The 111,631-nt window shown below is 67.2% G+C and carries 110 protein-coding genes, 1 tRNA gene and 1 pseudogene (1 of these 112 cut by a window edge); 45 read left to right on the top strand and 67 right to left on the bottom strand.

Annotation, left to right across the window (positions count from 1 at the left end):
- The 18 genes from infB to tsaB all read right to left on the bottom strand — a co-directional run.
- Positions 1-2,560, bottom strand: the 5' portion of a protein-coding gene (gene infB / locus ACO06P_RS14690; RefSeq protein WP_420345982.1) for a translation initiation factor IF-2. 29 nt of this gene lie to the left of the window's left edge; only the first 2,560 of its 2,589 coding nucleotides appear in the window; its start codon is at positions 2,558-2,560; its stop codon lies beyond the left edge, outside the window.
- Between the two features lie 5 nt (positions 2,561-2,565).
- Positions 2,566-3,261 carry an RNA-binding protein gene (locus tag ACO06P_RS14685; protein WP_420345981.1) on the bottom strand — a complete coding sequence of 232 codons (696 nt, stop codon included), beginning with the start codon at positions 3,259-3,261 and terminating at the stop codon, positions 2,566-2,568.
- 28 nt (positions 3,262-3,289) lie between these two features.
- Positions 3,290-4,960, bottom strand: a complete 1,671-nt coding sequence (nusA, locus tag ACO06P_RS14680) for a transcription termination factor NusA (RefSeq protein ID WP_420345980.1) — start codon at positions 4,958-4,960, stop codon at positions 3,290-3,292.
- 68 nt (positions 4,961-5,028) lie between these two features.
- Positions 5,029-5,520 carry a ribosome maturation factor RimP gene (gene rimP / locus ACO06P_RS14675; RefSeq protein ID WP_421938203.1) on the bottom strand — a complete coding sequence of 164 codons (492 nt, stop codon included), beginning with the start codon at positions 5,518-5,520 and terminating at the stop codon, positions 5,029-5,031.
- A 281-nt stretch (positions 5,521-5,801) separates the two neighbouring features.
- The gene (gene trmB, locus ACO06P_RS14670; RefSeq protein ID WP_420345978.1) at positions 5,802-6,521 is read right to left on the bottom strand and encodes a tRNA (guanine(46)-N(7))-methyltransferase TrmB; all 720 of its coding nucleotides are present in this window, start codon (positions 6,519-6,521) and stop codon (positions 5,802-5,804) included.
- Between the two features lie 54 nt (positions 6,522-6,575).
- Positions 6,576-7,748 carry a methionine adenosyltransferase gene (gene metK / locus ACO06P_RS14665; protein WP_420345977.1) on the bottom strand — a complete coding sequence of 391 codons (1,173 nt, stop codon included), beginning with the start codon at positions 7,746-7,748 and terminating at the stop codon, positions 6,576-6,578.
- 193 nt (positions 7,749-7,941) lie between these two features.
- Complete coding sequence (locus ACO06P_RS14660; protein ID WP_420345976.1) at positions 7,942-8,409, bottom strand: helix-turn-helix domain-containing protein; 468 nt, start codon at positions 8,407-8,409, stop codon at positions 7,942-7,944.
- Positions 8,410-8,515: 106 nt separating this feature from the next.
- Positions 8,516-10,129 carry an apolipoprotein N-acyltransferase gene (lnt, locus tag ACO06P_RS14655; protein ID WP_420345975.1) on the bottom strand — a complete coding sequence of 538 codons (1,614 nt, stop codon included), beginning with the start codon at positions 10,127-10,129 and terminating at the stop codon, positions 8,516-8,518.
- Positions 10,119-11,051: a hemolysin family protein gene (locus ACO06P_RS14650; protein WP_420345974.1), complete on the bottom strand. Its 933-nt coding sequence runs from the start codon at positions 11,049-11,051 to the stop codon at positions 10,119-10,121. Before ACO06P_RS14650 ends, lnt begins: the two co-directional genes overlap by 11 nt.
- A gap of 3 nt (positions 11,052-11,054) precedes the next feature.
- Positions 11,055-11,726 (bottom strand): rRNA maturation RNase YbeY, encoded by a 672-nt coding sequence (ybeY, locus tag ACO06P_RS14645; RefSeq protein WP_420345973.1) that lies wholly within the window; start codon positions 11,724-11,726, stop codon positions 11,055-11,057.
- 74 nt (positions 11,727-11,800) lie between these two features.
- A complete protein-coding gene (locus tag ACO06P_RS14640) occupies positions 11,801-12,847 on the bottom strand; it encodes a PhoH family protein (RefSeq protein WP_420345972.1) in 1,047 nt (348 codons plus the stop codon).
- Positions 12,844-14,256, bottom strand: a complete 1,413-nt coding sequence (miaB, locus tag ACO06P_RS14635; RefSeq protein WP_420349644.1) for a tRNA (N6-isopentenyl adenosine(37)-C2)-methylthiotransferase MiaB — start codon at positions 14,254-14,256, stop codon at positions 12,844-12,846. Before miaB ends, ACO06P_RS14640 begins: the two co-directional genes overlap by 4 nt.
- 195 nt (positions 14,257-14,451) lie before the next feature.
- Entirely contained in the window at positions 14,452-15,276 is an 825-nt protein-coding gene (locus ACO06P_RS14630) for a lysophospholipid acyltransferase family protein (protein WP_420345971.1), read from the bottom strand.
- 4 nt (positions 15,277-15,280) lie between these two features.
- Positions 15,281-16,156, bottom strand: coding sequence for a GNAT family N-acetyltransferase (locus tag ACO06P_RS14625; protein ID WP_420345970.1), 876 nt, complete (start codon positions 16,154-16,156; stop codon positions 15,281-15,283).
- A gap of 80 nt (positions 16,157-16,236) precedes the next feature.
- Entirely contained in the window at positions 16,237-16,689 is a 453-nt protein-coding gene (locus ACO06P_RS14620) for a Fur family transcriptional regulator (protein ID WP_420345969.1), read from the bottom strand.
- A gap of 258 nt (positions 16,690-16,947) precedes the next feature.
- A complete protein-coding gene (locus ACO06P_RS14615; protein ID WP_299397664.1) occupies positions 16,948-17,358 on the bottom strand; it encodes a MucR family transcriptional regulator in 411 nt (136 codons plus the stop codon).
- Between the two features lie 310 nt (positions 17,359-17,668).
- Complete coding sequence (locus ACO06P_RS14610; RefSeq protein WP_420345968.1) at positions 17,669-18,298, bottom strand: GNAT family N-acetyltransferase; 630 nt, start codon at positions 18,296-18,298, stop codon at positions 17,669-17,671.
- The gene (gene tsaB / locus ACO06P_RS14605) at positions 18,295-19,044 is read right to left on the bottom strand and encodes a tRNA (adenosine(37)-N6)-threonylcarbamoyltransferase complex dimerization subunit type 1 TsaB (RefSeq protein WP_421935200.1); all 750 of its coding nucleotides are present in this window, start codon (positions 19,042-19,044) and stop codon (positions 18,295-18,297) included. Before tsaB ends, ACO06P_RS14610 begins: the two co-directional genes overlap by 4 nt.
- Before the next feature lie 251 nt (positions 19,045-19,295).
- Between tsaB and ddpX the strand changes: the two genes are divergently transcribed.
- Positions 19,296-19,880 carry a D-alanyl-D-alanine dipeptidase gene (gene ddpX / locus ACO06P_RS14600; RefSeq protein ID WP_420345965.1) on the top strand — a complete coding sequence of 195 codons (585 nt, stop codon included), beginning with the start codon at positions 19,296-19,298 and terminating at the stop codon, positions 19,878-19,880.
- A 46-nt stretch (positions 19,881-19,926) separates the two neighbouring features.
- Here the strand turns inward: ddpX and ACO06P_RS14595 are convergent, their stop codons facing one another.
- Positions 19,927-20,517: a malonic semialdehyde reductase gene (locus ACO06P_RS14595; protein WP_420345964.1), complete on the bottom strand. Its 591-nt coding sequence runs from the start codon at positions 20,515-20,517 to the stop codon at positions 19,927-19,929.
- 280 nt (positions 20,518-20,797) lie between these two features.
- On the opposite strand from ACO06P_RS14595, the gene ACO06P_RS14590 reads away from it, so the two are divergent.
- Entirely contained in the window at positions 20,798-22,024 is a 1,227-nt protein-coding gene (locus tag ACO06P_RS14590) for a polysaccharide deacetylase family protein (RefSeq protein ID WP_420345963.1), read from the top strand.
- Here ACO06P_RS14590 and ACO06P_RS14585 read toward each other — a convergent pair.
- The 6 genes from ACO06P_RS14585 to ACO06P_RS14560 all read right to left on the bottom strand — a co-directional run bounded on the left by ACO06P_RS14585 (position 22,011) and on the right by ACO06P_RS14560 (position 30,650).
- Positions 22,011-23,015 carry a glucosaminidase domain-containing protein gene (locus ACO06P_RS14585; RefSeq protein ID WP_420345962.1) on the bottom strand — a complete coding sequence of 335 codons (1,005 nt, stop codon included), beginning with the start codon at positions 23,013-23,015 and terminating at the stop codon, positions 22,011-22,013. The two genes, ACO06P_RS14590 and ACO06P_RS14585, sit on opposite strands and share 14 nt — an antisense overlap.
- 242 nt (positions 23,016-23,257) lie before the next feature.
- A complete protein-coding gene (locus ACO06P_RS14580) occupies positions 23,258-23,818 on the bottom strand; it encodes a NifU family protein (protein ID WP_420345961.1) in 561 nt (186 codons plus the stop codon).
- Positions 23,819-24,170: 352 nt separating this feature from the next.
- Positions 24,171-24,695: a universal stress protein gene (locus ACO06P_RS14575; protein WP_420345960.1), complete on the bottom strand. Its 525-nt coding sequence runs from the start codon at positions 24,693-24,695 to the stop codon at positions 24,171-24,173.
- 201 nt (positions 24,696-24,896) lie between these two features.
- Positions 24,897-25,925 (bottom strand): tryptophan--tRNA ligase, encoded by a 1,029-nt coding sequence (gene trpS / locus ACO06P_RS14570; protein ID WP_420345959.1) that lies wholly within the window; start codon positions 25,923-25,925, stop codon positions 24,897-24,899.
- Positions 25,926-26,029: 104 nt separating this feature from the next.
- Positions 26,030-27,595 carry a murein biosynthesis integral membrane protein MurJ gene (murJ, locus tag ACO06P_RS14565; protein WP_420345958.1) on the bottom strand — a complete coding sequence of 522 codons (1,566 nt, stop codon included), beginning with the start codon at positions 27,593-27,595 and terminating at the stop codon, positions 26,030-26,032.
- An 82-nt stretch (positions 27,596-27,677) separates the two neighbouring features.
- Entirely contained in the window at positions 27,678-30,650 is a 2,973-nt protein-coding gene (locus ACO06P_RS14560; RefSeq protein ID WP_420345957.1) for a [protein-PII] uridylyltransferase, read from the bottom strand.
- 125 nt (positions 30,651-30,775) lie between these two features.
- Between ACO06P_RS14560 and ACO06P_RS14555 the strand changes: the two genes are divergently transcribed.
- The gene (locus tag ACO06P_RS14555) at positions 30,776-31,273 is read left to right on the top strand and encodes a hypothetical protein (protein ID WP_420345956.1); all 498 of its coding nucleotides are present in this window, start codon (positions 30,776-30,778) and stop codon (positions 31,271-31,273) included.
- Here ACO06P_RS14555 and mutS read toward each other — a convergent pair.
- Positions 31,270-34,041 carry a DNA mismatch repair protein MutS gene (gene mutS / locus ACO06P_RS14550; RefSeq protein ID WP_420345955.1) on the bottom strand — a complete coding sequence of 924 codons (2,772 nt, stop codon included), beginning with the start codon at positions 34,039-34,041 and terminating at the stop codon, positions 31,270-31,272. The two genes, ACO06P_RS14555 and mutS, sit on opposite strands and share 4 nt — an antisense overlap.
- 145 nt (positions 34,042-34,186) lie before the next feature.
- On the opposite strand from mutS, the gene ACO06P_RS14545 reads away from it, so the two are divergent.
- The 10 genes from ACO06P_RS14545 (at position 34,187) to phoB (ending at position 46,079) form a co-directional block, all read left to right on the top strand.
- Positions 34,187-34,702 (top strand): hypothetical protein, encoded by a 516-nt coding sequence (locus tag ACO06P_RS14545; RefSeq protein ID WP_420345954.1) that lies wholly within the window; start codon positions 34,187-34,189, stop codon positions 34,700-34,702.
- 264 nt (positions 34,703-34,966) lie between these two features.
- Positions 34,967-37,240, top strand: coding sequence for an NADP-dependent malic enzyme (locus ACO06P_RS14540; RefSeq protein ID WP_420345953.1), 2,274 nt, complete (start codon positions 34,967-34,969; stop codon positions 37,238-37,240).
- A 175-nt stretch (positions 37,241-37,415) separates the two neighbouring features.
- Entirely contained in the window at positions 37,416-37,805 is a 390-nt protein-coding gene (locus ACO06P_RS14535) for a hypothetical protein (protein WP_420345952.1), read from the top strand.
- Between the two features lie 231 nt (positions 37,806-38,036).
- Positions 38,037-39,524: an ATP-binding protein gene (locus ACO06P_RS14530; protein ID WP_420345951.1), complete on the top strand. Its 1,488-nt coding sequence runs from the start codon at positions 38,037-38,039 to the stop codon at positions 39,522-39,524.
- A gap of 262 nt (positions 39,525-39,786) precedes the next feature.
- Entirely contained in the window at positions 39,787-40,809 is a 1,023-nt protein-coding gene (locus ACO06P_RS14525; RefSeq protein WP_420345950.1) for a PstS family phosphate ABC transporter substrate-binding protein, read from the top strand.
- A 211-nt stretch (positions 40,810-41,020) separates the two neighbouring features.
- Positions 41,021-42,403: a phosphate ABC transporter permease subunit PstC gene (gene pstC, locus ACO06P_RS14520; RefSeq protein WP_420345949.1), complete on the top strand. Its 1,383-nt coding sequence runs from the start codon at positions 41,021-41,023 to the stop codon at positions 42,401-42,403.
- A complete protein-coding gene (gene pstA, locus ACO06P_RS14515; RefSeq protein WP_420345948.1) occupies positions 42,396-43,700 on the top strand; it encodes a phosphate ABC transporter permease PstA in 1,305 nt (434 codons plus the stop codon). The genes pstC and pstA overlap by 8 nt, the downstream gene beginning before the upstream one ends.
- A gap of 37 nt (positions 43,701-43,737) precedes the next feature.
- Positions 43,738-44,541, top strand: a complete 804-nt coding sequence (gene pstB / locus ACO06P_RS14510; protein WP_420345947.1) for a phosphate ABC transporter ATP-binding protein PstB — start codon at positions 43,738-43,740, stop codon at positions 44,539-44,541.
- Between the two features lie 96 nt (positions 44,542-44,637).
- Positions 44,638-45,390, top strand: coding sequence for a phosphate signaling complex protein PhoU (gene phoU / locus ACO06P_RS14505; protein WP_420345946.1), 753 nt, complete (start codon positions 44,638-44,640; stop codon positions 45,388-45,390).
- Positions 45,387-46,079 (top strand): phosphate regulon transcriptional regulator PhoB, encoded by a 693-nt coding sequence (gene phoB, locus ACO06P_RS14500; protein WP_420345945.1) that lies wholly within the window; start codon positions 45,387-45,389, stop codon positions 46,077-46,079. Before phoU ends, phoB begins: the two co-directional genes overlap by 4 nt.
- An 81-nt stretch (positions 46,080-46,160) precedes the next feature.
- Here the strand turns inward: phoB and ACO06P_RS14495 are convergent, their stop codons facing one another.
- The 5 genes from ACO06P_RS14495 to ACO06P_RS14475 all read right to left on the bottom strand — a co-directional run bounded on the left by ACO06P_RS14495 (position 46,161) and on the right by ACO06P_RS14475 (position 54,056).
- Positions 46,161-48,911 carry a GNAT family N-acetyltransferase gene (locus tag ACO06P_RS14495; RefSeq protein WP_420345944.1) on the bottom strand — a complete coding sequence of 917 codons (2,751 nt, stop codon included), beginning with the start codon at positions 48,909-48,911 and terminating at the stop codon, positions 46,161-46,163.
- Positions 48,912-49,221: 310 nt separating this feature from the next.
- Entirely contained in the window at positions 49,222-49,770 is a 549-nt protein-coding gene (locus tag ACO06P_RS14490) for an O-acetyl-ADP-ribose deacetylase (RefSeq protein WP_420345943.1), read from the bottom strand.
- Positions 49,742-51,166, bottom strand: coding sequence for an AmpG family muropeptide MFS transporter (locus ACO06P_RS14485; RefSeq protein ID WP_420345942.1), 1,425 nt, complete (start codon positions 51,164-51,166; stop codon positions 49,742-49,744). Before ACO06P_RS14485 ends, ACO06P_RS14490 begins: the two co-directional genes overlap by 29 nt.
- The gene (typA, locus tag ACO06P_RS14480; RefSeq protein WP_420345941.1) at positions 51,156-52,994 is read right to left on the bottom strand and encodes a translational GTPase TypA; all 1,839 of its coding nucleotides are present in this window, start codon (positions 52,992-52,994) and stop codon (positions 51,156-51,158) included. Before typA ends, ACO06P_RS14485 begins: the two co-directional genes overlap by 11 nt.
- Before the next feature lie 48 nt (positions 52,995-53,042).
- Positions 53,043-54,056: an adenosine kinase gene (locus tag ACO06P_RS14475; RefSeq protein WP_420345940.1), complete on the bottom strand. Its 1,014-nt coding sequence runs from the start codon at positions 54,054-54,056 to the stop codon at positions 53,043-53,045.
- A gap of 311 nt (positions 54,057-54,367) precedes the next feature.
- Here ACO06P_RS14475 and ACO06P_RS14470 point away from each other — a divergent pair, with 311 nt between their 5' ends.
- The 3 genes from ACO06P_RS14470 to ACO06P_RS14460 all read left to right on the top strand — a co-directional run bounded on the left by ACO06P_RS14470 (position 54,368) and on the right by ACO06P_RS14460 (position 56,336).
- On the top strand, positions 54,368-55,084 hold the full coding sequence (locus ACO06P_RS14470; protein ID WP_420345939.1) for an EI24 domain-containing protein: 717 nt from the start codon (positions 54,368-54,370) through the stop codon (positions 55,082-55,084).
- 215 nt (positions 55,085-55,299) lie between these two features.
- Positions 55,300-55,812: a bactofilin family protein gene (locus ACO06P_RS14465; RefSeq protein WP_420345938.1), complete on the top strand. Its 513-nt coding sequence runs from the start codon at positions 55,300-55,302 to the stop codon at positions 55,810-55,812.
- A 20-nt stretch (positions 55,813-55,832) separates the two neighbouring features.
- Positions 55,833-56,336 (top strand): hypothetical protein, encoded by a 504-nt coding sequence (locus tag ACO06P_RS14460; protein ID WP_420345937.1) that lies wholly within the window; start codon positions 55,833-55,835, stop codon positions 56,334-56,336.
- A 265-nt stretch (positions 56,337-56,601) separates the two neighbouring features.
- On the opposite strand, the pseudogene nth reads toward ACO06P_RS14460, so the two are convergent.
- Positions 56,602-57,228, bottom strand: a pseudogene (gene nth / locus ACO06P_RS14455) (endonuclease III); the annotation flags it as partial.
- Positions 57,229-57,416: 188 nt separating this feature from the next.
- On the opposite strand from nth, the gene ACO06P_RS14450 reads away from it, so the two are divergent.
- Positions 57,417-57,926 (top strand): DUF2244 domain-containing protein, encoded by a 510-nt coding sequence (locus ACO06P_RS14450; protein WP_420345936.1) that lies wholly within the window; start codon positions 57,417-57,419, stop codon positions 57,924-57,926.
- A gap of 33 nt (positions 57,927-57,959) precedes the next feature.
- On the opposite strand, the gene dapB is transcribed toward ACO06P_RS14450, so the two are convergent.
- Positions 57,960-58,766: a 4-hydroxy-tetrahydrodipicolinate reductase gene (dapB, locus tag ACO06P_RS14445; RefSeq protein WP_420345935.1), complete on the bottom strand. Its 807-nt coding sequence runs from the start codon at positions 58,764-58,766 to the stop codon at positions 57,960-57,962.
- A gap of 170 nt (positions 58,767-58,936) precedes the next feature.
- Between dapB and ACO06P_RS14440 the strand changes: the two genes are divergently transcribed.
- Positions 58,937-59,581, top strand: a complete 645-nt coding sequence (locus ACO06P_RS14440; RefSeq protein ID WP_420345934.1) for a 2OG-Fe(II) oxygenase family protein — start codon at positions 58,937-58,939, stop codon at positions 59,579-59,581.
- Here the strand turns inward: ACO06P_RS14440 and ACO06P_RS14435 are convergent.
- A complete protein-coding gene (locus tag ACO06P_RS14435; RefSeq protein ID WP_420345933.1) occupies positions 59,544-60,749 on the bottom strand; it encodes an acyltransferase family protein in 1,206 nt (401 codons plus the stop codon). The genes ACO06P_RS14440 and ACO06P_RS14435 overlap by 38 nt on opposite strands.
- 19 nt (positions 60,750-60,768) lie before the next feature.
- On the opposite strand from ACO06P_RS14435, the gene ACO06P_RS14430 reads away from it, so the two are divergent.
- Together ACO06P_RS14430 and ACO06P_RS14425 are read left to right on the top strand one after the other, a co-directional pair.
- Positions 60,769-61,521: a TetR family transcriptional regulator gene (locus ACO06P_RS14430; protein ID WP_421938125.1), complete on the top strand. Its 753-nt coding sequence runs from the start codon at positions 60,769-60,771 to the stop codon at positions 61,519-61,521.
- Positions 61,522-61,634: 113 nt separating this feature from the next.
- Entirely contained in the window at positions 61,635-62,465 is an 831-nt protein-coding gene (locus ACO06P_RS14425) for a 2-keto-4-pentenoate hydratase (RefSeq protein WP_420345931.1), read from the top strand.
- A 66-nt stretch (positions 62,466-62,531) separates the two neighbouring features.
- Here the strand turns inward: ACO06P_RS14425 and ACO06P_RS14420 are convergent, their stop codons facing one another.
- The 3 genes from ACO06P_RS14420 to dnaK form a co-directional block, all read right to left on the bottom strand.
- On the bottom strand, positions 62,532-62,843 hold the full coding sequence (locus ACO06P_RS14420; RefSeq protein WP_420345930.1) for a hypothetical protein: 312 nt from the start codon (positions 62,841-62,843) through the stop codon (positions 62,532-62,534).
- 190 nt (positions 62,844-63,033) lie between these two features.
- Positions 63,034-64,164: a molecular chaperone DnaJ gene (gene dnaJ / locus ACO06P_RS14415; RefSeq protein WP_420345929.1), complete on the bottom strand. Its 1,131-nt coding sequence runs from the start codon at positions 64,162-64,164 to the stop codon at positions 63,034-63,036.
- A gap of 168 nt (positions 64,165-64,332) precedes the next feature.
- Positions 64,333-66,288, bottom strand: a complete 1,956-nt coding sequence (dnaK, locus tag ACO06P_RS14410) for a molecular chaperone DnaK (protein WP_420345928.1) — start codon at positions 66,286-66,288, stop codon at positions 64,333-64,335.
- A 253-nt stretch (positions 66,289-66,541) separates the two neighbouring features.
- Here dnaK and ACO06P_RS14405 point away from each other — a divergent pair, with 253 nt between their 5' ends.
- Complete coding sequence (locus ACO06P_RS14405) at positions 66,542-66,808, top strand: hypothetical protein (protein WP_420345927.1); 267 nt, start codon at positions 66,542-66,544, stop codon at positions 66,806-66,808.
- Positions 66,809-66,821: 13 nt separating this feature from the next.
- Positions 66,822-67,469: an alpha-ketoglutarate-dependent dioxygenase AlkB family protein gene (locus ACO06P_RS14400; RefSeq protein ID WP_420345926.1), complete on the top strand. Its 648-nt coding sequence runs from the start codon at positions 66,822-66,824 to the stop codon at positions 67,467-67,469.
- 155 nt (positions 67,470-67,624) lie between these two features.
- On the opposite strand, the gene grpE is transcribed toward ACO06P_RS14400, so the two are convergent.
- Positions 67,625-68,392, bottom strand: coding sequence for a nucleotide exchange factor GrpE (gene grpE, locus ACO06P_RS14395; protein WP_420345925.1), 768 nt, complete (start codon positions 68,390-68,392; stop codon positions 67,625-67,627).
- A gap of 61 nt (positions 68,393-68,453) precedes the next feature.
- Entirely contained in the window at positions 68,454-69,533 is a 1,080-nt protein-coding gene (hrcA, locus tag ACO06P_RS14390; RefSeq protein ID WP_420345924.1) for a heat-inducible transcriptional repressor HrcA, read from the bottom strand.
- 253 nt (positions 69,534-69,786) lie between these two features.
- Between hrcA and rph the strand changes: the two genes are divergently transcribed.
- From rph to hemW, 3 genes are read left to right on the top strand one after another with little or no spacing between them, the layout of a single operon-like run.
- Positions 69,787-70,512, top strand: coding sequence for a ribonuclease PH (gene rph / locus ACO06P_RS14385; RefSeq protein WP_420345923.1), 726 nt, complete (start codon positions 69,787-69,789; stop codon positions 70,510-70,512).
- A gap of 36 nt (positions 70,513-70,548) precedes the next feature.
- On the top strand, positions 70,549-71,151 hold the full coding sequence (gene rdgB / locus ACO06P_RS14380) for an RdgB/HAM1 family non-canonical purine NTP pyrophosphatase (protein ID WP_420345922.1): 603 nt from the start codon (positions 70,549-70,551) through the stop codon (positions 71,149-71,151).
- The gene (gene hemW, locus ACO06P_RS14375; RefSeq protein WP_420345921.1) at positions 71,148-72,368 is read left to right on the top strand and encodes a radical SAM family heme chaperone HemW; all 1,221 of its coding nucleotides are present in this window, start codon (positions 71,148-71,150) and stop codon (positions 72,366-72,368) included. Before rdgB ends, hemW begins: the two co-directional genes overlap by 4 nt.
- Positions 72,369-72,393: 25 nt before the next feature.
- On the opposite strand, the gene ACO06P_RS14370 is transcribed toward hemW, so the two are convergent.
- Positions 72,394-73,737 (bottom strand): penicillin-binding protein activator, encoded by a 1,344-nt coding sequence (locus ACO06P_RS14370; protein ID WP_420345920.1) that lies wholly within the window; start codon positions 73,735-73,737, stop codon positions 72,394-72,396.
- A 167-nt stretch (positions 73,738-73,904) separates the two neighbouring features.
- On the opposite strand from ACO06P_RS14370, the gene rsmI reads away from it, so the two are divergent.
- The 5 genes from rsmI to gshB all read left to right on the top strand — a co-directional run bounded on the left by rsmI (position 73,905) and on the right by gshB (position 78,067).
- Positions 73,905-74,852, top strand: coding sequence for a 16S rRNA (cytidine(1402)-2'-O)-methyltransferase (gene rsmI, locus ACO06P_RS14365; RefSeq protein WP_420345919.1), 948 nt, complete (start codon positions 73,905-73,907; stop codon positions 74,850-74,852).
- Positions 74,849-75,277, top strand: a complete 429-nt coding sequence (locus ACO06P_RS14360) for a YraN family protein (RefSeq protein WP_420345918.1) — start codon at positions 74,849-74,851, stop codon at positions 75,275-75,277. Before rsmI ends, ACO06P_RS14360 begins: the two co-directional genes overlap by 4 nt.
- Before the next feature lie 47 nt (positions 75,278-75,324).
- Positions 75,325-75,966 (top strand): BON domain-containing protein, encoded by a 642-nt coding sequence (locus ACO06P_RS14355; protein WP_420345917.1) that lies wholly within the window; start codon positions 75,325-75,327, stop codon positions 75,964-75,966.
- Between the two features lie 218 nt (positions 75,967-76,184).
- A complete protein-coding gene (locus ACO06P_RS14350; RefSeq protein WP_420345916.1) occupies positions 76,185-77,039 on the top strand; it encodes a SirB1 family protein in 855 nt (284 codons plus the stop codon).
- A 62-nt stretch (positions 77,040-77,101) separates the two neighbouring features.
- Entirely contained in the window at positions 77,102-78,067 is a 966-nt protein-coding gene (gene gshB, locus ACO06P_RS14345) for a glutathione synthase (protein ID WP_420345915.1), read from the top strand.
- 117 nt (positions 78,068-78,184) lie between these two features.
- Here the strand turns inward: gshB and ACO06P_RS14340 are convergent, their stop codons facing one another.
- Entirely contained in the window at positions 78,185-78,634 is a 450-nt protein-coding gene (locus tag ACO06P_RS14340; protein WP_420345914.1) for a phasin family protein, read from the bottom strand.
- Positions 78,635-79,054: 420 nt separating this feature from the next.
- Here ACO06P_RS14340 and ACO06P_RS14335 point away from each other — a divergent pair, with 420 nt between their 5' ends.
- The 4 genes from ACO06P_RS14335 (at position 79,055) to ACO06P_RS14320 (ending at position 82,193) form a co-directional block, all read left to right on the top strand.
- Positions 79,055-80,575 (top strand): YifB family Mg chelatase-like AAA ATPase, encoded by a 1,521-nt coding sequence (locus ACO06P_RS14335; RefSeq protein WP_420345913.1) that lies wholly within the window; start codon positions 79,055-79,057, stop codon positions 80,573-80,575.
- A gap of 184 nt (positions 80,576-80,759) precedes the next feature.
- Entirely contained in the window at positions 80,760-80,999 is a 240-nt protein-coding gene (locus tag ACO06P_RS14330) for a hypothetical protein (RefSeq protein ID WP_420345912.1), read from the top strand.
- 152 nt (positions 81,000-81,151) lie between these two features.
- Positions 81,152-81,571, top strand: coding sequence for a hypothetical protein (locus ACO06P_RS14325; RefSeq protein ID WP_420345911.1), 420 nt, complete (start codon positions 81,152-81,154; stop codon positions 81,569-81,571).
- Positions 81,572-81,638: 67 nt separating this feature from the next.
- Positions 81,639-82,193, top strand: a complete 555-nt coding sequence (locus ACO06P_RS14320) for a GNAT family N-acetyltransferase (protein WP_420345910.1) — start codon at positions 81,639-81,641, stop codon at positions 82,191-82,193.
- Positions 82,194-82,225: 32 nt separating this feature from the next.
- Here the strand turns inward: ACO06P_RS14320 and ACO06P_RS14315 are convergent, their stop codons facing one another.
- The 9 genes from ACO06P_RS14315 to hisB form a co-directional block, all read right to left on the bottom strand.
- Positions 82,226-83,098, bottom strand: a complete 873-nt coding sequence (locus ACO06P_RS14315; RefSeq protein WP_420345909.1) for an alpha/beta fold hydrolase — start codon at positions 83,096-83,098, stop codon at positions 82,226-82,228.
- Positions 83,091-83,804 carry an ArsR/SmtB family transcription factor gene (locus ACO06P_RS14310; protein ID WP_420345908.1) on the bottom strand — a complete coding sequence of 238 codons (714 nt, stop codon included), beginning with the start codon at positions 83,802-83,804 and terminating at the stop codon, positions 83,091-83,093. Before ACO06P_RS14310 ends, ACO06P_RS14315 begins: the two co-directional genes overlap by 8 nt.
- 439 nt (positions 83,805-84,243) lie before the next feature.
- Positions 84,244-84,612, bottom strand: coding sequence for a histidine triad nucleotide-binding protein (locus tag ACO06P_RS14305; protein ID WP_420345907.1), 369 nt, complete (start codon positions 84,610-84,612; stop codon positions 84,244-84,246).
- A 47-nt stretch (positions 84,613-84,659) separates the two neighbouring features.
- Positions 84,660-84,998 carry a phosphoribosyl-ATP diphosphatase gene (locus ACO06P_RS14300; protein ID WP_420345906.1) on the bottom strand — a complete coding sequence of 113 codons (339 nt, stop codon included), beginning with the start codon at positions 84,996-84,998 and terminating at the stop codon, positions 84,660-84,662.
- A gap of 205 nt (positions 84,999-85,203) precedes the next feature.
- Positions 85,204-85,989 carry an imidazole glycerol phosphate synthase subunit HisF gene (gene hisF, locus ACO06P_RS14295; RefSeq protein ID WP_420345905.1) on the bottom strand — a complete coding sequence of 262 codons (786 nt, stop codon included), beginning with the start codon at positions 85,987-85,989 and terminating at the stop codon, positions 85,204-85,206.
- A complete protein-coding gene (gene hisA, locus ACO06P_RS14290; protein ID WP_420345904.1) occupies positions 85,983-86,756 on the bottom strand; it encodes a 1-(5-phosphoribosyl)-5-[(5-phosphoribosylamino)methylideneamino]imidazole-4-carboxamide isomerase in 774 nt (257 codons plus the stop codon). The genes hisF and hisA overlap by 7 nt, the downstream gene beginning before the upstream one ends.
- A gap of 13 nt (positions 86,757-86,769) precedes the next feature.
- Positions 86,770-87,300 (bottom strand): GNAT family N-acetyltransferase, encoded by a 531-nt coding sequence (locus ACO06P_RS14285; RefSeq protein ID WP_420345903.1) that lies wholly within the window; start codon positions 87,298-87,300, stop codon positions 86,770-86,772.
- Between the two features lie 29 nt (positions 87,301-87,329).
- Positions 87,330-87,992: an imidazole glycerol phosphate synthase subunit HisH gene (hisH, locus tag ACO06P_RS14280; RefSeq protein ID WP_420345902.1), complete on the bottom strand. Its 663-nt coding sequence runs from the start codon at positions 87,990-87,992 to the stop codon at positions 87,330-87,332.
- 51 nt (positions 87,993-88,043) lie between these two features.
- Positions 88,044-88,631 carry an imidazoleglycerol-phosphate dehydratase HisB gene (gene hisB / locus ACO06P_RS14275; protein ID WP_420345901.1) on the bottom strand — a complete coding sequence of 196 codons (588 nt, stop codon included), beginning with the start codon at positions 88,629-88,631 and terminating at the stop codon, positions 88,044-88,046.
- A 283-nt stretch (positions 88,632-88,914) separates the two neighbouring features.
- Here hisB and hslV point away from each other — a divergent pair, with 283 nt between their 5' ends.
- Both hslV and hslU read left to right on the top strand, forming a co-directional pair.
- Positions 88,915-89,493 carry an ATP-dependent protease subunit HslV gene (hslV, locus tag ACO06P_RS14270; RefSeq protein WP_420345900.1) on the top strand — a complete coding sequence of 193 codons (579 nt, stop codon included), beginning with the start codon at positions 88,915-88,917 and terminating at the stop codon, positions 89,491-89,493.
- A 47-nt stretch (positions 89,494-89,540) separates the two neighbouring features.
- Positions 89,541-90,869 (top strand): ATP-dependent protease ATPase subunit HslU, encoded by a 1,329-nt coding sequence (gene hslU, locus ACO06P_RS14265; RefSeq protein ID WP_420345899.1) that lies wholly within the window; start codon positions 89,541-89,543, stop codon positions 90,867-90,869.
- A 287-nt stretch (positions 90,870-91,156) separates the two neighbouring features.
- Here the strand turns inward: hslU and ACO06P_RS14260 are convergent, their stop codons facing one another.
- The 11 genes from ACO06P_RS14260 to ACO06P_RS14210 form a co-directional block, all read right to left on the bottom strand.
- Complete coding sequence (locus tag ACO06P_RS14260) at positions 91,157-91,408, bottom strand: hypothetical protein (RefSeq protein ID WP_421938124.1); 252 nt, start codon at positions 91,406-91,408, stop codon at positions 91,157-91,159.
- A 116-nt stretch (positions 91,409-91,524) separates the two neighbouring features.
- Positions 91,525-91,597: transfer RNA gene (locus ACO06P_RS14255), tRNA-Ala, on the bottom strand.
- 205 nt (positions 91,598-91,802) lie between these two features.
- Positions 91,803-92,291, bottom strand: a complete 489-nt coding sequence (locus ACO06P_RS14250) for a hypothetical protein (RefSeq protein WP_420345898.1) — start codon at positions 92,289-92,291, stop codon at positions 91,803-91,805.
- A gap of 195 nt (positions 92,292-92,486) precedes the next feature.
- A complete protein-coding gene (locus tag ACO06P_RS14245) occupies positions 92,487-93,059 on the bottom strand; it encodes a PAS domain-containing protein (protein ID WP_420345897.1) in 573 nt (190 codons plus the stop codon).
- Complete coding sequence (locus ACO06P_RS14240) at positions 93,056-93,475, bottom strand: helix-turn-helix domain-containing protein (RefSeq protein ID WP_420345896.1); 420 nt, start codon at positions 93,473-93,475, stop codon at positions 93,056-93,058. Before ACO06P_RS14240 ends, ACO06P_RS14245 begins: the two co-directional genes overlap by 4 nt.
- A gap of 165 nt (positions 93,476-93,640) precedes the next feature.
- Positions 93,641-94,273 carry a Smr/MutS family protein gene (locus ACO06P_RS14235; protein WP_420345895.1) on the bottom strand — a complete coding sequence of 211 codons (633 nt, stop codon included), beginning with the start codon at positions 94,271-94,273 and terminating at the stop codon, positions 93,641-93,643.
- The gene (locus ACO06P_RS14230) at positions 94,257-94,982 is read right to left on the bottom strand and encodes a LutC/YkgG family protein (RefSeq protein WP_420345894.1); all 726 of its coding nucleotides are present in this window, start codon (positions 94,980-94,982) and stop codon (positions 94,257-94,259) included. The genes ACO06P_RS14235 and ACO06P_RS14230 overlap by 17 nt, the downstream gene beginning before the upstream one ends.
- Positions 94,983-95,006: 24 nt before the next feature.
- Complete coding sequence (locus ACO06P_RS14225; RefSeq protein ID WP_420345893.1) at positions 95,007-96,437, bottom strand: LutB/LldF family L-lactate oxidation iron-sulfur protein; 1,431 nt, start codon at positions 96,435-96,437, stop codon at positions 95,007-95,009.
- The gene (locus ACO06P_RS14220) at positions 96,437-97,237 is read right to left on the bottom strand and encodes a (Fe-S)-binding protein (RefSeq protein WP_420345892.1); all 801 of its coding nucleotides are present in this window, start codon (positions 97,235-97,237) and stop codon (positions 96,437-96,439) included. The genes ACO06P_RS14225 and ACO06P_RS14220 overlap by 1 nt, the downstream gene beginning before the upstream one ends.
- Before the next feature lie 147 nt (positions 97,238-97,384).
- Positions 97,385-98,626, bottom strand: a complete 1,242-nt coding sequence (locus ACO06P_RS14215) for a murein transglycosylase A (protein ID WP_420345891.1) — start codon at positions 98,624-98,626, stop codon at positions 97,385-97,387.
- Between the two features lie 58 nt (positions 98,627-98,684).
- Complete coding sequence (locus ACO06P_RS14210) at positions 98,685-99,413, bottom strand: Tim44/TimA family putative adaptor protein (protein WP_421935199.1); 729 nt, start codon at positions 99,411-99,413, stop codon at positions 98,685-98,687.
- 138 nt (positions 99,414-99,551) lie between these two features.
- Here ACO06P_RS14210 and ACO06P_RS14205 point away from each other — a divergent pair, with 138 nt between their 5' ends.
- The 3 genes from ACO06P_RS14205 to secB all read left to right on the top strand — a co-directional run bounded on the left by ACO06P_RS14205 (position 99,552) and on the right by secB (position 101,408).
- A complete protein-coding gene (locus tag ACO06P_RS14205) occupies positions 99,552-100,154 on the top strand; it encodes an FxsA family protein (protein ID WP_420345890.1) in 603 nt (200 codons plus the stop codon).
- Positions 100,151-100,696 (top strand): histidine phosphatase family protein, encoded by a 546-nt coding sequence (locus ACO06P_RS14200; protein WP_420345889.1) that lies wholly within the window; start codon positions 100,151-100,153, stop codon positions 100,694-100,696. Before ACO06P_RS14205 ends, ACO06P_RS14200 begins: the two co-directional genes overlap by 4 nt.
- A gap of 148 nt (positions 100,697-100,844) precedes the next feature.
- Positions 100,845-101,408, top strand: a complete 564-nt coding sequence (gene secB / locus ACO06P_RS14195) for a protein-export chaperone SecB (protein WP_420345888.1) — start codon at positions 100,845-100,847, stop codon at positions 101,406-101,408.
- An 88-nt stretch (positions 101,409-101,496) separates the two neighbouring features.
- Here the strand turns inward: secB and dnaQ are convergent, their stop codons facing one another.
- The 5 genes from dnaQ to ACO06P_RS14170 are packed head-to-tail and all read right to left on the bottom strand — an operon-like array spanning position 101,497 to position 105,153.
- Positions 101,497-102,168 carry a DNA polymerase III subunit epsilon gene (gene dnaQ / locus ACO06P_RS14190; RefSeq protein ID WP_420345887.1) on the bottom strand — a complete coding sequence of 224 codons (672 nt, stop codon included), beginning with the start codon at positions 102,166-102,168 and terminating at the stop codon, positions 101,497-101,499.
- Entirely contained in the window at positions 102,168-102,803 is a 636-nt protein-coding gene (coaE, locus tag ACO06P_RS14185) for a dephospho-CoA kinase (protein ID WP_420345886.1), read from the bottom strand. Before coaE ends, dnaQ begins: the two co-directional genes overlap by 1 nt.
- A gap of 5 nt (positions 102,804-102,808) precedes the next feature.
- Positions 102,809-103,648: a shikimate dehydrogenase gene (locus ACO06P_RS14180; protein ID WP_420345885.1), complete on the bottom strand. Its 840-nt coding sequence runs from the start codon at positions 103,646-103,648 to the stop codon at positions 102,809-102,811.
- The gene (locus tag ACO06P_RS14175) at positions 103,645-104,292 is read right to left on the bottom strand and encodes a Maf family protein (RefSeq protein ID WP_420345884.1); all 648 of its coding nucleotides are present in this window, start codon (positions 104,290-104,292) and stop codon (positions 103,645-103,647) included. Before ACO06P_RS14175 ends, ACO06P_RS14180 begins: the two co-directional genes overlap by 4 nt.
- A 36-nt stretch (positions 104,293-104,328) precedes the next feature.
- Positions 104,329-105,153, bottom strand: coding sequence for a pyruvate, water dikinase regulatory protein (locus tag ACO06P_RS14170; RefSeq protein ID WP_420345883.1), 825 nt, complete (start codon positions 105,151-105,153; stop codon positions 104,329-104,331).
- A 595-nt stretch (positions 105,154-105,748) separates the two neighbouring features.
- Between ACO06P_RS14170 and hemE the strand changes: the two genes are divergently transcribed.
- From hemE to ACO06P_RS14140, 6 genes are all read left to right on the top strand, one after another.
- Complete coding sequence (gene hemE, locus ACO06P_RS14165; RefSeq protein WP_420345882.1) at positions 105,749-106,804, top strand: uroporphyrinogen decarboxylase; 1,056 nt, start codon at positions 105,749-105,751, stop codon at positions 106,802-106,804.
- A gap of 17 nt (positions 106,805-106,821) precedes the next feature.
- Positions 106,822-107,868, top strand: coding sequence for a ferrochelatase (gene hemH, locus ACO06P_RS14160; RefSeq protein WP_420345881.1), 1,047 nt, complete (start codon positions 106,822-106,824; stop codon positions 107,866-107,868).
- A gap of 58 nt (positions 107,869-107,926) precedes the next feature.
- Entirely contained in the window at positions 107,927-108,370 is a 444-nt protein-coding gene (hemJ, locus tag ACO06P_RS14155) for a protoporphyrinogen oxidase HemJ (protein ID WP_420345880.1), read from the top strand.
- A 272-nt stretch (positions 108,371-108,642) separates the two neighbouring features.
- The gene (gene rho / locus ACO06P_RS14150; protein WP_420345879.1) at positions 108,643-109,899 is read left to right on the top strand and encodes a transcription termination factor Rho; all 1,257 of its coding nucleotides are present in this window, start codon (positions 108,643-108,645) and stop codon (positions 109,897-109,899) included.
- A gap of 175 nt (positions 109,900-110,074) precedes the next feature.
- Entirely contained in the window at positions 110,075-110,683 is a 609-nt protein-coding gene (locus tag ACO06P_RS14145; RefSeq protein WP_420345878.1) for a TetR/AcrR family transcriptional regulator, read from the top strand.
- A gap of 8 nt (positions 110,684-110,691) precedes the next feature.
- Positions 110,692-111,021, top strand: a complete 330-nt coding sequence (locus ACO06P_RS14140; protein ID WP_420345877.1) for a DMT family transporter — start codon at positions 110,692-110,694, stop codon at positions 111,019-111,021.
- Between the two features lie 57 nt (positions 111,022-111,078).
- Here ACO06P_RS14140 and ACO06P_RS14135 read toward each other — a convergent pair whose 3' ends face one another.
- Positions 111,079-111,495 (bottom strand): globin family protein, encoded by a 417-nt coding sequence (locus ACO06P_RS14135; RefSeq protein WP_420345876.1) that lies wholly within the window; start codon positions 111,493-111,495, stop codon positions 111,079-111,081.
- Positions 111,496-111,631 lie beyond the last annotated feature (136 nt).

Genomic DNA, 111,631 nt, shown 5'->3' with positions numbered 1-111,631 from the left:
CGTAGCACTCGATCTGATCGTTCACCTGGATGTCGGTGTAGTTCTCGAAGGCCATACCGCACTCATAGCCTTCCTTCACTTCCCGCACCTCATCCTTGAAGCGCCGCAGCGTCTTCAGCGTGCCGTCGTGGATCACCACGTTGTCGCGCAGCAGCCGCACCTTGGCGCCACGCTTGACCTGGCCTTCGGTGATCATGCAGCCCGCCACCTTGCCGACCTTGGAGTTGGAAAACACCTGGCGGATCTCGGCGTAGCCCAGGAACTGTTCCTGCTGCTTGGGCGCCAGCAGGCCGCTGAGCGCCGCCCTCACGTCGTCCACCACGTCGTAGATGATGGAATAGTAGCGGATATCGACGGAGTCCCGGCGGGCCAGTTCGCGGGCCTGCGGGTTGGCGCGCACGTTGAAGGCGACGATGATGGCGCCGGTCGCGCCGGCCAGGGTGACGTCGGACTCGTTGATGCCGCCGACGCCGCTGTGCAGCACGCGCACCTTGACCTCTTCGTTGCCCAGCTTCTCGAAGCTGCTGACGATGGCTTCCATCGAGCCGTGCACGTCGGACTTGACGACGACCGGCAGCTCGCTGGCCTCGCCCTCCTTGATGCGGCTCATCATCTGTTCCAGGGTGCCGCGGCCCGATGCGGTGATCTCGCTCTCGCGCCGGGTCCGCTGGCGGTACTCGGCGATTTCGCGGGCCCGCCCCTCGTTCTCCATGACCGTGAAGTCATCGCCGGCAAAGGGCGTGCCGTTCAGGCCCAGCACCTCCACGGGAACCGCCGGCCCGGCATCCTTGACCTGTTCGCCGCGATCGTTCACCAGGGCGCGCACCCGGCCCCATTCGCTGCCGGCGACGAAGATATCGCCGACCTGCAGGGTGCCGCGCTGCACCAGAACGGTGGCGACCGAGCCGCGGCCACGCTCCAGCTTGGCTTCGACCACCACGCCTTCGGCGACGCGGTCGGGGTTGGCCTTCAGTTCCAGAAGCTCGGCCTGCAGCAGGATGGCTTCCTCCAGCTTGTCGAGGTTGGTTCTCTCCGTCGCGGAGACCTCGATGGCCAGGATGTCGCCGCCCATGTCTTCGACGATGAGCTCGTGCTGCAGCAGTTCCTGCTTCACCCGCGAGGAGTCGGCACCGGGTTTGTCGATCTTGTTGATCGCCACGATGATCGGAACCTCGGCAGCCTTGGCGTGGTTGATCGCCTCGACCGTCTGCTCCTTGATGCCGTCGTCGGCGGCGACCACCAGGATCACGATGTCGGTGACATTGGCCCCGCGCGAGCGCATCTCGGTGAAGGCCGCGTGGCCCGGCGTGTCGATGAAGGTGATCCGATCGCCGGAGGCAAGCCGCACCTGATAGGCGCCGATATGCTGGGTGATGCCGCCGGCCTCGCCGGAAACGACGTCGGTCGCGCGCAGCGCATCCAGCAGGGACGTCTTGCCGTGGTCGACGTGGCCCATGACGGTGACCACCGGCGGCCGCGCCTGGAGCGCCGTGGGGTCGTCGTCGGCGCCGCGCATGCCGATTTCAACGTCGGAGGCGGAGACGCGCTTGATCTTGTGGCCGAACTCCTCGACCACCAGCTCCGCCGTGTCGGCATCGATGGACTGGGTGATGGTCGCCATGACCCCCAGCTTCATCAAGGCTTTCACCACGTCGGCGCCCCGCGCGGCCATGCGGTTGGCCAGTTCCTGCACCGTGATGATTTCCGGCACCACGACCTCGCGGATGACCTTCTGCGGCGGCTGGTGCGGCTGATGGCCGGCACTGGCGCGCAGCTGCTTTTCGCGCTGACGCTTGACCGAGGCGAGGGAGCGCTGGCGCGTCTCCTGTCCGTCCAGGGCCTGGCTGATGGTCAGCTTGCCGGAGCGGCGGCGCTGTTCGCCGCGACGTCCCGGCGTCGCCTTGGGCGGGGCTGCGGGTTTGCGCTTGACGCGGCCGGCGGCGTCGTCGCTCTCGCCCGTTTTGGCCTTGGCCGCCGGCTTGGCAGCCGGGGTTGCGGCCGGCGCCGCTGCCGGTTCCGCCGGCGCGGCGGCCGAAGCCTGCTGGGCCGCGCGTTCGGCTTCTTCCTCAGCCTGGCGTTTCGCCTCTTCGGCCGCCTTGGCGCGCTCGGCTTCTTCCTCGGCCTCGCGGCGCTCCCGTTCGGCAGCGGCCAGCTTGGCCTGCTCGGCCCGGCGCTCCGCCTCCTCGGCCTCGCGCTCGCGCCGGCTCGCCTCTTCCTCCTTGGCAATCTCCAAGGCCCGCGCGCGGCTCGCCCGCTCCTCGGCGGAGAGGTGATGCTTGCTGCTCGGCTTTTCCTCGACCGTCTCGACCGGAGCGGCAGCCGCGGCCTCGGTCAGGGCTTTTTCCGCTTCCTTGCCGGTTTCGGTCACCTCTTTCATGCGGCCTGACGAACCGCGCTCGAAGGTGCGGCTGCGTTTCACCTCAACGGTGACCGCCTTGCTCCGGCCATGGCTGAAGCTCTGGCGTACCTGGCCCGTCTCAACCGTCTTCTTCAGCTGCAGCTTGCCCGGCCGGTTCAGCTTCAACGGCCTCTTGGCTTCGCTTTCCTTGCTTGTCGTCATGTCCTCTAGCGCTCACCTTCGGTCGGGCGCCCAACCCCGTTTCCTTGATCCTGACCGCCCCGCAGACCCGCAAGGCGCCCCACATCCCTCTCCAGTGCCGCCGCGAAGCGGCCCCGCATCACGCCCACATGGACCGCTGCGGACCTGCCCAGGGCAGCCCCCAAAGCCGAGGCGTCGCAGAACGACTGGACAACCGTTCCTCGACCCACCGCCTGCGCCAGCGCACGCAGCTTGTCGGTTCCGTCCGCCGCGCCGTCTTCGGCTTGCAGCAGCAGCCCGACCCGGTCCGCCTTCAGCGCCGCCTTGACCTTCTCATAGCCGACCACGACAGAACCTGCCCGCCGCGCCAGCCCAAGCTGATCGAGACACCGCCGCAGGGCCAAGAGCTCGACTTGCTCGACAAGATCGGAAGGCACACGAAGCTGCCTTTTCGCCGCCCTGGCAAAAAGGTTCTTTTTGCACGCCTTTTCCATCATATCGCGGCGCGGCTGCAACCACAAACCCCTGCCGGGCAGACGCTCGGCGAGATCCGGAACGACCTGACCGTCGGGATCGACCGCAAAGCGCAGCAGCTCCGCCTTGGGCAGGACGGCACCACTGGCCAGACAACGCCGCAGCGGCTGCCGCGGCGCCTTGGCGGTGGCGCCCGCGCCGCCCGCAGGGCGGCGGCTGTGCTTGCTTTCGGCGGTCGTTGCCAACATGCCTCCTTCGCTTAAACCCTTCAGCCGCTTAGCTTTCCGGCTGATTCTCTGCCTGGCTCTCTGCCTGGCTCTCTGGCTGACTCTCCGCCTCGGCGGCCCCTGGTGCGTCTTCCGGGGCGCCCTCCTCGTCCTCGAACCAGTGGGCACGGGCAGCCATGATGATGCCGTTGGCCTGGTCCTGGGTCATGGGGCTGCCGGCCAGCACCTCCTCGACCTCCTTTTCGGACAGGCTGTTCATCCCTTCGAGGGTGGTCTCGCCCCTCAGGCTCGAAGAGGCGAAGCGCAGCTCGTCGGCCGAGAGGTCGGCGAGGTCGTCCAGGGTCAGCACGCCCAACTCGCCCAGGGTCACCAGCAGCGAGGGCGACAGGCCCTCCAGCTCGGTCAGCTCGTCGGTGACGCCCAGCTCGCGCCGGCGCTCCTCGTTGACGCGGTCCATTTCCTCGAGATAGGAGCGGGCCCGGGCGCGCAGCTCTTCGGCCACTTCCTCGTCGAAACCCTCGATCTGCGCCAGTTCCTCGACCGGCACGAAGGCCACCTGCTCCAGGGCGGTGAAGCCCTCGGCCACCAAGAGGTGGGCAATCACGTCGTCGACATCAAGGGCGTCGATGAACATCTGGGAGCGGGCGCGGAACTCGTCCTGGCGGCGGCGCGATTCCGTCTCTTCGGTCATGATGTCGATGTCCCAGCCGGTGAGGATCGAGGCCAGGCGAACGTTCTGGCCGCGCCGGCCGATCGCCAGAGACAGCTGATCGTCGGGGACCACCACTTCGATGCGGCCCTGGTCCTCGTCCAGCACCACCTTGCTCACCTCCGCCGGAGCCAGGGCGTTGACCACGAAGGTCGCCGTGTCCTCCGACCAGGGGATGATGTCGATCTTCTCGCCCTGGAGCTCGCTGACCACCGCCTGCACCCGGCTGCCGCGCATGCCCACGCAGGCGCCCACCGGATCGATGGAGGAATCGTAGGAAATCACGGCGATCTTGGCGCGGCTGCCGGGATCGCGGGCCACGGCCTTCAGTTCGATGATCCCGTCATAGATTTCAGGCACTTCCTGGGCGAAGAGCTTGGCCATGAATTGCGGATGGCTGCGCGATACGAAGATCTGCGGGCCGCGCTGCTCTTCGCGCACGTCGTAGATGTAGCCGCGCACCCGGTCGCCGGTACGGAAGGATTCCCGCGGCAGCGTCTCGTCGCGGCGCATCAGCGCCTCGGCGCGGCCGAGGTCGATGGTCACGTTTCCGAACTCGTTGCGCTTGACGATGCCGTTCACCACCTCGCCGACACGGTCCTGGTACTCGTCGTACTGGCGCTTGCGCTCGGCTTCGCGGACCTTCTGGACGATGACCTGCTTGGCGGTCTGCGCGGCGATGCGCCCGAGATCGATCGGCGGCAGCTCCTCGATGATGAAGTCGCCGGGGCCGACACCGTCCTGGCGCGCCTGGGCGTCCTTGGTCAGGATCTGCGTGAACTCGTTCTCGACCTCGTCGGTCACTTCGCGGTAGCGGCGCAGGCGGACCTCGCCGGATTTGCGGTCGATTTCGGCGCGGATGTCATGCTCGTGACCGTACTTGGCCCGGCCCGCTTTGGAGATGGCTTGCTCCATCGCCTCAAGAACTTCGTCCCGCTCGATAGACTTCTCGCGGGCCACGGCATCGGCGACCTGAAGAAGCTCGGTTCGTGCAAGAGCGCTGGTATCCATCGCGTTTCTCAATCCCAAGATGTCTTGTCGTCAGACAGCGGCGCGCCCGCAAGCGGGCCGCGCTGTCGCTAGTTCTCTTTCGCCACGGCCTCACCGGCCGCCGGGCTGTCTATCGGCATATCCGGATGCGCGGGCTGCCGGCTGGCCGCGATCAGCTCGTCGGTCAGCACCAGCTTCGCCTTGTGCAGGGCGGCAAAGGGCAAGGCCACCTCGCCCTCCTCGCAGTCCAGCACCACGGATTCGCCGCGGGTTCCCAGCAGACGGCCGGAGAAGCGCCGGCGCCCGTCGATCGGATTGACCATCTCCACCCGGCCCTCAAAGCCGGCAAAACGGTCGAAATCCGCCAGCCGCGTGAGCGGCCGGTCGATCCCCGGAGAACTCACCTCGAGGGTGTAGGCCGACTCGATCGGGTCCTCGACGTCCAGGATCGCCGCCACAGCGCGGCTCACCTCGGCACAGTCGTCGACGTTCATGCCGCCGTCGGTCTGGCGTTCAGCCATGATCTGCAGACGCAGACGCTCGCCGCCGGACAGCAGAACCCGCACGATGTCGTAGCCCATCGCCTGCAACGCAGGGGCGATCAGGGCTTCGACCTCTGCAGCCTTGCCTTCGCTGGTCTTGGCCAGCCCAGAGGAGGCCGGTTCCAAGGCCTGGGGCACTGCCCACTCTCCCATCGACGTGATGCTCGAACAAAAAAGGGCGGGCCAGAGGCCCACCGCTCGGTAGCCCGACGATCCCTGTTACTCCGGTACCGCCACTTTGACAGAGCCGGACTTTACGCCCGGAACCCGCAGCCCGCAAGGCATTTCTCCGCCCTGCGGCCGCCTGACGGCCGACCGCTTTAGGGGTCGGTCGGCACCGACTGGCGGGGCTTTCGGCGGAAGCGCAGAAAGGCCGGACGGCGCCCCGCCGCGACGGCCTTCTGCTCGTAACGGGTGGCCGGCCAGTCGTCCGGGCGGTAACGCCAGTCCGCCGGGCCCCTGACCTGCCACCGCAGCGCCGGGTGGGCGGTCAGCCGCTGCAGCGCCCAGGCCAGATATCCCGGATCGTCGCTGGCGAAGCGCAGCTCGCCACCGTCTTTCAGGAGACGGACCAGCAGGTCGACCGTCGGCGTCTGGATGAGACGGCGCTTGTGATGGCGGCGCTTGGGCCAGGGATCGGGAAACAGGATGAAAATCTTGTCGAACAGCGCATCCGGCAGGCACTCCATAAGGTCCCGCGCATCGCCGATGTACAGCTTCAGACGCGGCGGCGGCTCCGCCGGCAGTTGATCGAGCAGGCTGGCGACGCCGGTGATGAAGTATTCGGCTGCGACAAAGCCGGCATCCGGGTGCCGCGCCATCTGCCAGGCCAGGTGCTCGCCGCCGCCGAAGCCGACCTCCAGAAACAAGCGGTCCGGCAAGGGGTCGAAAAGGGCCTCGGCAGGCAACCGGCCCGGCGGATCGGGAAGCGCGATCTGCAGCGCCGGCAGGCGCGCTTCGAGAAGCGCCCGGCGCCCGGCGCGCAGAGGACGCCCCTGACGGCGGCCATAGAGATTGCGCCGCTGTCCGTCCCGCGACATCGCCCGCCCCCTCGACGGCGTCAGATCCGCAGCGGCGGACGCCCGCGAAGAGCCCTAAAGGCCGAGGGCACCGCGCAGCGGTTCGACGAGGTCGGTGCGCTCCCAGGAAAAGCCGCCGTCGGCATCGGGCGCGCGCCCGAAGTGGCCGTAAGCGGCGGTCCGGGCATAGATCGGGCGCGACAGCGAGAGATGCTCGCGGATGCCGCGCGGCGAAAGATCCATCAGGTCCTGCAGCGCCTTGGAAAGCTTCGCCTCGTCAACCTTGGCCGTACCCTGGCCGTCGACATAGACTGACAGCGGTTTGGAAACGCCGATGGCGTAGGAGAGCTGGATCACGCAGCGCTCGGCGAGGTCGGCGGCCACCACGTTCTTGGCCAGATAGCGCGCGGCGTAAGCCGCCGAGCGGTCGACCTTGGTGGGATCCTTGCCCGAAAAGGCGCCGCCGCCGTGCGGGGCCGCGCCGCCGTAGGTGTCGACGATGATCTTGCGGCCGGTCAGGCCCGCATCGCCGTCCGGTCCGCCGATCACGAAGCGGCCGGTGGGATTGACGTAGAAATCCTCCTCCGCGCACATCCAGCCTTCCGGAAGCACGTTGACGACGTGGGGGCGGACGATCTCGCGCACCTGGTCCTGATCCAGGTCTTCGCTGTGCTGGGTGGACACCACCACGGAGGTGGCGCGCACCGGTTTGCCTTCCACGTACTCCAAGGTGACCTGGCTCTTGGCGTCCGGAAGCAGGCCGGGCTCCGCGCCCGAATGGCGCGCCTCGGCCAGGGATCGCAGAATGTTGTGGGAGAGGTAGATCGGAGCGGGCATGAGTTCTTCGGTTTCACGACAGGCGTAGCCGAACATGATGCCCTGGTCGCCGGCGCCCTCGTCCTTGTTGCCGGCGGCATCGACGCCCTGGGCGATATCGGCCGACTGTTCGTGGATGAAGTTCTCCACCGTCATGCGCTCCCAATGGAAGCCGTCCTGTTCGTAACCGATTTCCTTGACCGCGTGGCGGGCGACCTGCTCGATCAGATCGCCGGTCACCGCCGCCGGTCCGCGCACCTCCCCGGCAAGAACAACGCGGTTTGTCGTGGACAGCGTTTCAACGGCAACGCGAGAATGCGGATCGTGAGTCAGAAAGGTGTCGACGATGGCGTCGGAGATCCGGTCGCAGACCTTGTCCGGGTGACCTTCCGAAACCGACTCGCTGGTGAAGAGATAGCTGCCGTTGCGCACCGTATATTGCTCCCGCTCGTTGCGGCCTTAAGACCATTTCAGCCCGCTGGGAATAACGATGCCGTAAGGCAATTGCAAGAGGCCAAGCTGAAGCATGGCGGCAGCGCCGCGCCCGCTGCACGGCATGGTGAAAGCAAAGAGCGTGGTGATTGCGCCGCCTGACAGGCTGCATGACAGGCCGCCCGACAGAACGTCAGTCGTCTTCGCGCGCAGGGTCCTTGCTGGCTGCTGCGGCCAGGGCTTTGGTCATCTCAAAGAGACGCTTGCGCACACTGGGATCTTCGATCTTGTAGTAGGCCCGTACCAGTTCCAGGGTCTCGCGCTTCACAAGAGGATCGAGTTCCTGTTCGGGCGGCTGGGTCACACCGGGCCTTTGCGCCGGCGAGCTCGCGGCGACGTCGCTGGGCATCTCGTCAAAGAAGAAGCCCACCGGCACGTCGAGAACGCGCGACAAGTCGAACAGACGGCTTGCGCCCACACGGTTCGCCCCGCGCTCGTATTTTTGGACCTGCTGGAACGTCAGCCCGATCGCTTCACCGAGCTTTTCCTGACTCATGCCGAGGAGCGTTCGCCGAAGACGAACCCGACCCCCCACATGCACATCGACCGGATTTGGCCCGCCTGTCCGGCGGTCACCCAGCGCCGCACCCTGTCGCGCCATTCGCACCTTACCTTAGTTTCAGGAATCAACAGAACCGTAGGACTTTAGGCATACGCCTGTATGCCAACAGCCGGTTGATTCGTCAAGTGCTCTATGTCTTAGTCGGTTAGACGAAACGCCGCAACACAAATATAACACAAGTAGATAGAAACAATTCTACCAAGTAGAGCCAATTACCCGCATGGGAATAAATGGTTCGAGCTTTAGCAGCCTCGGGTAGTTCTGTGTCAATAATACCTCGATCATTGAGATTAATTTGATCGAGAATTCGACCGTAAGAGTCCACGACTGCCGAAATACCGTTATTGGCCACACGAATGAGAGGTATTCCTTCTTCGACTGCGCGCATTCGTGCAGAGGCGAAGTGTTGATGAGGACCGCTGGAGTCGCCGAACCAGGCATCATTGGTCACATTCAAGAGCCAGCGCGGCGAGACCTTGCCGGCAGCTTCGCCGGCTTTCGCCTCCGGGGCGGTGACCTTGCCCGGAAAAATGATCTCGTAGCAGATCAGCGGGCTGAAGGCGGGCAGTCCGGGCAGGTCGATGGTCTTCAGACCGGTGCCGGGCGAAAAGTCCCGGCTGCCTGCGGTCAGCTTCGCGAGGCCGAGCAGGTCGCGCAGCGGCGTGTACTCGCCAAAAGGCACCAGATGCACCTTGTCGAAGGTCGCGGCGATCCGACCGCCGTCGTCGAGTGCGTAGAGGGAATTCCAGATCTGCCCTTCGGGCTTGTCCGCTTCGACCCGGAGCGCGCCGGCGATCAGGAAGCCGCCGGGCGGCACCACGGCGGCGAGTTCGCGCTGCAGAACCGGCTCGGCAGACAGCAGATAGGGAATCGCGGTCTCGGCCCAGATGATGTGGGTGCGGTCCTCGAAGCCCGGAGCCAGGGACATGCGCATCTGGTTGCGCACATGTTCGGGGCGCAGATCGCGGCGCCATTTCAGGTGCTGGGGAATGCTGGGCTGCACCAGGCGCAGCCGCACCTCCTCGACCTTGTCCGTCCCCGCCGCCGGCGCGCCGGCCAGGCGCCAGGCACCGTACCCCCAGGAGAGGGCGGGCAGCAGCAGCGCGACGGCGACAAAGCCCCAGATCCGCCGGCGGCGCCCCTGCCGTTCGGCGAGCAGCGCCGGCGCTGTCGCTGCGGTTACCGTCATCAGGCTGAGCAGCCAGACGCCGCCCACTGCGGAGAGCTGGATCGCCTCTGCCGAGAAGGCCCAGACCGAGCCCATCAGGTTCCAGGGAAACCCCGTCAGCACCCAGCTGCGCAGACCTTCGCCCAGCAGCCAGGCGGTGGCAAAGCAGAGGACACGGGCGGCCCCCTTCAGCCCGCTGCGGGCTGTGATCCAGAACGCCAGGGCGGGAAACAGGGCCAGGCCCGCGGCGAGACCACCCACGGCAAAGGGCATGGCAAAGCCGAAGCGCTCCGCGTCCACCAGAAAGGCATGGCCCACCCAGTAGAGGCCGACCGCGAAGTGACCGGTCCCGAAGGCCCAGCCCAGCAGCGCCGCCTGGCGCCCCTTGGATACGCCGTCCAAAAGCCAGAAGGCGCCGACGAAGGCAGGTACCAGCAGCGGCAGAAGGTAGAGCGGCGGCATCGCCAGAGACGCGAGCCCGCCGAACAGGGCGGCAAGCCCCAGCCGGCGCCATCCGCTCAGCGCGGCCAGACGGCGCGGCCAGGGCCGGGCTTCGCCGCGCCGGCCGCGCGCGCCGGTCTCAGTCGTCATCGCCGTGACGGGCCAGACGGTCGGCGACGTTGTGAACGCGCAGGCGCTTCACCCGGCGCGGGTCGGCCTCCAGAACCTCGAAGCTGACGCCGCTGCTTTCGTGCTCCACCAGTTCGCCGCGCCCCGGCACGCGCCCGGAGAGGGAGAACAGCAGTCCGCCCAGGGTGTCGATGTCTTCCTCGCGCTCCGCGTCGGAGAGCACCGGGCCGACCTTGGCCTCAAATTCCTCGATGGTGGCCCGGGCGTCGGCAAGCAGGCTGCCGTCCGCGCGTTCGATCAGCTTCGGGCCCTCGGCGACGTCGTGCTCGTCTTCGATTTCGCCGACGATCTCTTCGACCAGATCTTCGATGGTCACCAGCCCGTCGATGCCGCCGAACTCGTCGACCACCAGCGCCATGTGTACGCGCGACAGGCGCATCTCCAGCAGCAGGTCGAGCACCCGCATGGAGGGTGCGACGACGAGAATGCGGCGCACGAGGTCGACCAGATCGAAGGTACGCTCGCCCTTCATGTAGGTCAGCACGTCCTTGATGTGGACGATGCCGACCACCTCGTCCAGGGTCTCGCGGTAGACCGGCAGGCGCGAGTGGCCGGCCTCGCTCATCACATCGATGAGCGCCTCGATGGGCGTGTCGAGATCGACCGCGACGATGTCGGCCCGCGGCACCATGACGTCATAGGCGGTGAGGTGGCGCAGCCGCAGGATGTTGGAGAGCATGACCCGCTCGTCGCTGCTGATCGGCGCGGCAACCTCCTCTTCCCCCTCGACCTCCTTGATCTCGTCGATGATCTCTTCCAGGGTCTCGCGCAGCTGGGCTTCGCTCTGCCGCGACTTCACCAGACCGCGCAGACGTTGCCACAGCCCTATGCCGTTCTGGCCGTTGCCCCGGGGACTTCGTCCGTTGCTGGAAGGTTCGGCCATGGCTCAGCTCCCGCCGCCAGAGACAGAGTGACCGGGGACGTCCTGACCCGCCGGGCCCCCGCCCGGCCCGTCCGGCGACGGCGCCCGGGGGTCCGCGGGGGTGTAGGGGTCCGCCACCCCCAGGCCGGCCAGCACGGCCACCTCCAGGGACTCCATGGCGTCGGCTTCCGCGTCGGTGGTGTGGTCGTAGCCGAGCAGGTGCAGGAAGCCGTGCACGAGCAGGTGCGTGCTGTGATCGGCGACGCTCTTGCGCTGCTCCGCGGCTTCGCGCAGCACCGTTTCACGGGCCAGCACGATATCGCCCAGCAGGCGCGGCGGCGCGCCTGCTGAGTCCCGCGCCGGCAGGGCCTCCCCCTCCATCTTCGGATCCCCGTCCATGTTCGGAAAAGACAGAACGTTGGTCGGGCCTTCGCGCCCGCGGTAGCCCTTGTTCAGCGCGGCGACAGCGTCGTCGTCGGCGAAGACCAGACTCACTTCAAGCCGACCGCCAGCCGTATTCCCGGGATCGCGCCGCGCCGCGCCCTGCAGTCCCGCCTCGATCGACCGCCGGGCTATCGCCTCCAGTCCGGCGATATGCTCTTTCCACGCCTCGTCCTGGACGATGATGGCAATCTCCAGCCGGCCCGTTCCGGTTGAAGCGTTCCCAGATGCGTCCTTGCCAGATGTTTCGTTCATTGTCTCGGCCATCGGTCCGGCGGCGTCAGCCCCTGATCCCGGGGCCCCAGACAGGGTCCCGGGGAGGGCCATTCCTATCGCTGCGGACCGAAAAGATCTCCTTCCCCGGATCTGCCGGCATCGTAAGCGGCATAGGCGCGCACAATACGGGTCACCAGAGAGTGACGCACGACATCGGCGGCGGTGAACTGGACGAAAGCGACGCCGTCCATATCGGCCAGAATACCGGCGGCTTCCCGCAGCCCGGAAGGGGCCCCCTTGGGGAGATCGATCTGCGAGAGATCGCCGGTCACCACCATGCGGCTGTTCTCCCCCAGCCGCGTCAGCGCCATCTTCATCTGCACCGGCGTGGTGTTCTGCGCTTCGTCGAGAATGATGAAGGCGTTCGACAGGGTCCGGCCCCGCATGAAGGCCAGCGGCGCCACTTCGATTTCGCCGTTCGACAGGCGGCTGGCGACCTGGGTCGCCGGCAGCATGTCGTACAGCGCGTCATAGAGCGGCCGCAGGTAGGGGTCGACCTTCTCGGTCAGATCGCCCGGCAGAAAGCCGAGCCGTTCGCCGGCTTCGACGGCCGGACGCGAGAGAATAATCCGTTCGACCGCGCCTTCGATCAGCATCGACACGGCCATCGCCGCCGCCAGGTAGGTCTTGCCGGTGCCGGCGGGGCCGATGCCGAAAACCATCTCGTGACTGCGCAGCGCCTGAACGTAGGCCTTCTGTCCCGGCGACCGCGGCGTCAGGCGCCGCTTGCGGGTCGCGATGGCGAGTTCGTCGGAGTGCACCGCCGCCGCGGCATGGTGCCCGCTCTCGTGATCGGGCGCCTGGACGGCCATGCGAATCACCGCATCGACCTCGCCATCGCCGACGTCGAGGCCCTTGCGCAGACGTTCGTAAAGCGCCGTGAGCGCCGCATTGGCCGCTTCCACCGAGTCCGCGGGGCCGGTGATCGCCAGGCGGTTGCCGCGCGAGGCGAGGCTGACGCCAAGCTGTTGTTCGATGCGCAGCAGGTTCTGATCGTGCTCGCCATAGAGCAGCGGCAGAAGACTGTTGTCATCGAACTGCAGGAAGATCGGCTCACCCTTGCGGCCCTCGGCCGCGCCGCTGAGACTGTCTGAGCTCAAGCTGAGATCCTTGCGCTTGTCGGGGCTTGTGCGGGGGCTTGTGCGGGGCCTTCTGCCAAAGAGTCGACCGCGGCGGCGACGGCTTCGGAAGGCCGGCGGTCCTCGGCCATTGCCAGGCGGCCGGACAGCGAATTGGCGGTGGCCCCATCGATCACGACATCGAGCAGGGCACCGGTCAAGCGCTGCAGCCCAACGGGAGAAACGGGCACGTGGACCGCCTGCATGTACGGACTGCGGCCGACCAGCTGGCCGGCCTTGCGTCCCGGACGTTCCAGCAGCACCGGAAGCGTCCTGCCGACGCAGGCCCGGTTGAAGGCCGTGGCCTGGGCGCCGAGAAGCTGCTGCAGCGCCGCCAGGCGTTCGGTCTTGACCTCCTCGGGAACCTGGTCGGCCTCGACCGCCGCCGGTGTGCCCGGGCGCGGGCTGTACTTGAAGGAATAGGCCTGGGCGTAGCCGACCTCGGTGACCAGGCGCAGGGTTGCGGCAAAGTCGGCATCGGTTTCGCCGGGAAAGCCGACGATGAAATCCGACGACAGCGCGATGTCGGGCCGCGCGCGCCGCAGCCGCTCGACGATGCGCAGGTAGTCATCGGCGCTGTGCTGACGGTTCATGGCGGCGAGAACCCGGTCGGAGCCCGACTGCACCGGCAGATGCAGGTAGGGCATGACCTTGGGCTCTTCGGCATGGGCGGCGATCAGGGCCTCGTCCATGTCGCGCGGGTGCGAGGTGGTGTAGCGCAGGCGGGTGATGCCCTCGATCTCCGCCACCGCCCGCAGCAGCCGGCCAAGGCCCCAGGTCGCACCGTCCCCGGCCTCGCCGTGGTAGGCGTTGACGTTCTGGCCCAGGAGGGTGATCTCCTGCGCGCCGGCCGCGGCGAGGCGCCGCGCCTCCGCCAGCACCGCCGCAACCGGACGCGAGAACTCGGCGCCGCGGGTGTAGGGGACGACGCAGAAGCTGCAGAACTTGTCGCAGCCCTCCTGGATCGACAGAAAGGCCGCCGCCCCCGGCTCGGCGCTCTCCTCCGGCAGGTGATCGAACTTCGACTCGACGGGAAAGTCTGTATCCAGATAACCGCCGGCACGCGCCGCGCGCGCCACCATCTCCGGCAGGCGATGGTAGGTCTGCGGGCCGAAGACGAGATCCACCTGAGGTGCGCGGCGCAGAATCTCTTCGCCTTCCGCCTGGGCCACGCAGCCGGCGACCGCCAGCACCATCTCGCCCCCCTCGGCGCGGCGCTCTTCCTTGAAAACGCGCAAACGGCCCAGTTCGGAGAACACCTTTTCCGAGGCTTTCTCGCGGATGTGGCAGGTATTGAGGATCACCATGTCGGCGCCGCGCGGGCTGTCGACCGGGGCATAGCCGAGCGGCGCCAGGACGTCTGCCATCCTTGTGGAATCGTAGACGTTCATCTGACAGCCGTAGGTCTTGATGAAGAGGCGTTTTTTGCGGTTCTGCGTCACACTCGTCCTGTATCTGGCCCGGCCCTGCGGCCCGGCCTTGCGGACCGTCCGCACCGGTCACAAGGCGCGGCCCAAGCCGATAGTCCCCTCAATTGTATCATATTTCGCCGCCGCGAACCCCGCCAAAGCGGCCCGGATCCACCCTCATCCCGCCTCCAGAAGGGCCGCGGGCTGCTGCGGACGCCCGGAAAGCGCCGAGGCGACACCGCCCGAGACCACGGCATGGCAATGGTCGCAGAGCGCCTTTCGCGAGCCGAAGCGCTCGATCGTCACCGCCTCGTGGAACTCCACGACCACCGTGACGTAGCCAAGACTGAGCGCGTGCCAGAGATGGGGCCCCAGGTCCATGTCGCCATACCAGGCGAAAAACGGCCTTAGATAGCGCCCCAGGGGCACGCCGTCGAGTCTCGTGTAGCTGATGGAAACCGGCTGCACGGTCAGGGCCTCCCCCCGCGGACGCCGCTCGGCCACCGACAGGAGGGCGCTCTTGAAAGGCAGAACGCCGTTGCCGTCGCCGGAGGTGCCTTCGGCGAAGAGGACCAGATCGTCACCGTCCTCCAACCGCTGGGCGATTTCGTCGCGGTGCTCGGCGGTGCGTTGGGCGCGGCGCTCGACAAAGACGGTCTCCTGCAGCCTGGCGAGCCAGGAGAAAAACGGCCAGGTGGCAACCTCTGCCTTGGCGACGAAGGAAACCTTGGCGAGGGCGCCCAGGACCTCGACATCGAGGTAGGAGACGTGATTGGCGACGAAGAGTGTCGGATGAGCCTGGGAAATCGCGCCGCGCGCCTCGATCCGAATACCCAGCACCCGGCAGGCGTGGCGATGGTACCAGTGCGGCAGCGTCTTGCGCAGCCGCCAGCGCAGGCCCACAGCAAGCCACTGCACGGGCATAACAGCGGCGGTAAAGGTGAAGTAGGCCAGCATGCGACCGACGGCGGTCATCGGCGAGCCGAAGTTCGGGGCGGTCATGGAACTAGGGAGCGCGCCTGGGCCCCCGCGCCGTGCCGGGCGACGCGCCCTGTGCCAGGGCGCCGGCGGCAGAGCCGGCCTCGTCGCGCTTGTAGTGGCGCAGGTACTTCTCTGTCACCCAGTCGGTCTTCACGACGATGCAGACATCGGTGGTTCCGAAGTCATGGTCCACCACCGCGCCGTCGCCGACGAAGCCGCCGAGCCGCAGATACCCCTTGATCAGCGGCGGCAGCGCCTGCCGCGCCGCGGAAATCTCGACCTCGTCGATGGGCAGCAGATCCATGGCCACCCGCCGGCCGTCGACCGCCCTGGCCCGCAGCGCCGGCGGTGCCAGATGGTGATGGTAGAGATAGGAGAGCGGCAGTTTCAGCTGCTGCGGGTCGGTTCCCGGCAGGCTGGCGCAGCCGAACATGATGCTGATGTTGTAGTAGAAGACATACTCCGCAATGCCGCGCCAGAGCAGTTGCATGGCTGCACCAGTGCGGCAGGTGGGATCCACGCAGGACCGCCCGAGTTCCAGGATCTCGCCGGGATAGGCCTCGATCGCCGCGATGTCGTACTCGTCGACCGAGTAGAACTGTCCGCGCCGGGTCGCGCCCTCGCGGCGCATCACCCGATAGGTCCCGACCACCGACTCCGGGCCGGAGCCGCGCTCCTCGTCGAACACCAGCAGATGGTCGCAGAACTCGTCGAAGGAATCGAAATCGCGCCGGGCAGCGCGCATCTCCGGCGTCGGCTGCGCCGTCATCTGCTCATAGAAGATGCGGTAGCGCAAAGCCTGGGCCGCGCGGACTTCCGCCGGGTCTTCGGCCAAGCGGATGCGCAGATTGCCGGCGACCACGTCAACCGGGCGATCCGATTTTGATTCCGCGAGGCTCATGCGACACCCATACAACTATGCGTTAACCCTGGCAAAGACTCATCCGCCCGCGTCGTCCGATCAGGCCGTCGCCGGCGCCGTCAGTCTTTGGATTCGGAAGATTTCGAGGCGCCGTTGTCGTCTTCGTTGTTCAGGCGCACGCCATAGAGTTCAAGCCGGTGATCGACCAGCCGGTAACCAAGGGCCTTGGCGACCTCATTCTGCAGGCGTTCGATCTCTTCGTTGGTGAATTCGACCACCTCGCCCGTCTTTACATCGATCAGATGGTCATGGTGTTCGTCCGGACGTTCTTCGTAGCGCGCCCTACCGTCGCCAAAATCATGGCGCTCCAGAATACTCGCCTCTTCGAACAGTTTGACCGTGCGGTAGACCGTAGCGATGGAAATCCGCGGATCGCGTTCCACCGCGCGCTGATAAACCATCTCCACGTCCGGATGATCGGTGGATTCCGACAGCACACGTGCGATCACGCGCCGCTGATCGGTCATCTTGAGGCCCTTCTCGATGCAAAGCTTCTCTAAGCGATCCGGCATACTTTCCCCAACCATCGCCGGCCACATCCCCTCGTTCGATGGGGCGGCCGTTCCCTTTGCCAATCTCTGCAAGGGCCGCAAACTACCAAGACCTGCGCACCCGATGCCTGTCCCTAACCAATCAGTATAACGGAAGAGACGCCACCCACCTAATAGGCGGAGGCGTCTCTTTTCATAGAGATCTCCAATTGGGGCGGCCGCCTCGGCAGCCGACAGCGCCACATCCGCAGCGAAGCCGAACCGCCACGGCCATGGCAGCTACTTCCGGCGCGCGCGGGTGCCCAGACCGATCTGCTTGGCCAGCTTGCTGCGCTGCTTGGCGTAATTGGGCGCCACCATGGGATAGTCAGCCGGCAAGCCCCAGCGCTCGCGGTAGTCCTCCGGCGACATGTCGTAGGCGGTCTTCAGATGCCGCTTCAGCATCTTCAGTTTCTTGCCGTCTTCGAGGCAGACGATGTGGTCCGGCGTCACCGACTTTTTGATCGGCACGGCCGGGGATGGCCGCTCCGGTTCACGCTCCCGCGCGGTCCCGACGTTCGACAGCGTCTCGTAGACGTCACGGATGATCATCGGCAGGTCGGTAACCGCAACCGAGTTATTGGAGACGTGCGCGGCGACGATGTTCGTCGTCAAGGAAAGCAATTCGCTTTGCTTCGCTTGCTCAGACATTGACCTCTTGAACTCCTCCACATTGCTGTGGCCTATATAAAAATTCCTGGAAAGAGAATCAACAATTATTCAATACGAAAATAATAAATAACCATACTGGCAAAGCGTTGACTTCGCCTTTGCAAATGGCCCAGAAGATATACATCAAAGGCGCGCAAATTGCGCCAAGACCGGCATATTCCGTGCCGGGCGCCACCGTAGACGGTCGCGGCAGCGGGGCGGAGGGTAGCGCGGCCGGGCGGGCAGAGGCGCAATGCCAGGCGGAATCTCAGGACTCTTGCGGCTTGAGACGATGATTCGGGTGTACGGATTACATGAGTAGTCTCTGCAGGATCAGCGCATCCACAGCATCGCCGGCCGCAAGGCGGTAATAGCCGGGCCGGCGTCCAATCAAAGAAAAACCGGCGGTTTTATAGAAGCTCTGCGCGCGCCGGTTGTTCTCTGCGACTTCTAGCTGAATCCGCTCCGCACCCTGGCGTTGTGCAACCTCCAAGCCCTGCGCCAGCAGACGCCGGCCGTAGCCGCGGCGGCGATGCGCCGGGACCACGCCGAAACTCAACAGTTCGCCTTCCGCAAAGAGGACCTGCGCGAGAAAGAACCCGACCGGCTCGTCGTCTGCGCCGTGGCCTTCGGCGTCTTGGCCGGGCACCCCGCGGACGCCCGGCTCCCTGACCGTCGCCAGCAGGGCAAAGCTTCCCGGCATCGCCAGCACTTCCGCCCAGGAGCGCGGGCGCCAGGCCTCACCGACGTGGACTGCCACGCCGGTGCCAGGCGATGCACTGGGCGACGCGCTGGGCGATGCGCCAGTATTCGACGAATCGGGGCACCCCTCGGACGCCGCAGCAGGCTGATAGCAAGCCGCCTGAAGGGCCGACAGCAGGACGACATCGCAGGCCGTGGCAGGGCGAATGAAAAGGGGGCGAACGGAAAGATCGTTCATCGGCGCCGCAGTCGAGCAGGATCGCCGGCAGCAGAGTCCGGAGAGGGGCCGGAGCGCGGGGGTACGACCGTGACATCGGGCGCGCGCAGATAGAGCGGCTGGGCGGCATCGGCCTCCAGGGTGCCGGCCATCAGCCTCTGTGCCGCCCGCGCGGCCAGGACGCCCGCGTCGCTTGGCCCGGCAGCGGCCGCCACGGCCAGATCGCCGCGCCCGGCGGCCGCCAGCGCCGCCGCGGCTTTGTCGGCCGCGTCGCCGGCCAGAAGCAGCGGTTCGGCAGGCAGGACGGCGGGCAACAGGTCCAGGCTTAGCTCACGCGGCCCCCCGCGCGGTTCAAGCGACGACTCGAAGCACTGCAGAAAAACGTCCCCCCGCTTGGAGTCGATGAAACTGGCGACAAGACGCCCGGCGCGCTCCTCGGCCGGCGCGGCGGCGGCGGCCACCTCGAAGGACGACAGCCCCAGCACCGGCAGGCGCCGTGCCAGCGCCAGCCCGCGGGCGGCCGCAAGGCCGATTCGCACCCCGGTGAAGCCGCCGGGGCCGGTCGTCACGGCGACCGCGTCCAGCGCCGCGAATCCGCCGCCCCAGTCGGCCATCGCCTCGGCGATCATGGGCACGAGGTGCTCCGACTGGCCGCGCAGCATGGGGGCAAAGCGCCGAGCCGCGACCCGGCCGCCGGCCCAGACCGCCGCCGAACAGGCGGCGCCGGCGGCTTCCAGGGCCAGCAGGGTTGGATCGGCGATCTTCACCGCCGCACCCCGGCCTCGAAACCGAAGAAGGGCACTATCGGGAAGGGGGGCTCTACCCGGGCGCGGGACAGCGTGCTACCAAGGAGCCGGAAAACCGCATCTTCGCCCATCCGTTCAACGCCCGAGGTCCGCCCCCCGGCATCCCCCCCGGCATCCCCCCTGGCATCATAGTCGCCAGCGCGGAAGCTGCCTGCACCAGCACTGCCTGCACCAGCACTGCCCGCGCCAGACCTGTCGAGACCCGTCCCGCCATGAGCCTTGTTGAAATCGCCCCGCCCGCTTTCGATGTCGACCTCGACATAGCCTATGCCAGCACGGCGAACTTCACCGGCCGGCCGATCTACGGCCGCGCCGTTGCGCAGCTGCATCCTGAAGCCGCCGCCGCCCTCACGCGGGCAATCGATCTCGCCGCCGCCCTTGGCCTGCGCTTCACGGTCTTCGACGCCTTCCGGCCCGTCGAAGCGCAGTGGCAGCTGTGGGAGGCTTATCCCGACCCGCAATTCATCGCCGACCCGCGGCGCGGCTCCAACCACTCCCGCGGGATTGCCGTCGATCTGACACTGATCGACGCCGCCAGCGGCGCGGCGCTGGACATGGGCACGCCCTTTGACGACTTCAGCCCCCTGGCCCACCACGGCCACCGCGACCTCTCCCGCGAGGTCCAGCGCAACCGGGCGATCCTGCTGGGGCTGATGACCGCCGCCGGCTGGGACTGGTACCGCTATGAATGGTGGCACTATCAACTCTTCGATTCGCAGCGCTATCCGCTGTTGCGCGACGCCGCCGCGCCAATGCCGATGATGACGCCCGCCGGCGGTCGCGCCGCCGCCCAATAGCCCGGCGGCGCGGAGGCCCGCGGCGGGCCGCGGTGTGAGCGCCCGATCACAGAAGCTGGCAGGCCTCATCGAATTCGAGCCGGGGCGAGCGCGGGAACAGCGCTTCGGGATCGCCGTGACCGAGGTTGCAGAGGAAGTTCGAGCGCCAGGGTTTGCCGTCAAAGAACTCGGCGTCGACCTTGGCGCGGTCGAATCCGGACATCGGCCCGCAGTCGAGCCCCAGGGCGCGGGCGGCGATGATGAAATAGGCGCCCTGCAGGCTGCCGTTGCGCCAGGCGGTTTCCTCGATCTTGGCCGAACTGCCGGCAAACCAGGACCGCGCATCGGCATGGGGGAAGAGCTTTGGCAGCTGCTCGTAAAACTCCAGATCGTAGGCGATGATCGCCGTGGCCGGCGCGGCCATGGTCTTGTCCATGTTGCCCTTGTCGAGCGCCGGCCGCAGGCGTTCCTTGGCCTCCCGGCTGCGCAGGAATAAAACCCGCATGGGGCTGCAGTTGGCGCTCGTAGGGCCCATCTTGGCGAGATCGTAGATGGCCTCCAGCAAAACATCGCTGATTTCCGCGTCCTTCCAGGCCGAATGGGTTCTGGCGTGACGGAAAATCTGATCCAGGCCCGCATCGCTCAAGATTTCATTCACGGCTTATCCCTTTCTTAAGCTCCGATAGCCACCCTCTACCCTCGCGGGAACCGCCCCCGGCGGACGCGTCGGGCCATACCTTGGCCTCTGGGCGTCATGGGGGCAAGTCCATGGGGCCGGCGCGAGACCCCCGAAGCGGCGAAGGCCGCAGATCCGGGAAGCTGAAAGGCCGAGGCCGCAGGCCTGGCGCCTCCTGGCGCCCCAGATACCCTGGAAACCCCCGCAAGCGTTCCCCCTGCCGGCACGGCGCCTGCCGGGGAGAGCAAAGGAGGATGCTGTCATGGTGGATGACATGGTGATCTCAAGGGGAGCTCTCTCGGACCGCGGCCTGCGGCCGCTGAGAAAGCCGCGCCCGGTCGGCGGCTATATGGCGCTGACCTCCGCCCTGCTTGGCATCGGCTTGCTTGCCATCGGCCTGGTGGGAGCCGCCAGCGCCCAGGAAGCCAAGCCGGCCCGGGACACGAACCTGAGCGGCATCACCCACAGCGCGGACAGCGGTGCGGTCGTGCTCATGTATCACCGCTTCGGCGAAGATCACCTGCCCTCCACCAGCGTCCGGCTCAGCCAGTTCGAGGCGCATCTCGATGAGCTGGCGACCGGCGGCTACCATGTCCTGCCGCTGCCGGAGATCGTCAGCGCCCTGCGCGAGGGCCGCCCCCTGCCGGACCGCAGCGTCGCCATCACCATCGATGACGGCGTCCGCTCGGTCTACGAGGAGGCCTGGCCGCGCCTGCGGGCCCGCAACCTGCCCTTCACGATCTTCGTTTCCACCGCCCCGCTGGACCGCGGGCTGCCGGGCTACGTGTCCTGGGATGAGCTGCGCGAGATGGTCGAGGGCGGCGGCGTGACCGTCGGCAACCACGGCCACCGCCATTCCCACATGGTGCGCCTGAGCGCCGAGGAGCAGCGCGCCAACATCGACAAGGCCGCCGTCCGGCTGTTTGCCGAGCTTGGGTCCGCTCCGCAGATCTTCGCCTATCCCTACGGCGAAATCTCGGCCGAACTGCGGGCCGCGGTGCGCGATGCGGGCTTCGAGGCCGCCTTCGGGCAGCACTCCGGCGCTGCCGGGCCCCTGGCCGACCGCCTTACGCTGCCGCGCTTTCCCATCAACGAGGCCTACGGCGACATGGAGCGCTTCCGCCTGGTTGCCAACACCCTGCCGCTGCCGGTGCGCGAGGTGACGCCGAACGACCTCTTCCTGCGCACGGCAGCCCAGAATCCGCCGAGCTTTGGCTTCACCGTCGCCGGGCCGGTCGAGGATCTGCGCAACCTGAACTGCTTCGCCCGCGGTGACGAACCGGCCCTGACCCTGCTGGACAACCGCATCGAGCTGCGCCTGTCGCAGCCGCTGCCGAGCGGCCGGGCGCGCATCAACTGCACGCTGAGGGCCGATAACGGCCGCTGGCGTTGGTTCGGAACGCAGTTCGTGGTGAGCAGCGACGCCGCGGTCGCGCCGACGACGGCGCCCAGCGCGGCGACACAACCTGCCGGGGCTACGAGCGAGTAAGCAGCTCCAGCCGCAGCCCGTCGAGGGCGCGCAGGTCGTTGCGGGAAATCAGGCGCCGAAGCGCGGCCACGTAGTCTGCCCCTTCTTCCGAGTACTGCGAGAGCGAGCCGGCCAGATCGATGGCATCGGCGCGCTGCCCGCCGGCGCGGGACTTCGCCCGCAGTTCGCGGAAGCGCTGGTAGGCGCGGTGGCTGTTGAGGTTGTGCAGATAGGACCGCACGCCGGTCATCAGGTCGGGAAATGCCCGTACGCGGAAGCTCGCATCGGCCACGTCCTTTGGCGCGAGACCCGGCTGGTGGTCGCTCCACACCCGCTGCCCGAAAAGCGCGTTGGCGTCGCGGGCGAAACGCGAGCGGCCCCAGCCGCTTTCCTGGGCCGCCTGGGCAAGGGCGAGGCTGGGCGGCACCTGATCGATGCGGCTCAACAGATCGGCGGCATCGCCGGGCGCGGCTCCGTACCATTCGGCCACCTGTTCCAGCCACAGCGCGTCGGTGGCGCCTAACCGCCCCGCCGCCTTGGCGTCCAGGGCGGCGACAACCTGAGTGCGGATGCGGGCAATCTCCGCGTTGGCCTGCAGGACAAGGGGCAGCAGGCTGCGCAGAAACAGCGCCTTGCGGCGATCGCTGTCCGACAGCTCGTCCATATCGCGCGGCAGGCGCGCCACCGCCAGCCGCGGCACCGGCGCACCGCTGTGCAGGCGCGAGAGCGTGTAGCCGGTCGAGTCGAAATAGGCGGCGAGGTCGTTGGCGTCGCGCGGCGGCAGGCGGCGCAGGACCGGCCCCTGCGACAGCAGCCCCAACTCCTGCCAGGCGGAAGGGGGCAGCGGCTGCGCGCCCTGCCAAAGGCCGAGCACCAGGCAGACCCCGAAGACCCCGCTCAGAACCGTCGTGCGGCCCAGCAGGCTGCGGTTCGCGCGGATGCAGGCGCGCTGCACCGTCGGCTGCCAACGGCGCCAGTGTTGCAAAAGCGGATACAGACTGCGCGCCACCATTGCCTCAAGGCCTCCCGATAGAGTGCAACGTAGCCCCGACGGCGGTGAAGATAGCGGCCCCTTCCCCAACAATTCGTTATCGCCGACGTGCTGCGCGAAGCCGCCAGGAATTGACACAGAAAACCGGAAAGCAGGCGCGCTTTCCGGTTTTCGGTCTGTGCGAAAGGAAAAGCCGCGAAGCTGCAGCCGCGGGCCTGCGGAGCGTTCCGGCCGGAAGGCCGCCCGCCACCGTCAAACGAAGGTCAAACGACCGGGCGAACCTCAACGACTTCGGGGATGTAGTGCCGCAGCATGTTCTCGATGCCCATTTTCAGGGTCGCCGTGGAGCTGGGGCAGCCGGAGCAGGCGCCCTGCATGTGCAGGTAGACCACGCCCTTGTCGAAACCGCGGAAAACGATATCCCCGCCGTCCTGGGCCACGGCCGGACGCACACGGGTGTCCAGCAGTTCTTTGATCTGGCTGACAACCTCGTTGTCCTCGGCATCGCCGCTGTGGCCCTCGTCGCCGGCGTCGGCATCGGCATTCAGGACCGGGCGGCCGGCGGTGAAGTGCTCCATGATGACGCCGAGGATGGCCGGCTTCATCAGATACCACTCGCGCTGGTCTTCCTTGGTGACGGAAACGAAATCGGTGCCGAAGAAGACGCCGACCACGCCGTCGACCTCGAAAAGGCGCTCAGCCAGCGGCGAGCGCCCGGCCGAAGCGGCGTCGGGGAAGTTCGCGGTCCCGCTTTCCAGCACCGCACGCCCGGGCAGAAACTTCAGGGTCGCCGGGTTCGGCGTCTGTTCGGTTTGGATGAACATCGCAGATCACTCCTTGGTCTTCGACCCCAGGCCGCGGGCGTCGGCACGCCCCTGCTAAACCTATGGGTATTCGGGAGGTTTTCCCGATTTCTGGTTCCCGATCTTGGCTTCAATGTGGCGCGCTCAACCCCGGCCTTCAAGCGCTATCCTTAAACCTGACTGAATTACTCAGATTTGCATACCGCGCTTTTGCGGCGCTGGCAAGAGCCGCGGTTTCGGCCCTTCACCAGGCCCTGCATCAGGCCCCGCATCAGGCCTCAAAGAAAACAGGCGCAAGAGCGGGCCCAGAATCGGGCCCAGAATCGGGCCCAGAATCGGGCCCAGAATCGGACCCAGAATCGGACCCGGCGCTTCAGGTGACCGCGTCGATCTCCTCGACCGTCATGGAGTCCGGCACCACGGTTACAGGGATATGCAGGCGGCCCAGGAACTTGCCGGTCATGGCGGAAACCAGGGGGCCAGGACCGCGTTTGTGGGTGGCCGCACCCAGAACCAGGATGGAGATATTGGGCTCCTCGTCCAGCAGGGCCAGGAGTTCGTCCCGGCGGTCGCCTTCGCGCACGTAGAGGATCGGCAGCGAACCCGAAAGCTCGCTGACCTCGGCGGCCATCCGCTGCAGCACCTGCTCGGCTTCGGTGCGCGCCTCTTCGCGCATGATGTCGCCGACCGACATCCAGTGCTGGAATTCCGAGGGTTCCACCACGTAGAGCATGGCCACCTTGCCGCCCGTGCGCCGCGCCCGGAGCGCCGCAAAGCGCAGCGCCACGCGCATCTCTTCGGTTTCGTCGACGACGACCAGAAAGACCCGGTGGTTCGCTTCCCGCGGTGGTTCCTGGCCCGGTGTTTCCAGACCCTGCGTTTCCTGCGCCTCAGACATGGCAGATCCCTTTTGCGCGGTGCCGGCACCGGGGTGCGGCAAGGCGGTCGCCGACCGTCTTGCAGCCCTCCCGCGGACCCGATCCGCTGAACCCTGCCACTACCCGGCTGGACCGCGCAATCGCCGCGATTTTCCCACGATTTGGGGGAGAATTCTCCAATCCGCTCTCAGGGTCGCCTTGGGGCCGCCATAGGGCCGCCCTTAGGGCCGCAGAAACCCGACGATGTCGTAGACCTCGGCCAGGATCGGATCGGCCAGGGCGCGGGCGCGTTCGGCCCCGTCGCGCAGCACCGAATCCACATAGCCGGGGTCATCGACCATGCGCGTCATCTCCGCACCCATGTGGCCGAGTCCGGCCACGGCAACATCGGTCATCGCCTTTTTGAAGTCGGCGAATCCCTTGCCCTCGAACTCGGTCACCACGTCCGCGAGGTTTTGATTCGTAAGGGCGGCGAAGATGGTCAGCAGATTGGCGGCTTCCGGGCGCGCCTCGCGGAAAGCCGCAGCGAACTGCCCCTCCGCATCGACCACCGAGGCATCGGGCAGCAATTCGGAATCGCTGGTCGCGCGGCGGATCTTCTTGGCCACCGCGTCGGCATCGTCGGTCATGTTGATGCGCGCCGCGTCCGAGGGGTCGGAGCTGCTCATCTTCTTGGTGCCGTCGCGCAGCGACATCACCCTTGTGGCCGTCCCCTGGATCAGCGGCTGGACGATGGGAAAGAAATCGACGCTGAAGTCGTTGTTGAACTTCTGCGCGACGTCGCGGGTGAGTTCCAGGTGCTGCTTCTGGTCCTCGCCGACCGGCACGTGGGTGCCTTTGTAGACCAGGATATCGGCGGCCATGAGGTTGGGATAGACGTAGAGCCCGGAGGACGCCTTTTCCCGGTTCTTGCCGGCCTTGTCCTTGAACTGGGTCATGCGGTTCAGCCAGCCCAGGCGGGTCACGCAGTTGAAGACCCAGGCCAGTTCGGCATGGGCGGCGACCTGCGACTGGTTGAAGATGATCGACTTTTCCGGGTCGATGCCGGCGGCGAGATAGCCGGCGGTGACCTCGCGGGTGCGCCGGCGCAGCTCGGCCGGCTCCTGCCACACCGTGATGGCGTGCAGGTCGACGACGCAGTAGATGCAGTCGTTGTCGGCCTGCAGATCCACGAACCTGCGGATCGCTCCCAGATAGTTGCCGAGGTGAAGATTGCCGGAGGGCTGGACGCCGGAAAAGATGCGTTTCATCGCGAGGGTTCTGTTCAGAAATGGAGCTCTGGAGATGAGGCGCGGTTATCGCTGGACCGCCGCCGGGGGTCAAGCCCGCCGAGAGTGCGGCGGGAACACCCCGGCTAGTCTGCGGTCTTGCCGCCCTTGGGTTGGCGCCGCAGCGCCGCCCGCAGCTCGCTGCGGGAGACGGCGCCAAGCGCGAAGGCGGCGGCGGCGTAGACGACAAGACCCGCGGCCACCAGCGCCACCAGCCCCAGCACCCGCTCGAAGAAGCCGCCCGCCATCCAGCCGGCCAGGAGCGTCTGCACCCCCCAGAGCGCCAGCGCCATGACGACGGCGGCGGCGAGGATGCGCGGCAGGCGCTGGCGGAAGCGCCCGTCCAGCGCCCAGAAGCCGCGCCGCCTGAGCGAGACCACCAGCAGCAGGGTGTTGAGCCAGGCCGCCAGCGCGGTCGCCAGCGCGATTCCGACGTGGGCCATGTAGAGAAAAAGCAGCAGGCTGAGCACGATGTTGGCGACCACCGAGACGACGGAGAAGCGGAAAGGCGTCACCGTGTCCTCGCGCGCGTAGAAGGCGGGCTGCAGGATCTTCACCAGCACGTAGGCCGGCAGGCCGCCGGCGAAAGCCGCCAGGGCGGCGGCGGTGGCCGCCGCGTCGTCGGGCCCGAAGGCGCCGTGCTGGAAGAGGCCGCCGACGATGGCGCCGGGGATGACCAGAAGCGCCAGGGTCGCCGGCAGGGTCAGCAGCAGCGCGAACTCCAGCCCGCGGTTGAGGCTCTGCATGGCCGCGGCCTCGGCACCGCCGCGCAGCTTGCGCGCCATGTCCGGCAGCAGAACGACACCGATGGCGATGCCGATCAGGCCCAGGGGCAGCTGATAGACCCGGTCGGCGTAGTAGAGATAGGAGAAGGCGCCCTCCTGCCAGCTGGCGATGGAGGAGCCGACGAAGATGTTGATCTGCAGCGCCCCGGCCGACAGAACGCCGGGCACCAGCAGCACCAGGAGGCGGCGCACCCCTGGGGTGAGGCGCGGGCGCGGCAGGCGCAGCGCCATGCCGGCGCGCGCCGCAGCCACCACCAGAAAGATCATCTGCGCGGCGCCGGCCAGGCAGACGGTCCAGGCCATCAGGTAGCCGGGCGCCCCGGTGAAGGGCAGCACCACGACCAGCGCCAGGATGAAGAGGACGTTCAGCAGGATCGGCGCCGCCGCCGCGGCGGCGAAGCGGTAGAGCGAATTGAGCACGCCGGAGAGCAGCGCCACGACACCCATGAAGAGGAGGTAGGGGAAGGTGATGCGCGACAGTTCGACGGCCAGCGCCAGCTTCTCCGGGTCCTGGGAGAAGCCGGAGCCGATGACGTAGATGAACCACGGCATGCCGGCCATGGCGGCGGCGGAAAAGACCAGGAGGCCGGTGATCAGCACCGACAGCGCCTGCTCGGCGAAGCGCCGCGCGGCGGCCTCGCCCTCCTGCTCCAGGCGGCGGGCGAAGAGCGGCACGAAGGCGGCGTTGAAGGCGCCCTCGGCGAAGAGCCGGCGGAACAGGTTGGGCAGGCGAAAGGCGGCGAAAAAGGCATCGGCCACCGGACTGGCGCCGACCACGTTGGCGATCAGGATATCGCGGAGAAAGCCGAGGACACGGCTGATGCCGGTATAGCCCCCGACGGTCGCAACGGAACGAACAAGGCTCATGTCCGCTCCTTCTAGAGAATTGCGGCGGGCATAGAAAGCCTTCGGGTTCCGGCGGCAGGAGCCTCCGGGGCGGACCCGGGACCTACTTTCGCGCTTCCTTGCCGGCTTTGACCGGCTTGGCGGCGATCTTGGCGGTTCTGGACGCCGGCTTGGCGGCGGGTTTGGCCTTTGCCTTGGCGTCTCCGACCTTGGCCGGCTTCTTGACGAGGCTGCAGTCGCCGTCCTGCAGGGCGGCGATCAGCTTTTTCTCGATGTTGCGCAGCTTCACCTTGTTCTCGATCTTGCCGCCGAGCGCATCCTGCACATAGAAGACGTCGACCGCCCGCTCGCCGAAGGTGGCGATGCGCGCCGACTTGATGATCAGGTTGAGGCGGGTGAGCGCGAGGGTCACCTGGTAAAGCAGCCCTGGCCGGTCGCGTCCGTTCACCTCGACGACGGTGTGGTTGCGGCTCGCCTTGTTGTCGATCAGCACCCGGGGCGAAACCTTGAAGACCCGCAGGCGGCTGGGGATGGGCGACTTCTGCGCTTCGAGTTCCTGCAGCGGCTTCAGCCGCCCGGCCAGGCTCTGTTCGATCGCCGCGGAGAGCCGCGCCAGCTTGCCCGGCTGGTCGAAGGGGCCGCCGGTGGCGTCTTCCACGTAGAAGGAGTCCAGCGCCATGCCGTTGCGCAGGGTGAAGATCTGCGCCGCGGTGATGGAGGCTCCGGCGACCGCCATGGCCCCGGCGATGCGGCTGAACAGACCGGGATGATCGGCCGTGTAGACCGTCACCTCGGTCGCCTCGCGGTAGCGGTCGATACGGGTGTCGATGGTCAGCGGCCGGCCGCTCTGGTCGGCCTCGCGCAGCAGGTTGGCATGGCGCAGATGGGTGTCGGCATCCAGCCCGGTCCAGTAGGCCGGATAGCCGCGGCGCAGATGGGCGGTGATGTCCTTGGCGTTCCAGCCGGCCTGCTGCAGCCGCTCGCGCAGGCCGAACTTGGCCGCCTTGACCCTTGCGTCGCGGCTGTCGGCCGCCAGCCCGCCGGACAGCAGGGCCTCCGTCCCCCAGTAGAGGTCGCGCAGCAGCGCCGCCTTCCAGGCCGTCCAGACCCCCGGGCCGACGGCCCGGATGTCCGCCACGGTAAGGACCAGCAGCAGGCGCAGGCGTTCCGGCGACTGCACCAGATCGGCGAAGTCCTGCAGCGTCTTCGGGTCGTTGATGTCGCGCTTGAAGGCGGTGTCGCTCATCGCAAGGTGGTGCAGCACCAGCCAGGCCACGGTCTCGGTCTCCGCCTCGCTGAAGCCGAAGCGCGGGCAGACCTTCTCGGCCACCTTCGCGCCGAGAACCGAGTGATCGCCCTGGCGGCCCTTGGCGATGTCGTGCAGCAGCACCGCCATGAACAGCACGCGCCGCGACAGCACCTTGTGCACCACGTCGCTGGCGATGGGCGCCTCGGTGGCGAGCCGGCCCTCTTCGATGGCGTGCAGCACGCCGATGGCGAAGATGGTGTGCTCGTCCACCGTGTAGTGGTGATACATGTTGTACTGCATCTGCGCGACGACGCGCCCGAAGTCCGGCAGAAAGCGCCCGAAGACACCCGCCTCGTTGAGACGCCGGAGCGTGATCTCCGGATCGTGCTTCGAGGTCAGCATCTCCATGAACAGCTCGTTGGCGCGGGCGTCGCCGTGCAGGGTCTTGTTCACGCGCTTCAGGTTGCGCGTGATCAAGCGCAGCGCGTCGGGGTGGATGTCGAGGTCGTGCTTCTGGGCGACCCGGAAGATGCGCAGCATCTCCACCGGGTCCTCGGCGAAGACCTCGGCGGAAGCGACAGTCAGGCGGTCGCCCTCCAGCGCGAAGCCTTCGACCTTGCGGCGGCGGCGCAGGCTCGGCAGGCGGAAGCGCGAACGCCGGTCGTGCTCGGCCTCGATCGCCGAGCAGAAGATGCGCGTCAGGTCGCCCACCTCCTTGGCGACCAGAAAGTAGCGCTTCATGAAGCGCTCGACATCCATCAGCCCGGCATGGGCGGTGAAGCCCATCAGCGGCGCCAGCTGCTTTTGCATGTCGAAGGTCAGGCGCTCCTCGGCACGGCCGGAGCTGTAGTGCATGTAGCAGCGCAGCGTCCAGAGATAGTTCTGCGCCTTTTCGAAGCGCCGCACCTCGGCCGCTGTAAAGACCTTGCGCTCGACCAGCTTGGCGATGTCGTCGACGTTGTAGAGATACTTGGCGATCCAGAACAGCGTGTGCAGATCGCGCAGGCCGCCTTTGCCTTCCTTGATGTTGGGCTCCAGCGTATAGCGTGAGCCGCCGAAGCGCCGATGGCGGCTGGAGCGTTCCTTCAGCTTGGCTTCGATGAACTTGGCCCCGCCGCCGGCCTGCACCTCCTTCGCGAAGCGCTTGCGCAGTTCGCGGAACAGGTCCTGATCGCCCCACAGCCAGCGCGCCTCCAACAGCGCGGTGCAGATGGTGATGTCGGTCTTGGCGAGACGCAAACACTCGCGCACGGAGCGGGTCGCATGGCCGACCTTGAAGCCGAGATCCCAGAGGAAGTAGAGCATCTCCTCCACCACCTGCTCGCTGCGCGGAGTCAGCTTGTAGGGCAGCAGGAAGAGCAGATCGATGTCGGAATGCGGTGCAAGTTCGCCACGGCCGTAGCCGCCGAGGGCAACCAGGCAGAGCCGCTCGCCGGTCGAGGGGTTGGCCAGGGGGTAGAGCCGCTGGCCGACGTGGTCGTAGATCACGCGCAGGACCTGGTCGACCAGATAGGACTCGGCGCGCACCGTCGCCGTGCCGGAGGCGCCGGCCTCCAGCCGCCGGCGCACCTCCGCCCGGCCGTCCTTCAGCGCCTGTTTCAGAAGGTCGAGCACCGCGGCACGCAGCGCCGGCCCCGGGGCCTGCCGCTCCGCCAGCTCGTCTATCGCCGCGAGCAGGCTGCGCCGGGAGACGATGGCGCGGCGGTTCTCGACCCGCAGGTCGTCCTCGAAGCCACCCTCTTCAGGGCCGGAATCCGGAGCCTTCTGCGGTGTCTTGCCCGGTTTTGCGGCCCTTCCGGGCACGGTTATGTCAAGGCTTGCAGGCATGCTATCCTTCACATCGCCCTTTGCGGCGGCCCTGTCCAGTCCCCCGGCCCAATCTCCCGGGGGCCATGAAACCCGGGGGCCATGAAACCGGGGGTCCGTGAAAACCGGGGGCCAAGAGCGAGAGTATGGCACGAATCCTTGGTACGGTCCTAAAGACCGTCTGTGTACTCGCAATCCTCGGCGCCTGCGCAAGCCAGGCCGATCCGCCGCTGATGCGCGCCAGCGCGACAGCCGAGGCGGAGAGCCTGAAGCTCAGGGTCGATGACATTCCGCCGGGGCGCGAAATCCTGGCCCTGGTGCTGGTCGATCCCCAGGGCCGGGAGACACCGGCCCGCGACCGCGAGGTCGTCACCCGCCAGACCGGCAGCGGCGGCGCCTCCGGCCCCGGCATCGGGGTGGGCGCCACCGGCGGCTCCTCCAGCGGCGTGAAACCCTTCATCTCCCTCGGCTACATCTTCCGCGGCAGCCGCGAGGAGCGGCGCAGCCAGTACCTGACCGCCGAGATCCCGGTTGCCGAACCGGAGCGCTACCGCAGCGACTGGCGCGACTGGCGCATCGAGGTGCGCTACCGCGATGTGGCAGGCAGCGACGGCCTGCTGACCCTGGCGGCGCCGCCGCTCTAGGACTCGCTTTTCTCCGACAGCTCCTTCAGTCGGTAGATCAGCTCCAGCGCCTCGCGCGGGCTGAGACCATCCGGCTCGACCTCCGAAAGCGTCGCGTCGACGGGGGAGGGCCCGGACGAAGCTGCGGGCTGGCTCAGCGTGGCCGCGAAGAGCGGCAGATCGTCAGCCAGGCGCGAGAGGGCGCCGGCCTGCTCGCCCTGTTCCAGGGTCGCCAACACCGCCTCGGCGCGGTCGATCGCCGCCTTGGGCAGGCCGGCCAGCTTGGCGACGTGGATGCCGTAGGAACGGTCGGCGGCACCGGCCACAACCTCGTGCAGGAAGACCACGTCGTCCTGCCACTCCTTCACCCGCATGGCATGGCAGGACAGAGAGTCCAGCTTGGCGGCTAGGGCCGTCAGCTCGTGGTAGTGGGTGGCGAAGAGGGCACGGCAGCGGTTCACCTGATCCAGGTGTTCGATGCAGGCCCAGGCGATGGAGAGCCCGTCGAAGGTGGCCGTGCCGCGGCCGATCTCGTCCAGGATCACCAGCGCACGCGGCCCCGCCTGGTTGAGGATGGCGGCGGTCTCCACCATCTCGACCATGAAGGTCGAACGGCCCCGGGCCAGATCGTCGGCGGCGCCGACGCGGCTGAACAGCCGGTCGACCAGCCCGATATGAGCAGAGGCCGCGGGCACGTAGCTGCCCATCTGGGCGAGCACGGCAATCAGCGCGTTCTGGCGCAGGAAGGTGCTCTTGCCCGCCATGTTGGGGCCGGTGATCAGCCAGATGCGGCCGACACCTGAGTCGGGATCGGGGTCGTCCTCCAGGCGGCAGTCGTTGGCGACGAAGCCGCCTTCCTGCGCGCGCGCCAGCGCGGCTTCCACCACCGGGTGGCGCCCTTCGCGGATATCGAAGGCGGCGCTGTCATCGATGCGCGGGCGGCACCAGCGCTGTTCGACCGCCAGCTCGGCCAGGCCGGCGGCAACGTCCAGGGCCGCCAGCACCCGGGCGCTGTGCGCGACGGCCTCGGCCTGGCCCAGCACCTCTGCCACCAGGCGCTGAAAGATCTCCAGTTCCAGTGCCAGGGCGCGCTCCGCCGCCGAGGCGATCTTCTGCTCCAGCTCCGACAGCTCCACCGTGGTGAAGCGCATCGCCGAGGCCAGGGTCTGGCGGTGGATGAAGGGCCCTTCGGCGCCGGTTTTGATCTTGCCGGCATGGGTCGGCGTCACCTCGATGAAGTAGCCGAGCACGTTGTTGTGCTTGACCTTGAGGCTGGGCACGCCGGCCTCCTCGGCATAGCGGCTCTGCAGCCCGGCCATCAGCTTGCGGCTGTCGTCGCGCAGGCTGCGCAGCTCATCCAAGGCTGCCTCGTAGCCGGCGGCGATGCAGCCGCCATCGCGGGCCAGAAACGGCGGTTCCGCCGCCAGAGCCGCGTCCAGGATTGCGACGAGGTCCGCATGACCGCCGAGGCTTTCCAGATCGCCTGCGTCCAGGCTCGGCGGCGCAAGACCGGCGCGCGCGACGATGAGCCGCGCCAGATCCCCCGCCACCGCGAGCGCGCCGCGCACCGCCGCCAGGTCGCGCGGCCCGCCGCGCCCGAGACTGAGGCGGGAAAGGGCCCGCTCGATATCCGGACAGCGCCGCAGCGCCGCGCGCAGGTCGGCGCGCAGTCCGCCGTCCTCGATGAGCCAGGCCAGCTGGTCGTGGCGCGCGGCGATGGCCGGGGGGTCGGTCAGCGGCGCGGCGAGCCGGGTCGCCAGCAGCCGGGCCCCGGCGCCGGTGACGCTGCGGTCGATGGTGGCGAGCAGGGTGCCGTCGCGGCCGCCGGAGAGGGCTTCGGTCAGTTCCAGGTTGCGCCGCGTGGCGGCGTCGATCTCCATCACCGCGCCCCCGGCCAGCTGCCGCGGTGGCTGCAGGCGGGGCATCTTCCCTTTCTGGGTGAGCGCCAGATAATCGATCAGCGCGCCTGCGGCGGCCAGTTCAGCACGGCCGAAGGCGCCGAAAGCCTCCAGGGCCCTGACCTGAAACACCTCCTCCAGGCGGCGGCGGGCGTTGCCGCTGTCGAAGCGGGGCGCCGGCAGCGGGCTCAGCCGCTCGCGCAGGTCGGCCAGGGCCTCGGCGACCGCGGGCTGGGCCAGCAGGCTTTCCGGCAGGATGATCTCGCCGGGATCGAGGCGCGCCAGCGCTGCGCCCAGATTCCCGGCGGCCAGATCCCCGGCGGCGAGCGCCTGGGTCTGGAAGTCGCCGGTCGAGATGTCGAGCCAGGCGAGGGCCAGAGCGCCGCCGGCGCTCGCCAGCGCGGCCAGGTAGTTGTGGGCCCGCGCGTCCAGCAGGGCGTCCTCGGTCAGGGTGCCGGGCGTGACGATGCGCACCACCGCCCGGCGCACCACCGACTTGCTGCCGCGCTTCTTGGCCTCCGCCGGGTCCTCGGTCTGCTCGCAGACCGCGACCTTGAAGCCCTTGCGGATCAGGCGCGCAAGATAGCCGTCCGCGGAATGCACGGGCACGCCGCACATGGGGATGTCCGCGCCCTGGTGCTGGCCGCGCTTGGTCAGCGCGATGTCCAGGGCGGCGGAGGCCTGTTGCGCGTCCTCGAAAAACAGTTCGTAGAAGTCCCCCATGCGATAGAACAGCAGGACGCCCGGATGCTCGGCCTTGATCTCCAGGTACTGGGTCATCATGGGCGTTACGCCGGCCGGCTTGACGGGCCGCGCCGCCTTTGCTGTCTGGGCGGCGCCGGTTCCCGGAGTCTGGTCCGGCTGGGCTGCGGGGGCGGGTTTTGCGGTCATCGATCCAAGGGGCGCGTGTGGGGGCGCAGGTTATCACAGGCGACGGCACCGGGGGCAAGCCGGGCGATGGAGCGCGGCAGCGCATGAACCACGGGTCTGGGCAAGCCGCGCCACAGCGGTCAGAATAGGAAAAAGGGAGAACGGAATGCAGGACCAGAGTGCAGACAGCGACGTCTTTGCCGCCGGCCAGCCCGTCGAAGTGGTCGGTCGCTTTTCCCAGCGCGTCGAATTCACAGAGGCGGTCGAGGCGCTGCTCGCGGCGGGCTTTGCCCGTGACGATCTTTCCGTCCTCGACACCCACGAATCGCTCAGCGCCAGCGGCTCGCCCGGGGAGGCCTGGCAGGAATCCCTCGCCGGCCTCGTGGGCGAGATCAACTACGTCGGCCCGCTGACCGCCGCCGGCCTGATCGCCATAGCAACCGGCCCGGTGGGCGCGGCGGTGGCCGGTGCGCTGGCTGCCGGCATCAGTGTCGCCGCCGTGGTGGAGCTGCTGGAAAAGCTCCGCGCCACACCCCATACCGAGGCTTTCGCACGCGCCCTGGAGGCCGGTGCGATCCTGCTGTGGGTGCGGGTCACAGATCCGGCGGCGGCGGACAAGGCCGAGGAAATCCTCAGCAAGGCCGGGGGCGCCGATGTCCACCGCCATGTCCGGGCCCACTAAAGGACAGGCCGCAGCGCAAGCGGTCCTTTGTCCCCGGCGCTTTGCCCCCGACCTTTTGTCATGATCTTTGACGCTTGCATGCCGTCTCTCTAAGATTTCCGGAAAAACAAGGCCCTAAGCCAATTGTGCCGAGGGAAAGCGGGCGGTCCACCGCTCCGCCCCAGGGTACCCCGGCGTTGTGGGCGAGACCGTAACGCAGGCGCCGGCAGCCACAACAACGGCCCGGGTGAAGCGCCAGGGATATGTGCCCAAGGGGAGGACAAGATGGACAGAACCCGCATCACCGAGGAAGAGGCGCTCGATCTGCACGCCTCCGGCCGGCCCGGGAAGTTCGAGATCCAGGCCACCAAGCCGCTGACCACCCAGCGCGACCTTTCGCTGGCCTACTCCCCCGGCGTCGCCGTCCCCTGCCTGAAGATCGCCGCCGACGAGGCCAAGGCCTACGACTACACCGCCAAGGGCAACATCGTCGCGATCATCTCCAACGGGACCGCGGTGCTGGGCCTCGGCGACCTCGGCGCCCAGGCCGCCAAACCGGTCATGGAAGGCAAGGCCGTCCTCTTCAAGCGCTTCGCCGATGTCGACGGCATCGACCTGGAGGTCGACACCCGCGAGGTCGACGACTTCGTCAACTGCGTGCGCTTTCTCGGCAAATCCTGGGGCGGCATCAACCTGGAAGACATCAAGGCGCCGGAATGCTTCATCATCGAAGAGCGGCTGAAGGAACTGATGGACATCCCCGTGTTCCACGACGACCAGCACGGCACCGCCATCATCACCGCCGCCGGCTTCCTCAATGCCCTGGCGCTGACCGGCCGCTCCATCGAAAAGACCAAGGTCGTGATCAACGGCGCCGGCGCCGCCGGCATCGCCTGCGCCGAGCTGATCAAGGCCATGGGGGTGCCGCATGACCTGGTGATGCTCTGCGACACCCGGGGCGTCATCTATCAGGGCCGCGAAGAAGGCATGAACCAGTGGAAGTCGGCCCATGCGGTCGACACCAAGGCGCGCAGCCTGGAAGAGGCCTTCGAGGGTGTGGACGTCTGCATGGGGCTTTCGGTGAAGGGCGCCTTCACGCCGGAGATGATCCGCTCCATGGCCGACCAGCCGATCATCTTCGCCATGGCCAATCCGGACCCGGAGATCACGCCGGAAGACGTGGCCGAGCTGCGCGATGACGCCATCGTCGCCACGGGGCGGTCCGACTATCCGAACCAGATCAACAATGTCCTCGGCTTCCCTTACATCTTCCGCGGCGCTTTGGACGTGCGGGCCTCGACCATCAACATGGAGATGAAGATCGCCGCCGCCCAGGCGCTGGCCGAACTCGCCCGCGAGGACGTGCCGGACGAGGTCGCCCAGGCCTATCACAGCAAGGCCCTGCGCTACGGCCGCGCCTACATCATTCCGGCACCTTTCGATCCGCGCCTGATCGTCGCGGTGCCCAAGGCGGTGGCGAAGGCGGCCATGGACAGCGGCGTCGCGCGGCAGCCCATCGACGACATGGCGGCCTACGAGCAGCAGCTCTCCGCGCGGCTCGATCCCACCGCCTCCAGCCTGCAGCGGATCTTCGACAAGGTGCGCCAGAACCCCAAGCGCGTGGTCTTCGCGGAAGGCGAGGAGGAGCGCAGCATCCGCGCCGCGCTTGCCTTCCAGCAGGCCGGCTACGGCACGCCGGTGCTTGTCGGGCGCGAGGAGATCGTGCGCGCAACCATGACCTCCATCGGCCTGGAAAAAAGCCAGCTGGAAATCCACAACGCGCGGCTGTCCAGCAACAACGCGCGCTACGTCGACTATCTTTACAAGCGCCTGGGACGGCGCGGCTCCCTGCGCCGTGACTGCCAGCGGATGGCCAACCAGAACCGCAACGTCTTCGCCGCCTGCATGGTCGCCTGCGGCGAAGCCGATGCCATGGTGACGGGCCTGACACGCAGTTTCGGCGTCGCCTACGAGGACATCCGCCGCGCCATCGATCCGCTGCCCAAGCAGCGCGTCTTCGGCCTTTCCATCATGGTCATGCGCGGGCGCTCCATCTTCATCGCCGACACCTCTGTGCACGAGTTGCCGAACGCCGAGCAGCTGGCCGACATCGCCATGCAGGCCGCCGCCCAGGCGCGCGCCATGGGCCACGAGCCGCGGGTCGCGCTGCTGTCCTATTCCAACTTCGGCAACCCCTGGCACCCGGCGGCCCAGCGCATCCGCGATGCGGTGCAGCTGCTCGATCTGCGCGAGCCCGACTTCGAGTACGACGGGGAGATGCAGGCCAACGTGGCGCTGAACTATGACCTGATGCGGGACCACTATCCCGTCTCGCGGCTCTCCGGGCCGGCCAACGTGCTGGTGATGCCGGGGCTGCACTCGGCCAACATCACCGCCAAGCTGGTGCAGCAGGGCGGCGGCGGCACGGTCATCGGACCGATCCTCATCGGCCTGTCCAAGCCGGCCCAGGTGGTCCAGCTGGGCGCGACGGTGAACGACATGGTGACCGCCGCGGCCCTGGCCGCCTACGAGGCGCAGGCGACCGGAGAGCTGCTGTAGACAGGGCATCCGGGTGAACCTCTGCTGCCGCGGCGCCGACTGATCAGCATCGGGTGCCGCGCTTGAGGCGGGCACGAATGCGCCGCAACGGCGGAGCGGCTGAGAAGGCCTCCGCAAGGAAAGCTTCTGAAGTCTGGCCGCCGGACTGAGCTGGCACAGCGACCGGGAAAAGAGGATGGCTCCGCGCTTCGGCAACATCGTCATCAGCCTCGGACTGATCGCGATCGCCCTTTATCTGGGCCTCACCGCCGTGCTGGGCCTGACGGCTGTGCCGACCCTGCCGGCGGGCGACCCTCCGCCGCCGGCAGACGGCTTCGCACTCACCGCAATCTCCGGGATCACGGGGATCGCGGCCCTTTTCAGCGCCATCGGCGTTCTCGCCCGCCGGCGTTGGGGACTGACCGCCTTCCGCGTCATGGTTGCAGGGATCTTGGTCTTCGTTGCGTTGGGGCTCTGGCACAACACCGGGAACGCCTGGCTGATCTGGCCGGAGCTGCTGTCCTACGGCCTGCTCGGCGGTCTGACCGCGCTGCTCGTCGACCGCTATCTCGCGCGGCAGGTCTGAAGCCCGCGGCGGGCGTGGACACAGGGACGCGGTCCTCGGGATGGTCGGGCCCCGCGATGGTCGGGCCCCGGGATGGTCGGGCCCCGGGATGGTCGGGCCCCGGGATGGTCGGGCCCCGGGATGGTCGGGCCCCGGGAAGGTCTGGCCACTGCAAAAGCTTCACGACCGCGCGCACGCGCACATGCTAATATCCACGTTGACCTCAGCGCGATTGAACCCCACAAACCCTCCATGATCGACGAGCCCTCAGACCGTCCGGCGAAGGCCACCCCGCCAGAGGCCGGCGCGCCGCCGCCGTTCTATGGGCGGCTGCTGCTGGCCGCGGCGGTGCTCTGCGTGCCGGTGGCGCTGATCCTGGGGGCTTTCGTCCTGGGCGGGCAGCTGACCATGACCGCCGCCGTGGTCGGGGGCGCCGCCATCCTCGCGCTGATGGCGGTGATGCTGAACCAGCACCTTCGCCGCGTGCGCACCCTGACGCGCTACCTCGGCCGGCTGCGGGATGCAGGCGACGACAGCCCGCTGCCGCCGGCGCCCTCGGGCGGCGACCTGCTGTCGCCGGGGCTGGTGGATGCCATCGCCGAGACGGCGCGTGAGCAGCGGGCAAGGCGCAACGACCTGCAGGACACCATGGCGATGAACGCCGCGGTGCTGGCGGGCCTGCCCGACCCCCTGATCCTGGTGGCGGAGAACCGCCGGGTGCTGCGCCTGAACCCGGCCGCCGAGGCCCTGCTGGGACAGGATCTCGCCGGCCGCGACCTGGCCCTCGGGCTGCGCAACCCGGACCTGCTGGCCGCGGTCGACGCGGTGCTGCAGGGCGGCGAACAGGAAGCGGTGGAGTTTTCCATCCCCGGCAAGGTCGAGCGCAGCATTGCGGCGCGGGTGCTGCGCCTGCCGGCGGCGGCACCGCAGCAGGCGCGGCTGATGATCGCCCTCTACGATCTGACCGGCGTCAAGCAGACCGAGCGCATGCGCGCCGACTTCGTCGCCAACGTCAGCCACGAACTGCGCACGCCGCTCAGCAGCCTGATCGGCTTCATCGAGACTCTGCGCGGACCGGCGTTGGAGGACCAGGAGGCACAGATCCGCTTCCTGAAGATCATGGAAGAGCAGGCGCACCGCATGTCGCGTCTGGTGGACGACCTGCTCTCCCTTTCACGTATCGAGCTGCAGGAGCACACGCCGCCGGACAGCGAGTGCGACGTCGCGGAGATCCTGCGTTCCGTCAGCTCGACGCTGGAGCTGGAAGCGGCGCGCTATGGCATGCGCATCGATCTGGCCTGCGAGCCCCTGCCGCCGGTGGTGGGCGTCCACGACGAACTCACCCAGGTGATCCAGAACCTGCTCGATAACGCGCTGAAGTACGGCTACGAGAACACCGTGGTCCGGGTGACCGCCAGGCGGCTGTCGAAGGGCGGGGCGGGGGAGCGCCGCCTGGGCCGCGCGGGCGTGAAAATCTCGGTTTTCAACGAAGGCGAAGGCATCGAGCGCGAGCACATCCCGCGCCTCACGGAGCGCTTCTACCGGATCGACACGGGCCGTTCGCGGCGCCTCGGCGGGACCGGCCTGGGGCTGGCGATCGTCAAGCACATCGTCAACCGGCACCGCGGTGTCCTGGAGATCGAAAGCCGCAGCAACGAAGGCGCCACTTTTTCGGTCTATCTGCCCTCCGCCCTGCCGGCCGAGGAAAGCCTCGCGCCCTCCCAGTCGCAGGCGTCCTAGCGCGAAGCGGGGCTTCGCACTGCCTGTCTTTCGTGAGAAAAGGTTAATTTACAGTGGAAATGTTGAGAATTTCCGCGTCTGTCATCTAACTGTCACAAAAGTGCAGTAATACCATCGCCGAGCGACCGTAGTTTGGGCCCGCCGGCGAGAGGTCGGCGCCAACGTTGTTCCCGGCTCAGGCCTTGGGTAGGCCGGAAGGGAAATGGCCGGAAGGCAACATCGAGACAATTTCACCAATGGGCATTCAGCGGAGGTACTCCCCGTGAGCAAGAGAACGCTAGCCGTGGCGGCCGTTGCCGGTTTCGTCATGGTCGCGCCGGCTTTGGCCGAGGCGCGTGACCAGATCCGTATCGTCGGTTCTTCGACGGTCTTCCCCTTCTCCACGGCCGTGGCCGAGAACTTCGGCCGCACCAGCGGCTTCAAGACGCCGGTCGTCGAGAGCACCGGTTCGGGCGGCGGCATGAAGCTGTTCTGCGCCGGCGTGGGCACCGAGCATCCGGACATCACCAATGCTTCGCGGCGCATCAAACAGTCCGAATTCGAGATGTGCGGCGAAAACGGCATCACCATCACCGAGGTGAAGATCGGCTTCGACGGCATCGTCCTGGCCAACTCCAAGGCGCATTCGCCCTTCGCCCTGACCAAGAAGCAGATCTTCCTGGCCCTGGCCAAGGAGATCCCGGTCGACGGCCAGCTGGTTCCCAACCCGAACAAGCTCTGGAGCGACATCGACCTTTCGCTGCCCGCCGAGCGCATCGAGGTTCTGGGCCCGCCGCCGACCAGCGGCACCCGCGATGCCTTCGTCGAACTGGTGATGGAAGCCGCCGCCGAGGAGTTCCCGGAGATCAAGGCTCTGGACAAGAACGCCTTCAAGGCTGCGGCGCACTCCGTGCGTGAAGACGGGGCTTTCGTCGAAGCCGGCGAGAACGACAACCTGATCGTCCAGAAGCTGGAAGCCAATCCGAACGCGCTCGGTATCTTCGGCTTCAGCTTCCTCGACCAGAACGCCGACAAGCTGCAGGGTGCGACCGTCGGCGGCGTGGCGCCGGAGTTCGAGAACATCGCCTCCGGTGAGTACGGCATCTCCCGCTCGCTCTACTTCTATGTGAAGCAGGAGCATGTCGGCACCATCCCCGGCATCAAGGAGTTCGTGGCCGAGTTCACCTCCGACAAGGCCTGGGGCGACGAGGGCTATCTGATGGAAAAGGGCCTGATCCCTCTGCCGACCGACGATCGCAATGCGATGATGGAGTCGGCCAACGGCATGGCGCCCTTGAGCATGTAATCGGGCATGTAATCGGGTGAGAGTCCGGCGGAGTGAACTCTCCGCCGGACTCGCTCCCCAAGAACACTATCAATGAAACCTGCAATCACAGAATCGGTCGGAGCACACACCGTCAAGGTATGACGAAGCCGGCGCCCCGGCCCTTCGGACGGCGAAGGGTGTGTTGGGAAGGGCGCAGGCAGGCTCCCTCCTTGAGATCCGATGGGCCGCCATGAACAGCTTTCTTCTAATCGCGATCCTGCTGGTACTGGCCTCCGTCGGCTACCAATTCGGACAACGGCGCGCCCGGTCAGTGAGCGGCGGCCACCCGTCGACGCTCCATTCGCGGCCCCAGTATTACGGCTTCTATGTCGCACTCTGGTGCGGCATCCCGAGCCTGTTGCTGATGTCGCTCTGGCTGATCCTGGAGCCGCACGTCGCCGAGTGGATGCTGATCTCCAACCTGCCGGCGGACATGCAGGGCCTGCCGGAAGATCGCCTTTCGCTGCTCCTGAACGACGTCAAGAACCTGGCCTCCGGCAATATCGTCAGCCGCGAGGTCGATGCCTCGCTGCAAGCCGCTGCAGACGGATACGCCTCGGTGCGCCAGATCGGCAATGCCGCCATGACGGTGGTTGCCATCGCCATTGCCGTGCTCGGCCTGGCCTTCGCGCGCAAGCGCGTCTCGCCGCAGCTGCGCGCCCGCAATCTGGTGGAGCGCACGGTCAGCGTGCTGATGATCATCGCTTCGACCATCGCGATCCTCACCACCATCGGCATCGTGATGTCGTTGCTGTTCGAGGCCATGCGCTTCTTCGCGCGGGTCCCCTGGCATGAGTTCCTTTTCGGCCTGGATTGGAGCCCACAGACCGCACTGCGCGCCGACCAGGTCGGCGCATCCGGGGCCTTCGGCGCGATCCCGCTCTTCGCCGGGACGCTGCTGATCACCTTTATCGCCATGTGCGTGGCGGTGCCGATCGGCCTGTTCTCGGCCATCTACATGTCGGAGTACGCGCCACAGCGCATGCGCGCCATCGTCAAGCCGATGCTGGAAATCCTGGCCGGTGTGCCGACAGTGGTTTACGGCTTTTTCGCCGCCCTGACCGTCGCCCCCTTCATCCGCCGCACCGGCGAGTCCCTTGGCATGACGGTCTCCTCTGAATCGGCATTGGCCGCAGGCGTGGTCATGGGGATCATGATCATCCCCTTCGTCTCCTCGCTGAGCGACGACGTGATGAATGCGGTGCCGCGTGCCCTGCGCGACGGCGCCTTTGCCCTGGGCGCGACCAAGTCGGAGACCATCAAGCAGGTGATCTTCCCCGCCGCCCTGCCGGGCATCGTGGGCAGCCTTTTGCTTGCCATGAGCCGCGCCATCGGCGAGACCATGATCGTGGTCATGGCGGCCGGACTGGCGGCCAATCTCACCGCCGACCCCCTGGAGGCGGTCACCACCGTGACGGTGCAGATCGTCACCCTGCTGGTCGGCGACCAGGAATTCGACAGCGCCAAGACACTGGCGGCCTTCGCCCTGGGGCTGGTGCTCTTCGCCGTTACGCTCACGCTCAACGTGATCGCCTTGAACGTGGTCCGGAGGTACCGAGAGAAATATGACTGACAGCACGGCACCTGCCGCGGCCCTGCGCCGCGCCGACCTCTCGGAACAGCGGCTGGGCCGCCGCTACGCTGCCGAGAAGCGCTTTCGCTTCTATGGCCTGCTGGCAATTTTCGCCGCACTGGGAATCCTGGGGCTGCTGATCGGCACCATCGTGCTGAACGGCTACACCGCCTTCGTACAGACCCACATCGCCGTTCCGGTCTACCTGGATCCGCAGGTCATCGACCCGCAGGACACGAACGACCCGCAGATCATGGGGCGCGCCGACTATCAGGGCCTGTTGCGGACGAGCCTGCGCGAGCGCTTTCCCGATGTGAGCGGCCGCCGCGACCGCCTCAAGCTCTACGGCATCCTCTCCAACGGCGCCGGGCTGGATGTCCGCGACGCAGTGCTCTCCGACCCGTCGATCATCGGCACGACACAAACCCTCTGGGTCAAGTCCTCCGACGATATCGACAGCCTGGTGAAAGGCTACATCGACCGCACCTTGCCGGAGTCCGACCGGCGGGTGAAGGACAACGAGATCGTCTGGATCGAGGCGCTTGAGGCCGACGGCGTGATCGAGACCCAGTTCAACACCACCTTCTTCACCGCCGGCGACTCGCGCGAGCCCGAGCAGGCCGGCATCTGGGGCGCCGTGGTCGGGTCCTTCTACACGCTGCTGATCACGCTCATCCTGACCTTCCCCATCGGCGTGCTCTCGGCGGTCTACCTGGAAGAGTTCGCGCCGAAGAACAAGTGGACGGACCTGATCGAGGTGAACATCAACAACCTCGCGGCGGTGCCTTCGATCATCTTCGGTCTGCTGGGCCTGGCGGTGTTCCTCAGCATCTTCGGACTGCCCCGCTCGGCGCCTCTGGTCGGCGGCATGGTTCTGGCGCTGATGACCCTGCCGACCATCATCATCGCCGCCCGCGCAGCCCTGAAGGCCGTGCCGCCGTCGATCCGCGAGGCCGCGCTGGGCGTCGGCGCCTCGCGGCTGCAGGTGGTGACCCATCACGTGCTGCCGCTGGCGCTGCCGGGCATCATGACCGGAACCATCATCGGCATGGCCCAGGCCCTGGGCGAGACGGCGCCGCTGCTGATGATCGGCATGGTCGCCTTCATCGTCGACATTCCCGGCGGCGTCACAGACCCGGCCACCGTGCTGCCGGTGCAGATTTTCCTTTGGGCCGATGCGCCCGAACGTGCCTTTGTCGAGAAGACCAACGGTGCCATCATGGTGCTGCTGGGCTTCCTTATCCTGATGAATGCTCTTGCCGTCCTGCTGCGCAAGCGTTTCGAGCGCCAGTGGTAGCAAAGGACAGCTGGAAAGAACGATAGTGGAGACCGCAATGGAAGCAGTCGCAGAAGCCACCGCGCCAAGCCCGGCCCTCAGGAATTCGCCCAAGATGACGGCGCGCAACAATGCCGTGTACTACGGCGACAGCCAGGCCCTGCGCGACGTCGATCTGGATATCGGCGAGAACCAGGTGACATCGCTGATCGGCCCTTCCGGCTGCGGCAAGTCGACCTTTCTGCGCTGCCTGAACCGGATGAACGACGTCATCGACGGCTGCCGGGTGGAAGGCGAGATCACCCTGGACGGCATCGACATCTACCGCAGCGGGCTGGATGTGGTGCAGCTGCGCGCGCGGGTGGGAATGGTGTTCCAGAAGCCCAACCCCTTCCCCAAGTCGATCTACGACAACATCGCCTACGGCCCGCGGCTGCACGGCATCGCCGAGAGCAAGAGCGAGCTCGACGACATCGTCGAACTGAGCCTTTCCCGTGCCGGCCTCTGGGAAGAGGTGAAGGACCGCCTCTCGTCCCCCGGCACCGGGCTTTCCGGCGGCCAGCAGCAGCGCCTCTGCATCGCCCGCGCAATCGCGGTCAATCCGGAAGTGATCCTGATGGACGAGCCCTGCTCGGCCCTCGATCCCATCGCCACAGCGAAGATCGAGGAGCTGATCGACGAGCTGCGGCAGAACTTCACCATCGTGATCGTCACCCACTCCATGCAGCAGGCGGCCCGCGTTTCCCAAAGGACCGCCTTCTTCCATCTCGGCAATCTGGTCGAGGTGGGTGATACCGAACAGCTATTCACCAATCCGCGCGACGAGCGGACCCAGGGCTACATCACCGGCCGCTTCGGGTGATCCCGTTCGGGTGATCCCGTTCGGGTGATCCTGGGGACCGGAACAGCGCAAGCATGCTAGCCTGACCACTCTCGCCAAGCCGAAGGACCGGCAGACATGAACAGCGAACACATCGTCAAATCCTTTGACGAAGAACTGCAGCAGCTGAACACCGTGGTGCTGCGCATGGGCGGTGTGGCCGAGGCGCAGTTTGCCGGCGCGGTCGACGCCATGGTACGGCGCGATTCGGCATTAGCGGAGAAGGTCGTCAAAGGCGACGAAGCCATCGACCAGATGGACCTGGAGCTGGATGAGGACGCGATCCGCACCCTTGCGCTGCGCCAGCCCATGGCCAATGACCTGCGCGAGGTGATCTCGGCGCTGAAGATCTCCAGCGACCTGGAGCGCATCGGCGACTACGCCAAGAACATCGCCAAGCGCACCATCGCGCTGAACCAGTTGGCCCACCACGAGGCCGTGCGCTCGATCCCGCGTATGGCCAAGCTGGTGCAGGCGATCATCAAGGACGTGCTCGACGCCTATGCCAACCACGACTCCAACCGCGCTCTGGATGTCTGGCACCGCGACGAGGAAGTCGACGAGATGTATACGGCGCTGTTCCGCGAACTCCTCACCTACATGATGGAAGATCCGCGCAACATCACGCCCTGCACCCATCTGCTGTTCATCGCCAAGAACGTGGAGCGCATCGGCGACCACGCCACGAACATCGCCGAGACGACGCACTACCTGACGACAGGCAAGCGCATCGAAGGCGGGCGCCCGAAGAGCGATACCACAAGCTTCCAGGTTGTCGAGCCTGAGGACAACCAGGACGCCCAAGACGGAAAGAAGAAGGAGGGCGTGTGAGACCCCTTGTTCTAATCATCGAAGACCAGGAAGCCCTGGTCACCATGCTGCGTTACAACCTGGAAGGTGCCGGCTTCCGGGTGAACACTGCGAGTGACGGCGAAGAAGCGCTTGTGGTCGCAGCGGAAGAGGTACCGGATCTGATCCTGCTGGACTGGATGCTGCCGCTGATGTCGGGCATCGAAGTCTGCCGCCAGCTGCGCAGCAAGCCGGACACCAAGCGCGTGCCGATCATCATGCTGACGGCGCGCGGCGAGGAAAGCGACAAGCTGCGCGGCCTCGACAGCGGCTGCGACGACTACATGACCAAGCCGTTCTCGCCGGCAGAACTCATCGCCCGCATCAACGCCGTCCTGCGCCGCAGCAAACCGGAACTCAGCAGCGAGATGCTGGCCTTCGAGGATCTGGCCATGGACCTGGCAGCGCACCGCGTCCGCCGCAGCGGCCACGACGTCCATCTCGGCCCCACCGAATTCCGCCTGCTGCGCCATCTGATGCAGAATCCCGGCCGGGTCTTCACCCGCGAGCAGCTTCTGGACTCGGTCTGGGGGCGCGACGTCTATGTGGAGCCACGCACCGTCGATGTGCATATCCGCAGGCTGCGCAAGGCCCTGAACCAGAACGGCAGCGAAGACCTGATCCGCACGGTGCGCTCCGCCGGCTACTCCCTGGACCGGCCCGGGCCCTGACCCCCGGACGCCGACCCCCGGCACCGGCGGTGCGCGCTCCGGCTGTCAGCGGCGCAGCCTTATCCCGTCAGGATTTCTCCGTTAGGCTGTCTCGAGGGCGTTCTCAGGCCGGCCCGCGATGTCCAGCCGGACCGCGACCGTGCCGTCACCGGCGGGGGCAGCGCTGAAACCGAGCTTGCGGCAGAGGGCAAGCATCGCCGTGTTCTCCCCCAGGACGGAACCGCAGACCTCGCCGATCCCGCGGTCGCGGGCATAGGCCAGAATAGCCTCCATCAAGACCGACCCCACCCCCTGGCGCTTGATGTCGGAGCGCACCAGAATCGCGAACTCGGCCCGCCGGTTGTCCGGGTCTGCCGCCAGGCGGACGACGCCCAGGCCGTGGTGTCCCGGCCCCTGATGTCCGGGCTCCGGGGCGGTGAAGGCCGCCAGGGCCATCTCGCGGTCGTAGTCCAGCTGGGTCAGGCGGGCCAGCATCTCGTCCGAAAGCTCCTTGATGGTGGCGAAGAAGCGCATGCGCACGTCCTCCGGGTCCAACTGGCGGAAGGCATGGCGCAGGCCCACCGCGTCTGTCGGCCGAAGCGGCCTGATGAAGATGTCTGCACCGTCGGGCAGGGCGACCGTCCGTTCGAGTTCACGCGGGTAGGGGCGGATCGCGAGACGCGCCGTCGGGGCCGCCAGGGGATCCTTGCGGGCGGCGATGCGCACCCTGGCGTCCAGGGCAATCACGCCCTCGGCATCGGCCAGAAGCGGGTTCACGTCGACTTCCGTGATTTCCGGTATGTCGCTGACGATCTGCGAGAGGCGCACGAGGCAGTCGGCCACCTCCTTGATCGCCGCCGGCGGTCGGTCGCGGTAACCCTGCAGCAGGCGGTAGACCTTGGTCTCCGCCATCATCGCCTCGGCCAGCATGGGATCGAGCGGCGGCAGCGCGAGGGCCTTGTCGGCGATGACCTCGACAGCGGTGCCACCGTGGCCGAAGAGCATCACCGGCCCGAACTGAGGATCGTCGACCACGCCCAGGATCAGCTCCTCGGCCTTCGGGCGCCGGCACATGGTCTGGACGGTGAAGCCCTCCAGTTTCGCGTGCGGCGCGGCCGCGGCGATGCGCTGAAGCATCGCTTCCGCCGCCGCGGTGACCGCCGCCTCGCCCTCGAGATCCAGGGCAACGCCACCCAGGTCGCTCTTGTGGGTCAGGTCGCGCGAAAGGATCTTCAGGGCCACCGGCCCGCCGAGCGCCGCCGCCGCGGCACCGGCCTCCGCCGGGTCGGCGACGACCTGCGTGGCCACCACCGGAATGCCGTAGGCCTGCATCAGGGTCTTGGCCTCGGCCTCGCTCAGCCACTCGCGGCCTTCCGCCAGCGCCGGCTCCAGGGTCGCCCGCGCGGCGGCCCGGTCCGGCTCCGCGACATCGCGCTCGGGATGCGGAACCCGCATGAGCAGCGCCTGGTTGCGGCGATAGTTTTCCAGATGCATGAAGCCCTGGACCGCCTGTTCGGGCGTCTCGTAGCTGGCGATTCCATGACGGGCAAAAAGACGCCGGGCATCGTCGACGGCCTGGTCGCCGACCCAGGCGGCAAGCACGGGGCGGCCGGTGTCGGGCGTCGTGGCCAGGGTTTCAATGACGGCTTCGGCGGCTTCCGTCGCGGACGCCACGGCGGTGGGGCAGTGCATCACCAGGGTGGCATCGGCTTCCTGTTCCTGCAGCAGCACCTCCAGCGCCGCCCGGTAGCGTCGGCCCGGCGCATCGCCGATGATGTCGACCGGGTTGCCCGCACTCCAGGTGACCGGAAGGCAGGCGTCCAGGGCCGCCTTTGTCTGTTCCGACAGCTCGGCCAGCACTCCGCCGTGGTCGATCAGGGCATCGGTCGCCAGGATGCCAAGGCCGCCCCCGTTGGTGAGGATCGAAAGGCGCGCACGACCGTCCGGGCGTCGCCGCGCGACCGAGAGCCGCGAAAGCGTCTCCGCCGCATCGAAGAGTTCTTCGAGGCTGTAGACCCGCAGCATGCCGGCGCGCGCGAAGACGGCGTTGTAGACCGCATCCGCACCGGCCAGGGCCCCGGTGTGGGAAGCCACGGCCTTCGCGCCCTCGGCATGGCGGCCGCCCTTGACCACGATGACCGGCTTGTTGCGGGCGGCGATGCGCGCGGCGGAGACGAACTTGCGCGCGTGCGCCACCGATTCGATGTAAAGCAGGATCGCGCGGGTCTGGACGTCCATGGCCAGATAGTCCAGCAGGTCGCCGAAGTCGACGTCCGCCTTGTCGCCCAGAGACACGATTTTCGAGAAGCCGATGCCCCGCGGCGTCGCCCAGTCGAGCATCGCCGTCACCATGGCGCCGGACTGGGTCACGAAGGCCAGATTGCCGGGCAGCGGCGCAACGTGGGAGAAGCTGGCATCGAGGCCGATACCCGGCACCATCATGCCCAGGCAGTTGGGCCCGACGACGCGCAGCAGGTTCGGCTTGGCGGCGTCGAGGATGGCTTGCCGGCGCACCGCACCCTGGCCGTCACCGCCCTCGCCGAAGCCGGCGGTGATGACCACGGCGGCGCGCGTGCCCCGGTTGCCGAAGGCGGCGACCAGCTCCGCAACGCTGTCCGGCGGCGTGGCGATCACCGCCAGGTCAGGCGTCCGCGGCAGGGCCTCTACGGAAGGATAGGCAAGCACCCCCTCGATCGCCTCGTGGCGCGGATGCACCGGCATGATCGGACCCTGAAAGCCGCCATTGAAGAGGTTGCGGGCAAGCACGGCACCCAGGGAACCGGGCCGCTGGCTGGCCCCGACGACAGCGATCGACTTGGGTTCGAAGAGCGCATCCAGGTTACGAATGGTCACGTCGCGTCAACCTGCCTTTTTTGTTTGAAAACAAAGCTTTCTATCAGGAGCCAGACTAGCACGCGCGGATGACGGAACGATGATCCGGATCACCGCCACCGGGACGGCCGAAGGGCCGCTGCCGCGCCTCTGTAGGTCGCAAACCCAAGGCCTCCAGAGAGCCGGCGGATCTCCCCTGACCATAGTTCCCCTGAGCACCATGCCCCTGAGCACCATGTAAGAAGCACTCCGCCGATTTTCATCACCGGGCCCGGCGGCGCGCCCCTACCGCTTGCGCACAAACGACAGAGACCGGATCCGCTACAGGCTGTTACCGCCCCAGCGCCCGGCGGTAGGCGGCCTCGGCTTCCGCGCCGAAGACCGAGAACACAACCTGCTCGATGCCGTCATCCCCAGCGTTGTTGTCTTCGATCAGGAAGGCACGCACGGTCTCGACGGCAATCTCCGTCGCGCGCTCCAGCGGGAAGCCGTAGACGCCGGTGGAGATGGCCGGAAAGGCAACCGAACGCGCGCCGATCTGCCTGGCGATCTTCAGCGCGGTGCGATAGCAGGAGGCGAGCAGGGCCTCCTCGTTCTCTGCGCCGCCGCGCCAGACCGGGCCGACCGCGTGGATGACGAATTTCGCTTTCAGATCGAAGCCGTCGGTATGAACCGCATCGCCGGTCTTGCAGCCGCCGATGGCGGCGCAGGCCTCCCGCAGGTTCCGGCCCGCCGCGCGGTGGATCGCCCCGCAGACACCGCCACCCAGGCTCAACTGCGCATTGGCCGCATTAACGATGGCATCGACATCCAGCTGCGTGATGTCGCCGGGCTGGATTTCGATGCGGTCGTCAGGTGTTGCGCTGGACGCTTGGATCATCGGGCTGCCCCTTCGGCTCGGGTCGGGCAAGAACCTGCTGGCGCTGATGGTACATGAGATAGAGCACAAGCAGGATCGCAGGAATGCCCAGGGCAGAAGCATAGAAGAAGAAGTTCACGTAGCCCACGGCCTCGACCACGAAGCCGGACCCGCCGGCAACGATCTTTCCGGGAAGCGTAAAGAGCGAGGAAAAAAGAGCGTACTGCGTGGCCGTATAGGCCGTATTGGTCAGGCTGGAAAGATAGGCGATGAAAACGGATCCGGCGAGACCGGCAGAGATGTTGTCGGCACTGATCGCCAGCGTCAGCATGACAATGTCGTGGCCGACCACCGCCAGCAGTGCGAAGACAAGATTGGTTGCCGCCACGAGAACCGCGCCCAGCAGGAGCGAGTACAAAAGCCCGAAGCGCACCACCAGAACGCCGCCGATCAAAGCGCCGGCAAGGGTGGCGATGACGCCGTAGAGCTTGGCGATGTTGGCGATCTCCTCCTTCGAAAATCCGACGTCGATGTAGAAAGGATTGGCCATGACGCCGAGGGTGATGTCGGAGAGTCGGTAGAGCCCGACAAAGGCGAGGATCACGAGCGCGAAGGAGCCATTGCGCGCGAAGAAGTCCACCAGAGGCGAGACCACCGCTCCGGAGAACCAAGCGGTAAGGCGGTGCAGCGGTCCGTCGCGCAAGCTGCCACCTTCAATGCGTCGCAGCAGCTCTGCCTCGCGCAACAAGGTGGCCTGATCACGGGTTACCTCCGGCTCGCGGATGACAAGCACTGTTGCAACGCCGACGCCGACCAGCGCCGCCATGGTCATGTAGGCCGTCGGCCAGGAGGTGAACTGCGCGATGTACAAGGCGCCCGCGCCGGCGGCGATCAGCCCGAAGCGATAGCCGACCTGGTAGGTGCCCGCCATGGCGCCTTGCAGCGACTTGTCGACGGCCTCGATGCGATAGGCATCGATGGCGATGTCCTGCGTCGCCGAGGCGAAAGCCACCAGAAGGGCGAAGTAGACGATGGTTTCCAGGTCCTGCGCCGGATCGGTAGCAGCGATTCCCAGCAGGCCCGCAGCGATGCCGATCTGTGCAATCAGCATCCAGCCGCGCCGCTTGCCCAGCAGCGTGGTGAACGGCGGGACCGCCAGGCGATCGACCACAGGCGCCCAGAAAACCTTGATGGAAAAGGTAATGCCGACCCAGGAGAACAAGCCGATTGTGGAAAGACTGACGCCGACCTCACGCAGCCAGAACGACAGGGTAGAAAACAGCAGCAGGAAGGGCAGGCCGGCAGAGAACCCGAGGAAAAGCATGGCGATGACACGGGGGTGCAGATAGACCTCGAAGGCCTCGCCCCAGGATCGACGCCTCGGCAGCGTGTCTTGCTCTACTCGCTCAGACGGCATCCTTGATCCGGCTTTGTTTCTTGCGCGCATGCGGGTCGAGCAGGCGCTTGCGCAGGCGGATCGACTTGGGCGTCACCTCCACCAGTTCGTCGTCGGCGATGTAGGCCAGCGCCTCCTCCAGCGCCATGACGCGCGGCGGGGTCAGGCGCACCGCCTCGTCCTTGCCGGCGGCGCGGATGTTGGTGAGCTGCTTGGCCTTCATCGGGTTGACTTCCAGGTCGTTGCCGCGGCTGTGCTCGCCGATCACCATACCTTCATAGACCGGTTTGTTGGGCTCGACAAAGATCTCGCCGCGCTCCTCCAGGTTCCACAGCGCATAGGCCACCGCCTTGCCGTTGCCGTTGGAGATCAGCACCCCGTTGCGGCGGCCCTGGATCGGTCCCTTGTAGGGCGCGTAGCTGTGGAACACCCGGTGCATGATGCCGGTGCCGCGGGTGTCGGTCAGGAATTCGCCGTGATAGCCGATCAGCCCGCGCGCCGGGGCCAGAAAGGTCACCCGCGTCTTGCCGCCGCCCGAGGGGCGCATGTCGGTCATCTCCGCCTTGCGCTGGCCCATCTTCTCGACGACGACGCCCGCATAGTCGTCGTCGACGTCGACCTGCACCTCCTCGATGGGCTCCATGCGCTGGCCGCTCTCGGGATCGCTGCGGAACAGCACCCGGGGCCGCGAGATCGAAAGCTCGAAGCCCTCGCGGCGCATGGTCTCGATCAGCACGCCGAGCTGCAGTTCGCCGCGCCCGGCCACCTCGAAGGCGTCCTTGTCCTCGGTCTCGGTGATGCGGATGGCGACGTTGCCCTCGGCCTCGCGGTCCAGACGGTCGCGGATCATGCGCGAGGTGACCTTGTCCCCTTCCTGCCCGGCCAGCGGGGAATCGTTCACCGAGAAGGTCATGGCGAGTGTCGGCGGGTCGATGGGCTGGGCGGCCAGGGCGGCCTCCGCCTCCGGCGCGCAGATGGTGTCGGCCACGGTCGCGTCGCTGAGGCCCGCCACGGCGACGATGTCGCCGGCCGCGGCCTCCTCGATGGGTTCGCGCTTCAGCCCGCGGAAGGACAGCAGCTTGGTCAGCCGCCCGCCGGTCAACGTCGTGCCGTCACGGCGCAGCACCTTCACCGGCATGTTGAGCTTGGCCGTGCCGCTGTGGATGCGGCCGGTCAGGATGCGCCCCAGGAAGTTGTCGGCCTCCAGCGTCGTCGCCAGCATGGCAAAGGGACCCTCGGCATCGGCCTCCGGAGCCGGCACGTGCTCGACAATGAGGTCGAAGAGGCTGTGCAGGTCCTTGCGCTCGTCGTCCAGGTCGGCGACCGACCAGCCCTGCTTGGCCGAGGCGAAGAGGGTCGGGAAGTCGAGCTGCTCGTCGCTGGCCTCCAGCGCCACGAAGAGGTCGAAGACCTGGTCGTGCACCCAGTGGGCGCGCGCGTCCGGCTTGTCGGCCTTGTTGATCACCACGATGGGTTTCAGGCCGCGCGCCAGCGCCTTGGCGGTGACGAACTTGGTCTGCGGCATCGGTCCTTCGGCGGCATCCACCAGCAGCAGGACACCGTCGACCATGGAGAGGATGCGCTCCACCTCGCCGCCGAAGTCGGCGTGGCCCGGCGTGTCGACGATGTTGATCTTGGTGTCGTTCCAGGTCACCGCCGTGCACTTGGCGAGGATGGTGATGCCGCGCTCACGCTCCAGGTCGTTGGAGTCCATCGCGCGCTCGGCCACCTGCTGGTTGCTGCGGTAGGTGCCCGACTGCTTCAGGAGCTCGTCGACCAGCGTCGTCTTACCGTGATCGACGTGCGCGATGATCGCGATGTTGCGGATGTCCTTGGCTTTCACTGTCATGGGGCCTGAACCGTCATGGTCTTTGTCGTCGTCCTGCTGGAAAGGCCGTCAGGCCCGCTGTGCCTGCTTGAGATCGAGCTGGGCCGCGACCAGCTCTGTGAGCTTCTGTTCGGGGCGCGCGCCGACGTGGGAGATCACCTCCGCCGCCGCCAGCGCGCCGATGCGCCCGCTGTCATAGAGGGAGTGGCCGTTGGTCAGGCCGTAGAGGAAGCCGGCGGCAAAGAGATCGCCGGCGCCTGTGGTGTCCACCACCTTGGCGACCGGGGCCGCATCCACCACGTGCACTTCCTCGCCGCTGACGATCACCGCGCCTTTTTCGCTGCGGGTCAGCGCCGCCACGTCGCAGTGCTGGCGCACCTGCTGCAGGGCGGCATCGAAGTTGTCGGCATCGAAGAGGCCGCAGACCTCCTCCTCGTTGGCGAAGACGATGTCGACGTGCCTGGCGACGAAGTCCTTCAGTTCGTCCTTGTAGCGGTCGACGAGGAAGGGGTCGGAGAGGGTGAGCGAGATCTTGCCTCCGGCAGCGTGGCAGAGGCGGGCCGCCCGCAGGAAGGCCGCCTTGGCCGAGGGCGAGTCCCAGAGGTAGCCCTCCATATAGGTCACCGCCGCGGCCTGCAGCTGGGCCTCGTTCAGATCCTCCGGCCCGAAATCGACCGCGGCCCCCAGGAAGGTGTTCATGGAGCGCGCCGCATCCGGCGTCACCAGGATCATCGAGCGGCCGGTGGCCGGCCCGCTGCTGGCATGGGGCGTGTCGAAACCGACCCCGGCGGCGCGGATGTCATGGGTGAAGATCGTGCCCAGCTGATCGTCGCGCACCTTGCCGAAGAAGACCGCCTGACCGCCGAGCGAGGCGATGCCCGTGGCGGTGTTGCCGGCCGAACCGCCGGAGACCTCCACCGCCGGCCCCATGGCGTCGTAGAGCTGCACGGCGCGGTCCTGGTCGATCAGGATCATCCCGCCCTTGGGGATCTCCATGGCCTCCAGAAAGGCGTCATCGGTCTTGGCGAGAATGTCGACGAGGGCATTGCCGATGCAGACAACGTCGAGGCGCGGTGCGGTCATGAGGTTTCCGTTATCATGGTTCGGTAAACGCCCGCTTACGGCGCGGGCCCGCCGGGGTGCTGTCCCCAGGGTACTGTCCTCTGCAGCCAAACCAGGGCCAAAGCCCGGTCCGCCGGTCCCTTCTGCGCTCTGTCCGGCCCTCAAAGGCGCAGCCTGAAAGAGTTACAGTCCGCAAAACCAAAGCTGCCGGGGGCGGAACCGGCCGGGACAGGCTTTCGCGGCCCCTTGTAGTGCGCCTTGCCAACGGCGGCAAGCCCGCTTTCGGTGCTGCTCCCTTGTGGCAGGAAGGCCGGCAGGCTACATATCCGGCCATGTTTCAAGCCCTTTCCCGTGCCGTCGGCCAGTCTCTCGATCCGGCGTTCCGCCGCGTCTTCAACCGCTCGCTGCTCTATTCCTTCGTCACCTTCGTCCTGCTCTGGCTGGGCGCCTGGTTCGCCCTGGAATGGGCCGGCGAGTGGCTGGTGGCCTGGCTCAGGGACTGGAGCGGCGAGGGCTTCTGGGTCGACGTGGTGGACTGGCTGGTCGGCGCGGCCAGCATCGGCGCCATCGCCGTGGTGTCTTTCTTCCTCTTTCCGGCGGTCATGGTCTCCATCATGGCGCTGCTGCTGGACGACATCGCCGCGGCGGTGGAGCGGCGCCACTATCCGGACCTGCCGCCGGCCCGCGAACAGCCGCTGGGCGAGGCGATCTTCGGCAACCTGATCTTCGTCGCCGTGACCCTGGTGCTGAACCTGCTGGTTCTGCCTTTGTATCTGATTCTTATATGGATTCCGCCGCTTAATCTGGTTTTGTTCTACCTGCTGAACGGCTACCTCCTGGGCCGCGAGTACTTCGAGCTGGTCTCGGTGCGGCGGATGATGCTGCCCGACAGCCGCCGCATGCGCCGGCGCAACCGGGGGCGGGTGATCCTGGCCGGGGCGGTCGTTACCTTCCTGCTAACCATTCCCTTGGTAAATTTGGCGACGCCGATTATCGCAACCGCCTTTATGCTGCACATTTTCGAGCAGCTGCGCCGGCAGGAGGCCTGAAGGCCCAGACCTTGTAACCAGGGAGCGGCGGGAGCCGGAAAGGAACGAGAATGTTTGGTAAGCGCAAGACCCCCTCGACGGCCTCCCCCAACGCCAGCCCCTCTGCGCCCCAACCCTCTGCACCCCAACCCTCTGCGCCCCTGCCCCCGGAGACCCGCCACGAGCCCCTCGGAGCGGCAGGAGACAGGCAGCCCGGCGCCGAAGGTCCAGGCGCAGTGACCGCGGAGAGCGTTTCCCAGGCGAACAACACCACCGGTCTCAAGGCGGCACAACGGCGCCCCGAGCCGCGCGTGCCCGCGGCCCCCAGCGCCGTGGAAGGCCGCAAACTGGTGGTCGGACGGGAAATCTGCCTGTCCGGTGAGATCAAGACCTGCGAGACCCTGGTGGTCGAGGGGCGGGTCGAAGCCGACCTCAACGACAGCCAGAGCCTGGAGATCAGCGAGCCCGGCCTGTTCAAAGGCCAGGCCATCGTGGAAGAGTGCATCGTGCACGGGACCTTCGAGGGTGAGTTGACCGTCACCGGGCGCTTGGTCATCCACCCCGGCGGCCAGGTCATCGGCAAGATCCGCTATGCCGCCATCGAGATCCTGAAAGGCGGCCGTCTGAGCGGCGATGTCGACTCGCTGGAGGCATCCTTTGCCGGCCGCCCGCAGGGCGAAGGGCCGAAGCTGGCCCACAGCAGCGATGCCGCCCCGAACGGGGACGCCTCGCAGTCGCAGGCCGGTTGAACGCCGTGGCTTTCCACAGGGTGCTCAAACAGTCCCGAACCACCCTGGCCCTGCTGTTCGCGGGCCTTGCGCTGGCCGCCTGCCAGACCACCGGCACCTCACCCCAAAGCGGCGCGTCCGCCAGCCAGACCGGGCCCACTGAACCCGCGGCGCAGGGCTCCGAGGTCATGACGCCGAGCGTGGTATCGTCCGGGGCAGCGCCCGCGCCGCAACCGGCACCGCAAGTCACCGCACGGCCGCCCGCTCCGCCGCCGATCAATGACGACCCGAACCAGTTGATGGGCCTCGACCGGGGCGGTGTCTCCGCGCTGCTCGGTGAGCCCGATCTGGTGCGCCGGGAAAACCCGGCGGAGATCTGGCAGTACGTCACTGCTGGCTGCGTGTTTGATGTTGTGCTCTACGACAGCGGCACCCGCTACCGCGTGACCTATCTGGAAGCACGCGACGATGCCGCCGACCGCCTGGCCCCCCGGCCCTGCCTGAACCGCCTGCTGCGCGAACGCCAGACGGCACCGATCAGCTAGGCTTTTTCGTTCCTTTTTCGGCACCGGCCCGCTCCCCCTCCCGGCCACCCAGCGCCAGTATCCTAGGGGTGGCCGGGAGGGGGAGCGGGCTGGAACCGCCTCGACGCACGTCGAGAACGCGCTAACCGGCCTTTCGCCGTGTCTTCGCCCGGGCCGCGGACTTCCCGGGGGCCGTTTTCTTCTTCGCGGTTTTCTTGGCCGCCTTCTTCTTGGCTGCTGACTTCTTTGCCGCCGGTTTCTTTCCGGCCGGCGGCCCTTCCAGCGTGGTCTTGCCCTTGAAGGCACAGAGATCGCGCACCACACAGGCCGGGCAGTCGGGATTGCGCGCCTTGCAGACATAGCGCCCGTGCAGGATCAGCCAGTGGTGGGCGTGCAGCCTGCGGTCCGCCGGCACCACCTTTTCCAGCTTCAGTTCCACCGCCAGCGGCGTCTTTCCCGGCGCCAGGCCGGTGCGGTTGCCGACCCGGAAGATGTGGGTGTCGACGGCGATGGTGGGCTCGCCGAAGGCGATGTTGAGGACCACGTTGGCGGTCTTGCGCCCGACACCCGGCAGCTTTTCCAGGGCGTCGCGGTCCCGCGGCACCTGGCTGCCGTACTCCTCCACCAGGATACGCGAGAGGGCGATGACGTTCTTGGCCTTGGAGTTGTAAAGGCCGATGGTCTTGATGTGGTCCTTCAGCCGGCTTTCGCCGAGTTCCAGCATGCCCTCGGGCGTGGTCACCGTTTTGAACAGCGGGCCGGTGGCCTTGTTCACGCTGACGTCGGTAGCCTGGGCGGAGAGCGCCACGGCCACCAGCAGCGTATAGGGATTGACGTAATTCAACTCTCCTTTGGGTTCGGGCATAGCGGCGGCAAGGCGGTCGAAGAAGGTAACGATATCGGCTTTTTTCATGACACTTTCGCAGCGGCTCGGTTCGGGATCACAATGGCCCCGCAGAATGGCGCGACGCGGGAAGGGACCGGGAGTTTAGTGGCTTTCCCGAGTGCTAGGCCATAGGCTTCACTCTGCATGAGCCCGGGCCCGTGCTTGCCGAAGCGCCGCCGTGGCCTATACTGATCGAAACGATTAGTGGGGACAGATTGAGCGCCACCAGAGAGATCGGCGAAGCAGAGATGGTCGAAGAGGGCGGCTTCCTCTTCGATGCGGAACTGACGCCGCACCGCAGCCTGCCGCCGCGTGGCTTCCTGCTGCTGATGGCGGTGATCTGTGCGATCAGTTTCTGCGCCGGGCTCGCCTTTTTCCTGGCCGGGGCCTGGCCCGTCGTCGGCTTCCTCGGCGCCGACGTCCTGGTCATCTACCTGGCCTTCAAGGCGAGCTACCGCCAGGGCCGACTCACCGAGCGCCTGCAGCTCACCCCGGCGGACCTGACCGTGACGCGGACCTGGCCGGGCGGGCAAAGCCGCTCCTGGCAGTTTCAGACCACCTGGCTGCAGGTGCTGCTGGACGATCCGCCGCGGCATGACAGCCCCCTGGTGCTGCGCTCCCACGGGCGCAGCCTCGCGGTGGGCTCCTTTCTCACCAAGCACGAACGCGCCGAACTGGCCGATGCCCTGCGCCGCGCCCTCAACGAGGCCCGGCTGCCGGGCTAGGCAATCTGCAAGGCTTCGGCACGGGCCGAACCTCTAGATTCCCAGGACGTCCCGCATCGAGTACAGCCCGGAGGGTTTGCCGCGGCCCCAGAGCGCCGCCTTGACCGCCCCCTGGGCGAAGACCTCCCGGCTGCTGGCCTTGTGGGTCAGCACGATGCGCTCGCCCTCTGCGGCGAAGATCACCGAGTGCTCGCCCGCCACGTCGCCGCCGCGCAGGGTGGCGAAGCCGATCTCGCCGCGCGGGCGGGCGCCCACCTGGCCGTCGCGGGCCCGGCAGGCGACATCGCTCAGCGCGACACCGCGGCCCTCAGCCGCCGCTTCCCCCAGCATCAGGGCCGTGCCCGAGGGTGCATCCACCTTGTGGCGGTGGTGCATCTCGACGATCTCGATGTCGTAGTCGGCGTCGAGGGCGCGGGCGACCTGTTCTGTGACCGCCTGCAGCAGGTTCACGCCAAGGCTCATGTTGGCAGCCTGGATCACCACGGTCTGGATCGCCGCCTGATGGATCGCCGCCTGTTCCGCCTCTGCGAGACCCGTGGTGCCGACGACATAGACGACCTCCGCCTGGGCCGCCAGTTCGGCATGGCGCCGGCAGGCCGCCGGGGTCGTGAAATCGATCACCGCATCGACGGCGGCGAAGAGCTCCACGGGGTCGTCGCCCACGATAAGGCCCAGCGCCTCCCCGCCGGCCAGCAGGCCGAGGTCGCTGCCGATGATCGGACTGTCGGGCCGGTCCGTGCCGCCGCCGATGACGCAGCCCTCCGCCGCCGCGATGGTGGCCAGGTTCATGCGCCCCATGCGCCCGCCGCAGCCGACGATGCCGATCCTGTAGGGTTCCATGCGCCTCTCCTTGTTACCGCGCCGGTGTAGCACGGCCCGGCTGCAGGGGAAAAGCGGCGGGGGAAAAGCAGCGGGGCAAAAGCCGCGGCATCATCGCTGCTCCGGCGGGCCTTGACGCCGAGGGGGCGGCTCTGGCTTGCTCGGCCCTCAACAAGACGCGCAAGGCAGCCATGCCCTCATCCGATTCAGACGACTTCCTCGACCTCTGGCCGACCACGCTGCTCAGGCGCAGCCTGCCGGGGCACGACATCGCCAATGCGGAACTGGCGCGGCTGATCGAGGAGATGGACCGCCAGCACGCCGGCCTCACCACCGACTACCGCGGCGGCAACCTGCTGACGATGGAGAACCCCGCCGTCACTTGGCTGCGCGACTGCATCAACAAGACGGTGATCGACTACCTGAAACGCGCCGGGCTGGACTATGCGGTGAACTGGCATCTGCAGGGCTGGGCCAACGTGAACCGCCGCGGCGACTATCACGACCCGCACAACCATCCCCACGCCTACCTGAGCGGCACCTACTACGTGCAAGTACCCGACATGGAAAGTCCGCCCAGGGAGAACCGCAGCGACGTGCGTCCGGGGGCAATCTCCTTCTACGACCCGCGCGGGGCGGCCAACATGACCGCGATCCGCGGCGACCGCCAGATCGAGGCGGAGTTCACCCACCGCCCCAAGGCCGGCGACATCCTGCTCTGGCCCGCCTTCCTGACGCACTTCGTGCACCCGAACCTTTCAGACGCGGCGCGCATCTCCATCTCCTTCAACGCCGTTCTCAAGTGGTCGGACGCCTACCTGCCGGAGCAGGGTTAGCAGCAGGATCGGGGCGCAGCCGGCGGCGCAGCGGCAGGCCGACGGCGACGCGGCTCAGCGCGGACTGCGCCGAAAGCCAGGCGAGGGCGAAGCTGAGAACGGTCGCAGCGGCCATAATCGCCATAGCCTTGATCAAGGGCTGACCCGTCCAGTCGAGCCAGAGCCAGCCGAGGGCGACGATCACGGTCTGGTGGAAGAGGTAGAACGGCAGGGCGATGGGGACGAAAACGGCGAGCCCGGGCAGGGGTCGGGCGAAGAGGCGGCGTCCATAAGCCAGGGCGGCGAGCAGCAGGCACCACTCGGCAGCGATACGCAGGCCGTGGCGCAGGGCGCGCGAGATCTCCAGCCAGCCGAAGCCGCCGAAGGCCGTGTCCAGCGCCGCGAACCAGAGCGCCACGAGAACCAGCGCCGCGGCGAGCGCAAGGCGGCGGATCTGCTGGAGCGCGTCTTCGAGGCCGGGGTTGCGGCCCAGCCACCAGCCGAAGAGCACGAGAAAGCCGTAGTGCGCATGATTGGCCCAGTCCCAGATCAGGTTGTGGGTGCTGGGAAAGGACCGGCGCAGCAGCGTTTCCAGCGCCACCAGGACGAGCCCGAAGAGAAACAGCCGCCAGGGCGCCCGCGCCGTCCAGGCCGCAAGGGCCGGCAAGGCGCCGCTGCGCGCCACGACGGCCAGCGGCAGACAGTAGACGAAGAGGTAAAGCAGAAACCAAAGGTGATGCCAGGAGAAGTTCGCCTGCGGATAGCAGCAGGCGAGGTAGGGGCCGAGGAAGGCGAAGAAGCCGCCGTCGAAGTCGACGGGGCTCATGCGCAGGGGGACATCAGGGCTGATCCGCTCCAGCCAGACCTGGGGTGCCACCAGAACGAAAATCCCGACAAACAAGGGTACCAATAGCCGCGCCGCCCGTTCCCTCAAGAACGCAGCGGCGCTGCGCCGCTCCAGGGCCCAGGCTGCGCTCATGCCCGCCAGCAGGAAGAGCAGCGGCATCTGGATGACGTTGAGCGCGCGGATGACGAAGTCGGCAGCCCAGAAGGGCGCCGCCAGATCCTTCATGTGCCAGGGCTCGGCATCGAAGAGCCGGGCGGTGTGAAAGACGATCAGCAGCAGGACCACGACGGCCCGCAGCGTGTCGACGTCGTGACGCCGATTGGGACTGGACGCGGCGGTCATTTTCGGGCATCCATAAATAATGAACGAACCATTCATTCAAATAAAACAGAAACCCGCGGCGCGTGCAAGGCGGCAGGCGGGACAACCCGCGCGGCGCGGCCCGAGACGCGACCCGGGCAAGCTGAAAGCCATCGCGGGCGCGGCCTGCCATGTGCTGACGGCGCAAGGCCTGCGCCTGACCCAGGTGGCCGATGTCGCCGCGGTTGCGGGTGTCGCCGCCGGCACGGTCTACACCTACGTCGCAGAGAAAGAGGCGCTGGTGGAACTGGCGATCCGCAGCGCTGCGCGCCTCGAACTGCCGAAGGGCGAGACTGCGGTGCGCCACAGCCCGGCCCGCCTGAAACGCGTGACCGCGGAGGCCGTGGCCATGCGCTTTCAGTGGCCTGTCCTGACCGCCGCGCTGTCGGCCCGGGCACGGCGCAAGGCCGCGCTGATTCCGGTTCTGGAGGAGACCTATGACATGCTGGCGCGCGAACGCCGGCTGATCGCCCTGCTCGACCGCTGTGCGCAGGAGGTCAGGGTGGTGGAGGACCTTTATCTCTGGGGCCTGCGCCGCGCCTTTCTGGGCGACTTCGAGACCTATATCCGCCTGATGGCGCGCGCCGGGCATCTGCGCCGCGACATCGACACCGCCGCCGCCGCCCGCGGCACCCTGGAGATGATGGTCTGGATGGCCATGCGCCGCGTCGGCGACCCGGAACCCCCGGCCTGCGATGAAGAGGCCGCCCGCAAGGCCTGCATCGCCCTGGCCGCCAGCGGCCTCAGGGGGTGACGGCAGCGCCACAGGTATTCATAGCCCACCGCTTTTGACTTCGCATGTCCCTGCGAAGAGGCCACTATCGGGCGACTCCGGCAGGCGACAGCAACCGCACCGAAGAGAGGAAGATGCCGACCGCGCTCTCCGAAATCGCCGACCGGCTGATCGCGGCCTACGACGACGCCGTGACGCTGGCGCCGATTACGGCCGCGCGGCCCGCATTCAGCGTCGACGAGGCCTACGCCGTTCTGGAGGAGATCGAGGCACGGCGGCGTGCGGCCGGCTGGCGGCCGCTCGGGCGCAAGATCGGTTTCACCAACCGGACGCTCTGGGACCGCTACGGCGTCTGGCAGCCGATGTGGGCCCATGTCTGGGACCGCACGGTTCACATCGCAGAGCAGGGACGGGCGAGGCTGGCCCTGCGGCCCTTCGTGCAGCCGCGCCTCGAGCCGGAAGTGGTGTTCAAGCTGAAGGCGCCGCTTGCCATCAGCCCTGCGGACATAAACAACGACCCCGTTGCCGTGCTGGAAAGCGTGGAGTGGATCGCTGCCGGCTTCGAGATCGTGCAGAGCCACTTCCCGGACTGGCGGTTCACCGCGGCGGACTGCACCGCGGCCTTCGGTCTGCACGGCGCCCTGGTGGTCGGAACGCCGCTGCCGGTGACCGACGCCAACCGGTCAGTGATTGCCGAGACGCTGCCGGTTTTCACGGCGAGTCTTTCCCGGGGCGGCAAGCTGGTCGAGCGTGGCAGCGGCGCGAACGTCCTGGACAGTCCCGTCCTGGCCCTGGTCCATCTGGCCCGCGTGCTCTGCGGACAGCCGCAGTTTCCGCCGCTCGCCGCCGGCGAGATCGTCACCACCGGCACCCTGACCGACGCCTGGCCGGTCGAGCCCGGCGAGACCTGGTCTTCGGACTATGGGGACTTAGGCCTCGAAGGACTGACCCTGGTCTTCACCTGAGGCGCAGGTCAGAGGAAGCGCCTGCGCCGGTGCACGCACCGGCGCAGCACAATGCGGCGTCAACCATCAATAGTCGTCGATGTTGTTGCCGTCCGAGCCTACGCAGTCGTAGTTGCCGTCATCGGAGAGGGTCATACCACCGCCGGCATCGTTGCAGCGCTGTACCCAGACATCGAGCTGCTTGTCGCTGTCGTGCTGCAGACCGGCACGGGACGGCTCATCGTTGCCCTGCGGCGCTGCAAAGGCGGTCGGCGCCTTGGGGCCGTGGGGCCACACCTTGATTTGCTTGGTCGCCGTGTCCGCGGCGGCCGTCGACGCGGCGAAGGCGAGGAAAGCCGTGGTCAGAAGGGCGCGCGAAACAAGTGTACGTCGGTTCATTGGAAATCCTCATCGTCTGAATCTCGGTTGCAATGACGATGGGTCGCGCCCGAAGCAGGAACCGTTCAGGCGCGTTGGTGGTAAACCAAAACCGCTGGCGCAGCATCAGGAGAATTGCATTGAAGTTGCGGCGGGCAACGGCAGAAGACGAAGCCCCGTGCCCTTCCGGCGCGCCGGAGATCCGGCGACCTTACTCCGTCAGGTCTTCCCAGAATTCCTTTACGCGGGCGAAGAAGCCTTCGGATTCCGGGTTGGTCTTGCGGCCCTTGCCGGCGTCTTCGAACTCGCGCAGCAGTTCCTTCTGGCGCTTGGTGAGGTTGACCGGCGTTTCGATGCCGACCTCGACGTACATGTCGCCGACCGACGTCGAACGCAGCACCGGCATGCCCTTGGCCTTCAGGCGGAACTGCTGGTTGGCCTGGGTGCCGGCGGGCACGGTGATCTTGGCGCGGCCGCCGTCGATGGTGGGCACCTCCACGGAGCCGCCCAGCGCCGCGGTGGTCATGGGGATCGGCACCCGGCAGTAGATGTTGGCCCCGTCGCGCTGGAACAGGCGGTGCGGCGCCACCGAGAGGAAGATGTAGAGATCGCCCGCGGGCGCGCCGCGCAGGCCGGCCTCGCCCTCCCCCGCCAGGCGGATGCGGGTCCCGTCCTCGACGCCGGCGGGGATGTTCACCTGCAAGGACTTTTCGCGGTGAACCCGGCCCTGGCCGTCGCAGACGCGGCAGGGATCGTCGATCACCCGCCCGGCGCCGTGGCAGGTCGGGCAGGTGCGCTCGATGGTGAAAAAGCCCTGCTGGGCGCGGACCCGGCCGCGGCCCTGGCAGGTCTGGCAGGTCACCGGCTGGGCGCCACCCTCGGCGCCGCTGCCGTCGCAGGCATCGCAGGTCGCCGCGGTCGGGACCCGGATCTGCGCGGTCTTGCCGGCGAAGGCCTCGTCCAGCGAGATCTCCATGTTGTAGCGCAGGTCGGAGCCGCGCGCGGCGGAGTTGCCGCGCCGCCCGCCCATGAAGTCGCCGAACATCTCGTCGAAGATGTCGGCGAAGCCGCCGGCGGAGAAGCCACCGAAGCCGCCCTGGCCCGGGCCGCCGCCGCCACCGTTGGTGAAGGCCTCGTGGCCGAAGCGGTCGTAGGCGGCGCGCTTCTGCTCGTCCTTCAGGACCTCGTAGGCCTCGTTGATTTCCTTGAAGCGGTGCTCGGCCTCGCTGTCGCCGGGATTGCGGTCGGGGTGATACTTCATAGCCAGCTTGCGGTAAGCCGACTTCACCGCCCCCCCGTCGGCGTCACGCGAAACGCCCAGTGTTTCGTAGTAGTCTTTCATGCTTCCGACCGCCGCTTGCCCCCGCGGACTTCAGAGCCTCTTCCCTGCACGGCGGGCCCATGGAGAGGCACCGCACCGAAACGGGGCCGGAAAAGGCCGGCGCCGTCTGCGCCATGCTGCCTTTGTCCGACCCCTTGGTTCATGGTCAGGCTCGTTTGTTGTCTTCGCTTACGCCGACCGGCCCTTCTTGTCGTCGTCGACTTCCTCGAAGTCGGCGTCCACGACCTTGTCGTCGCCGCCCGCAGCGCCGGCGGACTGATCCTCGGCACCCGTCCCGTTGGCCGCGGCGCCGTCGGGACCGTCACCGGCACCCTCCGCGGCCTGGCCCTGCTCATAGAGCGCCTGGCCGAGCTTCATGGAAACCTCCGCCAGGGCCTGGGTCTTGGCCTGGATGGCCTCGACGTCTTCGCCTTCGGCGGCCGTCTTCAACTCTGCGATGGCCGCCTCCACCGCGGTCTTGTCGTCCGCCGGCACCTTGTCGCCGGCATCCGCCAGGGTCTTCTCGGTGGTGTGGATCAGCGACTCCGCCTGGTTCTTTGCCTCGACCAGGGCGCGGCGCGCCTTGTCCTTCTCGGCATTGGCCTCGGCATCCTTGACCATGGTGTCGATCTCGTCGTCGCTGAGACCGCCGGAGGCCTGGATGCGGATGGTCTGTTCCTTGCCGGTCGCCTTGTCCTTGGCGCCGACGTTGACGATGCCGTTGGCGTCGATATCGAAAGTCACCTCGATCTGTGGCACCCCGCGCGGCGCGCCGGGAATGCCAACGAGGTCGAACTGGCCGAGCAGCTTGTTGTCGGCCGCCATCTCGCGTTCACCCTGGAAGACCCGGATGGTCACCGCCTGCTGGTTGTCCTCGGCAGTGGAGAAGGTCTGGCTCTTCTTGGTGGGGATGGTGGTGTTGCGGTCGATGAGGCGGGTCATCACACCGCCCAGGGTCTCAATGCCCAGCGACAGCGGTGTCACGTCCAGCAGCAGGACGTCCTTCACGTCGCCCTTCAGCACGCCGCCCTGGATGCCGGCGCCGATGGCCACCACCTCATCGGGGTTGACGCCGCGGTGCGGGTCCTTGCCGAAGAAGCTCTTCACGGTCTCAAAGACCTTCGGCATGCGGGTCATGCCGCCGACCATGATGATGTCTTCGATCTCGCCGGGGGAGACGCCGGCGTCCTTGAGGGCCGACTTCACGGGCCCCATGGTGCGCTCGACAAGGTCTTCGACCAGGGCTTCCAGCTTGGCGCGGGTGAGCTTGATGTTCAGGTGCTTCGGCCCGGAGGCGTCGGCGGTGATGAAGGGCAGGTTGATCTCGGTCTGGTTGGCCGAGGAGAGCTCGATCTTGGCCTTCTCCGCCTCTTCCTTCAGACGCTGCAGGGCCAGCTTGTCCTGGCGCAGGTCGATGCCCTGCTCCTTTTTGAACTCGTCGGCCAGGTAGCTGATGATCCGCGCATCGAAGTCCTCGCCGCCCAGGAAAGTGTCGCCGTTGGTCGACTTCACCTCGAAGACGCCGTCGCCGATTTCCAGCACCGATACGTCGAAGGTGCCGCCGCCCAGGTCATAGACCACGATGGTGCCGGAGCCTTTCTTGTCCAGGCCGTAGGCGAGCGCCGCGGCGGTCGGCTCGTTGATGATGCGCAGCACGTCCAGGCCGGCGATCTTGCCGGCGTCCTTGGTGGCCTGGCGCTGGGAGTCGTTGAAGTAGGCCGGCACGGTGATGACCGCTTCCTTGACCGGCTCGCCCAGGAAGCTCTCGGCGGTTTCCTTCATCTTCTGCAGGATGAAGGCCGAGATCTGGCTGGGGCTGTATTCTTTGCCGTGGGCTTCGACCCAGGCGTCGCCATCGTGATTGATGATCTTGTAGGGGACGAGGTCCATGTCCTTCTTGGTCATGGGATCGTCGTAGCGCCGGCCGATCAGGCGCTTGATGGCGAAAAGGGTGTTTTCCGGGTTGGTGACAGCCTGGCGCTTGGCCGGCTGGCCGACGAGGCGTTCGTCGGAGTCGCTGAAGGCGACCATCGAGGGGGTCGTGCGCGCGCCCTCGGCGTTTTCAATGACTTTGGCGTCCTTGCCGTCCATGACCGCGACACAGGAATTGGTGGTGCCGAGGTCGATACCGATTACTTTACTCATTCCGTTTCCTCACTTCGATCAGCAGACCCCTTGGGCAGCCTGTCAGTTCAGCACCGCCCGGCGGATCTCCGCCAGAGAGAGTTCATGACCATGGGTTCTGGGCTTATATAAGCAGCATGGGCCTTGCTGCAAGGCGCAAAGCGGCGAGAATCTAAACGTAAACGCTAGGTCTGGCTGCAGGCGCAGGGCGCGGAAATCCTTGATTTCCAAGGAAGGCGGGCGGCGCGTGGTTGGTTTCAGGAGGAACAAGGCGATGGATCAGGAGCGCCCGCCGGGCGGGCCGGAAAGCGATGGGCTCTACCGCGCCATCATGATGGTGCTGGTGGGATCGGTCATGGTCGGCGCCGTGCTGACCCTCACCGGAGAGACTCTGTTCGGCAGCCGCCCCCTGGCCAATGTCGGCCTCGGCATGGCGGTGCTGGCGGGCATCGCCTACTGGGGCCTGCGCCTGAAGGCCCGTGCCGCAGCGCGGCGCACGGCCAAATCCGATGAAAGCGGTGAGCAGCCGCCCCAGAGATGAGACGATCCGGTCCGTGACAAAACCCCGAAGCAGCGCTGCGCCCGCCGGCTTCCGCTACCTGCCCGGCTACCTGAGCGCGGCCGAACAGCAAAGTCTGCTGGAGGATCTGCGCCGCGTCGTCCGTGCGGCGCCGCTCTATCAGCCGCGCATGCCGCGCAGCGGACGGCCGATGTCGGTGCGCATGACCAATGCCGGCAGCCACGGCTGGTACTCGGACCAGAGCGACGGCTACCGCTACCTCGGCGAACACCCGGTGAGCGGGCGGCCCTGGCCGGCGATCCCCGCGGCCCTGCTGGCGGCCTGGGACGACCTGGCCGGCTATCCGAACCCGCCGCAATGCTGCCTGATCAACGTCTACCAGGGCCCGAAGGTGCGCATGGGCCTGCACCGCGACGAGGACGAGGAGACCTTCGAGGCCCCGGTCGTCTCCCTGTCGCTCGGCGATTCCGCCGTATTTCGCCTCGGTGGGCTGAGCCGGCGGGGGCCCACCACCTCCTTCAAGCTGCATTCCGGCGACGCGATGATCCTGGCCGGCGAGGCGCGCCTGGCCTACCACGGCGTCGACCGGATCCTCGGCGGCTCCAGCCGCCTGCTGGTCCGGGAAGGATTTGAGGGCGGCGGGCGCATCAACGTCACCCTGCGCCGGGTGACGGTCGCCTGAGGGTTAGAACGCCTGGAACATATCTCGCACAGCACCCTTCGAGACGGGCCTCAAGGCCCTCCTCAGGGTGAGGAGCCAGATCGGACCAGCGCCTCATGCCGAGGAGACCGCGCAGCGGTCGTCTCGAAGCATGCTGCCGATAATGAATGCCGGAGTCAGGCCGAGGTGTCGACGGTGCTGCCGGGCTCCGTGTCGCCGTTGCCGTCGGCCTGGCTGGCCTCGGCCTGGGTCGCGTCCGCCTCAGATGCCTCGGCTTTCGGCGCGTCCTTCGCACCTGCCTTGGGGCCGCCCTTGGAGATGCCGACCCGGGCTGGGCGGATCAGGCGGTCGTGCAGGCGGTAGCCGGCCTGAATGACCTGCACCACCGTTCCAGCGGGCTGCTCCAGGTCCTCGATCTCGAACATCGCCTCGTGAAAGTGCGGGTCCAGCTTCTCGCCCAGCGGATTGATGGTCCGGATCTGATGGCGCTCGAAGACCGACATCAGTTCCTTCTGGGTCATCTGCACGCCGAGGCGCAGGTTGCTCACGGCCTCGTTTTCCGCAGCCAGCTCTTCCGGTACGCTTTCCAGCGCCCGCTGCAGATTGTCGGCCACCCCCAGGAGATCGCGGATAATGGGCGCTGCAGCGTACTTCACGCTGTCCTCGCGCTCGCGCTGACTGCGTCGGCGCACGTTCTCCGTCTCCGCGATGGCGCGCAGCAGCTGGTCTTTCAGCGAGGCCACCTCGCCTTCCAGCACCGCGACCGGGTCCTCATCCGGCGACAGCGCCGCCGCTGCCTCCAGGCCCGAGAGATCGACCAGCGGCTCCGCGCCGGTGTCGACCGGCGCCTCCTCGGCGGCTTCGTCTTCGCCCGGCGCACCGGCGGGCGCTTCCGCTTCGGCCTCTTCGGGGGCCGCCTTATCCTGTTTGTTTTCCTGCGCCATCACGGGACGGACGCTCCTTTCTCACGCTTCTGATTTCTCTGTGTTCCTGCCTGGGGCCGCGTCAGCCGACCAGACGGCCGATCACCTTGGCGGTGTAGTCGACCATGGGAATGATGCGGGCGTAGTCGATGCGGGTCGGTCCGATGACGCCGATCGCCCCGACGATCTGTTGCTGGGAGTTGCTGTAGGGCGCAATCACCATGGAGCAGCCGGCGAGCCCGAAGAGCTCGTTCTCGGCGCCGATGAAGATTTGGACGCCTTCGGCGCCGCCTGCAAGGTCCAAAAGCTTGATCAGCGCATCTTTGGTCTCCAGCATCGCAAAGAGCTGGCGAATGCGCTCCAGATCCTCCAGCGCCGTCACGTCCTCGAGAAGCTGGGACTGGCCGCGCAGGATCAAGGCCCCGCCCTTGGCGCCGCCCTGGGGCCCGGACCAGCTGGCGAGGCCGCGCTCGACCACGCGGGTGGTCAGGCCGTCCAGCTCGGCGCGCTGCTCCTCCAGCTCCCGCAGGACCTCGGTCTGCGCCTCTTCCAGGGTGCGCCCGCCGAGACGGGCGGTCAGATAGTTGCTGGCCTCGACCAGAGAGGAGGCGGGCATGCCGGCCGGCACGTCGATGATGCGGTTCTCCACCACGCCGGAGACCGAGATCAGCACCACCAGCGCCCGCCCAGGGCCGAGGGACACGAATTCGATGTGCTTCAGGGGCTCGCCCAGCTTCGGCGCCACGACCAGGCCGGCGCAGCGCGACAGGCCGGAAATGGTCTCCGAGGCCTCTTCGAGAACCTCCGGAAAGGACCGGCCGTCGGCGGCGCACTGGCTTTCGATGTGGGCGCGCTCGTCCTTGGTCAGGTTGCCGATTTCCAGGAGGCCGTCCACGAAGAGCCGGAGCCCCATGTCGGTGGGCATGCGCCCGGCCGAGGTATGGGGCGAAAACAGCAGCCCCAGATCCTCGAGGTCCGCCATGACGTTGCGGATGGTCGCCGGCGAAAGCCCCAGGCCCAGGCTGCGCGAGAGCGTGCGCGAGCCCACCGGCGCGCCGGTTTCCACGTAGGCGTCGACGATGTGCTTCAACACCTCGCGGGAGCGCTCGTTGAGGCCCCTGGCGGCCAGGGCCTCGTCCAGGGATTTCGCGGACTCGGTCATCGCCTGGAATGTAGTGAGCCCCCCGGAAACGGTCAACGCGGGCCGCAGCGGCGATAGCAGTGCAGAAGAGCCGGCCGGCTGCACAAAAGAGGCGCTGGACTGCGCCCGGTCTGCCGGCCCTGGACCTGCCCGAAGCCTTGGGCTAGCTTGCCGCCGCGGAGGCGCCGGCCGCGGGTCTGCCGTTTTCACGCAAACCCGGAAATTCCCAAGCCCCGAAACCCCAATGACCAGAAACCCCAGGGAGAGGTCATCCATGCGTCCGTCCGGCCGAGCCCCCGACCAGTTGCGGGACATCCGCCTGCAAACCGATGTGAACAAACATGCCGAGGGGTCCTGTCTGGCCTGTTTCGGCGATACCCACGTGCTCTGCACCGCCTCGGTCGAGGAAAACATTCCACCCTGGCTGCGCAATTCCGGGCGCGGCTGGGTGACGGCGGAGTACGGCATGCTGCCGCGCTCCACCGGAACGCGCACCGACCGGGAGGCGGCGCGCGGCAAGCAGAGCGGGCGCACGCAGGAAATCCAGCGCCTGATCGGCCGCTCGCTGCGCGCGGTGACCGACCTCACCGGCTTCGGCGAGCGCCAGGTCCGCATCGACTGCGACGTCATCCAGGCCGACGGCGGCACCCGCACCGCCGCCATCACCGGCGGCTACGTGGCCCTCCATCTGGCCTTCCAGCATCTGCTCGACATCGGCGTGCTGGAGGCGCTGCCCTTCACCGACCAGGTGGCCGCGGTATCCTGCGGCCTCTATAACGGGACCGAGGTCCTGGATCTGGACTACGATGAGGATTCGACGGCGGCCGCGGACGCCAACTTCGTGCTGACCAAGACCGGCGGCGTCGTCGAGGTGCAGGGCACCGCCGAGGACGTGCCCTTCCAGCGCCGCCAGTTCGAGCGCCTGCTGGACCTGGCGGAAAAGGGCGTCGCCGAGCTTTGCGCCGCGCAGTCCAAGGCGCTGGCGGAAGCCACGACCTGAAGAAGCCACGGCCTGAAGACGAGCGGGAGCCCAGACATGCACAGCCTCCGAGCCGGCGAGAAACTGGTCCTGGCAACCCACAACGCCGGCAAGTACCGCGAGAACGCGGAACTGCTCGCTCCCTACGGGCTGGAGGTGCTCTCCGCCGGCGATCTCGGCCTGCCGGAGCCGGAAGAGACCGGCGACAGCTTTGTGGCCAATGCCGTGCTGAAGGCCAGGGCCGCCTGCGACGCCACCGGCCTGCCGGCCATCGCCGACGACTCCGGCCTCGACGTTCCGGCGCTGGGCGGCCAGCCGGGCATCTACACCGCCCGATGGGCCGGGCCGGGGCGTGACTTCATGGTGGCCATGGAACGGGTGCACCGGGAACTGGGCGAAAGCCCGGACCGGCGCGGCATCTTTGTCTGCAATCTTTCGGTCGTCTGGCCGGACGGGCAGACCGCCTCCTTCGAAGGGCGCCTGGAGGGCACCCTGGTCTGGCCGGTGCGCGGGGACCGCGGCTTCGGCTTCGACCCGATGTTCCAGCCCAAGGGCTTCGACATCACCTTCGGCGAGATGGACCCGGCAAAGAAGCATGCCATGAGCCACCGCGCGCTGGCCTTCGCGCAACTCTCCGAGGCGCTGCTGGAGCCGGCATGACGGCGCCGGTCACAGGGGCGGCCACAGGGGCAGCGGAAGCGCCGGAGCGAGCGCCTGCGGCTGAAGACGATCCGGGCTTCGGCATCTACGTCCACTGGCCGTTCTGCAGATCCAAGTGCCCCTACTGCGACTTCAACAGCCATGTCCGCGAGCGCGTCGACCAGGACCGCTGGCGCCGGGCCCTGCTGCGCGACCTGGAGCACGCCGCCGCCCACAGCGCGAACCGCCGGGTCACCTCCGTCTTCTTCGGCGGCGGCACGCCCTCGCTGATGCCGGCAGAGACCGTCGCCGCCGTGATCGAGAACATCGCCCGGCTCTGGGATCTGGCCGCTGACGCGGAGATCACGCTGGAGGCCAACCCGACCTCGGCAGAGGCCGAACGCTTCGCCGGCTTCGCCCGCGCCGGCGTGAACCGCCTCTCCCTCGGGGTCCAGGCCCTGGACGACGATGCGCTGCGTTTCCTCGGCCGCCAGCATTCGGCGGCGGAGGCGCTGGCGGCCCTCAATCTGGCGCGCGCCAACTTCGCGCGCATCTCCTTCGATCTTATCTATGCGCGCCCCGGCCAGAACCTCGCGGCCTGGCAGCGCGAGCTGAACGACGCCTTGACCCTGGGGCCGGAACACATCGCGCTGTATCAGCTCACCATCGAAGAGGGGACGGCCTTTCAGGCGGCCTGGCGGCGCGGCGAACTCGTGCTGCCGGTCGAGGAGGAGGCCGCCACCCTGTTCGAAGCGACCGACCTTCAGCTCACTGAGGCAGGGCTGCCGGCCTACGAGATTTCCAACCACGCCCGCCCGGGCGCGGCCTGCCGTCACAACCTGACCTATTGGCGCTATGGCGACTACGTGGGGGTTGGCCCCGGCGCCCATGGCCGCCTGACCTGGGACGGCGTGAAGCACGCCACCCGCCAGCACCGCGCGCCCGAGCCCTGGCTGGACCTGGTCGAACGCCAGGGCCACGGCTGGCGCAGCGCGCAGCCGGTCACGGCAGAGGAAAGCCTGACCGAGATGGTGATGATGGGTCTGCGCCTGACCGACGGCATTCCACCCGGCGCCTTCCAGCGCGTGCTGGGCGCCGGCCCCCAGGCCGTGCTGCCGGCGGAACGCCTGGAGCGGCTGTCGCAGGAAGGGCTTCTGGAGGTCGATGACCGGGGCCTGCGCGCCACTGCGGCGGGCCGCCAACGCCTGGACGCCCTGCTCGCCTATCTGTTCACCTGACGGCCGCGCCGCCGGCGATCCGGGGTCAGTTGACGGCCTGATCGAAGGACTGCGGGGCCGGGTCCACCTCGACGAAGGTCTCCGGCCGCAGCTCCAGGATCGCCAGCCCGCGCTGGACCTGTCCGTTGGGCAGGAAGCGGAAGATGCCGTCGATGCCGGAGAAGCCGACCGGCTGGGAGATGCTGTCGGCCGTATAGATGAGGAAGGCGCCTTCACGCGCGGCGCGCTGTTCCAGCACTGCGGCCAGGGCCACGGCATCGTAACCAAGGGAGGCAACGCGCGGCGGCGTGCGCCCATAGGCCTGGCGGTAGCGATTGGCGAAGGTCCGCCAGAGCGCGGGCGGCGGCGCCGGGAACCAGGCACCCTGGAGGCTGGGCTCGTTGCGCAGGGAAGGATCGTCCCAGAGCGCCGTGCCCAGAAAGCGGACCTCACTGGAGTCGACATCGTAGAACGCCAGCAGCGGGCCGACCGAGAGAAGCTGGCGCCCGCTGGAGGGAATGAGGATGCCGTCAAAGGACGGCGGCCCCAACGTCTCCAGCCCCTGCAGACGGGCCAGCGCGCGCTGGGCCGCCGCATCGTTGCGCGCGCTGAGACTGCGTTTCTGGGCCTGCAAGGCGGCCGCGCGCTGGTCGTAGTCCGCCAGGGCGCGCACCTCGGCAGAGACGTCCTGGGCCTGCGGATCGAAGAAGACCACGCGGCTGAGTTCGACCCCGTTGCGGAAGATAGCCTGCTGCAGCGACTGAACCACCGTCGTGCCGTAGGGCGATTCCGGCGCCAGCACGGCGAAGCGCCGCAGGCCCTGGGCGACCGCATGGTCGACTATGCGGTCGATCTGGGTGCTGGGCGTGACCCCCATGACGAAGGTTTGCGGATCGGCGATGGCGTTGTTGTTGGAGAAGGTGATCAACGGCAGCTGCGCCTCGGCAAGAAGCGGTTTTACCGCCTCGACCGAGGTGGAAAACAGCGGGCCGAGGATCAGCTGCACCTCTTCGGCCAAGGCCGCCTGGGCCGCCGACGCCGCGCCCTCCGGCGTGCCCCCGGTGTCGCGCACCACCAGGGTGAAGCGATCGCCGGCCAGATCGAAGAGGGCAAGCTGCGCTGCGTTCAGGATAGCCTGGCCGACGTTGGCGCGGCTGCCGCTCAGCGGCAGCAGCAGGCCGACCTTCACAGGTGCCGTGCGCGCCGCTTCGGCGGCCGCCTCGGCCTCGTTCAAGGCGCGAAGGCTCTCCTCCGGCACCCCGCCGGTCTCGCCAGCCTGCGGCACCGAGGGAAAGCTCGGTGGTTGCGCCTGCTCATCCGGGCTGGGTACCCTGGGCGCAGCGCAGGCAGCCAGGGCCAAAGGAAGGAAGAGGGCCAGCCCGGTCAGCAAGGACCTGCGCCATGCCCGCAAAACACGCTCAGCAAAGACCCTTCGGTGCGGCCTCGATGTCAGCAGAATCAACGGTTCATCCATCCTCATCGCGCAGCGCAGAGCCTAGAGCATGCGCCCGCTAGATGGAATGGCTTTGATCGCCGCAGCGGGGCCGGCAGACGACCATGGGCGGTAAACCTCTGGGACCGTCGGGCGGCGCGGCGGAGACGGAGGCGGTGACCGCCGATGCACTGCCGGCTGGGCTCTACCTCGTGGCCACGCCCATCGGCAACCTGGGCGACATCACCCTGCGGGCGCTGGACGTGCTGCGCCGGGCCGACCGCATCGCCTGCGAAGACACGCGCACCACACGCAAGCTGCTGAACGCCCACGGCATCACCACCAAGACCTCCGCCTATCATGACCACAGCGGCCCCGGCGCCCGCCGCGCACTGCTGGAGCAGATCCGCGGCGGCCGTGCGATCGCCCTGGTTTCGGACGCCGGCACGCCGCTGGTCTCGGACCCCGGATACAAGCTGGTGCGCGATGCCGTCGCCGAAGATCTGCCGGTGACCAGCCTGCCGGGGCCGGCGGCGCCTCTGGCGGCCTTGCAGCTCTCCGGACTGCCCAGCGACCGCTTCTTCTTCGGCGGTTTCCTGCCGGCGAAGCCTGCGGCGCGGCAAAGGACCTTGCAGGATCTCCGCGGGCTGGACGCGAGCCTGATCTTTTTCGAGACGGCCCCGCGCCTCGCCGCCAGCCTCGCGGACATGGCCGCGCAGCTCGGACCCCGACCCGCCGCCGTCGCCCGCGAACTGACCAAGCTGCACGAGGAACTGCGCCGCGCGCCGTTGCCGGATCTGGCCACCCACTACGCCGGGGCGGGCGCGCCGCGCGGCGAGATCGTCGTGGTGATCGCTCCGCCCGACGAACAGGCGGAGGCACAGGCCTTTGATCTGGACGCCGCCCTGCGCGGCGCCCTGCAACAGGCGAGCCTGCGCGATGCGGCGGCCAGCGTCGCGGCGGCCAGCGGCCTTCCCAAGCGCAGGGTCTATGCCCGCGCCCTGGAGCTGGCGAAGGAGAGCGGCCGAGAGAGCCCAGAGAACCCAGAGGGTCGAAAGGGCAAAGAGGAATGACGGCCCCCGCCGGGCCGCCGCCGGCAGCAGCGGCGCGGCAGCGCCAGGATGCCTATCGCCGCGGCCGCCGGGCCGAGTGGCTGGCGGCCTGGTGGCTGCGGCTGAAGGGCTATCGCGTTCTGGCCCGCGGGTTTCGCTGCCCGGCCGGTGAGATCGACCTGGTTGCAAAGCGCGGGCGCATCCTGGCTTTCGTCGAGGTCAAGCAGCGTGATCGGATGGCCGTCGCCGCCGAGGCCGTTTCGCACCGGCAGCGCAAGCGGATCGCCCGCGCGGCGGAGGCTTTTCTGCAGGGCCGTCCGGATCTCGGCGCCCTGATCCTGCGGTTCGACGCCGTTCTGCTGTCGCGCCATTTCTGGCGCCGCGGCGAGTGGCCGCTGCGGCACGAAAAAGACGCCTGGCGCCGCGACACAAGATTGCCATATTAGGGGAGCAACATCGCGCAAGTGATACGATTCAGGGGAGAATCCAACCGATGAGCTTGACGGGAAGCGACCGGGTCGGAGCCGGTCGCGCCACGCGCAGTCTGGCGGCGCTGGCGGTTGTGGCCATTGCGGGCCTGTCCGTGGCCGGCTGCAGTGCCTGGGGAACGGCGGCCGGGGCCGGCGCCGTGGGCGTGACGGCGGCGCAGACCGAGAAGGGCTTTCGCCGCAGCGTCGCAGATACCGAGATCCGTCTGGCCATCAACGACCTCTGGTTCAAGGCCGACGAAGAGATGTTCCGCAAAGTGAACCTGCAGGTTCAGGAACAGCGCGTTCTGCTCAGCGGCAACGTCCCACAGCCGGAGCAGCGCGTTGAAGCGGTTCGTCTGGCCTGGCAGGCGCCGGGGGTGCGCGAGGTGATCAACGAGATCGAGGTGAACGATACCTCCGGACTGAACGATGCAGCGCGGGATTCCTGGATTTCGGCCCAGCTTCGCACCACTCTTGTGTTTGACCGCGAGATCTCCTCCATCAACTACTCGATCGAAACCGTGAATCAGGCGATCTTCATCATGGGCGTGGCCCAGTCCGAGGCGGAGCTCAACCGGGTGGTCGGCCACGCAAAGGACATCGCCTATGTCCGCCGCGTGGTAAGCTATGCTCTGTTGAAGGACGATCCGGCCCGAAGCTCCTGACTCCTGCACCGGACGGTTTCCACGCCGCCGGAGCCAGCCACTGCGACGCAGAGGCCGCCGACGGGCTTCGCTGCCAAGGGGGCCTCGCCGCTGAAGAAAGACGTGACATGCCCGCCCTCCCCCCATTGAGGCCTGCTTTTGAAGCCCCGGGCCGCGCGTTCGAGACCACGAGCGGGCCCCGGCTATGAGCTGGTCCCAGTCATGAGTTGGTCCCAGTTATGAGCTGGTCTACGGCAAGCAACCGCAAGGATCTCGAGTCGCGTCTGCGCCAGCTTGGCGGCCAGACGGATGAGGAGATCGACATCGCCGGCGCGGCGCTGCTGCTGGCCGCGCTGGAGCGGCCGCAGGTGGGCCTGGAGCGCTACTACCACCACCTGTCGCTGCTGGCGCGGGATACGGAGGAGCTGGCGGGACGCCGCGGCGCCGATCAGGATCTCGACGCCCGTATCGCCATCCTCAACCACGTGATGGTCGAACGCTACGGCTACGAGGGGGACCGGCAGAGCTACGACGACCTTCACAACGCGAACATGATGCGGGTGATCGACCGCAGGCGCGGCCTGCCTGTCGCCCTCGGCATCCTCTACATGCATGCGGCGCGGGCGCAGGGCTGGTCGATCTGCGGCCTTAACTTCCCCGGGCACTTCATGCTGCGGCTGGACCTGGGCAGTCGGCGCGCCATCATCGACCCCTTCAACGGCGGCGAGGTGCGCGACGCGGCGGCGCTGCGCGGCCTGGTGAAGACCGTGGCCGGCAAGGAGGCCGAACTGCGCCCGGAACACACCGACCGGGTCGGCAACCGCGACATCCTGCTGCGGCTTCAGAACAACATCAAACTGCGGCTGATCCAGCAGGAGCGCAGCGCCGATGCCCTGGAAGTCATCGAGACCATGCTGATGTTCGCACCCGAGAAGGCCGCGCTGTGGAAGGAGGCGGGCGTGCTGCATTCCCACCTCGACAACATGCGCGCCGCAATCATGGCCTTTGAACACTACCTGGAACTCGCCGGTGCGGACCCGGACCGCCAGAACATCGCCGCCCTGCTGCAGCAACTGCGCATCAGGCTGAACTGAGGCGCGGCCGGACGAAAGCGGGTAGACATCGGCAGCGGCGCAAACGACGGGAAAGAACGGTTATGAGCTTGGCGGTCGCCATTCAGATGGATCCGGTGGACACCATCGATATCGAGGGGGACAGTTCCTTTGTCCTGGGGCTGGAGGCGCAGCGCCGCGGCCACGGCCTCTACCACTATCTGCCGCAGGATCTCAGCCTGCACGACGGGCGCGTCTATGCGCGCATGCGTGCGCTTGAACTGCGCCGCGAAGCCGGCAACCACGCCAGCTTGGGCGCGCCGGAGACCGTCGACCTGGCGACCCTGGACGTGGTGCTGATGCGCCAGGACCCGCCCTTCGACATGGCCTATATCACCGCCACCCACCTGCTGGAGCACGTGCACCCGGAAACCCTTGTGGTCAACGATCCGGTGCATGTGCGCAACGCGCCGGAGAAGCTCTTCGTCACCCATTTTCCCGAGCTGATGCCGCCGACCCTGATCACCAGCAGCCGGGCGGAGGTGGAGGCTTTTCGCGCCGAGCACCGGGACATCATCGTGAAGCCGCTGTTCGGCAACGGCGGCGCCGGGGTCTTTCACATCACCGCCGGCGACGAGAACCTCTCGGCCCTGCTGGAACTCTTCACCGATCTCTACCGCGAGCCGATCATCGTGCAGCGCTACCTGCCGGAGGTGCGCGGCGGCGACAAGCGCATCATCCTGGTTGACGGCCGCCCGGCCGGCGCCACAAACCGCGTGCCGCCGCAGGGCGAGGCCCGGTCCAACATGCATGTCGGCGGGCAGCCGGAGAAGGCGGACCTCAGCCGCCGCGACCTGGAGATCTGCGAAGCCATCGGCCCGGCGCTGAAAGAACGCGGACTGATCTTCGTCGGCATCGACGTGATCGGCGGCTTCATGACGGAGATCAACGTCACCTCGCCCACCGGCATCCAGGAGATCAACCGCTTCGACGGCGTCTCCCTGGAAACCGAGATCTGGGATGTGATCGAGGCCCGTTACGGCGCCGCCCACCGGACCCCCAGGATGTAGGCGCGATTCCGCCGCCGCGGCTGTAAAGAAAACCGGGCGCCCCAAAAAACCGGCCGGCACAGGGGCCGGCCGGTTGCGAAGGAGTCCGGTATCGGGTTTCTTTTCTGAGAGGCGCGGCTACTTGCTCTCCGCCCCGTTGCCGTTGTTCCCGTTCATATCGTGCAAGGCCGCCTTGGTGCGCTTTTCCATCGGGGCCCAGCACTCCTGAGTGATGCGGGCCATCATGGCCATCAGCTTGCTGGTTTCCTCGAGGTACTGCTCGGCGGCATAGCGCGCGATCGTGCATTGCTTGTCGAAGACCTCTTCCGGGCCCTTGGCTTTGATCAGGTCCTCCGAAGACTCGATGTTCTGGCGCATGCGCGCGCCGGCGAAGTTCATCATTTCCTGACTGACCTCCGCCATGCCGGCGAACATCGCTTCGCTGGCGCTCATGACGGCGGTGATGTTTTCACCGTTGGAACCGAGAAACGCCTCATAGCTCGGAACCTCCGGTGCGGCGGCCGCGGTGCTTTCACCGCCTCCTGAAGAAGATACGCTGCTTTTGCTTTGCTTACGTGCCGTTGCCATGGCTTGGTTACTCCTGCACGACGCATTTGATTGGTGGGGGGACCGGGCTGACGCCCGAGTGACAGACCGTCTCCTTGGCATACCCCCGCTCACCGCAACCAGAGCCTTGGCTTCCATTCGGAATGCCGGTTGTTCTCGATAAGTGTAAGACCCTCCAGGCCTCCACCTGCCTTGGTTGTGGCTCACGGGACCCCAGCGGCCGGAGCTTCTCGCCTATAAGAATAGGCTAACAGAAATTAACCATAATTGATCTGGGACAGTTTCCCTTTGCGTTGCCGCCGGTCTGGCGCGTTAAGGCGACCGGGCGGCCACTGCCCAAGATGATCTTGGCAGCCCTGTTCCTCCACCCTAGATTGATCGCGGCCACAGCCGGACCCGGCCTCCATGGGGTCCACACTCGGGGAGAACGCCGGAGCGCCCATGACCGCCCGCATCACCACCGTCGCCTTCGCCGGCGTCGAGGTCCTGGACATCGACGTGCAGGTGCAGATGGGCAGCGGCCTGCCGGCCTTCGCCGTCGTCGGCCTGCCGGACAAGGCGGTGGCGGAAAGCCGCGAGCGGGTGCGCGCGGCGCTCACGGCCCTCGGCCTTGCCCTGCCACCCAAGCGCATCACCGTGAACCTGGCGCCGGCCGACCTGCTGAAGGAGGGCAGCCATTTCGACCTGCCCATCGCGCTGGGTCTGCTGACCGCCATGGGCGTGCTGCCGGCCGAGGAGATGGCCGGCTACACGGCCCTGGGCGAACTGGCGCTCGACGCCCGCATCACCCCGGTCGCCGGCGTGCTGCCGGCGGCGATCCACAGCCTCTCCGCCGGGCGCGGCCTGATCTGCCCGGCGGCCCAGGGGGGAGAGGCGGCCTGGGCCGAGGGCCTGGAGATCCTGGCGCCGGGCACGCTGCTGGCGCTGGTCAATCACTTCAAGGGCAGCCAGGTCCTCAGCCCGCCCAAGGCGCGCCTCGCCGAGGGCGCCGCCGACGGCCTCGACCTCGCCGACATCAAGGGCCAGGAGAGCGCCAAGCGCGCCCTGGAAGTGGCGGCGGCCGGCGGCCACAACCTGCTGATGGCCGGGCCGCCGGGGGCGGGCAAGTCCATGCTGGCGGCGCGCCTGCCGGGCATCCTGCCGCCGCTCACGCCCGCCGAGGCGCTGGAGGTCAGCATGATCCACTCCGTCGCCGGCACCCTGGGGGAGGCGGGGCTGCTGCGCCGCCGGCCCTTTCGGGACCCGCACCACTCGGCCTCCCTGCCGGCGCTGGCCGGCGGCGGCCTGCGCGCCAGGCCGGGCGAGATCTCGCTGGCGCATCTGGGCGTCCTCTTCCTCGACGAACTGCCGGAGTTTCAGCGTGGCGCCCTGGAGGCGCTGCGCCAGCCGCTGGAGACCGGCCGCGTCTCCGTCGCCCGCGCCAACGCCCATGTCACCTATCCGGCGCGCGTCCAGCTCATCGCCGCCATGAACCCCTGCCGTTGCGGCTACCTGGACGATCCGGCCCGGGCCTGCGCCCGGGCGCCGCGCTGTGCCGCCGACTATCAGGCGCGGATCTCCGGCCCGCTGTTCGACCGCATCGACCTGCATGTCGACGTCCCCGCGGTGAGTGCCGCCGACCTCTCGCTGCCGCCGCCGGCCGAAGGCTCGATCGCCGTCGCCGCCCGGGTTGCTGCGGCCCGCGCCCGCCAGGCCGCCCGCTACGAAAAGCTGCCGGCCGGACGACGTCCGCGCAGCAACGCCGAGGCCGACGGACAGTTGCTGGAGGAGGTGGCGGCGCCCGACAGCGAAGGGCGGCGCCTGCTCACCGAAGCCGCCGAAGCGATGAAGCTCTCCGCGCGCGGCTATCACCGGGTGCTGCGCGTCGCCCGCAGCCTGGCCGACCTGGAAGGCGCCGAGGCCGTGCGCCGCCCCCACATCGCCGAGGCCCTCACCTACCGAAGGCAACTGCCGGGGCGCTGAGGCGTCAGGGTGGCGCGTTCGGGGCGGCGAGAACGCGGTGCTGAGTGTCGCCGGGAGAGCGGACTCCCAACTTCCGGGACGCTAAAGTCCACACGTCGACCGTGGATATTACGGGGCCGGTGATATGCCGGTGATATTGCGGGCGGCGAGGATTGCCAGAAGGGAGAGACCGGGAGGGGGTCGGATGAGCAACTACTTCGATATCGTCGCCAGCCGCATGAAGAACATGCTGACGCGGATTTCCGCCAACGATGCGGACTTCGAGGATCTCTGCGAGCGCCATGCGTCCCTGACCTCGGACATCCGCAGGCTGAACCCCCGCGAAGACCCCGCCGAGGCGCAGCGTGACGAGGACCTGCGCAAACGCCGCGCGGCGCTGGAGCAGGAGATGCTGGCGATCATGCAGGCCAACGTGCGCGTCTGAGGCTCCGCCCCCTGAGAGGGGGCCATCTCCGAGCCCGTTCTTTCAGGATCGCCTTTCAGGATCGCCGCGACGCCATCCGCCCTGATTGCATGAGTGTGCTAAAAAAACGCTTTGGCCATAAACGGTTAACGAAATGCCGCCTATGGTGGCGCATGGCACAGATTAAGGCGTACCACAGCAAGGATCCGGACCTCACCCTCTTCCTCGTCAGCGGCAGTGTATCGGCGGAAGACCTGATCGCGGCCATGGAAGCCCACTACGGCGCAGAGCCGTCCAGCATCGCCGTGTGGGACCTCTGGGAAGCCGACCTCTCGGGGCTGGACATGGCCGCCCTGGTCAAGGTCTCCGACGTCGCCAGCGGCTACGCCCGCAACCGCAAGGACCCGCGCACCCTCTTTGCGGTGAAGCGGGAGCAGGAAAAGCCGTTGGTGCGGCTCTACGAGAAGATCTCCGAACTGAGGGGGTCCCCCATCAGCTATGAGATGTTTCCTTCCCGGGCGGCGGCCTATCAGCACCTGGGTCTGGAAGACCCCTTTGCCGCCGCTCCGGCCGCACGGAAGAAGAGCGCCTGAGCCGCCCCGCCATCCTGCAACTCTCCAGGTCGTTGCCCCTGGCCGCCCGGCGCGCTATGCCGGGCCCATGCGAAAGTCCCTGAGAGAGACCGCCGAACATGCCGGGCACCGTATCGAACTGGTGCCGCTGGATGCCCTCTTCGACCTGCGCAAGACCGTCCTGCGCCCCTGGCTGACGCCGGACGGCGCAAAGGCTGCCTACGCGGACGGGGCCGAGCGCTTTCACGTCGGCGCGCGCCCAGGCCGGGCGCCGGACGAGGGCGTCGTCAGCACCGCCAGCTTCAAGATCGAACACCCTCATGGGCCCGGCAGCGATGCGCTTCTGGCCCACGCCGGGGCCGAAGGCTACTGGGCAGAGGGTTATTGGCGCCTGCTTTCCATGGCCACGTACCCTGAGCTGCAGGGCAGCGGGCTGGGCGGCGCCGTCCTGGGCTTCGGCGTCGCCGCGCTTGCCCGCCGCCTGGCGGAACGCGGCGCGGCGAGCGCAGTCGTCTGGTGCCAGGGCCGCAGCGGCGCGCGGCGCTTCTACGAACGCCACGGCTTCGCCGCCGTCGGGGAGGAGTTCGAAAACCCCGGGACCGGACCGCATTTCGTGTTCTGGCGAAGGGTGGCAGCCGCCTAGAGCAGATCCGGGCTGAAAGGCGCCACCGGCGCTCAGAGCCCGTCGAGAAACATGGCCAGGTGGTGATTGAAGAGCGTGGGCTGTTCCAGGTTGGGCAGGTGGGCGGTCCCGGCGATCACGGTGCCGAGGGCCTGGGGCAGCGCCTGGACCAGATGGTTGCAGCGCTGCTGGATATGGGGAAAGTCGGCATCGCCCCAGACCACCTGGGCCGGCAGGTCGAGCTCGCCGAGGCGCCGGTAGGCCGGGGCGCCGGACGGTGGGTTCCACTCGCCCGGTTCCTCGGCCCTGAGGGCAACGCCGTTCATCTCCAGGAAGAGTTCGCGCAGCGGGCCGGAGACGCGGCCCTCCTCGCGGGCGGGACCGTCAAGCCAGAGCCAGGCCTCCAGCTCGTTCACGCGTTCGATGTCGCCGTCCGCCTCGGCCTCGTCCAGCAGGTCGACCACGGCGGCCACGGCGGGGGGATAGTCCGCAGGCTCCGGCTGGCCGCTCACCGCGGGGGCCACGAGGAACAGACCGGCCACCCGGCCCGGGTGGGTCAGGGTGTAGTCGATGGCGACGCGCCCGCCCTGGGAGCAGCCGACCAGCACCGCCTTGCGGATCTGCAGATCGTCCAGCAGCGCGCGCAGGTCATGGACGTGGGAAAAGCGCTCGACATCGTAGCGGGTCTCGCCGAAGCCGCGGCGGTCATAGGCCACGACGCGGTAGGTCTCCGCAAAGCTGCTCACCTGCGGCTGCCACATGCGGCGGTCGGCGACGCCGGCATGCAGGAAGACCACGGCCGGGCCCCAGACTTCCTCGGCGCCGGCCTCGACACCGGCCAGCACGGCCCGCCCGCTGGTGACCGTGAAGTGCCTCGGCACAACCCTGGAAGCGGAGGTGGCGATGGTCTCTTGCCTTTCAGTCAACTCTGTCGAGCGCAGCGGCGATGCCGGGAAAGACCTGGGGAAGGGCGGCCTCTCCCGCCGCCGTGACGATTACCTTGCGGGACTTGCGGTCGCGCTTCAACCACTTTGCGCCGACCAGGCGTTCGGCAAGCGCCGCCCCCAAGGCACCGCCGAGGTGCGGGCGGCGCTCGCTCCAGTCCAGGCAGCAGCGCGCGAAGTGGCGCCGCTGTTCCTCGGCCGCCGCGACATCGACCCCGAGATCGTCGAGAAAGGCGCGGCCCTTGGGACCGACGCGAAAGTCGCCCTCGACCCGGCGAAGGAAGCGGCGCTTCACCAGGGAGTCGGTGATGGCGACGCCCAGGCGCCCGGCCAGATGGTCGTAGCACATGCGCGCCTGGCGCAGTTCGCCGACACGGCGCGCATGGACGCGCCTGCGTTCCGGCACCCGCTGGTTGGGCGTCAGGTGGGTGAGCGGCTCCAGCGCCTCCGCCACCCCCGGCCCGGCCAGCCGGTAATAGCGGTGGCGCCCCTGGCGCTCCACCGCCAACAGCCCGGCCTCGGTCAGCTTGGCCAGATGGCTGCTTGCGGTCTGCGGCGTCACCCCGGCGACGAAGGCCAGTTCGCTGGCGGTCTGGGCCCGGCCGTCCATCAGGGCCGCCATCATGTTGGCCCGCGCCGGAACGCCGATGAGAGAGCCCACAAGGGCAAAGGAAGGATCGACAGACATATTTCGATGATAGGCGAGCTATGGGAACAGGACAAGAAGGGGGCATCGAATTCAGCGTCTAAACACATCGATACCGATCGAAGTATGTCTGCACGAATGTTCCCATCGAGCTGCTCTTGATGTCAGGAATCGCTCCTCCCTCAACCACCACCAACACCGGTTTTGTCGTCGGCTTTTGCAGGAGACAAAACCGTTGACGCGCTCTCCTTTGGTCATACTCGGGCTTGACCCGAGTATCCATGGCAGCGGCAATCTCGAAACTCTCAGTCAAGACCCGGCAAGCGGTGCGATGGACCCTCGGGTCAAGCCCGAGGGTGACGATTCAAGGGTCCTCGCTTGTGGCTATGCTTCGTGATTCCTCTCCTCGTCGGGAGAGAGCACTTCGTGGGAAAGGGAGAGTAAGGAGACCGCCGTGCGACGAAGCCACCGCCGGCCTGTCTCAGTCCTGCGGCGGTTTGATCATGCGGCCGAGGGGCTGGCCGCCGAAGAGGTGGAGGTGGAAGTGGGGCACCTCCTGGTGGCCGTGATTTCCAGTGTTGGCCAGCACGCGGTAGCCGTCGTCTTCGATGCCGAGGTCCTTGGCGATCTTGCCGGCGGCGCGGATGAAGCCGGTGACTTCCGCCTCCGAGGCCTTGGCGGAGAAGTCGGCGAAGGAGACATAGGCGCCCTTGGGGATCACCAGCACATGCACCTTGGTCTGCGGCTGGATGTCGTGGAACGCAAGCACGTGGTCGTCTTCGTAGACCTTGTTGCAGGGGATCTCGCCGCGCAGGATCTTGGCGAAGATGTTGTTCTCGTCGTAGGCCATGGCCGCTCCCCTCTTCCTTATCGCTTGCTTCTCGTGCGCGGCGCGCCTCAGCTCTTGGCGCGCGCCGCCTTCTCGGCGATGCCGGAGATGCCCTTGCGCCCCTCCAGCGCCGCCCAGACATGCTTGGGCTTCACCCCGCTGGCGGCCCAGAGCACCATCAGGTGATAGAGCAGATCCGCCGACTCGTCGATCACGCCCTGGCGGCGTTCGCGGGTCGCCTCGATCACCGTCTCTACTGCCTCCTCACCGACCTTCTGGGCGATCTTGTCGAGGCCGCGGTCGAACAGCTTGGCGGTGTGGGAGCTTTCCGGGTCGGCGCCGCGCCGCTCCTCTATCACCTCGTAGAGGCTGTCGAGAACGGAACCGGTGAGGGGGCCGCGCTTCATAGGGCTGAGGTCCTTGCTTGGTCCGAATAGTCGGGTGCTTTGGGTTTCGCTTTGCCCGGCAGCGGCGATTCAGAGCCGGGCGCGCCAGATCTTTGAGGCCTATCAGGTATTGCTCGGACTGTCACGCCGCCAGACCGTGGACAGCCCGGGGATAAGCCGTGGAAATCGCGTGGATAAATCGCTGGGCGGCACGGGCCGCCAGGCCTCACGAAACCGGCCTGACCGGCAGGCCCGCCGCCGCCATGGCCGCCTTGGCCTCGGCGATGGAGTGGGTGCCGAAGTGGAAGATGGAGGCAGCGAGCACGGCGGAGGCATGCCCCTCGCGAACGCCGGCGGCCAGATGCTCCAGCGTGCCGACGCCGCCGGAGGCGATGACCGGCACCGGAACCGCATCGGCGATGGCGCGGGTGAGCGGCAGGTCGTAGCCCTGCTTGGTGCCGTCGCGGTCCATGGAGGTCAGCAGGATCTCCCCGGCGCCCAGGTCGCAGAGGCGCTTCGCCCAGGCGACGGCGTCGAGGCCGGTGGCCCTGCGCCCGCCGTGGGTGAAGATCTCGAAGCGCGGCCTACCATCGCCGTCATCACCGGCGTCCACGCTCTTGGCGTCGACCGCGACGACGATGCACTGGCTGCCGAACTTCTCCGCCGCCTCGCGCACGAAGTCCGGGTTCTCCACCGCGGCGGTGTTGATGGAGACCTTGTCGGCACCGGCCAGCAGAAGCTGGCGGATGTCGTCCAGCGTGCGCACCCCGCCGCCCACGGTTAGCGGCATGAAGCACTGCTCGGCCGTGCGGCGCACGACGTCCAGCAGGATACCGCGCTTTTCGTGGCTGGCGGTGATGTCGAGAAAACACAGTTCGTCGGCGCCGGCGGCGTCATAGACCTTGGCCTGTTCGACGGGATCGCCGGCGTCGCGCAGGTCGACGAAGTTCACGCCCTTCACGACCCGTCCGTCCTTCACGTCGAGGCAGGGTATCACCCGCACCGTCAGCATGGCCCCGTGTCCTGTCTGCCTGCACCCTCTTGGGCGGAACCGGCAGCCGCAAGCAGCGCCAGCGCCGAAGCCGGATCGATGCGCCCGTCGTAGAGCGCGCGTCCTGAGATCACCCCTTCGATGCCGAGATGGGCAACCTGCAGAATGGCGGCGAGGTCGTCCAGCGAGGCGACGCCGCCGGAGGCGATCACCGGCGTGGAGATGGCCGCCGCGAGTTCCGCCGTTGCGGCAACGTTGGCGCCCTCGAGCGCGCCGTCGCGGTCGATATCGGTGTAGACGATGGCCGCGGCGCCGGCATCCTCGAAGCGGCGGGCGAGATCCAGGGCGGTGACCTCGCTGACCTCGGCCCAGCCCTCCACCGCGACGCGGCCGCCGCGGGCATCGATGCCCAGAACGATCTGCCCGGGAAAGGCACGGCAGGCCTCGCGCACCAGGGTCGGGTCCTTCACCGCCACGGTTCCGAGGATGACGCGGCGCAGACCGAGGGTCAGCCAGCGCTCGATGGTCGCCAGATCGCGGATGCCGCCGCCCAGCTGCGCCGGCAGGTCGACGGCGCCGAGGATGGCCTCCACCGCGCCGGCGTTCACCGGGCGGCCTTCGAAGGCGCCGTTCAAGTCCACCAGGTGCAGCCAGGAAAAGCCCTGCTCGGCGAAAGCCTGCGCCTGGGCCGCCGGGTCTTCGTTGAAGACCGTGGCGGTCTCCATCCTGCCGTGCAGCAGACGCACGGCCTGGCCGTCCTTCAGGTCGATGGCGGGGAAAAGGATCACGGATGCCTGCCGGTTACTCGCCTTGCGGCAGCGCGCCGTTGCCGATCAGGTCCTTGTAATAGAAGTAGCCGGTGACCCAGCGGTCCTGCACCCAGGCGTAGTGCGGATGGGTGCCCCAGCGCACGTAGCCGAGCTGTTCCACCACCTCGATGGCGCGCTTCTGGGTCGCGCGGATGTCGAGGTTCAGAACCCGGAGACCGTTGCGGCGCGCCGCGTCCTCCACCTGGCGCACAAGGCCGGGGGCGAGCCCGTGGCCGCGCGCCCAGGGCGCGACGAAAAAGGTGGTGAGCTGGCCGGTCAGGCCCTGCGCCTCGTTGTTGCGCGGCGGGCGCACCAGCTGCGCCGAACCGGCGATGGTGTTGTCGAGGCGGCCGACGAAGAGCTCGCGTTCCGGCACCAGCAGCACACCCTGCCAGTAGGTCTCCATGGTCTGGCGCGGCGGTGGGTTCAGCCAGCCGAAACCACCGCCGTCCAGGATCGCCGCCTCGGCGGCATCGCAGAGGTCGTGGAGATCGGGCCCGTGGAAGCCGGTCAGCCTGTCCATTGAAATCTCTACACGGGAATCACTGACCGTCATGGGCACCACCTTAGGAAATTGGCGAGCAGCTGCAGGCCGGCGGCCTGGCTCTTCTCCGGATGGAACTGTGTTCCCACCAGATTGTCACGACCAACGATTGCAGTCACCTCCTCCCCGTAATCTACGGTCGCAAGAAGGTGGTCCGGCTGCGCCGGGCGCAGATGATAGCTGTGAACGAAGTAAACATAAGAAGACTGCGGCAGCTCCGCCAGCACCGGATGGTCCGGCGCCCGCAGGTTCAGCCGGTTCCAGCCCATGTGCGGCACCTTCAGATCGCCCAGCGGGCTGTCGGAAGACCCGGCAACGGGGTCCAGCGCCACCACATCGCCCGGAATCCAGCCGAATCCCTGGTGGACGCCGTGTTCCAGCCCGCGTTCGGCCATCAGCTGCATGCCGACACAGATGCCGAGAAAGGGACGCTGGTGGCGCGTCACGAAGTTCTCCAGCGCGTCGACCATGCCCGGAAGCCGGTGCAGTCCGGCGCGGCAGTCGCCGAAGGCGCCGACCCCGGGCAGCACCACACGGTCGGCGGCACGCACCCGGGCGGGATCGTCGGTCACAAGCACCGGTCCGCCGCCGGCTTCAGCAGCGGCACGCTCCAGAGACTTGGCGGCCGAGCGCAGGTTGCCCGAGCCATAGTCGATGATCGCAACGGTCATGACGGTTCCGAAACAGTCTCTCCACGGCCTCCCGGCCGTGGCGCGATTCCCCTAAAGACTGCCTTTGGTCGAAGGCACGGCGTCGGCCTTGCGCGGGTCGATCTGGATCGCTTCACGCAGCGCGCGGGCCAGGGCCTTGAAGCAGGACTCGACGATATGGTGATTGTTGGTGCCGTAGAGGTTCTCCACGTGCAGGGTGAGACCCGCGTGCTGGGCGAAGGCCTGAAACCACTCCTTGAAAAGTTCGGTATCCATGCTGCCCAGGCGGTCCTGGCTGAACGCCACCTTCCAGATAAGGTAGGGGCGGTTGGAGGCATCCAGAGCGACCCGGCTGAGGGTTTCGTCCATGGGAATGAGGGCCGAACCGTAGCGCCAGATGCCGCGGCGCTCGCCCAGCGCCTGGGCGACGGCCTGGCCCAGCACGATGCCGCTGTCCTCGGTGGTGTGATGGCCGTCGATGTGCAGATCGCCCTCCGCCTTCAGCGTGATGTCGATGAGGCTGTGGCGCGAAAGCTGCTCGAGCATATGGTCGAGAAAGCCGATCCCGGTGGCGATCTCGTAGCTTCCGCTGCCGTCCAGGTTCACGCTGGCGCTGATCCTGGTTTCCTTGGTGTTGCGGTCGACTGTGGCCTTGCGCATGTCCCATCGCCCCGCCGCCGCGGGGGCTCCTTGGCATTCCGTTCTGAAACGAAGGCGCCCTTGTATCAGGAAGGCCCCGGCAATGCCAGAACCCTTGCGCCCCGGGTTTTCGGCGGCCTTTCCGGGCTTTTCGTGCCCCGAACCGCCCCCTCCGGCATCGCGCCGGGGTCTGGTCGGGCCCTGGTTGGGCCCTTGTCGGGCCCTGGGAAGCCCGGCCGGCGCAGGGCTGCCCCGCGGCAAATCCGCCTTGACCAGGGCCTCGCTTTCGCCCATGTGACTGTCCATGCCTGAAACCAACCCCCCGATCTGGCACGGCACCACGATCCTCTCGGTCCGCAAGGGCGACAAGGTGGTGGTCGCCGGCGACGGCCAGGTCAGCTTCGGCAACACGGTGATGAAGTCCAACGCGCGCAAGGTGCGCCGCCTGGGCAAGGACAACGTCATCGCCGGTTTCGCCGGGGCGACCGCCGATGCCTTCACGCTGTTCGAACGCCTGGAAGCCAAGCTGGAAACCTATCCCAGCCAGCTCACCCGGGCCTGCGTGGAACTCGCCAAGGACTGGCGCACCGACCGCTACCTGCGCCGGCTGGAAGCCATGATGGCGGTGGCCGACGGCAGCACCTCGCTGGTGCTGACCGGCACCGGCGACGTTCTGGAGCCGGAAGACGGCCTGATCGGCATCGGCTCCGGCGGCTCCTTCGCCCTGGCTGCGGCGCGCGCACTGTACGACGTCGACGGCCTGGATGCCGAGACCATCGCCACCAAGGCCATGGGCATCGCCGCCGATATCTGCATCTATACCAATCAGAGCATCGTCGTGGAGAGCCTGCCCTCCAAGGCTGCGGCTCCGACGGACGCCTGAGTGGCCCAATCATGCTGAACCCGACGCCAAAGCCGATGCCCAAACCGATGACCGAGAAAACCGACAGCGCTTTCTTCAGCCCGCGGGAGATCGTCTCAGAACTCGACCGCTTCATCGTCGGTCAGAACGACGCCAAGCGCGCCGTCGCCATCGCCCTGCGCAACCGCTGGCGGCGCCAGCAGCTGCCGGAAGATATGCGCGAGGAGATACTGCCCAAGAACATCCTGATGATCGGGCCCACCGGCGTCGGCAAGACCGAGATCGCCCGCCGCCTGGCGCGGCTGGCCCAGGCGCCTTTCCTGAAGGTGGAAGCCACCAAGTTCACCGAGGTCGGTTACGTCGGGCGCGACGTCGAGCAGATCATCCGCGATCTGGTGGAAATCGCCATCCACATGACGCGCGAGCGCCTGCGCCAGGACGTGAAGGCCCAGGCCGAGCTGAATGCCGAGGAGCGGGTTCTCGACGCCCTGGTGGGCGCCAACGCCAGCGCCGACACGCGCCAGAAGTTCCGCCGGCTGCTGCGCCAGGGCGAACTGGACGACCGCGAGATCGAGGTCGAGGTCATGGACAGCGGCGGCATGCAGCTGCCGACCATGGAAATCCCCGGCATGCCCGGCGCCTCCATGGGCATGCTGAACCTGGGCGATATCTTCGGCAAGGCGCTGGGCGGGCGCAAGAAGCAGCGCCGCATGACGGTGGCCGAGTCCTACGAAGTCCTGCTGGCCGAGGAGAGCGACAAACTGCTCGACGAGGAGAGCGTTGTCTCCAACGCCATCGCCGCGGTGGAGCAGAACGGCATCGTCTTCCTGGACGAGATCGACAAGATCACCGCCCGCTCCGACCGCGCCGGCGCCGATGTCTCGCGCGAGGGCGTGCAGCGCGACCTGCTGCCGCTGATCGAGGGAACGACGGTGGCCACCAAACACGGCGCGGTGCGCACCGACCACGTTCTGTTCATCGCCTCCGGCGCCTTCCATATGGCCAAGCCCGCCGACATGCTGGCCGAACTGCAGGGCCGCCTGCCGATCCGCGTGGAGCTGGACGCGCTGACCCGCGACGACTTCAAGCGCATCCTGACCGAACCGGAGAACAGCCTGATCCGTCAGTACAAGGCGCTGATGGGCACCGAGGAGGTGACCCTGGAGTTCACCGAGGACTCCATCGACGCGCTGGCCGACCTCTCCGCCGACATCAACTCTTCGGTGGAGAACATCGGCGCCCGGCGCCTGCACACGGTTTTGGAAAAGCTTCTGGAGGAAATCTCCTTCACCGCCACCGACCGCGGCGGCGAGACCATCACCATCGACGCCGCCCTGGTGCAGGAGCGCGTCGGCGAACTCTCCAAGAACGCCGATCTCTCCAAGTTCATTCTTTAGATATCCTGGCTTCGTCGAGCCGGCTCCGGCGGTCAGACCCAAGACCCTCTACGGCAGGCGCTGATCCACCACTTCGCTGATGGTCGGCGGGTTGGCCTGTCAGGCGGAATGGTCGGCATGGATCTGGCGGTCGCGCATCTGCCCGACCAGCATCATGTCGATCGCCTGGCCGTCGCTGGCCAGCGGCATGAAGATGCGCGCGATGGTGCACCGGCGGCTTCCGTGTACTTGTGGCTGGTGCGCTCTGAGGATGGGTCGGAGCTAATTCTGTAGTTGCGAGTGGCGAGCTAGTCTTCCTTCCCGTCGACCAGCTTCACAACCTTCTCTACTTGCCCAAGTCGCTTTCTGCGCGCCTCATCAAATCGTTTCTTCAGTTCGGGTTCAGCTGCGAGGCGCTCGTCAATGAATGCGCGCAGTGCATCTGCGATAATGCGTCGTTCAGGCGCACCGCGGTGTGCCTCACAGAAGTCGACCAAGTCACTTGCCAGAGGTTCTTCAAGCTTCCAGCGACCCTTTTGCGGACTAGATACCATGATCAAGATGGTACCACTTGGTACCAACCGGTACCAGTTTAGGGTTGACCTCTGCTTTACACTAAATCAATATCTACAGGTCAAAGAAAAAGGGCGGCTCCGATAGGAACCGCCCACAAGTGAGACCCGGGCCGGAATCGAACCGGCGTGACAGAGATTGCAAGGCCCTGCGCCTAACCATTCGGCCACCGGGTCAATGGACGCCCCGCCCAACAGCGGGGCGTTCTGCTATTTAGAATACCGTTTCTCCTGCCTGAGCACAACATAGTGAATCTGAATCACGCTTAAACGCAATATGTGGGATAGCATACAATATATAGCGAGTTTGGAATCAGATATACAATATACAATATCAACTGACGCCTTCCCGTTCGGCGGTTCAGCGACTGGACCTTTGATTTTAGTCGTCCAATAAATTCTCCGTGGTTATTAGTCCAAATCCATACTGTCGAGATCTATACTTTCCTCTACTTATGCGGACAAGGTCTCCTCTATTAGCCAGTCTTTGAATGGCATTGTAGATCACCTTTGGCTTTGGCCTGATTCCGACCCTTTCCAACTCTGTTTGGATTTCGTCGAATGTCCATGTTCTGGAAGGGTCGTTCTCTACCGCCTCAGCAATAGCTTTTTGCTCACGACTAGCTCTAGAGGCATCTAGCGACTTTGGCTCATCGACGTCTGAAAGCCTTTTGGACCATCGTTTTTGCGTTTCGGCAGGAAGCAAAACAATCAGATTGTCTATTGCTGTCAGCAGCTCCCGTCGCCGCCTCTCCTTTATGTTTAAGGATTGGCGGTGTTGGTGAATTGACACTTTCACTTCAGCCAGTTCGCTGAGCGCTGCGGCCAAAGCCTCTTCGTAAGCATCTAACTGAACATCAATCTTCGACATGCTCCTAGCCTACTCGAACAGCGCCCAAGAGTCTTGATTCTTAGTTAGAATTGATAAGAATTTTTTATCCCATTAATTCAGTAGGTTATGGGACAAAATCCAGGCCTTTAGGATTTTTTCGGATTCCTCTGATCACCATTTTCTGACTTAGAGATCACGGTCTTGATCTAGCCGGCTGAATTTGGGAACACTCAGCTAAGGCAGGCGCTGCTCCAAGACCTCGCTGATGGTCGGCGGATTGCCCTGCCAGGCGGAGTGCTCTGCGTGGATCTGGCGGTCGCGCATTTGTCCGACCAGCATCATATCGATCGCCTGCCCATCGGCGGCCAGCGGCATGAAAATGCGCGCAATGCTGCGTGGCCCCGCCGCGCCCGTTTTGTCGTAGGGCGCATAGCTGTAGCGGCTGCGGCTGTAGAGCGCCCCCGGTCCGGCGGCGCCACGCTGAAAGAGGGCGGTGATATGGGCGCGGTAGGCCCCCTCGGGCACCGCCTCGTGCAGCAGCATCCCGGTGGGATCGATGCCAAAGGCAACGTCCGTGCCCACCAGACGCAGGCGGAAGTGCCGGCCATCCTCCAGCACATCGGCCAGCACCACGAAGGGCAGGAGGGCCGGGATCTCCGAGGGCAGGATGTCGGCGCGCGCCGGCCAGCGACGCGGCCCGCGTTTGCCGAGCCAGTATTCGTAGAGCTGGCGCAGCGGCACCTCCAGGATCGCCTTGCCGGTTTCGCCTGGAGGCCCGTCGTCGGAAGTCGGTCGGCCTGAGTTCAAGTCTTCGTCTCTGCCCCGTCCGCCTCCGGGCCTCCTGCGGCCGGCGACGCCTCTGCGGGATCGATCAGGTCCAGCAGCCGGTCGAGGGCGGCATCGTCCATGGTCTCGATGCGCTGGGCGAGGAGATTGGCCAGCAGGGTTGCCCGCGGACTGAGGCCGGCGGTGTCCACCACCACCCGGGGGTGGGAGAGATCGGCCAGCCGCTGCAGTTCCTCCGCATCGTCCCAGATGATGCCGAGAAACTGGCAGACGCGGTGGACGAAGCGGCGACTGGGCTTGCCGCGGCGGCCATGCTCCATGGCCGAGAGGTAGGCCGGCGAGACCTGCAGGCCGGCGGCCATGTCCTTCAGGGCCAGCTTGCGCTCGGCGCGGATCGCCCGCAGCTTTTCGCCGAAGGGGGTCATGACGATAACCACGCCCGCACGCCCTGCCCCGGGGCCTGCGCGGCACCCGTCAAAGCATACCCGTGACCTGGTCCCTCACGCTGCGGCACGCCGGCTCTCCGCCTTGTCGGAAAGATAACCGGATCGGAGTTTAGCGGCTTTTCCCCGGCAAGGCGATTCCCGCGTGCCGAGGCCACATCAGCGCTTGCGCCGCAGCAGAATATAGACCGCGCCGGTGCCGCCGTGCTTCTGCTGGGCGTAGTCGAAGGACAGAACGCGCGCGCGGTTGGGGGGCTGGTTCAGCCAGTGCGGCAGGGCGCTGCGCAATACGCCGGCCTCGGCCCGGGTCGCGCCCTTGCCGGTCACCACCAGGACGCAGCGCTTGCCGGCGGCCTGGCAGTCGGCGAGGAAAAGCTCGAGACGGCGGTGCGCCTCGGCCTGGCGCAGGCCGTGCAGATCGAGGGTCGCTTCGATGGGCAGCTTGCCGCGACGCAGGCGTTCGGCCTTGCGACGGTCGAGGCCGTCGCGGGCACCGTGGACCAGGGGCGGCGGCTGTCGTCCGGCCGCGGCCGGGCTCTGGGGTGGGCTCTGGGCCGGAGCCTGACCCGGAGGCTGGGCCGCCCTTCGCTGTGCCGGCCGCCCCCGCGGCGCAGCGGCCGTCGTTGCGCGGCCGGCCCCCTCGCGCAGATCGTCGGTCTTGGAGCGCAGCCGGTCGCGGCCCGCCAGCGGTTCGGCCTGTCGGGTGACGTGGCCCCAAAGCTGGCGGTCTTCCGGCGACAGAGCGCCCCTCGCTGTGTCGGGTGGCGCCGGGTCCTTAGGCTTGCGGCCCATTGCCGGTGCCCCCGGACTCACCCGGGGCCGCTTCGTCATCGATAAGCAGCACATGGAGACGGCGCGGCCCATGGGCCCCGAGCTGGATGGTCTGTTCGATATCGCCTGTGCGCGAGGGCCCGGTGATCATGTTGACCGCGCGCGGCATGGCGCCCGGACCGAAGCGCTGGCGCAGCCGCGCCCAGGCCTCTTCGTAGGCGCCGACGACCTGGGAGCCGCGCAGCACCACGATGTGGTTCTCCGGCAGGAAGTTCAGCGTGATCGGCGCTTCGGGTCCGGAGGCCATCATCAGGGTGCCGGTTTCGGCGATGCCGGCGAAGGCGCCGGTAACGGCGGTGGGGTCCGGCTCCCGCGCCGCGCCTTCGCTCACCTCCAGCAGGGGCTGGTCCGCCCAGGGCAGCGCGCGCAGGTCGCCGCGCGGCGCCAGGCGCACCCGCGGCGGCAGGTTCTCACCCTTCAGATAATCGGCCACCGCCTGGGGCACCTGGTCGGCGTCGTCGAGCCGCACCACCGTCGCCGCCAGTTCGCGCAGCATGTCCTCCATCAGGTCGAGCTGTTCGCCATGGGGCCGCTGCCCGCGCGCCGGGACCAATCCCGCCTGCGGATCGGCAAGCCGCGCCTCAAGCTGCGCGCGCTCCTCGGCGCCCGGCTGGTCGCGCTGCAGAGACTGGCGCAGCGCCCCCAGGATGTGCTGGCGGGAGTCGGTCATGCTGCGTTTCTCATCGGGGCCCGCTCACAATGCCCGCTCCCGGCGTTGGCGCTCGGCCCAGAGCTGCTGGAAGGTCTTGCCTTCGGGCGCCGGGAAATCGCGGTGCTTGGTCCAGCCGCCGGCAAAAGGCAGGGCGTTGAAGCGCCCCTGATTGCGGCCGAAGGCCGCCAGCATGCGCATCTTCAGGCCGGCGATGCGGTGATAGAGCGCCGGCCGGCGGGCGAAGAAGGCCCAGAAGGCGAGGCCGAAACGCACCGCCTTGGGGCTCAGATGACGTTCGAACTCCCGCTCGCGCCAGTGCCGCATCATCCGGGGCAGGGGAATGCGCATCGGGCAGACCGCCTCGCAGCGTCCGCAGAAGGTGGAGGCGTTGGGCAGGTGCCCCGCCTCGTCGACCCCGATGAGGCTGGGGGTCAGCACCGCGCCCATCGGCCCCGGATAGACCCAGCCGTAGGCATGGCCGCCCACCGAATGATAGACCGGACAGTGGTTCATGCAGGCGCCGCAGCGGATGCAGCGCAGCATGTCCTGGAACTCGCTGCCGAGCATCTGGCTGCGGCCGTTGTCCAGCAGGATGACGTGATACTGCTCCGGCCCGTCCGGATCTTCCGGCCGCCTGGGGCCGGTGGAGAAGGTGGTGTAGGCGGAAAACTCCTGGCCTGTCGCCGAGCGCGCCAGCACCCGCAGGATGGTGGTGGCGTCCTCCAGGTTGGGGACCACCTTCTCCAGGCTGGCGATGACGATGTGCACCTTGGGCAGGGTCTGGGTCAGATCGCCGTTGCCCTCGTTGGTGACGATGATGGAGGTGCCGGTCTCCGCCACCAGGAAGTTCGCGCCGGTGATGCCGACATCGGCGTCGAGATAGCGCTGGCGCAGCATCTGCCGCGCCTCGGCCACCAGCTGCACCGGTTCGGAAAGCGGCCGCTCCGCCGGCAGCTTGTCGTGGTGGTGGCGGAAGTCGGCTTCGATCTGGTCCTTGGTCAGATGCACCGCCGGCGCGATGATGTGGCTCGGCACCTCCTTGCGCAGCTGGATGATGTACTCGCCGAGGTCGGTTTCCACCACATCCAGCCCGGCTTCTTCGAGGTGCTGGTTGAGGGCGATCTCCTCGGAGATCATGGACTTGCCCTTGGTCACCACCTTGGCGTCGACCTCGCGGCAGATCTTCAGGATCGCGGCGCGCGCCTCCTCCGCCGTGGCGGCCCAGTGCACCTGGCCGCCGCTGGCCTGAACCTTCTCCTCGTAGCGCTCCAGGTAGAAGTCCAGGTTGGCCAGGGTGTGGTCCTTGATGTCGCGGGCGGCATCGCGCAGGTCGTCGAACTCCGGCAAACGGTCGCGCGCCTTGGCGCGCTTGCCGATGAAGCCGGATTTGACGTTTTTCAGCGCCTTCTGCAGCGTCTGGTCGGCCAGCGCGGCGCGCGCGTTGTCCTTGAAGGCGGGGGAGCTGCTCTGCATCAGGCGGCACTCCCGCTCTTATCCTGCCCAGATCCGGGGCCCGGCTCGCCGATGGCGGGGCCGTCGACCATGTCGGCCAGCACCTCGGCCACGTGGCGCACCTGCACCGCGGCGCCCTGGCGCTGCAGCTTGCCGGCCATGTTCATGAGGCAGCCGAGATCGCCGGCCAACAGCGTGCCGGCACCGCTGGCCGCGACGAAATCGGCTTTGTTGGTCACCATCTTGTTGGAGATGTCCGGGTACTTCACGCAGAAGGTGCCGCCGAAACCGCAGCAGACGTTGGACTCCTCCATCTCGCGGATCTCCACCCCCGGCAGGTTGTTCAGCAGCTTGCGGGGCTGGGCCTCGACCCCGAGTTCGCGCAGGCCCGAACAGGAGTCGTGGTAGGTGACGGCGCCGGAGAAGGACGACTCCACCGCTTCCACCCCCAGCACATCGGTGAGGAACGACACCAGCTCGAAGGTGCGTTCGGCCAGGTCTTCCGCCTTGGCCCGCAGCGGCGGGTCGTCGGCGAAGAGGCCGGGGTAGTGCTTTTTGATCATCGAGGCGCAGGAGCCGGAGGGGGCGACCACGTAGTCGAAGCCGGCAAAGGCTTCGATCACCTGTTCGGCGATGGCGCGGGTATCGGCGCGGTCGCCGGAGTTGTAGGCCGGCTGGCCGCAACAGGTCTGGGCCCGCGGCACCTCGACCCTGCAGCCCGCCCGCTCCAGCAGCTTCACCGCGGCAAAGCCCACCGAAGGACGAATCAGGTCGACCAGGCAGGTCACGAAAAGCCCGACGCGCTGCGCTTGTTCTGCCATGAGCCGTCCTTTCTCTCCCGGGTCGAGACTTGGCGTTCGGACCCCTATCAAAACGGTTCTATGGAGTGGTGCCGTTTCCTGGCTGCGATAATGGTATTACCACTTCGCAAAAGCAAGAGCGCGCCGGAGCCGATCCGCAATGCGGCGTCAGCTCGCCTGCTGGCGGCGCTCGGCGACGGCCTTCGGGAGCAGCAGGTAGTAGCGGCCGCTCTGCTTCATACGCCCGGCCTCGGCCAGGGCGGCATCGCCGGAACCCCAGAAGAAATCGCCGCGCACGACGCCCTTGATGGCGCTGCCCACATCCTGGGCCACCATGAGGCGGCGCAGCGGCCTGTCCGTGGCCGGCCAGGTGGTATCGAGATAGAGCGGAACCCCGAGCGGCAGGACCTTGGAATCCACCGCCAGGCTGCGGCCTGCGGTCAGCGGCACGCCCTGGGCGCCGATCGGGCCTTCGCCCTTGATCTCGCGGAAGAAGATATAGCGGGCGTTGCGCTGCATCACCTCGCGCGCCTTGTCGGGGTTGGCGCGCAGCCAGTCGCGGATCGACTGCATGGAGGCCTGCTCGCGGGAGACCAGCCCCTCGGCGATGAGGGCCCGGCCGATGGCGTAGAAGGGATGGCCGTTGGAGCCGGCGAAGCCGACGCGGGTGACGCTGCCGTCGGGATAGACGACGCGCCCGGAGCCCTGGACGTGGAGAAAGAAGACATCCACCGGATCCGCCGCCCAGAGCAGCTCCGCCCCCTGGCCTTCGAGCGCCCCGGCGTCGATTTCCTCGCGGGTGAGATAGGGCACGAGGCGGCCGTCGCGGACTTGGCCGATCAGGCGTTCGCCGCGGAGGTCGGCGCGAAAGCGCCCGAGGTCCACCGTCACCAGATCCGGCGGCAACCGGTAGAGCGGCGTCGCCCCCGGCGCCGAAGGATCGCGGGTTCCCGTCAATTCGGCTTCGTAGTAGCCGGTGAACAGCCCCTCGGCCGCGCCGGCATTGGACACCGCGAAGGCCCGGAACTGTTCTTCCAGCAGGCGGCGCAGCGCGGCATCGTCCTGACCTTCCGCCGCGGAGAGGGCCGCACAGGGCGCGCGCCAGTCGGCGACGGTCCCGGCCAGTCCGTCCGGGCCGACAGCGCGTTCGGACGGCTGAACCGTCAGGCGGCCGCAGGATTTCAGAAGCGCGGGCAGGGCCTCGCTCGGCCGGTCGGTGGTCCAGTCCGGCAGGGCGTCAAAGCCCACCGGGGTCAGCAGCAGCGCCGGCGCCTCGGGTACGGCGGTCTCGGCTTGCGGCGGCGGCTGTTCGGCCGGCGCGCGCTCCGTGCTGTCTTCTTTCGGGGTCTCGCCGCTGCAGGCGGCCAAGGTCAGGGCAAAAGCCGCGGCCAGAAGCCCGGCAAACCGCAAATTCAGGCTGCTCGAAAGATCCCGCCTGCCCCCGCCCCGCCTCACGCAGGCAGACCGCTCAGTTGGGGCTGCGGGTGGCAACCAGCGCCCAGTTGGGGTCGCGGCTGCGGGTGTTGCGGGCGAAGGTCCAGATGTCGGTGATGGTGGACACTTCGTTGGGATTGCCGTCGACGATCAGGCCCTCGGCATCGCGCGTGACGTTGACCTGTTCGGAGACGAAGGTCACGGTCACAAAGGCGGTCTTCTGCTGCATCTCGGCTTCGATCAGCTCGGCGGAAGTGATGCCGATGAGGGTGGTCTCCAGGGTTTCCTTGTTGGCCTCGCGCTCCTTGATGGCGCCGGAGAAGTCGCTGTAGACGTCGTTGGCCAGCAGCGGGCGCAGGGTCTTGGTGTCGCCCTCGGCAAAGGCCGCGATGATCATCTCGAAGGCGCCGCGCGCGCCGGCGACGAACTGGTCGGGATCGAAATCGCGGTCGGCCAGGCGGATCTGGGTGATGCCGGCCGACAGGGGATCCTGCTCGCCAGAAGATGCCTTTTCTGCAGCCACCTGGTCTGCCTCCGTCTGCTCCAGCAGTTCGTCTTGGTTGATCCGCGGCCCTTTGCCGCGGTCGGGAAGCTGGATGACCTTTTCCTCCTCGCCCTCGTTTTCGCGCGGGGATTGATTGAAGGGGTCGAAATCCCGCTTCTCGTGTCCGGTGCGCTTGCCGAGGACCGAGCGCAGCTTGAAAACGAAGAATGCCGCAACGGCAGCAAGGAGGACAATTTCTATCAGGCTGCCGTCGCTCATCCGTTTCGCAATCTGTGAGGTGCGCCGTTTCGTCGGGCCGCGCAATCGCCGGGCCCGGGACAGAGGTAAACTGGCGCGGCTGGCTTCGCCACACCATTTATGGGCATTATGTAGGCAACTGCTGCAGAAAGAGCAAGTATGGCCCTGGTTCTTCTGGCTGTCTTTATTGGGCTGCCACTGCTGGAAATCGCTGTGTTTATTGAGGTTGGCGGCGCCCTGGGCGTCTGGCCGACCATCGCCGCAACCGTCGCGACGGCGGTGGCCGGCAGCCTGCTGCTGAGGGCGCAGGGCCTGGCCACCCTGCTGCGCGCCCGTGCCCAGATGGATCAAGGCCAGGTGCCGGCCCGGGAAATGTTCGAAGGCATCTGCCTGGTGCTGGCCGGCGCCCTGCTGCTGGTGCCGGGATTCGTGACCGACGCCCTGGGGCTGCTGCTCTTCATCCCGCCGGTCCGTGAGGCCCTGCGCCGCGTCATCGCCCATCGCCTTGCCGCCCGCCACGGCCAGGGGCGCACCCGTGTCTTCGTCGACGGGGAGGAAGTCAATCCCAACACCTGGCCCAACACAGCGGAGGGCAGAGGGCCGGCACGCCCGGGCGGCGAGCGCGGCTCCACCGTCATCGATGGCGACTTCGAGGAGGTGGACGACGCCGACAGGCCCTATCGCCCGGGCCGGCGGGGCGGACCCGCCCGGAACGGGCGCGGCGACGAGGGCGGCAACGGCCCCCGGAGGCTGGAGCCATGATTCTGGTGCGCCACGGGCAGTCCCACTTCAATGTGCATTATGCCGCGACCCGCATCGACCCGGGTATCGAGGACCCGGGTCTGACCGAGGAGGGCGAGCGCCAGGCCCAGGCGGCGGCGGAAAGCCTGAAGGATCAAGGGGTCGGGCGCATCGTCGCCAGCCCGTACTGGCGCACCCTGCACACGGCGGAGATCATCGCCGATGCCCTGGGGCTGCCGGTCGCCATCGACCCACAGGTGCGCGAGCGCTACTTCTTCACCTGCGATATCGGCAGTCACCGCAGCGCGCTGACCGAACGCTGGCCGCATTTCGGCTTCGGCGACCTGGCCGAACGCTGGTGGCCGGAGGAAGAGGAAACCGAAGAGGCGCTGGCCGTGCGCTGCGAAGGTTTTCGCCGCGCCACGCTGGACGACGGCAAATGGGACGACCTGCTGATCGTGTCCCACTGGGGCTTCATCCGCGGCCTGACCGGCGAGGCGGTCGGCAACGGGGTCGCCCTGCGCTTCGATCCCCATGCGGGCCTGGCGTCCGGAGCCCTTTAGCAGCCGGACAGCCGCAGAAGACTAGCGCCCGGGCGCGCGGAGCAGGCGCAGTATCGCTCGGAGCAATCTCGGTTTCCGGCGGCCGCCTCGGTTGTGCGGGGCGAAAATCCGTGATAGCCAAGCGCGCCCAGCTTAAGAGGAGGCGCATATGGCCGAAGAAGCCGCGCAGCAGGCACCGCTGACCATCAACAGCCAGTACGTGAAGGACCATTCCTTCGAAAACCCCCATGCGCCCGGCATCTACGGCAAGATGCGCGAGGAAAGCCCGCAGTTGAACATCAACGTCGAGGTGACGCCCACGCATCTGCAGGGCAATCTCTACGAGGTGGCGCTGCGTCTGGAGGCGAGCGCGAAGATCGGCGAGATCAGCGCCTTCCAGGTCGACCTGCACTATGCGGCCGTGGTCACCCTGGCGGAGAGCCTGGAGGAAGCGGTGCGCGAGCAGATGCTGATGATCGAGGTTCCCCGCTTCCTCTTTCCCTTCGCCCGCGCCATCCTGGCCGACGACACCCGCGACGGCGGCTTCCCGCCGCTGATCATGAATCCCATCGACTTCCACCAGATGTACGTGAGCCGAAAGATGGCCCAGGCCGGTGCCCAAGCCGACGCCGAAGGCGCACCGGGGAACGATTCCGCCCCCCCCTCCGAAGGCGGAGACGAGGCGGGCGCCGCCGGTGCGGAAGAGAACACGGCGGCCAACGGCCAGGCCTGAAGCGGATCACATCCCGGGTACAACCCGCTGCTGCGTTGAAGCCTCGCCCCTGCGTTAGAGCGTGGAGGCGAAAATCTGCGCGGCGCGCCTACTGACGCCAGATAGGGTCGTTGAGCTTGGCGAGCATCGCCTCGTGCGCCGCCTTTTCTTCCGGCGACGCACTGTGTGCGCGCGGTGCGCGCGCGGCCCGGGCCATCGGCGCGACGGCGCTGCGCCGCGGCTGCTGGCCCTCCAGCGTCAACCCGGGCTGGCGCCCGCCCGAAAGCTCGAGATAGACCTCCGCCAGGAGTTCGCAGTCCAGCAGGGCGCCGTGAAAGGTGCGGGCGGAGTTGTCGATCTCGAAGCGGCGGCAAAGCGCATCGAGGCTGACCTGGGCGCCGGGAAAGCGTTTGCGCGCCAAAGCCACCGTGTCGACGGCGCGGTCGCCGGCCAGGATGTCGAAACCGGCGGCCTTCAACTCCGCATTCAGGAACTTCATGTCGAACTGGGCGTTGTGGATCACCAGCTTCGCATCGCCGATGAAATCGAGGAACGCGGCGGCGATCTTGGCGAAGACGGGCTTGTCGGCCAGAAAGGCGCTGCTCAGGCCGTGGATCTTCTCCGCCTCCTCAGGCATGTCCCGCTCCGGATTGATGTATTCCCGGAAGGTCCGCCCGGTCGGGACGTGATGCAGAAGTTCGAGGCCCGCCACTTCGACGATCCTGTGGCCCGCCGCCGGGTCCAGCCCGGTCGTCTCCGTATCCAGAACGATTTCCCGCATCAGCCGTATCTCCCGATCACCTCGCGCAGCGGCCGGAGCCGTTCGGCGCGTGTCCGCAACAGTGTGACGATGCGGCGCAGCTGGTTCAAGCTGTGGGCTTTGTTGAGCCCGGTCTGCACGACGAAGTCGGCGCGCCGGCGCTTCTCGGCGTCCGTCATCTGACGCTCCAGAATGGCCTGGAAGCGGGCTTCGGTCATGCCGGAGCGGCCAAGCACCCGGCTGCGCTGGGTGCGCGCCGGCGCCGAAACCACGATCACCACATCGCAGAGCGCTTCGCCGCCGGTTTCGAACAGCAGCGGAATGTCCAGCACCGCCAGAGGCCGCCGCAGACGGGCCTGCTTGGCCAGGAAACGCCGCGCAGCGGCCCGCGCCAGCGGGTGAAGAATCGCTTCGAGGCGCCGCAGGGCGGCCGGGTCGCCGAGCACCCGCGCGCCCAGAAGCCGGCGGTCGACAGCCCCTTCGACAACGACGCCGGGGAACGCCGCCCCGACCGCGTCGACCGCGATTCCGCCCCTGGCCATCAGCGCATGAACGGCGGCATCGGCATCGTGGACCGGCAGGCCGAGACGGCGCAGCATGCCGACGGCCGTCGACTTGCCCATCCCGATGGAGCCGGTGAGGCCGATCACCAGCATGCTGTCTAGGTGTCCTGCAAAACGAAGTCGCGGAGTTCGGCCGTCACCGCGGGCTCGACCCCGAACCAGGCGGCGAAGCCGGGGCGGGCCTGGTGAAGAAGCATGCCCAGCCCGTCGACGGCCCGGGCGCCGCGCGCACGCGCTGCGGCGAGAAGCGCTGTCTCCAAGGGCGAGTAGACGAGATCGTAGACCACGGCCCGTTCGGCGAGGTTGTCCAGCCCCAGTTCGAGCGGCGGCTGGCCGGTCATGCCCAGCGACGTGCTGTTGACCAGGAGGCCCAGATCACCCAGTGCTTCCCCCCTTTGACTCCAGGGAATGACCGCCGCTTTGGGACCGAGATCGTCCGCCAGACGCGCGGCCCGGTCCTGGCTGCGATTGCAGATCCTCAGTTCCGCGAGGCCGGCATCCAGCAGAGCCACCGCCACCGCCCGTGCCGCGCCGCCAGCGCCCAGAAGCAGGGCGGGACCGGCGGTGGGATCGTAGTCCGGCGCCGCAGCCTTCAGGTCCTCGAAAAACCCGAAAGCGTCCGTGTTGGAACCGTGGATGCCCGCGGCATCGAAGACCAGGGTGTTGACGGCGCCGATGCGCCGCGCGGTATCGTCCACGCGATCGCAGAGCGCCATCACGTTTTCCTTGTGCGGGATCGTCACATTGAGGCCGCGGAAGCCCGCGGCGCGCAGCCCGTAGACAGCGCTTTCGAGATCCTCGGGCGCCACCGGCAGCGGCAGATAAGCCCCGTCGATGCCGTAACGATCCAGCCAGAAGCCATGCAGGCGAGGCGAACGCGAATGGCCGACCGGCCAGCCGATGACGCCAGCAAGGGCGGCCCTGCCGCTGAGGATCATGATCTCAAAACCCCGTTGGCGCGCAGAAAGTCGAGCAGTGGCAGCAACGGCAGGCCGAGCACGGTGAAGAAATCCCCCTCCACCCGGGCGAAGAGCTGCGCACCCTTACCTTCCAGTTGATAGGCACCGACGGAGGCCTGCACCTGCGGGCCGGCTGCGTCGAGGTAGGCGTTGATAAACGCATCGGAGAGTGGGCGCATGGTCAAGCGCGCCACCGCGTTGTGGTGCCACAGGCGGCCACTGTCGCGCACCACACAGACCGCGGTGGAGAGTTCGTGGGTCTTTCCGCTGAGGGCGCGCAGCTGCGCGGCGGCGTGATCGCGGTCCGGCGGTTTGTCGAACCACAGCGCATTGCAGGACAGCATCTGATCGGCGCCGATCACCAACGCGCCGGGATGGCCGGCGGCGACGCGCTGCGCCTTCAGCTCAGCCAGCGTTTCGGCAGTCTGTGCCGGGGTCGCCCCCTCGGCCTGGAGGGACTCCTTGACCGCGCCTTCGTCCACCGCGGCGGCCTGGGCGGTGAAGCGCAGTCCCGCGGCGGTGAGCAGCGCCGCCCGCGTCGCACTGCCCGAAGCCAGAACGAGCGGCGGTGCGTTTCCCGCCATCAGGGGCGGTACCGCCGCCTCTGTCACGCCCGCCGTCATACGGATCCCTTCACCGGGCATTCATCCACCGGGCATTCATCTCGGCTCCCCGCCGATATGCCGGGCGTAGTAGCTCATGATGGTGGCCGCCGTTTCTTCGATTGAACGGCGGGTCACGTCGATCAGCGGCCAGCCGTGTTCGACGCAGAAGCGCCTTGCCTGTGCGATCTCCTCGCGCACCGCCTCCAGATTCACATAGTCGGTTTCCTGGCGATCGTCGGTCAGCATCCGCAGACGGTTCTGACGAACCTGGACGAGCCGCGCCGGGTCCTTCGTCAGGCCGATGATCAGCGGCCCATCGGCCTGAAGCAGTTCGTCGGGAATCGGGCAGCCCGGAACCACGGGGATGTTCGCCGCCTTGATTCCGCGGTTGGCCAGGTACATGCAGGTCGGCGTCTTAGAGGTGCGCGAGACGCCGACGAGGATAATATCGGCCTTGGCGAGATCGCTGCAGTGCTGCCCGTCGTCGTGGGTCAGGGCAAAGGTCATGGCGTCCATGCGCCCGAAGTATTCGGCATCGAGCGCGTGCTGCAGTCCCGGCGTGCCCTTCATCTCGACACCGAAATAGTTGGCCATGGTATGGATCACCGGATCGAGAATGGCGATGCAGGGCACCCCGAGCTGCATGCAGCAACTGGTGAGCTGATCGCGCAGACTGTGGTTGACCAGGGTGAAGAGAACCGGGCCCGGATGGGCTTCGATCTGGCTGACCACCTTGTTCATCATCCCGCGGGTGCGGACCAGGCTCCAGACATGCTCGGTCGGGTCCACGCCGCTGAACTGCACGAGGCAGGCCCGGGCGACGGAATTGATCGTCTCGCCGGTCGAGTCCGACACCAGGTGCAGATGATGGGTCGCCATTGCGGCCTCTCCTTTAGACCTCTCCCCAGAACGCCAGGCCGGCGGCCGGCAGCCCGCCCCGCGGGCGCCCGGGGCCATCCGGGCGCGCGCCGATTCTGTGCATGGTCTGTGCAGACGGGATGAAAGCCGGGGGAAAACCCGAGTCGCCCGCGGGCGGGCAAGTTTTCATCACGCCTAGCCCGCAATCCCTCAGACGAGTCTTCCCTTGTGAACCACAGACACTCACAACCGCCGAAAACCCCGCAACAGCACCCCGGCATCCTTGGTTTTCCCCGTTATCCCCTGCTTCCCGGCTTCGTGCAAGCCGGCGGATTCCGGTCCCTTCCCGGAGTTTGCGCGGAGCTCATGCACAACGCGCCGGCGGCGGCACGCCGCTGCGGATCGTTCTCGGGACAAAGTATCGCAAAACACAGATCCCCGACTCTCACAGGGATAAACAACAAAAACCCAAACCCTTTTAAGATTCTTTTTTGGAAGAAGGGGGCTTTGCCAAGCCTGCGGAAAAGGCCATCTTGTCAGTTCTGGCAACTTCGATCCCCCATCGCGGACCCCTCACACCCCTTTCGACCGCCCCACTTTTCTGCGACGAAGCCGAGTGACGCAAACCGACGAAAAACTGCTGTTGCGCGCCCTGAACGGCGAAACACTGCCACGGCCACCGGTCTGGCTGATGCGACAGGCCGGGCGTTATCTGCCGGAGTACCGCAAGCTGCGGGCCGAGGCCGCGGGCTTTCTGGATCTCTGTTTCACCCCGGATCTTGCCGTCGAGATCACCCTGCAGCCGATCCGCCGCTATGGCTTCGACGCGGCCATCCTGTTCTCCGACATCCTGGTGCTGCCGCACGCCCTGGGGCAGAAGGTCTGGTTCGAAGAAGGCATCGGCCCGCGTCTGGAGGCGATCGAGACGGCAGAGGGATTGGACCGACTTTCGAAGGACGCCCTGCACGAGGCCCTGGCGCCGGTCTACGAGACCGTCAGGCGGCTGCGCCAAAGCCTGCCGCCCCAGGTGGCGCTGATCGGGTTTGCCGGCGCCCCCTGGACGGTTGCCAGTTACATGCTGGAAGGCGGCAGCAGCAAGGATTTCGCGGCGGGCAAACGCTGGGCCTATGGCGCGCCGCAAGACTTCGGGCGTCTGATCGATCTGCTGGTCGAGGCTACCGGCGATTACCTGATAGCCCAGATCGATGCCGGCGCCGAGGCGGTGCAGATCTTCGATTCCTGGGCCGGTGTCTGGCCGGAGGATGCATTCCGCCGTTGGTGCCTGGAGCCCGCCAAAACCCTGACGGCACGGCTGCGCCGGGAGCGGCCGCAGGTTCCCGTCATTCTTTTTCCGCGCGGTGCCGGCCTGCTCTACCGCGATTTCGCGCGCGAAGCCGGCGCCCAGGCACTGGGTCTGGACACCACGGTGCCGCTGGGCTGGGCGCAAGCGGAACTGCAGCCCCATGTCGCAGTTCAGGGAAACCTCGATCCGATTATGCTGGTTGCCGGCGGCCAGGGCCTTACCGCGGCTGTTGACCGCATCCTGCGCAGCCTGGGGCAGGGCCCCTTCGTCTTCAACCTGGGTCACGGCATCGTGCCGCAGACGCCGCCCGAGAATGTCAGCCGTCTGATGGAGCAGATTCACGCCTTCAGCGCCGAGCACGCCGGTTAGGGCTCCGGGACAATTCCATGAGCAGAGTTGCCGTCGTACTTTTCAATCTGGGGGGGCCGGACAGCCAGGAGGCCGTCGAGCCCTTTCTGTTCAATCTCTTCAACGACCCGGCGATCATTGCTTTGCCGGGCCCGCTGCGCTGGTTGCTGGCCAAGGTGATCTCCAAGCGCCGGGCGCCGATCGCACAGGAAATCTACCGTGAGCTGGGTGGCGGGTCGCCACTGCTGCCCAACACCGAGGATCAGGCCGCGGCCCTGCTGGCGGACCTGAAGGGAGCGGAGGGCGCGGAGACCGAGTGGCGCGTCTTCATCGCCATGCGGTACTGGCATCCGCGCGCGTCCGAAGCCGCCCGGGCGGTGGCCGAGTACGATCCGGACGAAGTTCTGCTGGTGCCGCTCTATCCGCAGTATTCCACCACCACCTCGGCTTCCTCGCTGCGGGAGTGGGGGCGCGAGGCCAAGACCGCCGGGGTGATCGCGCCCAGCCGCACGTTGTGCTGCTACCCGGCGGAACCGGGCTTTGTCGCCGCCTCGGTGGAGGGCCTGCGCAAGGCCCTGCGCGAAATCGAGAGCGAGGCGCCGCCGCGCGTGCTGTTTTCCGCCCACGGCCTGCCGAAGAAAATCGTCGAGAAGGGCGATCCTTACCAGTGGCAGGTGGAGCAGTCCGTCGCCGCGGTGGTGAAAGCCATGGGCGAGGTCAACCTGGATTGGGTGGTCTGCTATCAGAGCCGCGTCGGCCCGCTGGAGTGGATCGGCCCGGCCACGGAGGCGGAGATCGAGCGGGCGGGCCGTGAAGAACGGCCGGTGATCGTGGTCCCCATCGCCTTTGTCTCGGAGCACTCGGAGACCCTGGTGGAGCTGGACATCGAGTACCGCGAGCTGGCCGAGAAGGCCGGTGTGCCGGTCTATCTGCGGGTGCCGACGGTCTCCAGCGATGCCGCCTTCATCGCCGGCCTGGGCGAGCAGATCCGGCGCCTGCGCGGCAGCGGCCGGGCGATCTGTTCCCACGCCGGCGGGCGCTATTGCCCGGGCTCCTGGAGCGGCTGTCCCCAGGCCCGGGACTGACGCCTGAGGGCCGGCTGCGGAACATCAAGATCCGGGACATCAGAACGGGAACAGGGTTGTGGCGGGGTTTCTGGGCGAAGGCTATCTCTGGGTGAAGAGCCTGCACATCCTGGCGGTGATCGCCTGGATGGCCGGGTTTCTCTATCTTCCGCGGCTTTTCGTCTATCACTGCCAGGCCGAGGTGGGCTCCAAACAGTCGGAAACCTTCAAGGTCATGGAACGGCGCCTTCTGCGTGCCATCATGAACCCTTCGATGCTGGTATCCTGGGCCGCCGGCCTGGCGCTGGCGGCCCATATCGAGGCCTGGGGCGACGGCTGGTTCCACGCCAAACTGACCCTGCTGGTGATCCTCACCGTTCTGCATATGGTGGCCGCCCGCTGGCGCCGCGCCTTTGCCGAAGACGCCAACCGGCGCAGCGAGCGCTTCTATCGCGTCATGAACGAAGTGCCGGCGGTGCTGATGATCGGCATCGTTGTCTTCGTCGTCGTAAAGCCGTTTTGACCCTGTTGTCGCAGGCATTTACCCCGCTTGACTTCGCCGAACCCTTGCAGTAACGATCAGCCATTCCTCAGCACCTTGCCGTCCGGCGGTGTCGATCCCATATGTCGAGTCATGTTTCGTTAACCAGCCAAGTGTAGGCTGTCGTTGGGATTTCTCCCCCGGTCAGCGGTCTTTTACGATCACCCTGCGTCCGCATGCGTAGCAATCCCAGGATGCAGTTTCAGACCAGTCCCCTTTCTCTCCCCTTCGATCGAATACAGGCGTAAGCGCCCATGAACCTTCAAGAACTGAAAGCCAAGAGTCCGGCAGACCTTTTGGCCTTTGCTGAAGAACTGGAAATCGAAAACGCCAGTACCCTGCGCAAGCAGGACATGATGTTCGCGATCCTGAAGCATCTGGCGGAGAACGATCAGCCGATCTACGGAAGGGGTGTCCTGGAGATCCTGCAGGACGGCTTCGGCTTCCTGCGCTCGCCGGAATCTAACTATCTGGCCGGCCCCGATGACATCTACGTGAGCCCCAGCCAGGTGCGTCGCTTCGGGCTGCGCACCGGCGACACGGTGGAAGGGCAGATCCGCTCCCCCAAGGACGGCGAGCGCTACTTCGCCCTGCTGAAGGTCAGCGAGATCAACTTCGATCCGCCGGAAAACTCGCGCCACCGCATCAACTTCGACAACCTGACGCCGCTTTATCCGGACGAGAGGATCAAGCTGGAGGTCGAGGACGTCGCGACCAAGGATCTGACCCCGAGGGTCATCGACCTGACGGCGCCCATCGGCAAGGGCCAGCGCGCGCTCATCGTCGCGCCGCCGCGCACCGGCAAGACGATGATCCTGCAGAACGTCGCCAAGTCCATCGCGGCCAATCACCCGGAGATCTTCCTGATCGTGCTGCTGATCGACGAGCGGCCGGAGGAAGTGACCGACATGGACCGCTCGGTCAAGGGCGAGGTGGTGAGTTCGACCTTCGACGAGCCGGCGAGCCGCCACGTCCAGGTTGCCGAGATGGTCATCGAAAAAGCCAAGCGCCTGGTCGAGCACAAGAAGGACGTGGTGATCCTGCTGGATTCCATCACCCGTCTGGCACGTGCCTACAACACCGTGGTGCCAAGTTCCGGCAAGGTGCTGACCGGCGGTGTCGACGCCAACGCCCTGCAGCGACCCAAGCGCTTTTTCGGCGCGGCCCGCAACATCGAGGAGGGTGGCTCTCTCACCATCATCGCCACGGCGCTGATCGACACCGGCAGCCGCATGGACGAGGTCATCTTCGAAGAGTTCAAGGGCACGGGTAACTCGGAAATCGTGCTCGACCGCAAGCTGGCCGACAAGCGGACCTTCCCGGCCATCGACATCGGCAAATCCGGCACCCGCAAGGAGGAGCTGCTGGTGGACAAGGCCACGCTCTCCAAGATGTGGGTCCTGCGCCGCATCCTCATGCCCATGGGGGTCACCGATTCGGTCGAGTTCCTGGTCGACAAGCTGAAGCAGCAGAAAACCAACCAGGACTTCTTCGACTCGATGAATCAGTAGCAGCGTCGAGTTTGTGACGGCGGCAAGACTGCCGGCACGATGGCAAATGACACGGGCCCGGTCAGCGACCGGGCCCTTTTTTCATGCGCGATACCTTGTCACGCGGGATACCGGCTCTTGATTTTAGGTCATTGACCTATTATCTGTGGTCGGCCGGTTCTTGACGAGGGCGCCGATGGCCGACGCAGAGAGACTGCTGTCCAAGGGTGAAGCGCGGCGCGCAGCCATTCTGGCGGCGGCGCGGCAGGCGCTGCTTGACGACGGTTACAGCCAGGTCTCGCTGCGGATGATTACGCAGGTCCTTGGGATTTCGCTGGGCAATCTGCAGTACTACTTTCCCACCAAGGACAGCCTGATCGCGGCGGTCATCGTCCAGGAGACGGAGCGCTCCGCGGCGCTTCTCCGGGCGATCGCCTGGGACCCGAAAACGCCCGAACGCTGCATCCGCGAAGCCGTCGAGGCCCTGCTGCGGTCCTACGCGGGTCCGGCAGGCCGCTTCTACGCCATCGCCGAATTCCTGGCGCTGGACGATCCGCGCTATGCCCGCCTGAAGGCGGAAGGGTACGGCGCGTTGCACGACGACACGGGGCGGCTCGTCGCCGTCATGGCGCCGCATCTCGATGAGGCGCGCTGCGCCGCCCTGGCGCGGGTTCTGATGGCGCTGATCGACGGTGCCGCGCTGCAACTGCAGATCGCAGATGGCCAAACCGAAAACGGCCGTGTCGACGCCATGATCGACGACATCTCCCGGGCCATGGGGAAACTTCTGGAAAGCTGGGAATAGGAACAGCCATGCACTGGATCTACCTGTCTCTTGCCATCGTCGCCGAGGTCATCGGCACCAGCGTGCTGAAGCAGTCCGACGGCTTTTCGCGCATCGGCCTGGGCGCCTTCTCGGTCGTCAGTTTCGCTGTCGCGCTGTTCTTTCTGTCCTTGGCGCTGCGCGCGATTCCCCTGGGTATCACCTATGCGATCTGGGCCGGCGTCGGCATCGTCATCATCTCGCTGATCGGCGTGGTGGTGTTTCGCCAGAGCCTCGATGTGCCGGCGATCCTCGGCATCGCCCTCATCCTGGGCGGTGTCGGCATCATCAACGTCTTCTCGAAGGCGAGCGTGCATTGAGGCAGTCTGCGGTCAGACAAACAGAGGATGGGTCTGTCGATTGCCACCGGCGCTTGCCTATGCCGCCGCCGCGGCAGCGGCCCGTTTCATGGTGTCGGCGAGAACGCTGTAAGCGGAGACCCAGGCGGTCTTCACCTCGTCCGTGAAATCTGTCCCCAGGCCTTGTTCCAGCGTCCACAGCAAGGCGCTGGCGACGGTGTCGTAGTCCGCTTCGGTGACGCCGTACCCGGCATGGCGTTCGCCGAGCGCTTCCAGGGCCGGGACCAGTTCGTCCAGGTTCTCCAGTCCGCCGACCGCCGTGTCGATCATATGCATGAGGCGTTCGCCCTGTGCGGTCATGTCGCCTTTGAACAGGGACTTCAGGTCAGGGGCCAGAATGAACAGGCGGCCGTAGAAGAGGGCGGCGGCCTGGCTGGAGATCGGTCGTACTTTCTCCCAGCTTTCCTGGACGAGGCTGCGTTCGTCTTCGGTCATGGTCGGGGTCTCCTTCTGCAGGTCAAGAAGCGCCGGGGGGCCGCCGCACCAGCGTCCGTCCCGTTTCACCGGGAGAAGAGAGCAGGATCCGTACCAAACTCCGCGATCCCTCCAGCGATCTGATTCGCCTGACTTT

The sequence above is a fragment of the Pelagibius sp. genome (genome assembly GCF_965227505.1).
Taxonomy (GTDB): Bacteria; Pseudomonadota; Alphaproteobacteria; order Kiloniellales; family Kiloniellaceae; genus Pelagibius.
The sequence above is the reverse complement of the archived record's forward strand: the minus strand, read 5'-3'. Positions and strand labels throughout refer to the sequence as shown.

Coding starts and splice junctions, on each gene's coding strand:
- ACO06P_RS14685 (WP_420345981.1), bottom strand. CDS start 3,261: ATGTTGGCAACGACCGCCGAAAGCAAGCACAGCCGCCGCCCTGCGGGC.
- nusA (WP_420345980.1), bottom strand. CDS start 4,960: ATGGATACCAGCGCTCTTGCACGAACCGAGCTTCTTCAGGTCGCCGAT.
- rimP (WP_421938203.1), bottom strand. CDS start 5,520: ATGGGCTACGACATCGTGCGGGTTCTGCTGTCCGGCGGCGAGCGTCTG.
- trmB (WP_420345978.1), bottom strand. CDS start 6,521: ATGTCGCGGGACGGACAGCGGCGCAATCTCTATGGCCGCCGTCAGGGG.
- ACO06P_RS14660 (WP_420345976.1), bottom strand. CDS start 8,409: ATGGCGCGACAGGGTGCGGCGCTGGGTGACCGCCGGACAGGCGGGCCA.
- lnt (WP_420345975.1), bottom strand. CDS start 10,129: ATGACGACTGAGACCGGCGCGCGCGGCCGGCGCGGCGAAGCCCGGCCC.
- ACO06P_RS14650 (WP_420345974.1), bottom strand. CDS start 11,051: ATGGCCGAACCTTCCAGCAACGGACGAAGTCCCCGGGGCAACGGCCAG.
- ybeY (WP_420345973.1), bottom strand. CDS start 11,726: ATGAACGAAACATCTGGCAAGGACGCATCTGGGAACGCTTCAACCGGA.
- miaB (WP_420349644.1), bottom strand. CDS start 14,256: ATGAACGTCTACGATTCCACAAGGATGGCAGACGTCCTGGCGCCGCTC.
- ACO06P_RS14630 (WP_420345971.1), bottom strand. CDS start 15,276: ATGACCGCCCCGAACTTCGGCTCGCCGATGACCGCCGTCGGTCGCATG.
- ACO06P_RS14625 (WP_420345970.1), bottom strand. CDS start 16,156: ATGAGCCTCGCGGAATCAAAATCGGATCGCCCGGTTGACGTGGTCGCC.
- ACO06P_RS14620 (WP_420345969.1), bottom strand. CDS start 16,689: ATGCCGGATCGCTTAGAGAAGCTTTGCATCGAGAAGGGCCTCAAGATG.
- ACO06P_RS14615 (WP_299397664.1), bottom strand. CDS start 17,358: ATGTCTGAGCAAGCGAAGCAAAGCGAATTGCTTTCCTTGACGACGAAC.
- ACO06P_RS14610 (WP_420345968.1), bottom strand. CDS start 18,298: ATGAACGATCTTTCCGTTCGCCCCCTTTTCATTCGCCCTGCCACGGCC.
- ddpX (WP_420345965.1), top strand. CDS start 19,296: ATGAGCCTTGTTGAAATCGCCCCGCCCGCTTTCGATGTCGACCTCGAC.
- ACO06P_RS14590 (WP_420345963.1), top strand. CDS start 20,798: ATGGTGGATGACATGGTGATCTCAAGGGGAGCTCTCTCGGACCGCGGC.
- ACO06P_RS14585 (WP_420345962.1), bottom strand. CDS start 23,015: ATGGTGGCGCGCAGTCTGTATCCGCTTTTGCAACACTGGCGCCGTTGG.
- ACO06P_RS14580 (WP_420345961.1), bottom strand. CDS start 23,818: ATGTTCATCCAAACCGAACAGACGCCGAACCCGGCGACCCTGAAGTTT.
- ACO06P_RS14575 (WP_420345960.1), bottom strand. CDS start 24,695: ATGTCTGAGGCGCAGGAAACGCAGGGTCTGGAAACACCGGGCCAGGAA.
- trpS (WP_420345959.1), bottom strand. CDS start 25,925: ATGAAACGCATCTTTTCCGGCGTCCAGCCCTCCGGCAATCTTCACCTC.
- murJ (WP_420345958.1), bottom strand. CDS start 27,595: ATGAGCCTTGTTCGTTCCGTTGCGACCGTCGGGGGCTATACCGGCATC.
- ACO06P_RS14560 (WP_420345957.1), bottom strand. CDS start 30,650: ATGCCTGCAAGCCTTGACATAACCGTGCCCGGAAGGGCCGCAAAACCG.
- ACO06P_RS14555 (WP_420345956.1), top strand. CDS start 30,776: ATGGCACGAATCCTTGGTACGGTCCTAAAGACCGTCTGTGTACTCGCA.
- mutS (WP_420345955.1), bottom strand. CDS start 34,041: ATGACCGCAAAACCCGCCCCCGCAGCCCAGCCGGACCAGACTCCGGGA.
- ACO06P_RS14545 (WP_420345954.1), top strand. CDS start 34,187: ATGCAGGACCAGAGTGCAGACAGCGACGTCTTTGCCGCCGGCCAGCCC.
- ACO06P_RS14540 (WP_420345953.1), top strand. CDS start 34,967: ATGGACAGAACCCGCATCACCGAGGAAGAGGCGCTCGATCTGCACGCC.
- ACO06P_RS14535 (WP_420345952.1), top strand. CDS start 37,416: ATGGCTCCGCGCTTCGGCAACATCGTCATCAGCCTCGGACTGATCGCG.
- ACO06P_RS14530 (WP_420345951.1), top strand. CDS start 38,037: ATGATCGACGAGCCCTCAGACCGTCCGGCGAAGGCCACCCCGCCAGAG.
- pstC (WP_420345949.1), top strand. CDS start 41,021: ATGAACAGCTTTCTTCTAATCGCGATCCTGCTGGTACTGGCCTCCGTC.
- pstA (WP_420345948.1), top strand. CDS start 42,396: ATGACTGACAGCACGGCACCTGCCGCGGCCCTGCGCCGCGCCGACCTC.
- pstB (WP_420345947.1), top strand. CDS start 43,738: ATGGAAGCAGTCGCAGAAGCCACCGCGCCAAGCCCGGCCCTCAGGAAT.
- phoU (WP_420345946.1), top strand. CDS start 44,638: ATGAACAGCGAACACATCGTCAAATCCTTTGACGAAGAACTGCAGCAG.
- ACO06P_RS14490 (WP_420345943.1), bottom strand. CDS start 49,770: ATGATCCAAGCGTCCAGCGCAACACCTGACGACCGCATCGAAATCCAG.
- ACO06P_RS14485 (WP_420345942.1), bottom strand. CDS start 51,166: ATGCCGTCTGAGCGAGTAGAGCAAGACACGCTGCCGAGGCGTCGATCC.
- typA (WP_420345941.1), bottom strand. CDS start 52,994: ATGACAGTGAAAGCCAAGGACATCCGCAACATCGCGATCATCGCGCAC.
- ACO06P_RS14475 (WP_420345940.1), bottom strand. CDS start 54,056: ATGACCGCACCGCGCCTCGACGTTGTCTGCATCGGCAATGCCCTCGTC.
- ACO06P_RS14470 (WP_420345939.1), top strand. CDS start 54,368: ATGTTTCAAGCCCTTTCCCGTGCCGTCGGCCAGTCTCTCGATCCGGCG.
- dapB (WP_420345935.1), bottom strand. CDS start 58,766: ATGGAACCCTACAGGATCGGCATCGTCGGCTGCGGCGGGCGCATGGGG.
- ACO06P_RS14440 (WP_420345934.1), top strand. CDS start 58,937: ATGCCCTCATCCGATTCAGACGACTTCCTCGACCTCTGGCCGACCACG.
- ACO06P_RS14435 (WP_420345933.1), bottom strand. CDS start 60,749: ATGACCGCCGCGTCCAGTCCCAATCGGCGTCACGACGTCGACACGCTG.
- ACO06P_RS14430 (WP_421938125.1), top strand. CDS start 60,769: ATGAACGAACCATTCATTCAAATAAAACAGAAACCCGCGGCGCGTGCA.
- ACO06P_RS14425 (WP_420345931.1), top strand. CDS start 61,635: ATGCCGACCGCGCTCTCCGAAATCGCCGACCGGCTGATCGCGGCCTAC.
- ACO06P_RS14420 (WP_420345930.1), bottom strand. CDS start 62,843: ATGAACCGACGTACACTTGTTTCGCGCGCCCTTCTGACCACGGCTTTC.
- dnaJ (WP_420345929.1), bottom strand. CDS start 64,164: ATGAAAGACTACTACGAAACACTGGGCGTTTCGCGTGACGCCGACGGG.
- dnaK (WP_420345928.1), bottom strand. CDS start 66,288: ATGAGTAAAGTAATCGGTATCGACCTCGGCACCACCAATTCCTGTGTC.
- ACO06P_RS14405 (WP_420345927.1), top strand. CDS start 66,542: ATGGATCAGGAGCGCCCGCCGGGCGGGCCGGAAAGCGATGGGCTCTAC.
- grpE (WP_420345925.1), bottom strand. CDS start 68,392: ATGGCGCAGGAAAACAAACAGGATAAGGCGGCCCCCGAAGAGGCCGAA.
- hrcA (WP_420345924.1), bottom strand. CDS start 69,533: ATGACCGAGTCCGCGAAATCCCTGGACGAGGCCCTGGCCGCCAGGGGC.
- rph (WP_420345923.1), top strand. CDS start 69,787: ATGCGTCCGTCCGGCCGAGCCCCCGACCAGTTGCGGGACATCCGCCTG.
- rdgB (WP_420345922.1), top strand. CDS start 70,549: ATGCACAGCCTCCGAGCCGGCGAGAAACTGGTCCTGGCAACCCACAAC.
- hemW (WP_420345921.1), top strand. CDS start 71,148: ATGACGGCGCCGGTCACAGGGGCGGCCACAGGGGCAGCGGAAGCGCCG.
- rsmI (WP_420345919.1), top strand. CDS start 73,905: ATGGGCGGTAAACCTCTGGGACCGTCGGGCGGCGCGGCGGAGACGGAG.
- ACO06P_RS14360 (WP_420345918.1), top strand. CDS start 74,849: ATGACGGCCCCCGCCGGGCCGCCGCCGGCAGCAGCGGCGCGGCAGCGC.
- ACO06P_RS14355 (WP_420345917.1), top strand. CDS start 75,325: ATGAGCTTGACGGGAAGCGACCGGGTCGGAGCCGGTCGCGCCACGCGC.
- ACO06P_RS14350 (WP_420345916.1), top strand. CDS start 76,185: ATGAGCTGGTCTACGGCAAGCAACCGCAAGGATCTCGAGTCGCGTCTG.
- gshB (WP_420345915.1), top strand. CDS start 77,102: ATGAGCTTGGCGGTCGCCATTCAGATGGATCCGGTGGACACCATCGAT.
- ACO06P_RS14340 (WP_420345914.1), bottom strand. CDS start 78,634: ATGGCAACGGCACGTAAGCAAAGCAAAAGCAGCGTATCTTCTTCAGGA.
- ACO06P_RS14335 (WP_420345913.1), top strand. CDS start 79,055: ATGACCGCCCGCATCACCACCGTCGCCTTCGCCGGCGTCGAGGTCCTG.
- ACO06P_RS14330 (WP_420345912.1), top strand. CDS start 80,760: ATGAGCAACTACTTCGATATCGTCGCCAGCCGCATGAAGAACATGCTG.
- ACO06P_RS14325 (WP_420345911.1), top strand. CDS start 81,152: ATGGCACAGATTAAGGCGTACCACAGCAAGGATCCGGACCTCACCCTC.
- ACO06P_RS14320 (WP_420345910.1), top strand. CDS start 81,639: ATGCGAAAGTCCCTGAGAGAGACCGCCGAACATGCCGGGCACCGTATC.
- ACO06P_RS14310 (WP_420345908.1), bottom strand. CDS start 83,804: ATGTCTGTCGATCCTTCCTTTGCCCTTGTGGGCTCTCTCATCGGCGTT.
- ACO06P_RS14305 (WP_420345907.1), bottom strand. CDS start 84,612: ATGGCCTACGACGAGAACAACATCTTCGCCAAGATCCTGCGCGGCGAG.
- ACO06P_RS14300 (WP_420345906.1), bottom strand. CDS start 84,998: ATGAAGCGCGGCCCCCTCACCGGTTCCGTTCTCGACAGCCTCTACGAG.
- hisF (WP_420345905.1), bottom strand. CDS start 85,989: ATGCTGACGGTGCGGGTGATACCCTGCCTCGACGTGAAGGACGGACGG.
- ACO06P_RS14285 (WP_420345903.1), bottom strand. CDS start 87,300: ATGGACAGGCTGACCGGCTTCCACGGGCCCGATCTCCACGACCTCTGC.
- hisH (WP_420345902.1), bottom strand. CDS start 87,992: ATGACCGTTGCGATCATCGACTATGGCTCGGGCAACCTGCGCTCGGCC.
- hisB (WP_420345901.1), bottom strand. CDS start 88,631: ATGCGCAAGGCCACAGTCGACCGCAACACCAAGGAAACCAGGATCAGC.
- hslV (WP_420345900.1), top strand. CDS start 88,915: ATGCCTGAAACCAACCCCCCGATCTGGCACGGCACCACGATCCTCTCG.
- hslU (WP_420345899.1), top strand. CDS start 89,541: ATGACCGAGAAAACCGACAGCGCTTTCTTCAGCCCGCGGGAGATCGTC.
- ACO06P_RS14250 (WP_420345898.1), bottom strand. CDS start 92,291: ATGTCGAAGATTGATGTTCAGTTAGATGCTTACGAAGAGGCTTTGGCC.
- ACO06P_RS14235 (WP_420345895.1), bottom strand. CDS start 94,273: ATGGGCCGCAAGCCTAAGGACCCGGCGCCACCCGACACAGCGAGGGGC.
- ACO06P_RS14230 (WP_420345894.1), bottom strand. CDS start 94,982: ATGACCGACTCCCGCCAGCACATCCTGGGGGCGCTGCGCCAGTCTCTG.
- ACO06P_RS14225 (WP_420345893.1), bottom strand. CDS start 96,437: ATGCAGAGCAGCTCCCCCGCCTTCAAGGACAACGCGCGCGCCGCGCTG.
- ACO06P_RS14220 (WP_420345892.1), bottom strand. CDS start 97,237: ATGGCAGAACAAGCGCAGCGCGTCGGGCTTTTCGTGACCTGCCTGGTC.
- ACO06P_RS14210 (WP_421935199.1), bottom strand. CDS start 99,413: ATGAGCGACGGCAGCCTGATAGAAATTGTCCTCCTTGCTGCCGTTGCG.
- ACO06P_RS14205 (WP_420345890.1), top strand. CDS start 99,552: ATGGCCCTGGTTCTTCTGGCTGTCTTTATTGGGCTGCCACTGCTGGAA.
- ACO06P_RS14200 (WP_420345889.1), top strand. CDS start 100,151: ATGATTCTGGTGCGCCACGGGCAGTCCCACTTCAATGTGCATTATGCC.
- secB (WP_420345888.1), top strand. CDS start 100,845: ATGGCCGAAGAAGCCGCGCAGCAGGCACCGCTGACCATCAACAGCCAG.
- dnaQ (WP_420345887.1), bottom strand. CDS start 102,168: ATGCGGGAAATCGTTCTGGATACGGAGACGACCGGGCTGGACCCGGCG.
- coaE (WP_420345886.1), bottom strand. CDS start 102,803: ATGCTGGTGATCGGCCTCACCGGCTCCATCGGGATGGGCAAGTCGACG.
- ACO06P_RS14180 (WP_420345885.1), bottom strand. CDS start 103,648: ATGATCCTCAGCGGCAGGGCCGCCCTTGCTGGCGTCATCGGCTGGCCG.
- ACO06P_RS14175 (WP_420345884.1), bottom strand. CDS start 104,292: ATGACGGCGGGCGTGACAGAGGCGGCGGTACCGCCCCTGATGGCGGGA.
- ACO06P_RS14170 (WP_420345883.1), bottom strand. CDS start 105,153: ATGGCGACCCATCATCTGCACCTGGTGTCGGACTCGACCGGCGAGACG.
- hemH (WP_420345881.1), top strand. CDS start 106,822: ATGAGCAGAGTTGCCGTCGTACTTTTCAATCTGGGGGGGCCGGACAGC.
- rho (WP_420345879.1), top strand. CDS start 108,643: ATGAACCTTCAAGAACTGAAAGCCAAGAGTCCGGCAGACCTTTTGGCC.
- ACO06P_RS14145 (WP_420345878.1), top strand. CDS start 110,075: ATGGCCGACGCAGAGAGACTGCTGTCCAAGGGTGAAGCGCGGCGCGCA.
- ACO06P_RS14140 (WP_420345877.1), top strand. CDS start 110,692: ATGCACTGGATCTACCTGTCTCTTGCCATCGTCGCCGAGGTCATCGGC.
- ACO06P_RS14135 (WP_420345876.1), bottom strand. CDS start 111,495: ATGACCGAAGACGAACGCAGCCTCGTCCAGGAAAGCTGGGAGAAAGTA.